Below are 115,343 nucleotides of genomic sequence, written 5' to 3'. Positions count from 1 at the left end.
TTACAACCCATGATAAAAAGTGAGGCAAAAACATAGACGTTTGATAAAATTTAGCAGCCTTTTTGTTTAAAATCTCATGTAAGGCAATGGCAGTAAACATAGCTAAAACTATATTTAATACTATGAAAATAAAATTGTAGCCAATAGTATTTCTAATAATTATCCAAGCATCCTTGCTTCTAAAGAAAAACTTAAAGTTATCTAGACCTACCCAATCACTTTTATAGAGATTATAAAAGAAATTTTTAGAAAAAATCTTATATCTTTTAAATGGTATAATCAAGCCAAACATCGGCAAATAGGCAAATATTATAAACCAAATAAAAGCCGGCAAGGAAAATACTAAAAGGGGCAAATTTGTTTTAAACCTTTGTTTAAAAGGTTTCTTTTTTGCTTTTCTTTTATTTTCTATCCCAGGTTGGTTAGAAATAGCTGTTTCTTTCATTTGTTCTTTTGGTTGTTTATCTTCCATCCCAGCCTCCTCTATAATTTCTTAATAGCATATTCATTGATAGTATTTACCATAGCTGCAAATATTAAGATAAAGATAAGCAGCCAAAAATTATTATTTATTATAAGTCTTTCAAAAAGTTCCCATACAAGATAAACTATTATAGAATAGAAAAAATATCTATATGTAAGTATGAGTGAATTTTTAATAGTTTGAATAATTCCCATATATTTTCTATGAGAAGTTTGTAAGATTGTATAAAATATAATTCCCCTATAAAAATACAAGAGTATGATCGTTAATATTCCTATAATTCCATTTGTTGATGAAATTATTCTTAAAGAAGAATCTGCATAAAAATATAAGGAAAAAAGTAATACATAAAGCAAATATTTAGAAAGCCCATTCTCATCAAAAGTTTCTTTAAAATAAGATGCTAAGGTCTTTTTGTCATTTACAAAAGTAGCTGTAAAAGAATTTGCCTGTCTTTCTAAAGCAAATCCTATAAGTCCACTTAAGGGAACAAATAAGACTAAATATTTGCTAATATTTTCCGTCAAAAATAAATTTAGTAAAAATATAGGCAAAAGTATTAATGAGCTATAAAACATACTTACAAAAGCATATAAAATTACTTCACCCAGTTTATACATGCCCTTAGCAAATGATTCCATTAATTTATTCTCTTTTGTGTTTTACTATCAAATAAGTGGATATCATCAAAGTTTACAAATAACTTTATGCTATCACCAACATTTCTATCCTTAGACTTGCCAGAAACCTTTACTGCAATTTTATTATCTCCATCTTCTTCTATAGTTACTGAAGACTTTTTATCTTCTGCATAAATAATAGTTTCATCACCTAGCATTTCTATATTTACAATTTGAGCTTTAATATAATTTTCTCTCCCATCTAAATCATTTAGAGAAAATGCTTCTGGTCGTATACCTATAATTAAATCTTTATCTTTAAATGTTTTTAGTGCATCTTTATTTTTTTCAGAAAGATCAATACTATCATTGCCAACTATAAGTTTTCCTTGATCTATTTCTCCTTTAAAAAAGTTCATAGGGGGCGATCCTATAAAATTTGCTACGAATACGTTTGCAGGATAATCATATATTTCTTCTGGACTTCCTATTTGTTGGATATAGCCGTCTTTCATAACCACAATTCTGCTAGCCATTGACATAGCTTCTGTTTGATCGTGAGTTACATATATAGTTGTAGTATTTAAGCTATCATGGATTCTAGAAATTTCTGTTCTCATTTGGCTACGAAGTTTGGCATCTAAGTTACTTAAGGGTTCATCCATTAAAAATATATCTGCCTGGCGAACAATAGCTCTACCTAAGGCTACCCTCTGCCTTTGCCCTCCTGATAAAGCAGCCGGTTTTCTATCCAAATAAGGCAATAATTCTAGCATTTCTGCTGCTTTTTTTACTTTTTCTTCGATTTCTTTTTTATCTTTTTTTTGAATTTGTAATCCAAAAGCCATATTGTCAAACACACTCATATGTGGATATAGAGCATAGTTTTGAAAAACCATAGCTATATTTCTATCTTTTGGATTTACTTCATTCATCAACTTATCATTTATGTAAAGTTCTCCACTACTTATCTCTTCAAGACCTGCTATCATTCTTAAAGTAGTCGATTTGCCACATCCAGATGGACCAACAAAAACTATAAATTCCTTATCAGCTATATCTAAATTGAAATCGTATACCGCTTGTACACCATTGGGATATATTTTATCAATATTTCTTAAACTTAATGTTGCCAACTTACCCTCCTCATTATAAAGAAATTCAGTTATTGTCATTTTTATAAGAGCAAGTTGATATTTTTGTCAATCTTTTACTCTTTCTTATATAATTCTAAATTATCCCCTGATTTTTATCAACGATTTATTAAATATAGATTAAATTTTCATAAATTTTAAAAGTTTAAAAGTATTATGAAATTATTTTCATAAAAAAAAAGAGCTCTATGGCTCTTAATTTTTTGCTATATTTGATGCGATTATTGTCAGCTCTCCGTCAAATTCGTAGCTAGATACTTCATTGGTTAGTATAAAAAAGTCTCCCTTTTTTATATCGTATTCTTCACCATCTACTCTTAAAATGCCTACTCCCTCAACAACTGACTCTAATAGGTAATCACTAGCTCTTACCAATTCTTTATGCCCACTTACTTCTAATTTTCTTACTTCAAAAAACTCATTTTCAGTTAGTTTTGTTATCTTTATATTAGCAGATTCTTCTTGTTTTTGCTCATTACTTACTTCATTTAGTTTTATAGCTTCAATTGATTTGTCTATATGAAGCTCGCGCAGATTGCCTTCTTTATCTGGGCGATCGTAATCGTAAAGCCTATATGTTATATCAGATGCTTGTTGGATTTCTAGTATTAGACATCCTTTTTTAATGGCATGGACTGTGCCTGCTGGCACAAAGAAAAAATCTCCCTTATTGGCCGGGACTTCTTTTAAAACATCATCCCATTTTTTATTTTCAATTTTTTTAATAGCTTCATCCTTGCTATCTGCATTTAGTCCGTAAATGATTGAAGCAGGATTTTCATTTAATATATACCAGCATTCAGTCTTACCTCTTGAGTTTTCAAGTTTTGCTCCCATTTCATCATCTGGGTGTACTTGTATAGATAAGTCATCTGTGGCATCAATTATTTTTATCAAAAGAGGAAAAGTTTCCTCGTCGTTTCCTCCAAATAACTCTTTGTGATTTTTATAAACATCTTTTAAAGATTGGCCTGATAACTCTCCATTTATTACAACAGAGCTAGCCTCATCCATACCAGATATGGCCCAGTATTCGCCAACACTATCAGAATTTATATCATAATCAAATTCGTCCTTTAATCGGGATCCGCCCCAAACTTTGTCAACGAACTTGCCTTCTAAAATTAAAACTTTTTGCATATTTTCTCCTTAAAGTCTAGATAAAATATCAAGTGTGTCCTGGATTTGACCATCTCCTGGATTGTCGATGTCATCGTAAGGAGCACCCATGGTAACTATAATATATTCTTTCCCATTTTTGACAGAAAGTGTCGCCCAGCATAAACCAGCTTTATCAGTTGTACCAGATTTGCCACCAATTATTTCAAAACCATCTTGCTCATAATTTTCTAGCTTATCAAAAACTGTACTTGTCATATATAAACCTTCTGGGTGGTGATCATTTGGTGCAGTCAGATAGTCTTTCTTTGTAAATATCGCTCTAAAATTACCGTCTTCTAAGGCATTTTTTAATATCATTGCCATATCTTTTGCTGATGAATAATGCCCTATATCATCCATCCCATCTACATTTTGAAAATGGGTGTTTTTTAGTCCCCATTCCTCACATTTTTCATTCATTAGTCCCACAAATCCTAGTTTTGATCCAGAAATATTAATTGCAAGTGAGTCAGCTGCTTCTCCTCCAGATGGAAGCATGGCTCCATAAAGCAAATCACGATATGTAGTCATTTCTCCACCAAAAAAACCAGCCATAGATGCATTTTCAGCAACTAGCTTCTGATAGGATTCTGTATCTACTGGTGCATAAGCACTCAAATCGTTTATTTTTTCCAAAGCTACATAGACTGTCATCATTTTAGTAAGGGAAGCCATAGCTAGTTTATCATCTTCGTTTTTGCCTGTCACTTTTCTATCATCAGTCAAATTGTAAACATAAACTGCTTTTGAGTTGTACTCGTAGACCTCACGACTTTGGTGACGACTGAGTAAAAAAAGTCCTATGATAAGTATTGGAATGAGTAATAGTGTATATGATTTCTTTTTCATAGTATCCTCTGTTTTTACCTATACTATACAGTTTATTAATTGATATAAAAACAAAATTTCTTTTATGGCATAAAAAAAAGCAAGAACTTAAGTGAGCTGAACCCCAAAATCCGGAATATGGATTGAGGGGTTTTTTTCATGCCAAAATATACAAAAAAATTTAAAATTAAATTAGTTCTGGAGTACTTATCAGGTCAAACAGGTGGACGACCTGCAATAGCAAACAAATACAATATACCTGATAGCACTCTAGAAAATTGGATTAACAAATATAACTCAGGAGGGTTTTACGACTTAACTAAAAAGCAAAATAACAAGAAATACACTAGTGAATTTAAACTATCTGTAATACAATATAGACAAATCAATAATATCTCATACAGGCAAACCGCAGAGCACTTTGATATCACTAATGGATCAGTAATATGTAACTGGGAGAAAGCATATCGAGAACGTGGTTTATCTGGATTAGAAGATAACAGAGGAAGGCCTAAGAAAGATATGTCTAAATCAAAAAAGAAATCAAAGAACGAAAAACCAATAGTTGAGTCTGAAAGAGAAGAACTAATAAGACTTAGAGAAGAAAATAAATATCTAAAGATGCAAATACTATTCGAAAAAAAGTTTCAAGCCTTGCTACTAGAAGAGGAAGCAGAAGCAAGGAAAAAACAAAGATAATACTTCATCTTCTTAAAGAACACCCTGAAACAAAAGCAAGTGAATGGATAAAAGTAGCTAAGCTTCCAAAATCTTCATACTATGAGTGGAAAATTAAATTAGAAAATCCTGTAGACAAGGACAAAGAAGTAAAAGAAGAAATAAAATCAATAGTTAAATCAACAAAGGGTAGGTATGGCTACAGAAGAGTAAGTACAGTTCTAAGAAACAAAGGCTTAATAGTAAATCATAAAAGAGTTCTTAGAATCATGAAACAAGAAGGACTCTTATGCACTAAATTTAAAACTAGGTCAAGAAAATACTCATCATACAAGGGTCAAGTAGGTAAAATAGCTTCTAACGTAGTTAATCGTAACTTTAAAGCCAGTAGACCTAATAGGCTATGGTTAACAGATATAACTGAATTTAGAATTAAAGGTCATGAAGATAGACTCTACCTATCACCAATACTAGATGCATATAACAGCGAGATAATTAGCTATACACTAAGTCATCACCCAACAATTAAACTGACCAACTCAATGTTAGACAAAGCAATAAAAGGTATTAGTTCTAAAGACAATTTAGCAATACACTCAGACCAAGGATTCCATTACCAACATAGTTCATGGTCTAGTAAACTAAGAAAACTAAATATAATACAAAGTATGTCAAGAAAAGGGAATTGTCTAGACAATTCTCCGATGGAAAACTTCTTTGGTATACTAAAACAAGAAATGTACTATGGTGTAGAATTTACAAGTTATGATCAATTAAGAAAAGAAATAGAATTATATATCAAATGGTACAACGAAGACAGGATTAAGACAAAATTAAACGGAATGTCACCTGTTGATTACAGATTACATTCCGCTTAAAATATTATTAAGTTATTCCGTGTTTATGGGTTCAGCTCAAAGTTCTTGCCTTTAATTATTTTGTTTCTTCAATATAACTTTTAGCGTTTTTAGCTGCATTTCTACCAAATACTACTATATCTGTTACTGCATTTCCACCTAGTCTGTTGCCACCGTGGATACCACCTGTTACTTCTCCTGCAGCATACAATCCTGGTATAGAAGATCCGTTAGCATCTTGGACTTCTGATTTTGTATTTACCTCTACACCACCCATTGTGTGGTGGATTCCTGGGGCTATTTGTACTGCGTAGTATGGAGCTTTTGATAGGTCAGATTTTGAAGTTTCCATCCCCTCTCTACCAAAGTCAGGGTCCTTATTGTCAGCTGTTATTTTTATCCAGTCATTGATTGTTTTTTCAATACTAGACTCATCACAACCTATTAAATCAGCAAGAGCTTTAAAGTCATCTGCTTTTTCTAAAAAGCCTTTTTCAAAGTATTTTTGGATGGTGCTTGATTGGTCCATCATGCCTTGGTCTACCACTAGCCAAGCGCTTTTACCTTCTTGGTTAAGGATAGCTTCTGAAACCTTATCTCTAGTTTCTAGCTCATTGAAGAATCTTTCTCCCTTATTATTTACAAGGATAGCTCCTTCTCCCCTAAGTCCTTCTGATATTAGAGAACCATTTTTTTGAACTACTGTTGGGTGGATTTGGATTTGGTCCATATCTATAAAGTTTGCATTAGTATCTTTTAAGAAATCTACTGCATCACCTTGAATTGATTTAGCATTTGTAGACACATATCCCTTTAGGTCAGGTCTGTATTCTTCTATTCTTTCTTGATTTGAACCAAAACCACCGCTAGCAACTATAACTGCATCTGCATTTACTGTTATGTCTTGGTCTTTATTTTTACCTTTTACTCCAACTGCTTTGCCATCTTCCATTAGGATTTCATCTACTTGGGTATCATAGACTATCTCTACACCTTCTTCGATAGCTTTTTGAGTTAGTTTGTCTACTAGGTATGATCCAACTGGTATGGATTTTCCGTTTTCATCTTTTGGTGCGTGAGTTCTCATCTCACTTTGTCCACCTGAGAATTTTAGGTCGGTAAATTCTACTCCATTTTCTTCTAACCAATCGATGGCATCAGAAGATTCTTCTGCCAATATTTTGACTAGCTCTTTGTTATTTAGGTTTTTTCCACCTTTCATAGTATCATTTATAAATAAATCTACTGTATCAGGTATATTTTTTTCTGCTTGGAGTCTTGTTTCTGCGGCATTCATACCACCAGATGCATACGAAGTATTACCACCTGTAATACCAGCTTTTTCTACAACCACTACTTTTTTACCTTGTTGGGCAAGATCAATCGCACTAGTAAGGCCTGCTCCTCCAGCACCCACTACGGCAACATCAGCATCATAACTAGTTTTTACTTCTTCATCATCTTTATTTGCTTTTAAATTTTTAGCATCTATACCTGCTTTTTCTAAGGCCTTATTTACTGCTGATAGATAAGATGCAGATGATATAGTTGCCCCGCTTACGGTATCTAGGTCGGTAGAATTTTTGCTGATTGTTTCTTCTTTCAATCTTTTAAGAGCTTGAGATCCTACTGATTTTGTTTCACTTTCTTCAATATTTATATCTTTTATTTTTCCATTTTCGATACTAACATCTACATTTATATCTCCACCAAATCCTTCTGCTTGGCCTTGGTAGTCACCAGATATGTCTGAATAATCTGCTAGTTCTTTTTGATCTTTAGTATCTTCACTAGTAGTATCATTACTTTTTTCTTCTATTGCTTGGTCTTTGTTAGTATTTTGGTCAGTATTTTCATTTTGACATCCTATAAGGCTAATACTTAGAGCTAATAGGAAAGGCAGGCTTAGGTATTTTTTCATATATCCTCCTTGATAAATTGTAAACAAAGTCAGGCAAAATAAAAGCTATCGATTTGATAGCCTTTAAAATTATTTTGCGTTTGCGATTGCTTCGTCTACAGCTGATTTGAATGCTTCAGATGTTACTGTTGCACCTGATACGTTATCTACACCTTCTGTTCCGTTTGCTTCTACAATTGCATCTGTTAATTCTGGAATAGCTTTAGCTCCTATATCTTCTGATTCTGTGTGGTCTGTATCGATTGATTCGATAACACCATCTTTTCCAAAGTTAACTTTTACTTTGATGTCTCCACCGTAACCTGCAACTGTTGCTTCACCAGCTGATGGTTGAGCTTCTTCTGTTGGAACTGTTTCAGTGTTTTCAGCAGCATTTTTGTCTGCTGCATCTTTATTTTCTGCTGTGTTTGCATTGTTTCCACAAGCTGCAAATGTAAATGCCATAGCTGCTACTAGGGCAAATTTATTTAAGTTTTTCATAAAACTCTCCTTTTATATGTACGCCAATCTTGGCAAATTTTTTGCGAGATAGCTCGCATATGTCTTTTTGTATAAGTATTATAACACATTTCTTGATAAAATCAAGATTAACGATATTTTTTACTTAATATAAAATAATTTGATATTTCACTTACTATCTATATCTATTTTTGTTTCTTTAACCTCGCCTGTCCTGGCATTAAATAAGTATTGTTCACCATTTTGATTTAAAAATAGGTAGTATCTTTCATCACTAAAGGGATTGAGAGAGCTTACCTGTTCACTTATAGATGGTGATATGTAAAAGCCAGATCCATAATTTTCATCTATCACTTTATAAGCATAATCAGTTGTATATTTAGGTAGAGCTATGAAATATAGGGTGAAAATTAGGGTTGCTATTAAGTATTTAGGGTGTTTTGGCGGATGTTTTAAATAACCATCTACAGCGAGGATTATAAAAATAGGTACCATGAAAAATAAAACATTCCTATTTTTAGCAAAAAATGTGTTGTTAGTATAAAATAACAACAACCAAGCCGTAAAGAAAAATGTATTATTACCATTATTATTTTTCAACCAATCTTTCATAACCTCCTCCTTAGAATCTACCTAAAACATTCATCAATTACTTGTCTAATATTTGATTTTTGTAATACCCTTATACCAGAAAATTCCTTTTCATCAACAGAATTTCTTGCTACAAAGCATCTTTTATAGCCAAGTCTCTCTAGTTCCTTGATGCGTTGTTTGATTTGTGGTACTTTTTTAAGCTCTCCTGTAAGGCCTACTTCTGCAATAAAAACGGTTTTATCATCTATGGGCTTTTTAAGCAGAGAAGATGCAATTGACATCATTATGGCAAGATTTACCGAAGGCTCAGATAATTTTAGGCCACCAGTTGTTTTTATAATTACATTGTAATCAAAAAGATTTAGACCAGCTCGCTCTTGAAGGATTGATATTAGGGTGTTTAGGTCATCTTTTCTTAGCGAATCCCCAATTCTTTGTGGATATGGCAAAAATGATTTGCTGACTAAGGACTCGATTTCCACTTCCAAAAGCCTAGAGCCTTCCTTGGTTACAGATATGGCTGACCCTTCGATTTCATTTTCACGGGCTGTAATAAAATACTCACTAGGATTAGATACTTCTATTAATCCATCTTCAGTCATAGAAAATAGGCCGATTTCACCAGTACGACCAAATCTATTTTTTGTAGAGGTTAGGACCCTTAAGTCCTCATCACTTTCTCCATCTAAGACTAAAACTGTATCTACCAAATGCTCCAGGGTGCGAAGTCCTGCCATTTCGTTGGCCTTGGTCATATGCCCAATCATTATTATTGCGCGTTTTTTGTACTCATCCTTTGCAATTTCCACCGCCTTGTTGGCTACCTCTATGGTTTGAGTTGGGCTTCCAGCCTTATTATCAAACTCTGCTAGGGTAAAAGTTTGGATAGAATCAAGAAAAACCACATCAGCATCGATATTTTTTATCTCACTAACCGCACTATCCATGGAGTTGGTCGATAGGATCCATACATTTTCAGACAAACTTTCCATTATCCTATCTGCTCGGGATTTGATTTGGCTTTCTGATTCTTCTCCAGAAACATAAAGGACTTTTAAACCCTCATCTGCATAGGCCTTTGATAATTGAAGAAGAAGGGTAGATTTTCCCGCACCTGGACGGGCAGTTAGGATTGTCACACTATCGCGGACAAGTCCCCCTCCAACTGCACGGTCAAATTCTTCAAAAGTTGACTTTATCCTTTCAGATTCGTTAATTTCAATGCTATTTAGTTTTTTTGCAGCCTTATCATCCACCACTACACTGGCGCTTTTTTTGCTTTCCTTAACTGTTACTTCAACCAAGGATCCCCATTTGCCACACTCTGGGCATTTGCCCGCCCAAAGGGGTTGGGTGTGGCCGCAATTGGTGCATTCAAAGGCTTTTTTAATTTTTGCCACTAATTTTCCTTTATAAATTTATTTACTGAGTAATTACAGATTGCTTTTTGTGGATCTTCTTTATATAAAGACTCATAGATATCACGTGGTGTCTGATCTTTTTTAAGAAGATCTTCTAATGGCTTGATATACTCACTATCTTCTTTTATCATTTGTGTAATTTCAAGCATCCATTCAGAGATTTTTTTGTCTTTATATATGGTATCTATACCTTGCATTAATGCCTTATCTTTTAGTTTTTGTGATCTTTCATAAGTCATATCAGCAAATAATTGAGATAAAAACTGTAAAATTTCCTCATCATAGAACATATTTTTAATAAGGGCAACTGCTGCAAAATTGTAAGGATAAGGAACATTATCAGGCATCCTTACTTCTATATATGTTTTAACCCTTACATCAGGAAATACTATAGAAAGAGCGTGGTTAATCATATCTAGGCTCATATCTTCATTATCAAAAATTTCTTCAAAAGGAGTATTGCCTGTGTAAATATCCTTGCCATCTTTATGAATAAATATACTATCAGTAGCTAATATTTTTGCTGCATATTTTTCGTATGATAAGTCGCTATCAAAGGCAAAATCATAGATGCCAGAACGATTTTTGTCACAATTATCCCATATACTTTGGCGAAGATTGTGTTTTGGATAAACCTCTCCCTCAAAAATATAGGCATTATCAAAAGTACTATATAAAAATGTAGAAACTGCATTGGCAACAAAGAATTTCTTCTTAAAATCTGCCTCATCTTTGTAATCTATTGCTACCTGTAGGCTTCCAGAGCCTTTCATCATATTAAATGGGCTTGATCCTCCAAAATCCTTAAAATATTGCGCCATATACTTATATCGTTCTTTAGGAATGAATGGTAAGTCATCAATCTTTGACTTTGGTTGGTAGCCTACTTGGGCTAATAATTGATTTTTCTTATCAAAAATAGGAACAATCTGTCCCATAACTTTTTTATAATTATCAAAAAGTTCATCAACAGTTTTTTTAGCCCCATAAGCTACTTCAAATTGGGCAGCAGGCTCTATAGAAATAGCAAAATCACTTGCTGAAATACCCATGATATTCTCACCCTCATAAACTCCCTCATAGCCAAGTTTTTCAATCTCAGTTAGAGAATCACGGACACCACCCTTTTCTCCATAAGTGATAGTTTCCATAGTTTCAGCATTTATAGGAAAGTGCTCCACCTCAAAACCTACTTTGAAGTCTTCCACACTCTTTTCCCCAGATTTTATATAATCAACAATCGCATCAATTTTTTTATCGTAGTTCATAATAGCCTCGATTCTTAAATTTCATTTATATTATTATACATTAATATTTAAAATTTTTTATTAATGCTTTTTATATTTAAAATTATATATTAAAATATAGCTATGAAAACAGCATTTTACACAACAGATATTGGGATAATCAAAATATCCTATAAGCAAAAAATAACAAAAATAGAATTAGTTGACCAAATTAACGAAAATAATGATAAAAGCAAAGAAACTAACGAAATTATTGACCAAATAAATGAATATTTAGACGGCAAAAGAAAAGAATTTAGCATTTATGATTTATGTAAAACCCATGGCACGGATTTTCAGCAAAAGGTCTGGCAAGAACTTTTAAATATCCCCTATGGACAAACAAAAACCTATAAGGATATAGCAAAAAATATAGGTAATGAAAAGGCAGTCAGAGCAGTTGCAACTGCCATCGGCAAAAATCCCCTAATGATAATCACCCCCTGCCACAGAGTTATTGGCAGTGATGGAAAAATGCACGGTTATGCTTATGGACTTGATGTGAAAGAAAAATTACTTGACCTTGAAGATAATAATTAAATCACAGACAAAAAAGTAAGATAACCCTACTTTTCTAGTACTCCACCCCAAAATCTACACTAAATTTATCTCCTCCTTTATGAATAATGGCGCTTTTGTTATCTATTGCTATTAGCTGGAGCCTTTGGCTATAAATCGTGTGGATTTTTTCTGCTGCTTCTTTGAAAGGTTCTTCGCCCCAGTGTGGGAGGGGATAAAAATTTACTAAGTTTAGGGCCTTTGTTGATTTTAATTCGGAAGCGGCTTTTGGATCGTCCATGTATTTTATATATGCTATATCAGGGCTTGCAATTACTGATCCTGCTGATTCTCCAATATAGAGCATGCCCTCATCTACTTTTTCTTTGATTAATTCTAATAAATTTTTCTTTTTTAATTCTTGAAGCAAATAAAAAGTATTGCCGCCAGATACATATAATATTTTAGTATTTTTTATAATTTCTTTGACTTTTTTCTCATCTGTTTGACTTACTTCAAGCTCTGTTATTTCAAATCCCTGCTCTTTAAAATATTTGCGTGCATCCTCTACATACTGGGTGTATGGCGAAACTTCTGCTGCTGTTGCTATAAATGTTATTTCTTTTGCTTGATATTTTTTAATAAATCTTTCAAAGGCATTTTTTGATCCTACTAGACTTGATGATAAAAATATGTTCATTTTCTCTCCTTACTTATATATAGAAATTTCGATCAATTTTTCCTGATTCTTTTTCTACTTAGCATAATTATGACAAATAATATTATTAATAACAGCTCTACTATCCTTGCAAATATTGTATGTGGGGTAAACTGGACTTGCATTATTGCAAGTGATAATAGGGTCAAAAATCCATTTAAGATTTTATAAATAATGCCAAAACTTGTTTTGGTGTAGCTATAAATTGTATAAATTATCAGCATTATGGGATAGACTATTATAGAGTTTCGATAAAAGTTCACATTTGCCAGATAGTGCTCATAGTCTAACTTATAATAATTTGCCAGGTATTGTTCAAAAGATTGAGTACTCGATATAGCTCTTGCATGAAAAATGGTAAAAATAATTATTAGTATGGATATAATTAAAATCCCAATGCTTAATTTTCTTTCCTTTTCTATGTTTTTTATTCTTTGCATATATTCACCTTTTTAGTATTTTCTAGTCTATTATTACCCAAAAGCAGGTATTTATTTGTAAAATAAAACCACCCCATAGGGTGGCTTTGAGTAGCTATTTCTCATGATTATTCTGCTGTTTCAGTAGCTAAGGCTTCCTTTTTTTGCCCTGCTACATTTTCAAAATTTAGTTCATCATCTTTTACTGATAGGTGGATGATTGCATCTCTGTTGAGTTTATTATCTAGGATATCTTCTGCTAGTCTATCATCTATCATTTTTGTGATGTGGCGTTCTAGTGGTCTTGCACCGTATTCTTCGTTAAATCCTTCTTTTGCTAGTAGTTTTACAACTTCATCATCATAAGTAATGTCTATGTCGATATTGTTTAGTCTTTGTCTAGTTTTTTCTAGCATTAGTTTTGTGATTTCTTCAATGTTTGCTTCACTTAGTGGGTTAAACATAATTACTTCATCTAATCTATTTAAAAACTCTGGAGCAAAGGCATCTTTTACCTCACGTTCTATGATTTCACGGGTACGATCTGCATTTTTTTCTTCAGTTTTTCCTGTTTCAAAACCTATTGCTTGTTTTTCGTTTAGACTTGATACACCAACGTTACTTGTCATGATTATGATTGTATTTTTAAAGTCTACTGTGCGGCCTTGACCATCTGTTAGCCTACCGTCATCTAAGATTTGTAATAATAAATTAAATATATCTGGGTGGGCTTTTTCGATTTCATCAAATAGAATTACAGAATATGGATGATTTCTCACTTGTTCTGTTAATTGTCCGCCTTCTTCATAGCCTACATATCCTGGAGGAGATCCTACTAGACGTGATACTGCAAATTTTTCCATATATTCACTCATATCCATACGGATTAGGTGCTCTTCTGATCCAAATATATTTTCAGCTAAGGATTTTGCAAGATAAGTTTTTCCTACACCTGTTGGTCCTACAAATATAAATGATCCAATTGGTTTGGATGGGTCTTTTAGTCCAACTCTAGCACGTTTTATAGCATGGGCTACTGACTCTATTGCTTCTTCTTGACCAATTACTGTGCCTTCTAGTTCCTTATCAAGGCTAGCGTATTTTTCTTTTTCATCTTCAGTTAATTTTGTAACTGGGACTTTGGACCAAGATGCAACAATGCTTGCAATATCATCAAAGCCTATAAATAAGTTTGGTTTATCCTTATTTTTCTTTTCGATTTCTGCTTCGATTTCAAATCTGGCTTGGTTGATTTGATCGCGCAGTTCTGCTGCTTTTTCAAAGTCTTGGTCTTTTACAGCTTGCTCTTTTTCATGAACTAGCTCATCAATTTTAGCTTGTGGATTTGTATCTGTTTCTTCTTCTTGATAAGCCTTAATGCGTACCTTACTCATAGCTTCATCGATAACATCTATTGCCTTATCTGGCAAAAATCTATCGTTTATATATCTATCTGTTAGCTCAACTGCAGCCTTTATAGCTTCATCAGTCATTTCTACCCCATGGTGGGCCTCGTATTTATCTTTTACACCATAAATAATTTTTCTGGTGTCTGATAATGATGGCTCTTCTACTTGGATAGGTTGCATACGACGAGTTAGGGCGCTGTCTTTTTCTATATATTTTCTGTATTCTTCTATAGTTGTAGCACCGATTATTTGGATATCGCCTTTAGCAAGGACTGGTTTTAGGATATTTGCAGCATCCATTGATCCTTCTGCCGCTCCTGCACCAAGCACCATGTGAAACTCATCTATAAACAATATTATGTCATCACGGGTTGCTAGCTCATCAAAAAGTTTTTTAAGTCTATCTTCAAAATCCCCACGGTATTTTGTTCCTGCAATCATGCTTGCAAGATCAAGGCTTAGTATGGTTTTATCCTCTATTATTTTTGGGACTTCCCCTTCTACAATTCTTTGGGCAAGACCTTCTGAAATAGCAGTTTTACCTACACCTGGCTCACCGATTAGGATAGGATTATTTTTTGTTCTACGCATCAAAATTTGGATGACACGTTCTATTTCATTATCTCGGCCTATAACCGGGTCGATTTTGCCTGACTCTGCTTCTTCGTTCAAGTCACGAGCAAATTTCGAAACATTTTCTGTTAGCTCACTTGCTGCTCCAACCATTTCCGGTTGGTCATTTAGTAACTCTTTTAGATTTCTTTTTACTACTTCTTTTTCAACTCCTGATAACAAAAACATAATGTTTGTTAGGGAGTCTTCGTCTTCTAGGATTGCAAATAATACATTTTCTTCTCCTGCAGAAGATTGACCGTATTTATTTGCATTTAGCCTTGCTAGTTCTAATATTTGTCTTACTTTTTTGCTGTATTCTGTTGCAGGGCGCATGGCTTGACCTTTACCAATGTTATTAATTACAACTTGGCGTAGCAAATCATAGTTTGCCCCAGCAGCCTCTAATGCTTTTGTCGCAACAGAACCTGTTTTCATTAATGCAAGGAGCAAATGCTCTGCACCTATATAATCGTGGTTTAGAGAGTAGCTTTCGCGCCTTGCCTGTTGGGTCAATTTATTTAATCTATTAGCTTCCATTGCCTCTCCTTAATATATGAGTTTAAAAACTCTGATCTTTCCGGGTCTTTTTTGCCCTTGTACTTATCTTTTGTTAAGTTAAAGATTAAATAATCTAGCTCATTGCTTGTTAAGTCAGTATTAAATCCAAGTTTGTTATATTTTTTTAGCTTATAAAGCTCATTTGCGATTGTATTTAAACTGCTTAGTTTGCCCGAGTTTAGAATATTTAAACTTATTGCTATTTGTTCTATTATGTCATCATCAGAAATATTATTTAGTAACTGATAATCTCTTCTAAATCTTCTTTCATTTCTTACAAGGGCATCAATATTTGCACTCATTTGTAGGACATAATCATCCATATCATCGCGATAATTACCAAAATTTTTTACAAGATAGATATCATCTACATATCTATCATAATATCTTGGGATATATCTTGTGCCGTACATGCCATGGCTAAGTAAACCTTGTTTGAAACCATAATATGATTCTTCAGCATCTACTAGGGCAAATAAAAACATTTTTAATCTGATTTCTAGTCCTGCACCATTATTTCGCCCATCACTAGTCAGATACCCATATTTGGCCTTAAAGGCAAAGTCAAATTTATTATCTAATTCCTTTTCAACCTCTATTGCTTTTTGATATGCTTTTTTGACATCCATATCAAAATTACGAATATTTATGGCAATATGATCGCGATCATTGATTGTTAAGATGTAATCATCTTTAAAAACTACTGCAATTTGCGCAAGTTTACTAGTCACATCTTCTGATAGGACCATATCATTTATTAGTTTATTTAAAGTATTATCATCTATTTCATTTAGCAAAACTAATTCATTTGGATAAATATCCCTCATCATTTCCACAATCTTTTCACTATCTTCATAGGTCATAGTCGTTGGAAAATCAAAACCATTTATATTTCGTCTAATAGAAAGATTTGAATTTAGAATTATATCTTTTGCATAATCTATCAATTTTTCACCTTCATATTTAAATCATCTAATTGCTCTTTTAAGTCAGCTGCTTGTTCATAATCCTCAGTTGCTATTGAATGGTCTAGCTTTTCTTGGAGGGTTTTAATCTCAAGAGCTATTTCCTTAAATTCACGGTCTTTTTTAGGTAGTCTACCTGTGTATTTATCATAGTTATTATAGGTTTTTAAAACTTTTTGGGTTAGACTTTCATTTAATTTAAAACACTCTTCACAGCCAAATATGCCTTGGCGGATATTTGACTCAAGATTGCCACAATTTGGGCAAGTTTTCTCATTTAGTCCCTCCACATATGAATATGGTTGGTTATTTTGATTGTATTTATATTCATAATATCCATCGATCATATCATCCAGTGATGGTACAAACTTTTGGATAAGACTTTCTAACTTTTTGTTATTTATATTAAGATTATGAAATCCTTCTTCGTTTAGATCAGCACCATCTCCCATATCTGTGTAAGATTTTAAACAATCATTGCACAAATAAAAGTCATGCTCATGTCCATTTACTATAGCCTTAACGCTTACAGCAGCGTCTTTGCCACATTTTTCACATTTCATAATTAACTCCTCGCTAAAACACTTAAAAGAATATTTTTTATGATATCAGAACGTATGCCATTGCGATTTTTGCTATCAACTCCGCAAAGAGCCTTATCGCTAGTGGCATATTTTGCTAATAAAAACTCATCCTTGGTAAAGTATTTTTTACTATATAAATCCTTAAACAAGCTATCGGCATTTGCCTCAGTCATCTGCCCATTTAAGTTTTTTATTAAATATGATATATAATTATCTTCTTCTACTATGGTAATAATTTTTATAAAACCATTGCCGCCACGTTTGCTTTCTATAAGATACCCGTTGTGAGGGGTAAATCTTGTTGAAAGCACATAATTTATCTGGCTGGGTGCACAGTCAAATTGCAAAGCCAAATCATTGCGTCCAATCTCAAGCATCCCATCAGTAGATTCTTCAAGCATAGCCTTTAAAAATCTCTCAATATCTGATGTAAGACCTGCCATAAACTCACCAACTTTCCTAAGTGTCTTTTTATTTTACAATTATATATTGAAAGGTCAAGAAAAATCTCTGACCTTTTGACTATCTCTGACCTATTTTGTTAAAAAATAAGAATCACTAATTTGATTCTATATAAATTGTACTTTTTAACTAGTATTTTTCAAGATAACTGTATGGGCAATTATAATTTAAACTCTCTAAATCAATGTATTATATAGGCCAAATTTAATAAAAACCGGCTAAAAAAATGCCGGCTCTTACTATAGGTTGGTTTTGTTTAATTTTCACCATTTAAAAAGTCAATCGCATATTGGGCGTAGATTGCAGCTCCATTTGCAAGAACTGATTCATCTACATTAAATCTCTCATTGCGGTGTGGATAGTCTGCTCCAATTCTTTTGCGAAATATCCAAATGGTTGGTTAGAATTTGTCTATTTATCAATCTCTGTTTCTATTGCCAAATAGTAAAAACATTCTTAAAAATTGTAAGGCTGTGGCAAGGGTTGCAGCTACGTATGTGAAAGCTGCTGCCTTTAACATACCAGCAGCATATTGATTTTCTTCTCCAACTAGCATTCCTGATTCTTCTAGTACGGCTAAGGCGCGTCTACTGGCATTAAATTCCACTGGCAGAGTTACTATTTGAAAAACAAGTGTTAGGGCAAATAATATAAGTCCAAAGTCTATCAAATTTTGTCTAGCCAAAAACATACCTATAAGTAAGATTGGCATACTAAGTCTTGATCCAAAGTTGACTGCTGGTACTAGCCAAGATTTTACTCTAAGCGGAGTGTAGCCCTCTTTATACTGGATAACGTGTCCTAGCTCGTGGGCTGCTACTGCAACTGATGCAATCGATGAATCATTTATAGACTCGGGAGAGAGAGCAACTTCTTTGGTTGCTGGGTTAAAATAATCTCCCATGGCATTATTTATTTTCTTTATTGTAATATCGTCATATCCCCTGGTGCTTAGTATATAATCAGCGGTTTGCTTACCTGTAATGTGTTTTTTAGTTTGGATTTTGCTATATTTGCTAAATGCTCTTTGAACATTTGCCTGAGCAATCATAGTTATAATAATACCAATGATTACTAAAATATAAGTCCTATCAAACCCATAATAATAAGGCATAATATTCCTCCTCATCTTTTTAAATTATTATACCTTTGATTTATAATATTTAAAAGTAGAGTTAAACTTTATTAAAAATGAGCATAGAAAAAGGGCTATCATCTAGCCCAATTTCCTTTTAGAAAAGAATAAGTTAGTCCTAGTTTTCTAAAGGGAAAACTTTTAAGGAATTAATAATGAAAAACCTAGCTATGTAATAGCTAATATTATTATAACATAAAAAATAATTTATGCAAACATTTTCTCGAAATTATTTTTCTTATCCTTTTTAGCTTATTTTAAAGGATTACTCGGTCAATCTCATAGTCCTAGCGTTTTCTTTGCTTCCAATGAGCACTAAATTGTCATTTTCTTTTATAACTAAATCCGGATCTAGGTCCATTATCATCTCACCATCTCTTAAAAATCCAACTACGTTCATTTGATATTGATTTCTAAAATCAAGCTCTCTTAAAGTGTGTCCCACCCATGATTCTTTTACCTTTATTTCTATCATAGAAAAATTGTCAGAAAATTCAATAAGTTCAATAAGATTTGGATCAGCTATCACTCTTGCTAATCTTTCACCCGTATCTCTTTCTGGAAATATAATAGCATCTGCCCCTATTTTTTCTAGAATTCTTGCATGGGATTTGCTTGTTGCCTTTGCAATTACTTCTCCAACACCGCTATCTTTACAAATAAGAGTAGCTTCTATAGAAGCTTCTAGATCTCTACCAGTAGCTATGATAGCCACATCGTAGTTGCTGATACCGAGTGATTTCATAGCTTCTTCTTCTGTTATATCCGCTTGGATAGCACTAGATACGTAGTTAGCAATTTTTTCTATCTTATTATAGTCTCCATCGACAGCCGTAACGTAAACTCCTCTTTCAAATAAGTTAGTAGCTACTGCTTGTCCAAACCTACCAATTCCTAGTACAATAATATTTTTTTTCATAATTTCTCCTAACCTAAACTTATAAATGTTTCTGGATATTTTATCATCTTATCTTCTGCTTTTAGTCCAAAAGCATAGGCCATAGTCATAGGACCTATCCTACCTAAGTACATACAAAGACCTAAAAGTATTTTTGCTATCCTTGAAAGTTCTGGAGTAATACCCCTAGAAGCTCCAACCGTTGCAAGAGCGGATGTTGTTTCATATAAGATATCTATAAAATTAAAATTATCCGTTATAGAAATAGTAAAACTTACTAAAAGTACTATTGTAAGGGATATCATAAATATAGATAGAGCTTTTTTTATACTCTCATCAGATATACTACGACCAAAAACTACAGGTTCCTTTTCATTTTTAATTACAGAAATAGTTGCTATAACTAAAACACCAAAAGTAGTTGTCTTTATACCACCAGCTGTAGAACCTGGAGATCCACCTATAAACATCAATCCTATAAGTAAAAGTGAAGTAGATACCTTTATTTTAGATAAATCCACAGAATAAAATCCTGCAGTTCTTGCTACAACTGATTGGAAAAATGATTCTAACATACCCGGACCAAATCCTTCACCATCTAGGACACCACCTTGTAGTGACTCCAATAAATAAAAACCAAAGGCCCCTACTAATATCAAAATCAAAGTAATAACTAAAACTAGCTTTGAATTGGTAGAAATTTTCTTTAAATCTCTCCTATAAAAAATCTCACTAGTAACCATAAAACCAAGACCACCAATAATTATTAAAAGCATAATGGTAATATTTACCAAATAATCTGCCCTAAGAGGATAAATAGAATCACCTAAGATATCAAAACCCGCATTACAAAAAGCAGAAATCGAGTGAAAAACTGCATACCAGATGCCCTTGCCCAGACCATAAGTTGGGACAAAACGAAAGCTTAAAAATAATGCTCCTAGGGCTTCAACTGAAAAAGTAAAGATTAATACATATATAAAAAGATTAATCATTCCAGCCATGCTTTCAATATTAAATTGGTCTCTTAAAATTTGCCTAGACTTTAGGCCGATTTTTTTTCTAAGTATCAATGGCACCAAGGAAGCTATAGACATAACTCCAAGTCCGCCAATTTGTATTAAAATAATAATAACAACATGGCCAAGAGTATTCCAATACATGCCCGTATTTACAGGAGTAAGACCAGTTACACAAGTTGCACTCGCTGCTACAAAAAATGCATCAATGATGCCTGTTCTTTTTCCACTTTGAGTTACAAAAGGAGTTGACAAAATAAGACCACCCAAGGTAATGACAATCAAAAATCCAATAGTAAATACACGCGCAGGACTTTCTGTAATCTTATCAAAAGCTTTTTTTAAAATGTTTGTCTGCATAAATTTACCTTTCTTAATCAATAAAAGCCCACCAAAAAAGTTTTTTGAGGGCTTAATCTAATGCAATTTTACAAGATGTTTTTACCCTTGTCAATAAGATTTGGATAAATATTTTTACTTTTAATTAATGGGTATAAAATAGTTGAAAATCAAAGATTTTAAGGAGGATAGATGAAAAAAGTACATAAAATAATAAAACTATTAGTACTCAGCATAGTAATTTTATTGCCAACAACTGTATTTGCAGATGACTTTGACCATATAGATATAAATATAGATATCGACAAAAATGGTATAGGAAGTGTTAGCGAAGATTGGCAAATAGATGAGACTGACAATGACTTTACAGAAAGATACAAAAAAATCGAAAATCTAAAGGGACTAAAAATCGATGACTTTTATGTATCCATGGATGGCAAAAAATTTAACGAAAAAAGTCCTTGGAATGTAGATGAAGATTTTGAACAAAAGGCCTATAAATACGGCCGTATCGATGAGGATGATGAAGTTGAGCTTTGCTGGGGGATTAGTAATCGAAGCAAAGACAATCTTTATAAGCTAAATTATAAAATAAATCCAATTATAATCGGCCTAAATGATAGCGATATGCTATTTTTTGAATTTGTAGGAGCATATCTAGATCCAAAACCAGATAATTTTACCATAAAAATCAACTCATACGATCCAATGGATGAAAATGTAAAAATGTGGGCCTTTGGTTTTGAAGGAGACATACACAATCAAAACGGATCTATAATTGCAAAAACAAATGGTGCAATCAGCAAGGGTAGAATCTTGCTAAAATTCCCAAAAGGGACTTTCAATACTAGTTATAGGGAAGATAAGACCTTTGATGATTACAAAGATCAAGCCTTTGAGGGAGCAGATTTTGAAAATAGTGAGGGAACTGCTCAAATGACAAAAGAATCTGATTTCCCAATCCTTATCGGTGCAATCATTGCCCTATTAGGTGTAGGATTTGCTGCTTTTGGAATAAAAAAAGCAGTTGAAGAAGCAAACAAAACTAAGTTTAGCAATATAAAAGAAATACCAGATGTAAAAAACATCAAAACATATAACTATGACAAAATCCCATACGAGGGAAACTTAGAAGACCTATATGTCATTGTAACAAATGCCTACCCAAATTCTCAAAACTTTGACCGCCTCATTAATGCTTTTTTCTTAAAATGGATAAATGAGGGTGCCTTAACTTTCATAGAGGATAAAAAAGACCATGGTATCTTTAAAAAATCTCTAGATCAATTATCCATAAACCACAAACCTAAAAATATGGGCCAAATTGAGGAAGATTTATTTGGATATCTAATGGGTGCGGCAAATGAAAGAAGCGATGGCAAAATCACCCAATCATCATTTCAAAATTATATGAAAAAAAGAAATAAATCCTTAGTAAATCTCATCCAAAGAATAGATGACCTAAGTATGAAAGCTCTAATAGAAAATGATTATGTAGAAAAAATTGAAAAAGTAAAAAGAAATGGAAAAGTTAAAGTAAAAAACCACTTAACCCAAAAGGGTATGGAGCTTTATAAAAACTTTGTAGGATTTAAAAATTATCTAGAAAATTATGACAAAATCGATGTTTCCAAAATAGAAGATATGGAAATCTTGGATAAATATATGATATTTGCAGCCCTATACGGCATAAGTGAGCAAACTTATGATAGTTTTGTAGATATATATCCAGATTACACCTATTATGGACTTTATAATTACCACATGATCCATCATATCAGCCACTACTCCCACGCAGCAAGTTCTGGAGGAGAAAGTACTTCCTTTGCTGGTGGCGGTGGCTCAGCATCCTTTGGCGGAGGAGCTGGAGGTTTTGGTGGAGGTGGCGGCGGTGGCCGTTAAAGAAAGCAAAATCTATCAGCAGTTGGGTATATAAATATTAGAAAAATAGTAATAAATTTAGGAGGCATATATGAAATTTTTTGTAGACCAAGATGAATGTATCGGATGTGGTATGTGTGAAACAATCTGTCCAGATGTTTTTTCTATGAATGATGACAATGTATCAGAAGCTATCAGTGGAGATGTAGCAGAAGAATTTATCGAATCTGCCCTAGAAGCAGAAGAATCTTGCCCAGTTAGCTGTATCTCACACGAAGAATAATAAAAAATAAAAGTTTAAAAAGCAGCTAGCTTTTTAGACTTTTTATTTATAAACAACTGGAACATTATGGCTTTTAAAAATCTTTAAGATTTCATCCTTTTTTCCAATAGGAAATCTCCAAGTGTCGATAGAATTGGAATTGATAACAAGAGTAAAAACAGCTTGGGCATCCTCAGTAGTAAAATTGACTTGTTTTAGGTCAGAAAATTTGTGTCTTTGATTGATAAAAGAAATATTGCCTTGGAAAATAAATCCATCTGGCAAAAATCCCCTATTAAATCTAGCTGCCAATACATAAATTGACATGACTATACACATAATCAATGTCTCGCCTATACGAAATTTTACAAAATACGCAAATGCACCAAAAATCAACCAGACAATCACTATGGAAATGATATCCATTTTGTTGATGTCAGGTCTTAGAATTATATCCTTGCCCCTATAAAAAATGACACCAGCAAGGATTAGAAAAACCGCCGTAACTAGATAAATCATATGTCCCCCCTAGATTTGTTAATTCTTACAAATATTATATAATAGAAAAAAGTTTAAAGGAAGTAAAGGATAAATATATGAAAAAATTATATTTTAAGGAAAAATTTTTCAAAATCACCGACCATTATCCAATTTTGGATGAAAATGGCAGAGAAGCCTATTACCTAGACCAAGATTTTACCTTTATTGGCTACAAATCAGCAGTAAGCAACCAAAACGGACACGAAATTTTTAATATCGACCGTGAAATATTAGCATTTTTCCCAAGGTATACCGTTTCATTTGCTGACGATTCCTCTATGGTTATTCAGCAAAAGTTCGAGTTTTTCAAACACAGGGTCCATGTTTATATGAAGGATGAGACCCTAGACCTAGTAGGAAATATTTTCCATTATGATTTTGATATCAAAAACGGAGCTGGGCAAAATATAGGAGCAGTCCGCAGAAAAATATTTACTCTAACAGATACCTACGAACTAACTATATTTGACGAAAACTACACAGAAGAGCTAATGGCCCTTGTCATTTGCTTAAATGATATGATAGACCGCGAGCAAGCATCATCAGCTTCAAGTGCCAATTAAGGAGAAAAAAAATTGAAGGAAGAAATTTTAAAATATATAGAAGAACTTTGTAACACCCCATCACCTACAGGATACACAAAAAGAGCCGAAGCATATTTGATAGAAGAATTTAAGAAAATGGGCTATGAACCATACCAATCCAATAAGGGTAATGTAATAGTCCCAATCAATCCAGGAAATGAAAACGGATTATTAATGTCAGCTCATGTCGATACCCTAGGACTAATGGTCCGATCCATAAAATCAAACGGTAGACTTAGAGTGACAACACTTGGAGGATTCCCTCTATCATACGCTGAGCAAGAAAATGTGACAATCATTACTAGAAACGGCAAAGAATATAGCGGTGTTTTAAGAATAAATAACCCAGCAGTCCACGGGTCATCCGACCCAAAAGAGATCAAACGTGATGATATCAACATGGAAGTAGTCATAGATGAGATTACAAACTCAGCAGAAGAAACAGAAAAACTTGGCATAGCCGCAGGAGATTTCATAGCCCTAGACCCAAGATTTAGGGTAGATAATGGATTTGTCAAATCCCGCCACCTAGATGATAAGGCAAGCGCCGGAGTTTTGATGGCCCTTGCCAAAGAAATCAAGGAAAAAAATATAAAAATAAATCGTCCACTCTACTTTGCATTTACAATCTATGAAGAAGTAGGCCACGGAGCAGCAAGCGGCCACCCAGCAGGCATCACAGATATGATAGCAGTTGATATGGGAGTGGTATATGATGACCTAAAAACAGACGAAACCAAAGTATCAATCTGTGCAAAAGACAGCTCCGGTCCATACAACTTTGACCTAACAAACGAGCTAATAGCAACAGCAAAAGAAAACAATATAGACTACGCCATAGACATCTACCCATTCTACGGATCAGACGCATCAGCAGCAGTATCAAGCGCAAACGACTTCCGCCACGCATTAGTAGGAAGCGGTGTCGCAGCAAGCCATGGCTATGAAAGAACACATGTAAAGGGGTTAAATGGACTTTATGAGTTGTTAAAAGCGTATTTGGAAAAAAACTAGGACTTAGGTCCTGGTTTTTTTGTGGTGAAATTTAGGGTTTTTTATTTAAATTGCGAAGCCGAAGGATATCCTGGGAATTTTATTTTCCATTTCGACTAAGCGAGTGGAACGGAACGCATGGAGAAATCTGTGTTTTAATTTTTTTTATTTTGGTCATATAGATAATATCTATATTTATTTTGATACTTCGATTATTGGAGGGCCACTTTAAGGGGGTTCGTCCTCATTCAGCCGGACGGGCTATCCCCCTCCAAAGTATCTTGCTTCGCAAGACCATTCCATGGAGGGTCCTCCATTAGCCGGACGAGCTTGTTTCAAACCACCCCGCAAACTTCACCCCTAAACGGTCCCTACGCGGGATGCGTTTTTTAAGGTAGGAATCGCTTTGCGATGTCCGTTTGAGAGGAAAGAGTTGGTTGCTTTTGCAACCTTTTTTGTATTTGCGCTTACGCTGGATCTCTCCGCTCCGCTTCACTTCGGTCGAGATGACAAGCAATTAAGGGAATGATTATCCCTCAGATTTGTCATTTCGACCGGAGAAGACGGCAGGCTTCGGAGTGGAGAAATCTAGCCACTGCATTTTTCAAATGACATTTTTATTTACTTTTTCCCACCACCCCATTCTTTCAACAAATCTTTCCATTCTGGATTTTGCATATTGACCAGTCTATCTTTCTTATGCCTACTCCAATTTTTAAGTTGTTTTTCTCTAGACAGTGCAGCGTAAACGTCTGTGGTGGATTCTACATAAACTAACTTATAAATATTATAATGAGAAGTAAATCCATTTGCTTTCTTCTTGCTATGCTCATCCATGCGTCGGTAGAGGTTATTTGTTACACCTATGTAAAGAGTGGAGTTGGTGTAATTTGTAATCATATATACGTAATATAAGCGCTCCATTATTACTCCTTTGTCTTTTTTATATTTATAGCCAAATATATCATTGAATCCTCATTTTTTATATAAACTTAAGATAATGATTGCGCTGACGCTGGATCTCTCGGCTGCGCTCGAGATGACAGGTAATTGAGGGAATGATTATTCCATAGACTTGTCATTTCGACCGGAAAATCCGTTAGGATTTGGAGCGGAGAAATCTTTTCTATTTTTCCTTTCTTACTCGTCTGTCATCCTGAGCGGATTGTAACGGAGTCGAAGGATCTCCTTGGATTTTAATTATTGTTATTGCGTTGTTTTAGGATAATGCAATCCTTGGAGACCCTTCGGCTGCGCTCAGGGTGACAGTGGGGCTTTTTTGTGGGTATGAGGACAGATGGTTATGGTGATGATTATCCCCAAACTTGTCATTTCGACCGGAGAATCCGGTAGGATTTGGAGTGGAGAAATCTTTCGCGTTTTTTTTCTTGACTTTGCATTCATACCGTATCGCTACTTTCTAGATTTTTTCCCAACAAAAAAGAGGCTTTTGCCTCTAGTTTTTTTGCTATTTTTCTTCTCTCCTAAAGTCTGATGCCCTCAATGTTTCATCTATTATTGCATCTACGTTTTCTTCTCTTACTCTTAGTTCATCATAGGCTATGTTTGTTGGGAGTTTGAATTCCATGCTGTTTGCTCTTAGCATATTTACTTGTCTGATACCGTGTTCTATGCCCTCGCGGTCGGTTAGTTTTTCGTCTTCTTTGTAGGCTTGTTCTAAGTCTTCGAAATTCATTACTTTTAGTTTTGTCGTTTCTGTTTGTCCTAGGACTTCTAGGATTTTTTTGTAAAAGTCTTCGTAGCTTATATATCCTGTGGCCACTGCATAAGTTTTTCTGTGATTGCCATTTTCTAATGCACTGATAGCTGCTTGTCCTACCGCACTTGCTGTGATGGTGGCAAATCCTCCGCTGGTTACTGGCATAAATTCTTGATTTCTAAGCATATCTACAAACATTGACCAAAGTGGTACTTTGCCTGGCATAGTACCAAATATTTGTGGCAGCCTTAGGACAGACACATTCATCGATCCCTCGCCTGCATACATTGCAGCCTTTTCTTGGAGGAGTCTGGTTTCTACATATGGTTCCTCTTGGTAGAGATTTTCTCTTAAATATTCATTTTTTTCTGCAAATTCTGATGTATATGAGCCAAATAGGACAAAATTTTTGACTCCTGCTTCTTTGGCTAGTCTTGCTATTCTTTCTGTTGGCAATACATTTTTTTCATAGAAAAATTTCCTAGCTGGCTTTTCTGGGACTATGCGTTCATCAACCCCGCCTGCATAGACAAAAGAATCGCAACCGCGGATCATCTCGATTATTTCTGCATCTGATAGGGCAAAAAAGTTTTGGACTATAAACTCTACATTTGCATCATCAGCAAATTTTAATTCGTCTGGCAAATCCACCACATCCGCAGTCCTTACCGCATAACCACGGGCTACCGCTTCTTTTATGGTAGGATATCCCAAAAACCCTGCCCCGCCTAGGACAAAAATTTTATTTACACCATTCATAGCCTACTCCTCATCATTTGATAGATAATCATAAGAAATGCCATAATAATTTTCTACAGCCTCGTATTGAGTACCATGTTTTAGCTCTTTTACTGCATCCGCACCCTTTATAATTTCAACTAAGCGCATAGCAATATAAACAGTCACTGCTGCCCCACGGCTGGTTGTGATATTGCCATCAGTTACGACTAATTGGTCATCTACATACTCTAGGCAATTGTCGATATCATCTTTCATATCTGGAAAAGATGTAGCTCGTTTGTCAGCCAAAACACCTGCACGATTTAGGACAATAGGTCCAGCACAAATGGCCGCAATGATTTTATTTTCATCATTAAAAGTTTTTACAATATCAATGACACGATCATCATCACGTAGAGCTTCCGCACCCTTGGTGCCACCAGGGATATATAGCCCGTCAAAATCTTTCGGGTTGATGTCAGAAAGATTGGCATCAGCTTTTATAATAATATTTGATTTTGTAGTAATATCAGTGCCCTCATGGATAGAAACAGTGGTCACATCAATATCAGCACGACGCAAATAGTCAATAACAGTGATGGCCTCCACATCCTCAGAGCCGTTTGCTAAAAATACTAGAAATTTCATAAAAAAAGTCCTTCCTCTTCTAAAATAAGCTTTGTCCTTATTGATATATACCCAATTGGGGAAGATATTTGCTAAATGTCTTTTTGCTAAATTTGGTTTTTTGGAGTTTAATTTGTTTATTTGGGGAATGATTATCCCTCAGACTTGTCATTTCGACCGGAGAAGGCGGTAGGCTTCGGAGTGGAGAAATCTTTTTTTATTTTGTAACTACTCCGTCTGTCATCCTGAGCGGAGTGTAACGGAGCCGAAGGATCTCCGGGGAATATCATTATCCATTTCGACTAAGCGAGTGAAACGTAGCACATGGAGAAATCTTTTTACTATTTTATTGTAGACGCTTCGCTGGATCTCTCGACTGCGCTCGAGATGACAAGCAATTGCGGGAATGATTATCCCCATAGTTTGTCATTTCGACTGGAAAATCCGTTAGGATTTGGAGTGGAGAAATCTTTTTTATTTTGTAAATACTCTGTCTGTCATCCTGAGCGGAGTGTAACGGAGTCGAAGGATCTCCGGGGAATATCATTATCCATTTCGACTAAGCGAGTGAAACGTAGCGCATGGAGAAATCTGTTTTGTTTTTAAATTTATTTTGGTCATATAGATAATATTCATATTTATTCTTATACTTCGACTATTGGAGGGCCACTTTAAGGGGGTTCATCCTCACTCAGCCGGACGGGCTTGTTTCAAACCACCCCGCAAACTTCACCCCTAAACGGTCCCTACGCGGGATGCGTTTTTTAAGGTAGGAATCGCTTCGCGATGTCCGTTTGATGGGATAGTGTTGGTTGTTTTTACAACCTTTTTTTGTACTTGCGCTTCGCTGGATCTCTCCACTCCGCTTCGCTACGGTCGAAATGACAGAGGGCTGGGAGAATGGTCATCCCCTAGATTGTCATTTCGACCGGAGAAGCCGTTAGGATTCGGAGCGGAGAAATCTTTTTACTGTTTTGGAGTAGCGCTGCGCTTAGTCGAAATAATGCTTGGCTGGAGGAATGGTTATTTGGTTGTATTTCGCGGCATTTGATTTTCCTTGATTCTTCTTTATGAGAATCGGGATAGGTCATGAAAAAAAATACTCCCACCTTATTTGGTGGGAGCATTTTCAAGTGAGTACCGCGGTTACTATTACTTTTTAAATTTTAAAGTCTTTTCGAGTGCACTCTTAGTGTGACTTTTATTTAATTTTTAAGTTTTATAAGCTAATTGTTAAAATTAGTTATTTTTTTTGCTTGCTGCGTAAGCTACTGAAGCTGCTGCTAATACACCTGCAACGCCAGCTACACCAGCGATACCTGTTTTAGCGTTTGAACCAGCTTTTTTGTTAGCTGTTCTTTTTACAACTTTTGTTGTATCTTTTTTGTTGTCTTTGTTTTCAGCTGGTTTTTCGTCGTCTTTTTTGTCGTCGTCAGCTGGTTTTTCATCATCTTTTTTGTCATCGTCAGCTGGTTTTTCGTCATCTTTTTTGTCGTCGTCAGCTGGTTTTTCGTCGTCTTTTTTAGCGTCTTTATCGATTTCTTTCATAAGATCTTTCATTTCTTTGTCGTTTGTTTCAAGTTCATCGATAAGAGCGTCAACGTCTTCAGATGTAGCTTCTTCTTCTGCAGCGTAAGCTGTTGAGAATAGAGATGCTGTAATGTTGTTAGCTTTAAGGATTTTTTCAGCTTTTTCTAATGCAACTCTTTGTTCAGCAGCAATTTTGTCAAGTTTTTCAATGTTTGCTGTTGATGTGTTTGGCATGAATTGTTTTAAGATTTCAACTGCTTTTAGAGTTTCTCTAGCGTTTTTAACTGTTTCTTGAAGTTTAGCAAGTTGTTCATCTGTTATTTTGTCTTTAGATGGTGTTTTGTCGTCATCTTTAACTTCGATACCGTTGTTTGTAGCTGTTACGATAACGTTGAATGCTTCCGCAAATCCTTTTAATGCTGCAACGCTAGCATTGCTTTTTCCTTCAAGTCTATCTGATTCTTTTTTAGCTGCTTCATATTCTTCTTCAAGTCTATCTTTTTCTTGAGAAGCTGTTGTGTATTCTCTGTATTTTTCTTGAGCATCTTTAACTTTTGAATCTGCTTCTTTTAGTTCTTTGTAAGCTTTTTTAGCTCTATCGATTGCTTGATCAAATTCACCACTTGCAAGGTTAAGATCTGCTTTTTCTGTAAGGTCATAGTCTTTTTGATCTTCTGCTTTTACAGCGTTATCTTCTACGATTCTAACTTTTCCATCGTTAAGAGCAAAGTTTTTCTCTTCTGTTAAAGCTTCACCATCTTTTTTGTTATTAAGATTTTCTAAAGCAATATCAAAATTTGATTGAACTTCTGCTTTTCCTATTACGTTACCATCAGCATCAACAATGTTTTGTGCTTTGAATTCATCATAAGCTTTGTTGTATCTTTCTACAGCTGTGTCATAAGCTTCTTTTAAAGAGTCTGTATTTTTTTTAGCTGCAAGGTATGCATTATAATCTTTGCTAGCTTCTTCTAAAGCTCTTTCAAATTGAGCTTTTGTTAATGTTTTTCCATCAACTTCTACTTTGTCTTCAACTGTTTTTGGAAGTTTTGTTGTAACATAAGTTGTGTCTTGTGCAGCGTTAGCTACTACTGGTGTAACTAATGCTAGTGCTAATGCACCTGATGCAATTCTTTTGTTTAATTTCATTATAGTATCTCCTTGTTAGTTCTTTAACTACTATTTTATTTGCGTAATAAATAGTACTCACTTTACACTATCTATATTACACCAACATCTACATTTTTGCAACACATTTGATGAATTTCTCAATATATCTAAAAAATATACTTACAAGAATATCCACATTTGCTACAAATTTGTGCTGCTTGTGTATTTTTTAATGTTTGTAATATAGGCTAGTGTTTTAATAACCGAGCTTCCTTTTTGCAATATGTCTAAAGTTTGTTTGTTTTTCTTTAGATATGCTGGAAAAGCTGGGCTTATTTTGTTTATAACTATCGATATTTATTGCACTCATGTTTATGGTTATCACCCATTATTTGATATTGATAGTTATATTTATTTTAGCAGTTTTTTGCTGTTAGTCAAGGGGTTTTTGTTGTATTTTTGTAACTTTTGGGTTGGTTTCGCGGCTGACTGTGGCGCGGATGGTCTCTATGGCGTCGAAGAAACCTACGGATGAGATGAGTTGCTCACGATAGAGCATGGTTTTGGCGTTGTTTTTATTGGTGTTTAGGGTGTCAAAGGTATTGAGGGTTTCGATGGTTTCACCTGTGGTAAGGTGGATGGTGGTGTCTTCTATATGGTCTACGAAAGTGACGTTGACGAAGCCTCTGGTGTCTTTGTCGTAGGTAGATGTGCGGTATTTGAATCCAAAGAAGACGTGGTTTGCATCTATGATGTAGGGCATATTTTTGCTGAGCTGGAGAGTGTTTTTTATGATGGCGTCCATTTCTTTTTTGTTTTTGCCGTGGAGTTTGTAGAGCTGGTTTAGGTAGAGGGTGGGTGTTTGCTCGATTAGCTGGGTGGTGGTTGTGGTGTAGAGTCTAGCGCCTATGCCGAAGTTTTTGATTTCTTCTGGGAGGATGGCGATTTGGGTTTTTGGTTGTGGGTGCATGGTTGGCTCCTTTCTTTTTTTGTTTTATATTATTTATTTTGGTTATGTAGGTGGTGGTTTTATTTACTTTTGTTTTTTGTTTTATAATTTTGAGTCTAGGCGTTGGGTGGTTGGATCTATGTCTTTTACTGTTATGTGGTGGACGCTGCGCTGGATCTCTCCACTTCGCTTCGCTCCCGTCGAGATGACAGAGGTCTGGAGAAAATCTTTGATTTTCGGAGTGGAGAAATCTTTTTTAGTTTTAAATTTATTTTGGTCATATGGGTAATGATTGTATTTACTTTTGTGCTTCGATTATTGGAGGGCCACTTTAAGGGGGTTCGTCCTCATTCAGCCGGATGGGCTATTACCCCCCTCCAAAGTATCTTGCTTCGCAAGACCATTCCATGGAGGGTCCTCCATTAGCCGGACAGGCTTTTTTTCAAACCACCCCGCAAACTTCACCCCTAAACGGTCCCTACGCGGGATGCGTTTTTTAAGGTATGAATCGCTTTGCGATGTCCGTTTGAGGGGATATTGATGGTTGCCTTTGCAATCTTTTTTGTATCGCTTACGCTAGATCTCTCCGATTCGCTACGGTCGAGATGACAAAGGTCTGGAGGAATGATTTCCCCTAGATTGTCATTTCGACCGGAGAAAATCTTTGATTTTCGGAGTGGAGAAATCTTTTTTACTGTTTTGTGGTGGCGCTTCGCTGGATCTCTCGACTGCGCTCGAGATGACAAGTACTGAGGGAATGGTTATCCCTCATTTGTCGTTTCAACCGTGGGAAATCTTTGATTTTTTTAGCGGGGATTTTTTTAGTCTTTTATTGTCTTTATATGTCATTTAGTGTACCATCTATTGTCTATTTTGTCTATGGCTTTTTATAAATTTATTGATTGAATGTTGTTTTTTTAAATGATAGAGTTTAACATTTTAATCAAATATATTTCCCCCGTGATTTTTGGGTATATATGGCATATATAATAAAGATAATAAAAAGATTTTATAAATATTTTCTAAAAATATTTAAGGAGGGATTTTATGGCTGATTTGGATAAGAGAACTGGGAGCAGTCCTGTGGAGCAGAGTAAGGACACTGATGATATCCTTGATAGTCCTTATGATGATGTTTCTGAGGTGAAGGATAAGTCTATCGATGAGCTTAAGGAGCGCAAGCTTGACCGTGGACAAGAGCTTTATACTGGCTTTGGTTTTGGCGGTGTGAATGCTGGTGATGTGGAGATTGATGATTTGGCGGCATCTGATGCGGTCCCTAAAGTAAGTGATAATCATGGTAAAAAAGCTTTTGTGTTGGATAATAAGAAGCCTTCCCATGTGGAAAATAGCGAGAGGGTGGCTATCAAGACTATTAATAAAGAAGATAATAAGGTTTTTGAGCCTGCTGGTAATGATGTGGTGGATGAAAAAACTGCTGTGCCTGCGAAAAAACCTGAAACTAAGACTATTGACAGGATTGATGAGCCAAAGTTTGCCCAAAATGAGCTAGTAAATAATAAGTCTTATCGCGAAATACCTAGGGATACTAGGGTGGTGATTGAGGCAGACCATGGCAATATGGTGTATAGGGAGAGTGAGATTGGCCACAGTCCTCATCTTAGAAGAGATGCTTATATAGAAGAAAGTGTAAGCCATCATCCAGCTGCTATTGATCTAGCAGTAAATGTGGAAAGTGCTCATGATACTCCAGCGGATTATCAGCTAAATGGTGTGTATTATGGCAATGATTATAGAGGGATGAGAAATTATATAACTGATCCATATCAAAGGGATATTTATAGTATCAAAAAACACTATAAGTCTCAGGCAAAGGCAAATAAAAAAGGCCTATCACTTAGCAAAATCGCTTTTGGTGCGGCTGCTGTAGCTGGGATAGTGTGGCTTGTAAAAGATGATGAAAAGGATAACTTTTGGAATTAGGATGGTTGGGTAGAATAAGGTAGGTTGCTTAGGCAACCTCTTTTTTTGTGTTTGCGCTGCGCTGGATCCTTTATGAATATAATTAACCATTTCGACTAAGCGAGTGGAACGTAGCGCATGGAGAAATCTGTTTTTTTATTTTTGTTTAGTTTTGATCATGTAGGTAATGTTTTCATTTACTTTTATACTTCGAACTCTGGGGAGCAGGGCGCTAGGGGCAACTAGCCCGTCCGGCTGATTGAGGACAGGCCCCTTATGCCCTTCCCCAGACCCCCGACCCATTGCACCCCGTCTGCCACTGCGTGGAGCAATGAATAGTAGAAGTTCGCTAGCGAATTCTTTTTTTGGATATGGTAGGATGCTTACGCAACCTTTTTTATATGCGCTTACGCTAGATCTCTCCACTTCGCTTCGCTACGGTCGAGATGACAAGAAATTAAGGGAATGATTTTCCCCCTAGACTGTCATTTCGACCGGAGAAGGCGGTAGGCTTCGGAGTGGAGAAATCTGTGTTTTATTTAATTTTATTTTGGTCATATAGTTAATATTCATATTTATTCTTATACTTCGATTATTGGAGGGCCACTTTAAGGGGGTTCCGATACCCCCTCCAAAGCACCCCGCAAACTTCACCCCTAAACGGTCCCTACGCGGGATGCGTTTTTTAAGGTAGGAATCGCTTCGCGATGTCCGTTTGAGGGAATATTGTTGGTTGCATATGCAACCTTTTTTTGTATTGACGCTGCGCTGGATCTCTTCACTTCGCTTCGCTACGGTCGAGATGACATGGGACTGTGGGGAATGGTTATTTAATAGTTTGTCATCCTTGGCTTTTTGTTATTTTAATTGCCTTGTTTCGGGTTAATGCAATCCTTGGAGACCCTTCGGCTGCGCTCAGGGTGACAGTGGGACTTTTTTTGTGGAAGTGAGGATAGAGGGCTGGGAGAATTATTATCCCCCAGATTGTCATTTCGACCGGAGAAGTCGATAGACTTCGCAGTGGAGAAATCTTCTTTACTGCTTAAATCTACTTATTTATTCATTCATTTCATCCATTTTTCACAAAAAATAGAGAGGATTGCTCCTCTCTTTTATAATTTCAATTATTAGTTATTTTCTTTTTTAGAAACGGCAAATCCTGCTGTTGCTAGGGCTGCTGTCATTGCTACTGCGCCTGTTGCTATACCTGTTTTTGGGTTTGATCCGCCTTCTTTGTCTTTTTTAACTTCTGCTTTCATTTCTGTTTTTCCTTTTGCTGGGAATACTTTCTTTTTGTCGTTTGCTTTGTTGTTTTTTTCTGATTTTGTATTATTTTCTCCTGCTGGGAAGATTTTTTTGCCACCATTTGCTGGAGTTGTTTCTTTGTTTTCTCCAGATTTATTTCCGTTTTCTTTGCCTGGGAATACTTTTTTACCACCATTTGCTGGGGTTGTTTCTTTGTTTTCTCCAGATTTATTTTCATTTTCTTTGCCTGGGAATACTTTTTTGCCACCGTCTGCTGGGGTTGTTTTTTTGTTTTCTCCAGATTTATTTTCGTTTTCTTTGCCTGGGAATACTTTTTTGCCACCGTCTGCTGGGGTTGTTTCCTTGTTGCCAGTTGGATTTGTTGTGTTATTGTTTGTATTTTCTGCTTCTTTTCGTTTTTAGCTGGGAATACTTTTGTGTCGCCGTCTGCTGGTGTTAGTGTGCTGTCTGTTTTTGTAAGTTCTTTTTCTTCTCTTCCATCTCTTGCTGTTTCAGCAACTCCGCCTTCTCTTGTGTTTACTGTTTGATCTCCAACTTCTGCTGGGATTGTTGTGTCTGCTGCGTGTACGTTTTGTGTACCAAATCCTAGTACTAGGGTCGCTGATAATGCTGCTGTTAATAATTTTTTGTTCATTATTTTCTTCTCCTTGTTTTTTATTGTTACTAATATTTTATTGGTATTTACCCATTTTTGCAATTTATAAATCTTCATTTATTTACTTAAAAGGTAATTGTATTCTGCTAGTGCGTAGTCTGCTTCTTTTAATAATTTTTGTGATTTTGTTAATAGGTCATTAATTGGAGCTCTATATTTGGCTACTGTTTGTGGAGCGATTTCTTCTAGGATGCTGATGGCTTTGACTGTTTGTCGATTGTTTTGGATAGTTTCTTCGAGTTTGTCGCGTTTTGCTTTTAGGTCTGATATCTTGTGTGTGCCTTTTTTGATGTATTCTAGATCTTCTTTTAGCTCTATTGTGTCTTTTTTGACAATTGGTTCTTCTTTGATTTTTATTGTGGTGGTGTATTCTGTGCCGTCTTGGTTTTGTATTTTTACTGTTGCTGGATTTTGAAGTAAGTCTTCTAGTAGTTTGATTTTTTGATTTTCTGGTTTTAGGACAATTGTTTCTATTGCTTTAGTTTTTGTTTTGTTTGTTGTGCCTTGTTTTTGTGGGCTAGTTTTTTCTTTATCGTTGTTTGTAGTTTGTTTTTCTGTTGGATCTTTAGCTTCTGGGCCTTTTTTATTTATTTCTTCCTCTGGCTTAGGCTCTTGTGGTTGACTTGGCTCTTTTACTTCTGTTTTGTCTGCTATTTCTTTGTCAGGATTTGGAGTTTCGCCATTGTTTTCTTTTTCTAAGTTTTCTTCATTTGTTGTTGGGTTTTCTGGGCTTTGTGTTTTTTCTTCGCTTGCAGGGTCTTTTTGATTTTCTTTTGAGTTGGCATTTGGGTTAATTTCATTTGCCACTTTACTTTTTATGTTTTCTAGTTCCTCATATGAGCTTGCTTTTTCTACTTCCCTAGTAAAAGCATCTCTTTGTTCAAGAGTTAGATCTCCATTTAGATAATGACCCACTACTTCATACCTGTATTCAATCTTATCTAGATCAAACAAGGTTTTTATATCGCGGTTGCCATAATCATTAATGAGCTTTTGATGTCTAGACTGTTGATTAGATGCTTTATCATATAATAAATTTGCTTGTCTTAATTCAGCTTCTAATTCTTTTGTTTCCTGCTTTTTGATATCTAGTTGGCTTTCTTTATCGCGTAGCTGGTTTTCAATATCTGTTTTATATTCCGGATTATTGGATAAATCTTGTTTTAATTTATTTATCTCGTTTTCTAAGTTATTCACTGCTTGCTTAGATTGGTCAAAAGATTGTTGTGCTGCTTTTCTTTGATTTTCCACTTCTTTTGTATACTTTTCGGCTTCATCTCGCAACTTTGTTTGAGTTTCTATACCATTATTTTTTCTTTCATTAAATTCAGCTTGTTCAGATTCTGTCATTTGAGTAGATGCTGCTAGTGCTTGGGTATTTGTTGTAGCAAAAGCTAGGCCTAGTGAAAGGGCTGCGATAAAGATTTTCTTAGATTTCATTATTTTCCTCCCAGATAGATATGTATTATAACTATATTCTATAATACCCATTTTATTTTAGCTAGTGGCTATATATTTTGCGCTTAGGAAAATTGGGATTATGTTTTTATGTATAAAAAAAGGATGGACTAAACATCCATCCATTGTTTGCCTTTGCTATTTTTGTAGGCTACGTATCTGCGACTGCCGCTAGTGCTTCCAATATAGGAAAGCCAATGGTAGCCGTTTGCTATAACTATTTTGTCATAGTTTATCTTTTGCCCTCTATGATAGGTCGCAACTATATTTGCTTGGGTGCTTGGTGCAGTTCTTACATATGTTGAGGCGTGGACAGTGGCCGTACCACTTTTGTGGGTGGGTTTTTCAGAGTTTTTTACAATTGGCCTAAAGTATCTTTCGCGATTGCTTCTTTTGCAGTCTAGGAAATACCTTAGGAAATTTCTCTCGCCATTGATACTAACTGTGCCATTTACGGCATTGCAATGGATAATCTCTCCTTTTTTAAGAAATATCCCCGTATGGCCGTTAGCCCCGGATGACCTGCCTTCTATGCCGCGGATGAAAATATCGCCCGGCCTTATTTGTTCGTAAGAATAAATTTCTTCAAGAACTGTGCCTTTGAGTTTATATAATGTTTCTGTGTTGCCAATGATAGTAGCCTGGGGCAAAAAGCCCCCAGCTATAAGTGCAAAATATACAAAAGATGAGCAATCAAGATAGGCCGGACCAAGCCTTTTGGGATAGGCCATAGAATAGCCGACCCTCCTGTGTTTGCTTTTTGCATATGAGAGCATTTTCTCAATCGAGTGCATAATTCTCCTTTAATTTTGATTTTTAAGTTCACGTATTTCTTTGAGTATCTCGTCTAGTTTGAAGTCGAGTTTGTAGATTAATATTAGGCTAAGCACAATAGGAAAGCCCAAATCGCCGATTAATTTTGTAATGTCCATAGTGGTGTGGCGTTTTTTGTTTAAAAAATACGGAAAAAAGATTGGGAAAGGATTTATATTATTCCTTTTTAATCCATGATTTTTGATTAAGATGGTAAATTTGTTTGTTATATTTTCTTTATTTGGTAATTTAGTTTATTTCTTGCTTCGTTAAATTTATTCGATTTTTGCCTAGCAGGGTGCTAGTGGCTAACTGAGGGCAGACTCAATTTGCGCTAACGCTGGATCTCTCCACTTCGCTTCGCTACGGTCGAGATGACATGGGCTGGGGAAATGGTTATCCCGTGGTTGTCATTTCGACCGTAGAAAATTTTAATTTTTTGAGTGGAGAAATTTTTTTAGTTTTAAATTTATTTTGGTCATATGGGTGATGATTATATTTACTTTTATGCTTCGGACTTTGGAGGGCCACTTTAAGGGGGTTCCGATACCCCCTCCAAAGTATCTTGCTTTGCAAGACCATTCCATGGAGGGTCCTCCATTAGCCGGACGGGCTTGTTTCAAGCCACCCCGCAAACTTCACCCCTAAACTGTCCCTACGCGGGATGCGTTTTTTAAGGTAGGAATCGCTTCGCGATGTCCATTTGAGGAGACAATAGTGGTTGCTTTTGCAACCTTTTTTTGTATTTGCGCTTCGCTGGATCTCTCCGTGCGCTGCGCTTAGTCGAGATGACATGGGCTAGGGGAATGATTATCCTCCTGATTTGTCGTTTCGACCGGAAAATCCGTTAGGATTTGGAGCGGAGAAATCTTTTTTACTGTCTTGTGGTGGTCTCTTTCCTAACTCTCTTGCCTGCGCTCTGGGTGACAGCTGGTGTTTTAGAAAAGTTATAACATAATTTTATTACCAAAAAATTTTTCAAAACATTTTTACCAAATTTTTCTTATTTAGCCTTCTCCTTTCTTATTTATTCAGAGTCTTTGTTATCTTTTTGATCTGTCTTATCATCATCTTTTTCTTCTTTATAGATTAAGATTTTTGTCATATTTTCACCTCCTATGTATATATAGAAATTTCTGTCAATTTTTCCCGATTTTGGGCAAAAAAATAGCCCACCTTGGGCGGGTATTTGTTTTTGCCTTCTGGTGAGCTTTTTGTCTAAGTATTTTTATTCTTTTACTGCAAGTGATATATTTTGTTGTTTTTTTAGCAACGTATGGTATAATATAAGTTGCTATGGGAGCGGATGAGTGGCTGGTGTGCTCTGCGGTCTTCAAAACCGTTGTGAGAAGTGTACTTCTTGGGTAGGTTCGATTCCTACACGCTCTCGCCACTAAACCAATATTCTATAATCTTCCACTCTTTTTGTAATATTTTTCCTATCTAAGTATTCTAATATCACTATGGCTTGATTACGACTTAGGCCTGATAAGTCTCTAAATTCCTTGGCTTCTAGCTTATCATTATCTTTGAAATAATCTTTTACCATATCCACTAATTTTGTATAATATTCGTTTCTTATTACAAATTCATCGATTTTTACCAAATCATTTTTTAGTAGAAAAGCCAATAAATCCTTGTCTTTTTTGTCGAAAATTTCGCTTTCTTTGGATAGTTTTGGCTCATTTGCCTTGATTTGACCCATTAGTTCATCTATTCTTTTTTGATCGTTGGCAAGGCTTATGGCAAAATTTTTGTCTTTTACAAATCCTTTTTGTAGCATTATGTGCTTGGTTAGGATTTTGTTTTTCAGCATGGCTTCAAAGTCCTTGGTCTCTAGCTTTAGGTCAAGTTTTTGCCTTAGCTCTTCCTTGGAAATTCCCTCATCCAAGGGGTTATTTTTATGGTAATCTTTAACCAATTCGCTTATATCACTTGCAATTTTTTCTAGATTTGGACTTGCTATATAGGATTCTCCTATGATTTGAATATCATTATTGGCTGCCATTTGCTTTAAATCTTGATCAAGGGCTGATTTTTCAATACCCATGTGGGTATAAATTTCATCTGCTGATTTGAACTCATCTAGAAAATCACTTATCTCATCGATTTCGCTAAATTCTTCTTTATTTTTTAAATAATCTACATAGTCTTTTGAATTTACTGTGTGATTTTGATCATTTGTATCGATTATTTCTCCCCCACCTATGGTTTTAACTGGTGAGTAGGACCTGATTACAAATTTATCCCCTCTTTTGACATAGATTTTTTCTTCCAAACGGAATTCGCAAAGGGCAGACTCATTTGATTTGATTTCCTTTTTATCAAGGGGTACAGCCCTGGCCAATACTTCTTTTGTTCCATGGAAAAATCTTACCCTAGTCCAATGCTCGATTTCTATGTCATCAAATTTTGATAGGGAAAGCTTTGTTTGAACATTTTTCACCCTAATCAGCGAATCATTTTGGGCAATGATGTCGCCACGTTCGATTTCGTTTGATGAAATATTGGCCAGATTTAGGGCAATCCTTTGGCCCTTGTGGGCAATTTCTATAGGAATGTCGTGGTTTTCTATTGATCTTACCTTTACCTTTTTGCCAGATGGATAGAGCATATATTCGCCGTCTTTGTGAATTTCGCCCTCAGTTAATGTACCGGTAATAATTGTACCAATGCCTTGTAGGGTAAAGGACCTATCGATATTCATCCTCATCGATTTGCTGTCTTCTTGCTTTTGGGTATCTAGGATTTTTTCCTCAATTAGGACTTTTAGCTGGTCAATATTTTCTCCAGCAACAGAGTCTACAGCTATGATTGGGGCATCTTCCAAAATGGTATCTGCAAAAGACATTTCTATGTCAGCTTTGACCAAATCGACCATTTCAGGAGCCACCATATTTTTCTTTGTTATTACAATTATTGCATTGTCCACACCCATATAGTGGAGAATTTGAGCGTGTTCGATTGTTTGTGGCATTACTCCATCATCTGCTGCAATTACTAGCAAAATTATATCGATGCCAACAACACCTGCCATCATATTTTTTACAAAGTTTTCGTGGCCTGGCACGTCAATTATGCCTGCCTTTTCTCCATTGGAAAGGTCAAGGGCAGTAAAGCCTAGGTTTATGGATATGCCGCGTTCTTTTTCTTCTTTTAAATTGTCAGTTTCATTACCAGTCAAGGCCCTAATTAGGGTGGTTTTGCCGTGGTCAATGTGGCCTGCTGTTCCGATTATATAGTTATTTTTCATAATAATCCTTTACTGTCTGATAAATGTCATCGATTTGCCTATCAAAAATTGTAAGAGCATCTAGGTAAAGAGCTCCGTCATGGACTGTTGAAATAATATGGTCTTCTGATAGTCTTAAATGGCTTTCTAGCCTGTGGATGTCTGTGTCGGTAATCTTTACAGAATAGGTTTTTTTGACATCTAGCGGATATGACCCACCACCGATTTTGCCTTCACTTTCTACTATTTCTGCATTTATGCCATCTATTTTTTGGATTTTTCTTAAGAGTTTTTGACATCTTTTTTTGACAGTTTCAGCATCCTCAGTAATCATTCTGATAGTTGGATTTTCTGTTTTCATAGTCTCAAAATCCAAATACTCGATAAGGGTAGCCTCAACAGATGCTAGGGTTAGTTTGTCCACCCTAAAGGCCCTTAGAAGTTGGTTTTTCTTCATTTTTGCAATGTAATCTTTTTTACCGACTATGATTCCTGCCTGAGATCCGCCGATTAATTTGTCACACGAAAAACTTACAAGGTCAATGCCATCGCTTAGGCAATCTCCAACAGTTTTTTCGTAGGAATAGCCATAAGGAGTAAGGTCGATTAAAGATCCACTTCCTAGGTCTTCATAAAGAAGGATGTCACGGTCGCCTATTAGTTCTTTTAAATCTTTGGTATCTACAGATTCGTTGTAGCCTACCATTTGGAAGTTGGATTTGTGGACTTTTACAATAGCTGATAGGTTTTCATCATCAATTTCATTTTCATAATCATAAAGATGAGTTCTATTTGTCGCACCAACTTCCACAACATTTGCCCCAGATTTTTTCATAATTTCTGAAATACGGAAAGACCCACCAATTTCAACCAATTCTCCACGAGAGATAAGGGCGTTCTTGCCCTGGCAAAAGGTATTTAAAACTAAGAAAACTGCTGCAGCATTGTTATTTACAATAAGTGCATCTTCAGCACCAGTTAGTTTTTTGACAATATCAACAAGGTGGGTATAGCGTGATCCACGCACTCCATTTTCAACATCATATTCCAAGTTTGAATAAGACGCGCCAATTTTTTCGATACGTTCAAGGGATTTTTCAGACAAAACTGCACGACCTAGGTTGGTATGTAGGATAACCCCCGTTGCATTTATCACATTGTAAAGTGAATATGGGCTAAAAGAATTGATTTTGCTATCAATATCCGCATAGATATCAGCCGTTTCAAAGTCTTCCTTTGCCGCAATCTTCGCACGGTAATCATCCAAAACCTTATTTGCAATGTCCTTTACAATCACAGGATTTTCATCATATCTATTTAAAATCTCATTCATTTGAGGTAATTTTTTGTACAAATTTTCCATACTGCCTCCATATATGGTTATTATACAATATTTTACTAAATTTGTAACAAAGTAATGGGGGACTTTTTAGAAAAGTTTGCAAAATCTTTTTTTCTTTTTTGGTAATTGACTTTTTCTTAGTATCTTAAATATTTCTTCGTTCTCCGGGGGTTGGCTTTAAGGGCGTTTCGATTCGCCCTCCAAAGCACCCCCCAGACCCCCATGCAAACTCACCCTAACGACCCCTACGCGGGGTGCGTAATTTTAAGGAAAGAATCGCTACGCGATGTCTATTTTAAAATTGCAGTATGTTACTTACGCAACTTGTTAATGTTAAGCTTCGCTTAATATCTAGACTTTGGCCTTAAGTGAATTAATACGCAAAAAAGCATTTGCATAAAGCAAATGCTTCTAATTTTTAAAAAAGAATTCGCGGAGCGAACTTCTACTAATCATTGCCCCACGCAGTGGCGGAGGGGATAAAAAGGGTTTATGGGGTCCAGGGGGAAAGGGACGTAGGGGTCTCCGCAACCCCTCGTCCCTATCCCCCTAGACGAAGTATAAAAATATATAATAATATTATCTTAAGATATAAATTTATCTAATAATAAAAATTTCGTTTCACTTTAGTAAAGTGAATGAATAGCCCCATCTCTTGCTTCATTAGGTGTCAAAAATACCGGACTATTTTTCCTTAGCCTCATATTTTCTCCCCCGATAATGCCTGCTGGTTCATCTGGCTTTACAAATGTATCATACATACAGCCCACACCTGAAACTATTTTTACAATACCTATTTTGTATTTTCCTGGTCTTTTGATATTGTAAAAGTCTTTTGTTTCATCATATTTGCCCTCGTATGATTTTAATACATCTCTTATTTTTCCAATAATTTCATCAGCTATCTCATGGGCTTTAATAATACCATCCGCTGTCCTGCCTTCGCCTTCTTTGAAGGTGAAATCTATATGGAAAATATAGTCATCTACTGAAGGTGTGCCTGCCCTGTCAAAGCTTATTTTTTCTTTTAATGTACCGTCACAAGAGCCCATATTTGCAGGTTGAAGGTCGTAGACTTCTTCTACCCCTGTTATCATTGCTACTACGCCTTTTAGCTCTACTGTTTGGCCCTCTCCAAGTTTTCCTGATTTTTTGCCGGCAATTGGCATCACATCTAGGTTTGTGTTGGCTTCTTTATCGTAATCTCCTGGTTTTATGATTTTTACACTCATATCAACTATTCTTTCTTGGCCATCTAAGGCATTTTTTGCAATGTTTTCGTCGATTATAAGAGTGTGGCCGTCAATTTTATTTTCATCGCCAAATTTTACTTGGTCTATATTTATGTAAGATTTTGTAAGTTTTCCTTCTTTTTTCTCATTTGGGTCTTTACTCTTATCCCATTTTTTGCCGCGTTTGGCCATTTTTTTGCTAAGTTCTACCATAGCTTTCATGGCATCTATTTCTGCTAGGGAATTTTCACCCAGTATTTGTGTTTCAAATCCTGATTCTGTTTTGTTGTAGTCAAGCACTAGGTCTACATATTCATTTGTAGCTACAAATGTTGCTTGTTGGCCAATAAATGAAAGACCCGCTGTGGCAACTCCATTTTTTTCTAGTTCGCCTATTACATTTGTAAAATCAATGTGGTGGTTGCCCCAGCCATCTAGGGCTACAATTGCTGCATCAAGACCCAATTCTTTTGCCATTTTGCCTGTTTCTACAGATGTTCTATCCTTATCTGCTTGCTTGTCAGACACTCCTTTTACAAGCACTCCTACAAATTCTAAGCCATCATAGGATGAAACTACATTTACTATTGGACACCTATAATGGTGCATGGTTGTCATTTTTGTACTAGGACCAAATCCCATTTTTGCCTCCTAATTTATTTTAATCATATAATTTTGTATGTAAGAAAACCTTTTATCTAATAATATTATAACACGTTCAGTTTTCTTGACAAGATTTCTACAATTGGAAATTAGCAATAAAAAAAGCCTAGTTTATCTAGGCTTAATTGTTGTTGTATTCTTCAGCTATTTCTTTTACTGCTTTGATTGTAGCATCTATTTCCTCTTCTGTATTGAAATATGAAAAAGAAAATCTAACTATACCTTGGTTTTCTGTACCAAAGTGTTTGTGAATTAGTGGAGCGCAGTGGGCTCCGGGTCTGGTTTGCATATCATATTTTTCATCCAAAATTAGGGAAAATTCTGAGCTATCCATATCGGATAGATTAAAGGAGACAATTCCTGTAAAATCTCTCTCTGGTTTTTTAGAATAAATCTTAATGCTCTCTATATTTTCAATGCCCTCGTAAAATCTTTTGGTCAATTTTTTTATTTTTTCATTTATATTTTCTATGCCAGTTCCTAAAAGAAATTTAAGGCTAGCATCCATGGCTATTTGGGAAAGAAAATTGCTTGTCCCAACTTCAAAAATAGCTGGAAAATCTTTTGGGTGGCACTTATCAAAAGAATTTACCCCTGATCCACCTGCAAAAACATTTGAAAAATCAAAATCTCCCACCTTTATTATCCCACCAGTTCCTGATGGGCCGTAAAGGGACTTATGGCCTGTAAAAACAAAAATGCTATTTGTATATTTTGACAAATCTACATCCACACATCCTGCTGTTTGTGCCATGTCGATTATCATTACTAAATTATATTTTTCTGCTAATTCATGGATTTTATCCAAGTCATTGAGATTTGCTAGTAGGTTTGAAGCGTGGTTTGTCACTATAAATCTTGTATTTTCTTTGATAAGTTCTGAAATTTTGTCAAAATCTACTTCGTAGTTTTCATCAAAATCTAAAAATGATAATTCTGCCCCTGATTGGTAAAGGGGTCTTAGGACAGAGTTATGCTCGGTTGTAGTGGTTATTACATGGTCATTTTCTTTTATTAAAGATTTTATGATCATATTTAGACCGAAACTAGCATTTTCTGTAAGGGCTATATCATTTGGATCTGCTATATGAAATATTTTTGCCAAGTCCATTTTGGTCTTATATATCCCCATCATAGAATTTTGTGAAAGGGTATGGCCTGATCTTGATGGATTGCCGTAGGATTCGCTTTCTAAAAGTTCTATATACTTTTCCTTTAGTGCCGCTGGTTTATGTAGGGTTGTGGCGGAGTTATCAAAATACATATTCTTCTATTACTCTCTTTTTGCCCTCATGGTAGAGGGTGTACACTTTATCATAATCTGATTTTTCTAGGATATTCAAAGCATTTTCAAATTCACTTTTATCCACACGCAAGCAAAACCCACATCCAGCACCGATTTCGGTGGGAAGTGGGATTAGTCTTGCACCAGCCAAATGCTCTGTGTTTTCAAGAGCGGCCATGGCTGATGATGTGTTTTCAAATGAAAATAGGATATGCTCTATTTCCTTAGCAAGGGTAGATGGCATGATTTGATCTCATTGCTTCTACGATTTTGTACATATTGGTGATTTCACCAACTGCGAGCTCATCTTTTTTGCCATAGTGGTCTAGGCAAAGTCCGCAAGAATATACTCTAACTCCACGGTTTTCAAGATTTTTTAAATCTTCGATTGTTTTTTCATTTTCTGTTGTAAGGAACACTCCCCTGTTAAAGAAGATAATTTCTACTGGTAAGTGGTCTTGTTCAGTAACTGAGTAGATAAAGCCTTCTAAAAGTTGTTTAGAGAATTCTTCATCTCCATCTCCTATTTTGTCAGAGTTTACTATTACTATATAGTTATCACTTGTAGCTTGGTTTACAGAGTAGTCTTCTATAACACTATGCTCTCTTGATGCTTCTGTTTTTTCTAGGCTTACCTCGTATTTTCTATCTGCTAGCTTTCCTACCGTGTAGTCAATTTTTAGCTCATGAGCCATTTTCGCTAAGTTTTCTGTAGCTACTTCGTTATCTACTAAGATTTCGAAAGTTTTTTCGTCTGGGTTTTCTCTTAGGGCTTTTTTTGTTTCAATAACTGGGATTGGGCATGCTTTGCCTAGTACGTCTATTTGTATCATTTTAATCTCCTTTTTATTTTACAATGATAGGGTAAGATCTTTTTGCTTTTACTTCCCCTATTTCATATATATCCATATTTTGCTTTTTAAACTCTTCTATGATTTGATCAGCAGTATCTCTATCAACTGCTACTAGTAGTCCACCACTGGTTTGTGGGTCAAATAATACTTCGCTCATAGCAAAATCATCCTTGTAAAATTCAACAACATTTTTTAGATAATTTCTATTATTTTGCCCACCAGTTGTGAATAAAAATTCATTTGCTAAGTCAAGGGCAGGCTCAAGAACTGGAACTTTTTTGCTATCGACTATGATAGAAAAATCATCTCCCGCCATTTCTGATAAGTGGCCTAAGAGACCAAATCCTGTAACATCAGTTGCTGCGTGTATGTCGTAGTTTACAAAAATATCTCTTGCATATTTATTTAAAAGTTTCATTTGGTCAGTGCAGGTTTTAAAGTCCTCATCACTCACCATGCCTTGGTTGTAGGAACCTGTAATTAGCCCTGTACCAAGTTTTTTTGTAAGTAAGATTACATCCTTATCTTGCGGAGTATTATTTTGCCAAATTTTATCAATAGCAACTTTCCCAGTTACTGATAAACCATATTTGGTTAGGTTATCGTGGATAGAGTGGCCACCTACTAGGGAAGCCTCTGCTTCACTTACCTTGTCATTGCCCCCACGGAGGATTTCTCTTAAAATATCAAAATCTTCTTCTAATGGGAACATGGCAATGTTTAAAGCACTTACTACCTCTCCACCCATGGCATAAATATCACTTAGGGAATTGGCCGCAGCAATTTGCCCAAAAAGATATGGATCTTCTACCATAGCTGGGAAAAAGTCCAATGTTTGGATTATTGCAGTTTTCCCGTCAATATCTATAACAGCAGCATCATCTTTGCCATCAAAACCTACAAGAACATCATCACGTCTATATGGATTGATATCTTTTAATAAAGAATCCAGATTTCCTGCAGCGATTTTGGCATTGCAGCCGCCGCAAACTTCTATTTTACTCATACTCTTCCTTTTATAACATTTCTATAAAGGCAGCCATTCTTGTGTTTAACTGGCCTATGTCAGCTTGTGAGAAGTCAGTTTCTACAAACATATATGGGATGCCTTTTTCTTCTGTAACAAATCTTTTTATTTTTTCACGCTCAACTATATATGGATGGCAGGCAACGAGATCCATTTCTATAACTCCATCAGCATTGTATTTATCAATAAGTCTGCCAAGCAAATCATAGCGATTTGTATCTGGTGTCATGACTGAGCAACCAATATCTAAATATCTACGAGCAATGGCCTCATTTATATCGCCAGTTTCTAGATCAATATTGTTATCAAAGTTTTTCTCACCAGAACAGTTTTCAAAACTTACTACAACTGCACCATTATCTTCAATAGCTTTTATAACTTTTTCTGTAGCTCCACCCATTGGACATCCTGTGATGATAATTCTAGGTTTTTTCTCTAATTTTTCTGGATCATATTCATCACGGATTTTTTTTGCAATGGCATTTATCTCATCAGCTACAATAGTTTTATCCATCTTAAATTGTGATCCATAGGTAACATGGAAAAAGTCAAGGCCAGACATAGGCGCTGGGTCTAGTTCCATAGTATCTGCCAAATTTTTTTGAGCATCTCTTATATCATTACCCACCTTTGACCATTTTATAAGCTCATCATCAGTTATTTTTGTAGCAAGCTTATCTTCCAAATACGCTCTAAAGTCTATTATTTCGTCTTTCCAATAGCGGAGAGCTTTTTCGTTTTGTGTTTGTGGCAAGTGCATGATATACATTGGCTTGATATCATTCATCAACTCATACATTTTCTTTTTGCCATCACAAGTTGTCTCGCCCACAACTATGTCTGAAAAATAAAAAAATGGGCATTTGTCTGTTTTTGCAAAGCCATATGATGATTTAATAAGCGGGCAAAGATTGGCTGGCAAGTCTTTTTCTGCTTCTGGAATAGTTTCATCACTTGTTGAGCAAAGTCCAACTGTACTTGCTCCCGCTGCCCAAGCCACTTCTTCGGGAAAATATGTACAGTAGGCTCCCACTAATGGAATCCCCTTATCTTTTAGCTCTTTTACTTCTAAAAATGCGTTTTTTCTCTGGTCTGCAAATTCTTCAAAAACTTCTGGTAAATCTTTTACAATATCTGTCATCTTTTTTTCTTCTCCTTTGCAAGTAAGGCTGCACCGTAAGATCCGGCAAATTTGCCATTTTCTGTAGTATGTACCGGTGTATTTAATTTTTCACTTAAAACTTTTGCAAAATATGGGACATTTGAAAGGCCACCTGTAAGGATTACCTCATTTTTTATTTTTGCTCGTCCTGCTAGCTGGCTTACTTTTTTGGCAACAGAATCAATGACTCCTGCTGCTATATCTTCTTTATTTCTGCCCTCACCTATATAATTTATGACCTCAGATTCTGCAAAAACTGTGCACATGGCGCTTATTTCTATGGGATCACCATTTTTTGCAATATCAAAAAGTTCTTCTAAGGTCAGATTTAATTTATCTGCCATAATTTCGATAAATCTCCCAGTTCCTGCTGAGCACTTATCATTCATCAAAAAGTCAGCCACAAATCCATTTTCAAGGCTAATTACCTTTGTATCTTGGCCGCCCACATCTATAATTGTTGTAGTTTTTGCTCCCGAAAGCTCGCGTCCTCCCCTAGCATGGCAGGTGATTTCTGTAATTTCAAAATCAGCATAGGCAACAGAAATACGACCGTATCCTGTAGCAACAATACGGCAATCTTCACTTTCTGGATATATATTATAATCATTTTCTAATCTATCTTTGATCAGCCCCGCAGTTTCCTTGCTGGACCAACCAGTTGGCATTACAAAATGGGTTATGTCCTCATTTTTTATAAGAGTTATTTTTGCAGCAGTAGACCCGATGTCTATCCCTACATAGTCCATTTTTCCTCCAATAAAACTTATTAAATAAAAAACGTTCTCACAAAGAAAATAGTGTACTAGCTCTATGGCTTATTTTCATGTATCGATTCAGTTTTTAAAAAATTTGGCTAAGTGTACTTACTGGAAAAATCCAGTTTAGCCCTAGATTTACTAAACTTTTTATTATAATATTGTCAATTTTTTGTTTAGGTCTTTTAACACAAAAAAAGACGGGTTTTACCCGCCTTTATGAAGAATATTTAGTTTGCTTCCATTACTTCTTGAGTAATTTCTGGATCCATTATAAATGAATCTTCTTCTTTTTTGCTTTTACTTTTTCTAATCATATTAATAGCTGTGTAGTAGATTACAAATATGATTATGATTTTTAGAGCATCGATATTTGCATTTTTTACTCCAAGATAAGCAGCGATTACTCCGAGAAGACCAAATAGATTTATAAATAGTCCTGATGATCTGTCATAAGCTTCTTCTTTAATAAACTTCATACCAGCTGTTGGCATAAGTATTGCACAAGAACCCATCATGATTGGGAATGCTGATTTGATATTCATACCTAGTAAAGAAACCATTGCCATGCATGGTGCGTATAGACCAACTCCTGCACACATTAGAATGCCTAGAATAAAGTTACCAATTACTGCAACTATTAATTTGAATCCAGATAGGCCAATTGCAGTATTTTCCATATCAAATAATCCTAAATATGGGTGAGTGATAAGCATAGCACTTGCTGCAAGGAATAGAGCAACCCCCATTACAAATTGAACTTTTTTCTCATCCATTTTTGCTATAATGCCCGCTCCAATATATGAACCAATAGTTGCTGATGCTATCATTAAAACTAGAGTAAGTGGATCAACTGGTATAGCTGATGTAAATAAAATTGCTTCCAAAAGAGTTGGTAGTGAGCAAGAAGCATTTAAAGTTCCAGGTATAAGTCTATCATGGACTTTAACTCTCATTGCTCCAAAAAGGGCAACAATATTTCCAAAAGAACCTATACCAATTGTATCTCCAAAGTTTGCTAAAAATCCTATAAATGATTGCTTAATTTTATCAGATTTTGAAGTTCTCTTTATATCTTCTTTGTTTTTTACAAGGTCGCGACCTAAAAAAGCTGTATATCCAACAAAATATGCGTAATATAATCCTTTTAAAATACTAATTATCATTGCTATCTCCTTAATATTTAATTTTTTGTATTTAGTTTTTGAAAATGTTTTTATAAAATAATAAATTTCGCAAAAAATTATGCTTTTAAGCTGATAGCTACTGGCACTTTTGATATTCCGTCGCCTGCACGTCTTACTGTTTTTATAGCAGCAAGTCCATAATCGGCGTTATTTTCTTGATGAAATTTCATGGTAACTCCTTAAAATATAAATTTGCCAGCCATTCTATGTACTGATTTTAAAAATGTATGCATAAAAAATACACCAATAAAAATAATTTTAGAGATGCAAATGTTATGTAAACGATATTATATGTTAACATTAACATTTTAAAATGACTTTGTCAATCATTTTTAAAAACTTTTTTTAAAGTCATAATCTTTACCAATTATTGGTTAATTTTTCTTTAAACTTACATTATATGATGAAATTCTAAAACTATTTTTGCACAAAAAAAGACAAGGCAATAGCCTCATCTTTTAATATTATTTTATTTTGATTCATAAACTTCTTTTGTATCTTCTACCTTATCATCTGTTGCTGTTCTAGTAGTAGTTGTTGTTTCTGTTGTTGTAACAGTTTCTGTTGTTCTTGGAGCCTTACTTTTCTTAATCATTGTGTAAGCTGTGTAGTAAATAACTGCAATAATAACGAATTTAAGAATGTCGATATTTGCATTTTTTACTCCCCAATAAGCTGCAACTACACCTAATAGACCTAATATATTTATAAGAACGCCTGCTGTTCTATCATAAGCGCCTTCTTTGATAAACTTAACAGATCCTGCTGGCATAAGTAGGGCACAAGAACCCATCATAATTGGAAATGCTAATTTGATATTCATACCAAGTAGAGAAACCATTGCCATACATGGAGCATATAGTCCAACACCAGCACTCATTAGAGCACCAAGGATGAAGTTACCAATTACAGCAACTATTAGTTTCCAACCTGTAAATCCAATAGCATCATTTTGCATTTCAAATAGTCCAAAATATGGGTGAGTGATAAGCATAATTGTAGCTGCTAAAAATAGGGCAATACCCATAACTCTTTGAATTTTTCTCTCATCCATTTTTGAAATTGCACCTGCACCTAAGTATGAACCAATTACTGCTGCAGCTATCATAAGTGCAAGTGTAAGTGGATCCATATCTACTGCAGATGTAAATAGAATAGCTTCAAATAATACTGGTAGTGTACAAGATACATTTAGTGTACCTGGTATAAGTCTATCACTAATATTTACCTTTAGGGCATTAAATAAAGCTACGATCGGTCCAAATGATCCGATTCCTAGGGTATCAGCAAAGTTTGTTACAAAACCAATTCCTGCAAGTTTTGCTTTATCTTTGCTTGATGTAGCCCTAAGGTCTTCTTTATGTTTTGCTACATCAACTCCTAGAAGGCCCGCAAAGCCTACAAAGGCGATGTAGAATAAGCTCTTTAATACTGTTAAAATCATGTTTTTCTCCTATTATGAAAGGATGAATCCGTGGTTTAGTGGGTCTTCTTCGTTGAAAATAAAGTTATTAAATCCTGTAATATAAGCTGAACCTGTAATTTGTGGAACTATTGCATCAAAATCCCCAACTTTTGTTTCTTCTACAATTTCACCTTCAAAAATTGTTCCAAGGATTGATTCATAGTAGAATTTTTCGCCTATTTCTAGTTCACCTTTTGCAAATAGTGTAGCAAGTTTTGCAGATGTTCCTGTACCACATGGTGATCTATCAACTTGGCCTTGACCAAAGACTACGCAGTTTTTAAGAGTTGCATCTGGATTGTCTGTTTCTGACCACCATTCTACTAGGTCAACTGTTTTGATGTGTTCTAGAGTAGGGTGTTGGATTTCAATCTCTTCATTGATAATATCTCTTAATTGGATACCGAGGTCTCTTAATTTTGCTGCATTTTCCGGAACAATTTCTAGACCTATTTGTTCAACTTTTGCGATTGCAAAGAATGATCCACCAAATGAAATATCAAATTTTATTTTGCCATAACCTGGAAGTTCTACTTCTTGGTCTTGTTTATAAAGGAAAGATGGTACGTTTTTAAATGAAACTTTTTTAGCAACTCCATCTTCTACTGTAACATCTCCGCGGATAATACCAGCTGGTGCTTCTTGAACTATGTGAGTTACAGGCTCAACAGCTTCTACTATTCCTGTTTCAACAGCAATAGTCATAGCCCCAATTGTTCCATGTCCACACATGTTTAAGTATCCACCACCGTCCATGAAGATAATTCCATAGTCAGCTTCAGGATCCACTGGGTCTACTAGCATAGAACCAAACATTTCATTATGTCCTCTTGGTTCAAGCATAATTCCTGTTCTTACCCAATCCATGTTATCTTCTAGCCATTGTTTTTTTTCTGGTAATGTTTCACCTGGAACTTTTGGAAAACCACTTACTACTGTTCTTACAGCCTCACCTGCTGTGTGTCCGTCTACAGCATTAATATTTTTTTGAAATTTCATGATGTCTCCTTATAAAAAATAATACCTGTTAAATAATATGTAAATATAAAAGCTTGTTGATTTTGTAGGAAAAGCTTAAATATGTCAACAAGCTTTGTATATAAGTAAACGATTTACTTAACCCTTGTAATGATACTTAGAATATTTTTTGTCAATCAAGGGCAAAAATTTTTAATTAGGTTTTTTATTAAAAATCATATCAAAGGGAAGATTTCTCTTCCCCTTAATATTGATTTTGTATCCTAAATTTAAAAAGTAAATCTAGATTGATGCCTCATATTCGTAAGGAAGTGGAACTATGTGTCCTGGGCTATCTAGTGTTTCTAGAAGCTCTAAACTTTCTTTTACGATTGCTGTTTGCATTTCTACGTTGTGTGGTTCACCAGCGTTAGCACCCATTGGAACTCTTGGAGCAGATACTCTTGGAGCACCATTTTGTCTAGCTACTGGTGGTAAAGCTGCGATTAATACTGTTGGTACACCAGCTTCTTCAATTGCTCTCTGCAAAATCACGGCAGAGCGGTGGCAAGTACCTCAGCCAGCAGTTAGTATAGCAGCGTCTACGTTCTCATCCAAAAGTCTTTTAGCGATTTCTGGACCTACTTCTTCTGTGAAGACTTGTACGTTTCCACCACCACCCATTGTACCAAAGTTTTCTGGTGCAACAGCTTTGATGAATCCTTCATCAGCTAATTCTCTTAATCTATCAATTGGGAACATACAGTTGATATCACGGTTAACATCTGAGTTATCGTAACCACCGTGTGATACCATCATATCTTCTGTTTTTCCATCTCCAGGGATTATTCTGTAAGATGTATCACCAGCTAAGTTAAATCTTTTGTCACTTTTCATGTGTACGCCGGCACATGTAACAAGTGCTACTGTCATTTCAGATAAATCTTTGTTAACTTCAGCCCAAACTGGATCTGGAGTAATAGGTACAAAGATTTCTGATTTTAAACCTTTTACAGCCATTAATTATTCTCCTTTTCTTCGTATTCTTCAATTACTTCTGGATAAGTTAACATTATCCCTACAATATCGCCTACTTTTGCAGGTCTATCACTAATGATCATTCTTTTTGGTATGTGTAGTTCCCCAAGTCTACCAAAAAATGATATGTGTACTCCTCCATCGGAGACATCCATTATAGTGCCTTGTAGGTAATTTAAATTACCCATTGGATCGTCATATTGATTCTTAGACATCTGTTGGATCGAAATCGTCTGCTTCGTAGATTTCTTTACGTTTTTTACTCATTTTTAGTGAAGTTTCGTTTGGAACGAGTTCGATTGTTTGACCAGTTTGTTCTTCGATAGCTTTAACGTTAGCTTCTTTAACATCTGGTGTCCATTTTCTGTTTGGTTCTTCGATTTCTTCACCTTCGATTTTAGCTCTTAGCATTTCTAATGCTCTTATTGCATCTTCTTCTGCTAGACAGTTATTTTCTAGGATTTCGTTTTCGATACCTTGACGAGATTTGTTGTTATCAACCATTGCATTCATGTGTTCGTTACCAACTACTAGTTGTCCTTGAACTGCTGAGTATGTCATACCAACTACTGGTACTCCACGTTTACCAATTTGGTCAATGTGGCTTGCAAAGTCGATGTGGTTGTTACCAAATCCTTCTGTTGTAACGATTGCACCTTCTAGGTCCATTGTATCAATTGCTGTTCCTAGGAATCTTGATACATATGTTTTATCTGTGTTTGCTTGAGGAGATCCTACTAGCATTACACCACAAACATCGTAATCAGGATCTTCTAGAGCTTTTAATACTAGTGGTTCTCTAAAGTAGTGTCTAGATGTTTCTTTTGATGCTGGTCCTATACATGTTAATGCGTGGATAACACCGTCTAGTACTTGAAGTGGGTTTACAATTACTGGCACGTTACCTAAGTCTACGTTAGCTTTTGCTCCTTCAGTACCTACTGGTTCTGTTGGCCAGATGTAGTTATCGTGCATCGCACCTTGTCCCATGATTTCTTTTACTAAAAGAATTTTGTGTTTACCTGGGTGACGAACGTGTTCAAATTCATCTACTCTTTCAATTGCTGATTCTTCAAGATCTTTAAGGGCATTTCTGATTTCTTGAGTAATGATATCAGTTGCTCTATGAGCCGCCATTGGTCCTGGTCTTTCCATGTTTGTACCAGCTTTGATTGTAACGTCAGTTTTGATTAGGATATCTCCATCATCTGGTGAACCTGGTCTGTTGAACATAATGTTTCTATCCATTTCACCTTCTGAAGAACCGAACTCACCGATTTGTACTCCGTTTTCATCTGTACCTGTTACTACGATTACAGCACCTTCAACAAGTCTTGTTGTACCTTCACCAAGTTCTGCACCATCTAATTTTGTTGCGATTGGTTGAACGTCCATGATTGTGTTTGAGTATTCGTCGTAGTTATCTGGTGTGATGATGTCAAGTTTAACATCTACTACTAATTTTTCTGAATCAGTTGCTTTTTGAATTAAGCTTTCATCAATTGTAATTACACCATTTTCAACTTTTGTTTCATCACCAAGTTTTACTTCTTTGATTTTTACGATTTCTCTTTTTAGTACAGATTTTTTTACATCAGCTTCGCTTACGCTTGCTTCTGCTGCACTTCCGTCAACTTCTGATGGATTTGCTACTAAAAGATCGTTATCGTTTGAAGAAACTGCGCTTGCTCCATTAGCTGCTGCTGATAATGGAATTTCAAGGTTGATGTTTTTACCTTCTCCAATATGGATTTTTACTACTCCGTTAGCAAGTTTTGGTGCAAATGTACCAGCTTCGCTTAATCTTGCATTTGCTTGATTAGCTGCCGCTGTTTGTGTTTCAGCTGGACTTACTTCTTCACTTGTTTCTTCTTCCTCTTCTACTGTTTCTTTGTAGTTATCAGCATTTGCTGGAGTTAAAGCTGTTAGTGAGTCTGCTGTTGTATTAAGTGTCGCTCCCAATACTTGACCGATTGTTAATGTGTCTTCTGGAAGTTCAAGAATTCCCATATCAACCATTTCATCAAATAATGCTGGGTCTTCTAAGTTATGTTCTGATAGCACTGTTCCTGCTTCTGCTCTACAGCAAAGAACGGCAGGGTCATTTTTATGCTTTTCAGCCATTTCTTTTGATAGTGACATATGTCCTCCTTAATAAAGATATTTATAAATAACTACTATTGTAGTACTTACCTATATTTACTGTTATTATACTATTTTGTAAGTATTTTAACAATAATTTAACTAAATTTTATGATGATTAAAATCATTAAATTAGAACTCGAATTCTAATCTAATATCTCTTCCTTCTTCGATTGAAATTACGAAACCATTGCTGCTTGTTTCGCTAAAGTCAAAGCTAATATCTACATCTTCACTACTTGTTGCTGCAAGTGCTTCTTCGTTTGAAACTTCTTGGCTAGTTTCTTCTACTGCACTTACTACTTTTGATGTATCTACTAGATCTGGTGTGATAGCTGTTAGTCCTTCTACAAGTCCTTTGGTTTCAGCACCTAGAACTTCGCCAATTGTTAGTGTATCTTCAGGAATTTCGATTAGTCCTAAATCTACTAATTGGTCAAACATTGCTGGATCTTCTAGAAGCGATTCATTTACTGTTGTGCCTTCTACTGATCTTAAAGCTAATACAGCTTTTTTATCAAGATTTGCTTGAGCTTGTTCATGTGTTAATGCCATATTTGCTCCTTTACTTCATTGCTCTTGTTCTTTCCATGCCCATTGAATCTTTAGCATGGTCTGTAGCATGGTGCATTTCTACTGGGATATTTGCAACGTTTGCTGCTACTGTGTTTGAACAATCTGTACAGTGTCCGATCAAGATATCTTTTGCACCGTTTTTGTAAAGATTTAATACTTTTTCTGCTTGTCCTGGGCAAATACCTGGGTTTTGACATTTAAATACGCCTGGTTTTACTTCCATAGCATTTTTACAAGTTTCATATCCTACTAAATCTTCTTCTTTTACACCCATCATTTCTGCAATGTGAAGTAATCTATCTTTGTTTGGTCCACAAGCACAACGAATGATACCAAGTTTTTCTACTTGTTCACATGGGTCTGCTACGATGATTCCACCAACTGTTTTTGATAAAATTTCTTCTTCAAGCATTGAATGACCTGTATATGGTCCACCGATGATGATTTCTCCAGAATTTTCACGAACTCCACCAAATTCTTCGATGATATCAGAAAGAATTGTCCCGATTGGATATGTTCTTACTGCATATTCGTTTTTGCCTAAATTATTTAGGTTTCCAGCAACTGTCATCATTTTGTCAATAAGTGGTTTGCCATCTGTGTATGCATCATAAACTGCTATAGCTGTTTCTGAGTTCATTACAACTGCATTAGCAACATTTGGTAGGTCAGTTACTCCTAGTAATTGGTTTAAAACGTCTCTAATGATTGCACGTTCTTCACCAACTGGATACATATTTTTAAGTGGGAAAACTCTAATGTCTGTAATATTATTTTCTTTAAGAAGTTTTGTTAATGCTTTGATTTCTTCTGTATGAATTATCTTCATAGCAATAAATGCCATTTTTGCATTGATTCCTTCTTTAACAAGTTTTACAGCATCTATAAATTTTTGTGGGTCTTCTTTAATTTGTGCAATGTTATGCTCAAGGATAGGCTCACATTCTGATGCATTTATTAAAAGATATCCCTCACCTTTTAAATCTGTGTTAAGTTTTACATATGTTGGGAAACCTGCACCACCAAGTCCGATAATACCAGCTTCTCTAGCAACATCAGCAAGATTATCTTTTTTCTCTATTTTTAAATAATCCTTATTATCATCTGTTTTTTCTATGTAGATGGCTTCATCAGTTACTTCGTTAACTTTACCATTTACAGATGAATAAATTGGTACTGATAATTGTTCAGGGTCAAAATCAGCAATTTTTTGGCCTCTTTTAACCTCATCACCGTTATTTACAATAGGTGAAGCAGGAGCACCAATACCCATTCTTAGGTTAAATTTTAACATTCTATACTCCTTTTACTTTGTTATAGTAAATTAAAAACACACTCATGATTGCGTTTATTTGATAAAGACGTCTCTTTACCTATACTAATAGTATGTTTTTTTATCAAAAAAGTCAAGCATATTGAATACGTTTGCTTGCCTTAAAAATAGGGAAATAAACTTTGTTAAAAATAATCTTTTATAGTTATCTTGATAATGTTTATTAATAAATTTTATCAATCTTTTTATAATATTTTTCCATATAACATATTGTCCAATATCCTTTAAATTTTTTGTTGTGTTTTTCCTCAATTTAGCTTATAATGAGAGTAGCAAAAGGGAGTAGCCCAATTATTTAATCGTCAAAACGAATTTTATTCCGGTTAAATAAACCCTCATACGGTGGCAAGACTTTTGGCAGTTTTAGCCAAAAGTCTTTTTTATTACCATTTTTGCAAAAATTTTATAGGAGGAAATATGGACTACCAAGGTTCTAAAAGAGATTTATTAGAAAAAATAAATTCAGATCCTAAGACTGGTCTTTCTTCTAGCGAAGCACAAGCTCGTTTGGATAAATATGGCCCAAATAGAATTGAGTCATCAAACAAAAAGTCAATGCTAGAAAAAATCAAAGAACAAATCTTAGATCCGATGGTTATCTTGCTTATAGTAGCATCAATCATATCAGCTTTCACAGGCGATACTGTTGAAGCAATCATCATTATTGCAATTGTAATTATCAATGCTATTATGAGTATTTATCAAGAAGGACAAGCAGAAGATAGTGTAGCAGCTCTTCAAAAAATGTCTAGCCCAGAGGCAACTGTAGTACGTGATGGAAAGCGTGGAAAAGTAAGGGCAGAAGATCTTGTACCTGGGGATATTGTTATTCTTGAAACAGGTGATATCATCCCAGCTGACATTAGACTTCTAGATTCTAGAAACTTACAAATTGATGAATCATCATTAACAGGTGAGTCAGTAGCAGTAGAAAAAGATGCAGATGAAGTTTATGATACAGAAGTAGGTATTGGAGATCGCAAAAACTCAGCCTTTTCATCATCAATCGTAACTTATGGACACGGTGAGGGTGTAATCACCGCAACAGGCCATGATACAGAAATCGGACACATTGCAACAAGTCTTGATTCTGTAGCTGATAAGGAAACACCACTTCAAAGACAATTAAAAGACTTATCTAAAAAACTTGCAATTCTTGTTATTATAGTTTGTATCCTAGTATTTGTAGTAGGATATTTTAGAAGCAATATGTCATGGCTGGAAAACTTTATGGTTGCAGTTTCACTTGCAGTAGCAGCAATTCCAGAAGGTCTTACAGCTGTAGTAACAATTGTATTATCAATTGGTATGAACCGCATGGTTGAACGTAAAGCTATTGTTAAAAACTTAGTTTCTGTAGAAACTCTAGGTTCTACAACAGCAATTTGTTCTGATAAAACTGGTACACTTACTCAAAATGAGATGACCATTACAAAAGTATTTACAGATTTTAAAGAATTTGATGTAGCTGGATCTGGCTATACACCAGAAGGTGATATAACACTTGAAGGCGAAACTATCGCAGATCATGACCAAATTAAACTTTTAATGACTGTAGCTTCATTATCAAATGATGCAAACTTAATTGAGAGAAATGGACTTTATGAAATAACTGGTGACCCAACAGAAGGTGCTATGCTAACCCTTGCTGAAAAATGGGGCATTGTCCAAGAAGATTTAAATGAAGCTCATCCAAGAATTGATGAAATCCCATTTGATTCTGATAGAAAAATGATGACAACCTTCCACGAAATGGATGGAACTTATTATGCAATGACCAAGGGTGCGCCAGATATTATGATAAATAATTCAAGCAAAATCATGATTGATGGCAAATTAGAAGATTTTACAGAAGATATGAAAAGACAAGTTTTAGAAGAAAATACAAAACTTGCCAAACAAGCCCTCCGTGTAATGGCATATGCATTTAAACCATATGAAACATTAGAAGGAGAAGAGCTTACAACAGAAAATATCGAACGCGAAATGGTATTTGTAGGTCTTACAGGTATGATCGACCCACCAAGACCAGAAGCAAAAGCAGCAGTTGCTGAATGCCACGCATCTGGAATCGATGTAATAATGATAACTGGTGACTATTTTGAAACAGCTCTAGCTATTGCAAAAGAACTTGGAATTGCAGAACATGAAGACCAAGCTATGCAAGGAAGCGATTTAAATAACAAATCAGAAGAAGAAATTAAAGAAATTGTAAAAACCAAAAGAATATTTGCCAGAGTTTCTCCACAAAATAAGGTGCAATTAGTAAATGCCCTACAAGCAAATGGCAATGTTGTTGCTATGACTGGTGATGGAGTAAATGATGCTCCTGCGATTAAAAATGCAGACATTGGTATTTCAATGGGTGTTACAGGAACTGACGTTGCAAAAGATACTGCAGATATGATCTTAGTAGATGATAACTTTGCTACAATAGTAAACGCTGTAGAAGAAGGAAGAGTAATCTTTTCAAATATCAAAAAATTCGTCAGCTTCCTACTTTCATGTAATATTGCCGAAGTTTTAATAGTATTCTTATCAATCCTATTTGGACTTCCAAGCCCACTTACACCAATTCAACTACTTTGGTTAAACCTAGTAACAGATGCTTTCCCAGCACTTGCCCTTGGTGTCGAACCAGCAGAAGCTGATATTATGCAGCGCCCACCTCGCGATCCTAACGAGTCAATCCTAGCTGGTGAAACTGGTAAAAATGTAATCTTACAATCAATTGCAATTACAATTTCTGTACTTGCAGCATATGTCATTGGACTAAACTACATCTTCCCAAATAATATTGAAGGTGCCCACACAATGGTATTTGCAACCCTTATTACAAGTGAGCTTTTAAGAGCATTCTCTGTAAGAAGTGAAAGATATACATTAAAAGAACTTGGTTGGTTTAGCAACAAAAACTTATTAAAAGCAAATCTACTATCATTTGCCCTACTACTTTTAGTTATGTATGTACCACCACTAAGAAGACTTTTTGAACTTCAATTTATTACTTGGGAATGGTGGATAATAATCCTATTATCTTTCCTACCACTCATAATTGGAGAAATTAGAAAAAGAGTTAGAAGATAAAAATAAAACCTAAGCTTTAAAGCTTAGGTTTTTTATTACATAAATTTAGAAATTATAATTTAAAGTAATCGAGCACTTCCATCTTTACTTATAAAAGAACATCCATAAAAATTTTCTTAAAACTATCTATATCAATATCTGAAACAAAGTTTATATTTTTATAAGCAGTAGAATGTGTTCTTAAATCAGCTACTGTCATACCACAAGTAAATTCGCCCCTTGTTTCTACATCCATATGGATCATTTGGCTTTTAAAAATTTCTGTATTTGTATGATACATAACTGCTAGGGTATCGTGCATAAAGGTTGTGTAGTTTTCCTCTGCTCCTGCTTGGTCTATTCTTATATCCATAACAGATGATAAGATTTCATTTATTTTTTTATTCGATTTTTTAAAATCTTTGTGCATATCTATATCATAGGAAGTCTTTGTTGTTACATTTAGACCTAGCATGTTTATTTTTATGCCACTATCAAAAACAATAGCGGCAGCTTCTGGGTCAGCAAAGATATTAAACTCTGCACTTGCTGTCACATTTCCCATACCAATTGCTCCACCCATGATTGTAATTTCCTTTATTTTTTCTTTTAGGTCAGGACGGGCCAGTATTAGGCTAGCAATATTTGTAAGAGGACCTACGGCAATGATTAAAGTCTTATCATTTTTTTCTAAAACTTCTGCCATGGCCTTTATTGCAGGTTGATTTTCTAATTTTGCAAGCTCATCATCCTTAAATTCGTATCCTAAAAGACCATTTTCTCCGTGGAAACTTTCTGCCAAAATTTGCTTGCCAAAGATTGGTCTATCAAGGCCCTTAAAAATAGGCACTTGCCAATCCATGGCAAAGGCTAATCCTCTTAAATTTCTTGTTGTGTGTTTAAGTTTTACATTTCCAGCTACAGATGAGAGCATTTTTACATCAAAGATCTCACTTTTGTTTAAAAAGCTTAGGGCAAATGCATCATCTATGCCAGGATCTGTGTCAAAAATTGTAGGTACTTTTTTCATTTTTATCTAATCTCCTAAATATAATTTTTTTGCAAAACAAAAGACGGAATTAAATCCGCCTTCTCCTCTAATGATTAATAAACCCAAGTTTTCCAAACTATATCTTCGCTTGGGCTATAAAGAATTGGGCCGTAAGCACGATCTGGGCTTGCTTTTTCTTTTTCAGGTCCATTCATTGGATTGATTTGATTTTCTAGAGCTGTTCCCTTCCTTGTTTCAAGGGGAATTGGTGCACCATCTAGAAATAAAATGTACTCATCATCTACATTTAATTGTTTAGTAAAGTCAACTGTGGCCTTTTGTGGCATCTTGCTATCCACACCCTCTTTTGAAGTTATATATAAGTTTTTTAATTTAAGTTTGTAGGATCTATCACCAACTTGCTCTATATATTGAAATTCACCGTCAAAACTAGATACGTGGATTTCATCTGTTCCAACTTTTTTTGCTGCATCAGCTAAGCCGGCATCGTAGCCATCCCCACTTTTAGTAGCAAAGTATTCACCGTTAAATTTTCCATCTTTTAAAAAATTGATTGTTGTATACATTTGTGGGCTATCTTCGCTGATGCTGTCGATTTTTACAGTTTCAAGTTGTTTAAATACAGAAACGCCTTCTTCCAATTGATCACGAAGGACTTCTTCTTGAATATCTTTATGATTTTCTAAATCTTCTTCTATAGTTTGTCTTTTTAATTCTGGTACTGGATTTATGATTTCTTTTCTTTTTAAAGGTTCTGTCGGCTCATTTTTAGCTGTCTGATCAGCATTTTGATTGCCACAGGCACTTAAAATTACTGCTAGGCTTAAAACTAATATATGCTTTCTCACATTTTCTCCTTAAAATCTGTTATTATTCTTTTCTATATTGCCTATAGATTATACTTTTTTTCACCCTACAATCCAACAATAATCCCAATTATAGCACTTATGCCAATTACTAGCAGCGGGTGTAGATTTTTAAATTTTACTAGGGCAAAAAGATAAATTGCAAATAAAATCATTGGTAAAATTTTAAATAAATCCATAATATTTCCTGTTTGGCCAAATAATGGAATATTAAAAAGTGTCATAGCAATAACTGATGCCATAGCCCCTAAAATCAAACCAGCTGTTGCAGGCCTGATGGTTTCAAACATATCGTGAACTATTTTTGATGACTTAAACTTTGCCATCATCCTTGCAATTATTAGCGTAATGATAATTGGGCCGGTTATTAAAGCAATAGTTGCAAAAATCGCTCCCGGGATACCATAGGATTTAAATCCTGCAAAGGTGGAAATATTTATACCTATTGCACCAGGAGTAGACTCTGAAACTGCAATCATATCTAATAATTCTTCTTCACTAAACCATCCAAAATTTTTGGCCATTTCTTGCAAAAATGGAATAGTAGCCATGCCACCACCTATGGCAAAGAGCCCCGCCTTAAAAAATTCCCAAATCATTCTAAGCATTTTTTCCCATCCTTCCAAGTAAAATTCCAAAGATAGCAACAGTTATAACAATAATTACAGGAGATATTTGTAGAAAACCAATAGCTATAAAAGTTAATAAAAATACGACAAATTTTAATGGGGTGTTTGCATTTTTCTTAAGCAATTTTAAAACCGAATAAAAAACCAATGCAGAAACACCCACACGTATTCCTGCGAAAGCATGTTTAATCCAAACAATATGGCTAAAGGCCTTTAAAAAATTTGCAATAATTAAAATAATAATTATAGATGGGCTAATAAATCCCAGAGAAGCTATAATGCCTCCAAGGTTTCCAGCTTGGGAAAAACCACAAAAAGTTGCAGTATTTACAGCAATTATCCCTGGTGTGGATTGACCAATTGCATAATAATCCAATATTTCGTCACGCGTCGCCCACTTTTTATTATCTACAACTTCCCTTTCCAAAAGTGGAAGCATAGCATAGCCACCACCAAAGGTAAAGAGGCCAATTTTGGCAAAAGTAAGGTACAAATCAATTAAAATATTCAAAATAAACTCCTTCTAATATTCTCTTTTTAAGTATAGCATAAAAGTTTTTATTAATTTAAATTTTACAAAAAAATAACATGGCCCTAATAGATTTTTTTTATAATAATTTTTGGTATTTAAAATTAGAAAAGGAATAAAAATGCAAATTATAGATGAAAATTTAAAATTAAATAAAAACGATAGTCTGACCCACAGACGATTTCCTTTCAAGCTTGAGGAAAATTTCGATAGAATAATTATAAAATTATCCTACTCCCCAACCCATGTAGGTCAGGGAGAAAATATAGAAGTTTTAGAAGAAGCAGTGGAAAAGTACTTATCTGATGAGATTTATAGTGAGGAGGACCGAAAGGGAACTCTTGATGCAAATATTGAAAATTTCCTAACTACTAGCCTATTTTATGAAGGAAAATTTGTTGGCGCCTACCACAATAAGGTAAATGACCAAGAAATAGTAGTTAGCCGAGAATTTTCTTCCAGGGGTTATAAAAAATTTGATGTAAGAGCCGGATCTTACGAGTTTGTCCTATCCATGCACTCTTGCAACAGTGATGTTGATGCTAAAATTTCATTGGAGGCTATAGATGAGTAATTTAAAATATGTTCCAGTTTTGCTCCACTCCCACAGCCACCATTCTGATGGCCACTTAACCCCAGAAGAAGTAGTGAGAAATGCAAAAGATTTTGGATATAAGGCAATGTTTTTAACCGACCATAATACAGATGCAGGTGTGGATGAAATATATGATAAAAATTTTGATAAGAACATTTTGCCTGTTTTTCATGGAGTTGAGTGGACTACTTTTTTTGGACACTTGCTCATTTTAGGCTCTCATGATGCAGGAAATTATACCAAGGCTACACTAACAAATATTGAAGATTGTATGGATGAGATCAGTGCCGAATATCCTGATGCAGTCTTTTCCATAAACCACCCCTTTGATATGGGCAATCCAATTTGTACTGGTTGTCATTTTGAATTTAATATAGATGATTATTCCAAATTTTCTTATTTGGAACTTGTAAATGGAGAAAACTCTGAAGACAGCAAGTCAACTCAATTAGCCTATAAATTTTGGAAAAAACTTTTAAATGATGGCTACAAACTAGCTGCCCTTGGCGGCCGTGACTGGCATGTCAAATCTAAAGATGATGATAGTGTGCCAATTAATATGCTTGGCATAAATGGGGAAATTAATGAAAAAAATATCCTTGCTGCTATCAAAAATGCAAATACTTATCTAACCTACGGTATTATTTTTAATTATAATTTTAAAAATACTGAGCTAGGTGATGAGGTAAGTGAGGGTGATTTTGCTGGCAAAATTTCAATAGAAAAAAGCAATTTTAAAAATACTAATTATTTAAATATTGTTCCTAAAAAAATTGTAATTTTTAATAACGAAGACCTAGTTTTTGAAAAAGAAATTAATTTTGGGGAAGATATCGAATTTAATATAAATCCTAAAAAAGGGTATCTAAGATTTGAAGTCCTTGGGGATATGAAAGATACAGAAAACATAAGACTTGTGACTACTTCCCCAATTTTTGTAAAATAAAGGAGAAAAAATGAAATTATTATTTGATTGCGACGGTACAATTCTTGATTCTATGCACATTTGGGTAGACCCAATCAACGAAATTTTTGAAAAATATGGTTTTAGACTAGACACACTTTCTAAAGAAGAAAAAGGAAAAATCGAAGCCCTACCATTAGATGGTATGTGTCAATTTATTGCTGATGAACTAGCAGAGGATATGAGCAAAGATGATGTACGCCAATATTTTGATGAAATCATCAATGACGGCTACAAAAATTCACTAATGCCAAAAGATGGAGCCCTAAAAAAATTAGAAGAGCTTCACGATAAGGGCTATGAGATGGCAATTGCTTCATCAACTGACTCAATTTATTTAAAACTTGCCTTTGAAAGACTAAATATCGATCAATACTTTAGCTTTTTAACTACTCCAGACCTTGCAGATTCCAAAAAATCTGACAAAGAATATTGGCAATATGCTATAGATAAATTTGGAGTAGATGCAAATGAAGTAATCCTATACGATGATGCCCTTTATGCAATAAAATCTGCAAACTCAGTAGGAATCAACACTTGTGGAGTAAAAGACTTCCCATACAATGAAAATGAGTGGGAAGATATAAAAGAAAACGCTAGCCTATATCTAAATGGTATTTGGGAAATAGATGCTGATAATTTGTTGGGATAAAATAAATTTAAAAAAGGATACCGTTAATTCGGTATCCTTTCTTATTTAGTATTAATATAATTTTTTATAACCTTACACCATCTTTGAAGGATCAATTAATTTATCAATTTCTTCTTCATCTAAAAACCCTAATTCCCCATTGGCCTCTCTTAAAGTAAGTCCCTTATCAAAGGCATATTTTGCAAGCTCACTTGCCTTATCATAACCAATTTTTGGTGATAAAGCTGTCACTAGCATTAGTGAATTTTCTAGATTTTTATCTATATTTTCTTTATTTGGGCTAAGACCTTCTAGAAGATTTTCTCTAAAACATTTTATAGATTTTGCTAATAGATTTATAGATTGGTCCATATTGTAGATAATTAGTGGCATATAGGCATTTAATTGCAATTGGCCTTGGGAATTTGCCATTGTTATTGCAAAGTCATTGGCCATTATTTGGATAGCAACCATTGTTAGAGATTCAACCTGGGTTGGATTTACCTTACCAGGCATAATCGATGATCCTGGCTCGTTTGCTGGAATATTTAATTCATTAATTCCAGATCTAGGTCCACAAGATAAAAACCTAATATCATTTGCAATTTTATACAAATCACTTGCTAAAGTTTTTATAGCCCCATGGCTTGCTACTAAGGCTTGTTTGCTGGATAATTGGTAAAATTTATTAGTGTCTGAAGTAAATTCGCTATCCAAAAGTGCTGACAATTCCTTGGCTACATTTGCTCCAAAAGTATCAGATGCATTTAGACCAGTACCTACGGCTGTCCCACCAATAGCAAGATTTCTTAAAGATTTGCTAGTTTCTTTTAATATTTCATAATCACGCTCAATCATGACTCTCCATGCAGAAATTTCTTGGGAAAGTCTGATAGGAGTTGCATCTTGCAGGTGAGTGCGTCCTGTTTTTATGATATCAAATTCATTTTCCTTTTTGCATAATGTTTCAATAACACCTTCTATTTCTGGAAATAAATTCTCCTTTAGATTTAAAAAACTTGCTACATGCATGGCTGTTGGGAATACATCATTTGATGATTGGCTCATATTTACATGATCGTTTGGATGGATGATTTTTTCTCCTGCTTTTTTGTTTGCCAGATTTGCAATCACCTCATTAACATTCATATTTGTTTGAGTACCAGATCCTGTTTGCCAGATACTTAGTGGGAATTGGTCATCATAATTGCCAAGCAAAATTTGATTGCATGCATAATTAATCAAATCTTTTTTCTCATCAGAAAGTTTGCCCTCCTCATAATTTACCTTTGCCGCAGCTTTTTTGACATTTACTAGGGCCATTAATAAAGATTTTGGCATAGTTTCAGTATCTTTTGGGAAGTTTTCGATAGACCTTTGGCTTTGGGCACCCCAAAGGGCATCAGCTGGGACTTCAATCTCCCCTATTGAATCTTTTTCAATTCTTTTTTTCATTTTTACCTCTTAAAATAATTCTTCCTCATCAAGGATTCCAGGTTCTATCATCTTTTTAAAGTCAAGTATTTTATCTAAATCTTCATCTGATAATAGATTTTCATCTAAGACTATATCTCGGATGCTTTCACCAGTTTTTAATGCTCTTTTAGCTATTTTTGACGATTTTTCATAGCCAATATGTGGGGCAAGCGCCGTTACAAGGCCTACGCTTTTTTCTACTTCTATGCTTAATTCTTCTTTATTTGCCACAATATTATCAATACAATTTACTCTTAAAGTATAGATTGCTCCTTTTAAAGTTTTTAAGGATTCAAAAAGTTTGTGGAAAATCACTGGCTCAAAGGCATTTAGCTCTAGCTGGCCTGCTTCAACTGCCATTGTTACTGTCAGATCATTTCCGATTACCAAAAATGCAACTTGATTTACAACCTCTGGAATTACTGGATTTACTTTTCCAGGCATGATAGATGATCCAGCTTGTTTGGCAGGTAATTTTATATCAAAAATCCCAGTTTGTGGACCAGAACTCATAAGTCTAAGGTCGTTTGAAATTTTTGATAGGCTAGCTGCAAAAGTTTTTAAAACAGATGATGCAAAAAGGATGCCATCTAGGTTTTGAGTTCCATCTATTAAATCTTCATTTTGCTTTAAAGAAAGGCCACTTACATCAGCAAGTACGCCCACAACCTCATCCACATATCTTTTGTCAGCATTAAGTCCAGTACCAATTGCTGTTCCGCCAAGATTTACAAAAGATAGGTCGTCTATAGCTTTTTTTAATCTTTTTACATCACGAGATAATACTTTGGCGTAGGCTTTAAATTCTTGTCCAAGGCTCATTGGTATGGCATCTTGGAGTTGGGTCCTGCCCATTTTGTAAACATCATCAAATTCTTCTGATTTTTTATTTAAAGAATCTATAAGTTTATTAGCTTCTTCAATTAATTCTTCAAAATATCTAATTAAAGCAATTTTTCCACTAGTAGGTATCACATCATTGGTAGATTGGCCCTTATTTACATGGTCATTTGGGTGGATGATTTTGTATTCCCCAACCTTTCCACCAAGGCTAATCTCAGCAATATTTGCAATCACTTCGTTGGCATTCATATTAAAAGAAGTACCAGCCCCACCCTGGATAGGGTCAACTATAAAACTATCTCGATTTTGACCATCAATAAGCTTTTCGCAAGCTTTTACAATTGCATCAGTTTCATCATCTGACAAAAGACCAATCTTCCCATTTTCAATAGCACAGGCTTTTTTTACCTCAAGGATAGCATCAATAAATTTCTCATCCATCCTAAGGCCACTTATATTAAAATTCTCAAAAGCTCTCTGACTATTGGCCCCATAAAGAGCGTTTTCATCTATACTAATCTCACCAAGAGAATCATGCTCAATCCTAAAATTACTCATATCTCTATCCTCCATAATTTAATTATATAATATAGGCCAAATCTTACAAGGATATTAGAAAAAGGTTTTTATTTAAAAAATAACAAAGAAAAAGCATCAAGATTATCTTGATGCTAATTTAAATTAAAAAGCAAATAAGTAATAGATTTCTTGGCAAGCATTTTTTTGTAAAATTTATATGCTAGCTCTATTGCAATGCCAGGTAGGATGACAATTATTAGTAGACTTGAGATTTTTATTAGTATTATTGCTATTGCTGCTAAAAATGCGTTTAGAACTAGGATATCGATTATGTTTACTATTACTAATGCGATTGCATTTTTTGCTATTTCTGTATATTTCATTCCCGGATATTTTGCCATTAGGTAAAAACTTAGGGTCATGGCATTTACTAGTACAAAGGCCATTATTATATTTAGGTAAAACAAGCCTGTAAATAATGGGTTGATAGATGTTGAAAAGTAAAATAAATCTACTGCTAATATTAATATTAAACTTACATACAGTAGGCTAATTTTTAAGTATTTTAGTGAATAATTTATAATATTTTCTTTAAAAAACTTAAAGATTTTTATTTTTTCCTTATGTCTTTCATGATCAATTTTTTCATTGAGGTCAAAAAGCACAACATTTGCCCCGGCAAAGGTTAAAAATCCTAGGCCCATTACTAGAGAAACAATATATATCAGCGAATATGACAGATAATAATATATTTTTTCAAAAGCCTTGCTTATTATATTTCTAAATTTCGTATCCATTGTCTACCTCGTTTATCTTAATCCACTTGCCTGACTTAAATCTTAGGGTAAATAATAATCTTCTTAAGGCCTCATCTAGGATAAATATTATCCAAACCGCCCTAAGGTCCATGCCTAATTTATTTACAAGAAGGTATGAAAGTGGGATTACCAAAATATATGTTGTTACAATTCCCACTATTACTGGGAATTTTACATCTTTTAGTACATTTAATGAATTTACCAAAATTTCATTTGACACACGCATTGGATCTAATAAGATTTGGAAAAATAGTAGTTGAGTTACTATTTCTGTGATTTCTGGATCCTTTGTAAAAATCCCTACCAAAAATCTGCCCAAAAGGGCTAAAATTAAGTTTACTCCTGCTGCAATTAGACTTATTCTATTTGCGTTTATGACTCCAAAATTCTTTATTTTTTCAAAATCCTTGTTTCTGTAATAATTACCAATCACAAGATTTCCAGCAACCCCAGCTGCAACTCCAATTGAAAATATAAATGAAGTTATGGTTTGGGTATAGATTTTGGAACTTACTGCAATAGTTCCCAAGGATGCTATGATTGCAGTAATTATGGTCTGGCTAAAATTATAGGAAATCTGCTCCATAGCTGAAGGGATACCAAGGGTCAAAATTTCTTTTTTCAGTGGAATTTTCCTAAAGCTTTCCTTAAAATCAAATAATTCTGGAATTTTGCTTTTTAGGGTAAAAAATGTCAAAAGCATACCCAATAGTCTTGAAACAAGGGTTGCAATAGCAATATAGCTTATGCCCCCTAGGTTAAAAATAACTATTACTGAATTTCCCAAAATTACCAAAAAAGTATTGATAACAGAAACTTTTACAGCTATTTTTACAAAACCAAAGGCACGCAGGGTACCAAGCATTAGGGATGTCATGGCCAAAAATATAATTGAAACAGAAACTATCCTTATATATATAGAAGTTTCGTTCAAAAGTTCCCTGGGTGTTTGCATAAGCATCAAGAGGTCTTTATTGAATAAAAATACGGCTATTACAATCAAAATGGCGATAATTACATTTAAAATCACTGATTCTTTAAGGATAGACTTTACATAGGAAAGCCTAGACTTATCTGCATTTTGAATAATTAATATACTCGCTCCAAGGACTACAATATTGGTTATCATTGCAAAAATATTGAGCAATTGGTCAGAAATCCCAATTGCTGCTACCATTTGGTCGTTAAATAGAGAGAATAAAAATACATTAAAGTTTCCTATAAGGGTTAGAAAAATCTGCTCTACTAAAAGCGGCCAAAATAAATTTTGATATTCTTTGGTAAAAAGTTTATTATTTATCTGCATCAATCTGTATATTTCTAGTTTTTATTTCGAAAGGATCTTTTGTAATTTCAATGACTGTAGCCCCTTTTGCTACATCTCCATAGGCTTGGTAGCCAGAAGAATTTGCAAAGGCTAAGTGAATACCAAAAAGTTCACTATCAAAGTTATTTTCGTGGTCATGGCCTACAAGCATGCCCCAAATTTCTCCATTTAGTAGCATATTTGCAAATAGTCCAGTGTTGATTTTTGGGGCTGAAATAGCTTCGTTAGTTTCTTCTTGAACGCCGTATAAAATATTTTCCTTACTTTGCCAATATTCTGGAATTGGAATGTGTTGGAAAATTATACCACGTTTTACGCTATCATTTTTCTTATTTTTATCAGCTGTGTGTCTAAACCATTCCACTTGTTCTGGTAAAACCCACTCGTAGGTTCCATAGCCAAATCTATCATCAGCACCTGAGTCGATAAAGTATAAATATGCAATATCTTCTCCATTTTCTGAAAGAGGAATTACATAATTTTCCTTATCATTTATTACAACAACATCTTGTTTCTCAGGCTTATTTGATATTGTTTTGTCATAGATACAGCGTAATTCTGAACGAGTAATGCCCTCTTCGCTGTCGTGGTTTCCAAAAGTTATTGCAAGGGGAATGTCATATTCGTCAAAATATTCCATTACAATTTGAAAAACTTTGTCAGAATCTTTTACCCCATCAGACCACATGATGTCTCCTGTATGAACTATCAAATCTGGCTTTTCATCAGTTAGGATCTTATCGATAAGATTAAAAGTTCTAATATCATCCTCATGATGTGGTAGGTTTCCGAAATGTGTGTCGGTAAATTGTACGATTTTAAATGTATTATTTTTAAATTCCATATTATTCCTTTACTGATCCTATGGTGATACCTTGGACAAAATATTTTTGTATAAATGGATATAAAATTACAATTGGTAATATAACTACAATGATGGTTGCCATTTGTAGGGAGTCTCCCGTTACCTGAATCCTATCTAATTGCTGGTAGGCTGCACCTGAGTTTTTCGCCAAAATATCTGCTAGCCCTTGTTGGCGGGTTAGCATGTCTTGAAGGATTGTAGCAAGTGGTTTTAGTTTTTGATTTCTAACATAGAAACTTCCAGCAAACCAGTCATTCCAATGGCCAACAGCTGTAAAAAGTGTTACTGTAGCAAGGGTTGGCTTACTCATTGGTAAAACCATGTCGGTAAAAATCCTAAATTCCTTCATCCCATCTATTCTTGCAGCTTCCACAAGGCTCATTGGGACTTGAGAAAATGCAGATCTAAGTAGCAAAATATTTGTAACGCTATAAAGGCTTGGAATAATGTAAACCCAAATTGTATTTGTAAGACCTAGTTGGCTAAGTACCAAATAATAAGGGATAGTTCCACCGCCAAATAGCATAGTGAAAAATATAAAGAATGTAATCTTGCCCCTACCTGGCAGGTCAGGAATTGTAAGAGCCCAAGCAGCCATAGACATTAAAAATACACCAAGGACTGTACCAATTACAGTTCTAAAAATAGAAATGAAAAATCCATTTATAAGATTATCTTGCTTAAAAACTTCTTTAAAGTTTTCTAGGGTAAAATCTCTAGGAAAAAAAGCGATACCTCCACTGGCTGCATCTTTACCTGAGTTAAAAGCAAGGGCTAGGATGTGTAAAAATGGCAAAACAATGGCAAGGGCCATAAGTATTAAAATAATATAAAATATAATTTGTGACCATCTGCTTGTTTGGATGGCTTTTTTTGAACTGTCCATAATCCTCCCTAAAATAAAAGATTCTCCGAGAAATTTTAGCTTATTCTCGGAGAAAGCTTTTAATTTAAAATATTAATAGAATATTGTATCTCCATCTTTTTCTTTTTCTTCTAAGAACTTGCAGAAACCTTCGATGTCAGCATCTTTAAGTCTTTGACGAGATTGTTCTAAGATAGCATTTGCTTCTTCTTCACTTTTTGCATAGTATGCTTTAAGGATTGCATCATCCCAATCTTCTAAAGCTTGAGAAAGATTTCCTTCATCGCCTTCGAATTCATATAAATATGCTTTTGGATATAGACCATCGATTACTTCTTTATCTTCGAATTTTTTGTCATAATTGTATTCTTCAAGAAGTTTTTGCGCTTGACTTGCTTCATCTCCTCTTACACTATCTCCCCAAGATTCTTCACCAAAGTCTCCTAGGTTGTCCATGTCTGTGTATGCAAAGTGTTCGCCCCAAAATGCTCTAACGCCTCTGAAACCTTCTTTGATAGCTTCGTCTGGATTTTCTTCTGCTTCTTTTACTAATTCTTTTTTAGGAACTGGTTTTCCATCTACCATATCGTAGTGTTTACCTTCTATACCGTAGAAGTATAGTAGTTTTCCTTCTTCGCTAGCCATCCAGTCTGCAAATTTTACAACTTCTTCTGGATTTTCTGTTGTAGCTGGCACTGCCCAACCTGTGTAACCAGATTTATATGGTTTAACCATATTGTCTGATCCATCTACTCTTTTGATATCTCCAAGTGGCATCCAATCGCCATTTGCGATTTCTGGTCTATAGTTGTGTGAGTCTGATACGATTGCAAATGATTTGTTTTGGATACCCTCTTGTGCACGAGTTTCTTCCATTGTATAAAATTCTGGGTGCATTAGGCCTTCTTCTAACCATTTACGTACTTTTGCAACTCTTTTTTCACCGTAATCTGTCATAGATTCGTGTTTTACAGTATCTCCGTCTTTGGCAAATTTTTGTTCGCCTTCACCTTGCCACATTAAGTCTCTGTATGGTCTTGGTCTTTCAGAACCACCCCATGATGTTGGTCCTAGTGGAGTTACAGGGTTACCGTTATTATCTTTGTAATCACCTTTAGCAATTTTGTTTAATAATTCTTCTAGTTGATCACTTGTTTTTATGTCATCTGTTTTTACACCAAGATCTTCAGCAATATCGCGTCTGATAAACATATTTCCAAATAATTTACGTCCTGGGTCTGCAGGATTTCTATTAATTGACATATGAACTAGGTATGTTGCACCATCTTGGTCATCTCTCATCATGATATTATCTTTTGTATCTGTTGGTAGATAGCCTTCTTCAAAATATTTACCATAAATCTTACTTTCTTTAAGAGGCTTAGAAATATCAGCAAACATTCCTTCATTACTTGCTTTTAATAATAATGGGAATTCTGGTCTACCTGAGTTGTCTAGGTAAAAAGCAACTGCATCTGGAAGGTCTCCTGATGAAAGTCCTGCTGCAAGAGCTTCGTAAGAATCTTCATTTGATACTGATTCGATTGTTAGAGTGATACCTGTTTTGTCTTTGATGTATTGAGCAATTTCTGGACTCATTGTTCCTTCACCAGTATCTCCTGCTGATTCGAATACTAAAAGCTTGATTTCGCGATCAGCTATCCATGTATCTGGTTTGTCTGTATTTTCTTCTGCAGTGTTAGCATCTTTTTTATCAGCATCTTCTGTTTTGTTTTCTGCACTTTGAGTTGTTTCTGTCTTGTTGTCAGTTGTGGTATTAGAATCATTGTTTCCACAAGCTGTTAAGGCAACTAAACTCATTGCCATGAGCATCGCTTTGCTAAAAGTTTTTTTGATATTCATATTCTCTCCTCTTACCATAAAGAATTTTCGCCGTATTTATCGGCTGCTTTGTTAACTGCAACAGTTAGTCCAAGTCCTACAAGTCCTTGAACAAGTCCAACTGCTGTTGCTGGACCGTAGCGAGCTTTTTCAAGCCCTGTTTTTACTACATAGGTATCAATTATTTCTGATACTTGGTAGTTTCCTGGATTTTGCATCAAGTACACTTGGTCAAATCCAGCTGATAATATCCCACCTAAGGAAATGATAAACAATATCATAATTGTTTTTGAAATCCCAGGCAGGGTTACGTGACGGGTTTGCTTTAATCTATTTGCTCCATCTATGGCTGCAGCTTCATAAAGTGATGGTGAAATCCCCATAATTGCTGCGTAATAGATGATAGAGTCCCAACCAACGTTTTTCCACAAATATGATCCAAATACTGCTGGATAGAAAAATCCATTTTCCATCATAAAAAATCTGGAACCATCAGTTACTCCTACATTTCTTAATAGGTTATTGATAAGCCCTGTATTTGGAGCAAAAAGTTTATTTAACATACCAATTACAACTACCCATGAAATAAAGTAAGGTAAATAGCTGATAGATTGGAAAATCGATCTGTGTTTGGTATTTACAATTTCATTAAAAATTAAAGCTAAAATTATTGGAAAAGGTAGGTAGATAAATAATTTTATAGCTGAAATAATAAGGGTGTTTCTAATATAAATAGGTGTTTGCCTATCAGAGAAAAACTCCTTAAAATATTGAAGGCCTACCCAGCCCTTACCATACATCCCAGAGTTAAAAGAAAATTTTCTAAAGGCTAGGATGTTTCCTGTCATTGGCCAATAAGAAAATATTATGAAAAAAAGTAAGGCCGGTAATAGCATTAGATAAAAAGTTTTATATCTTGCCATTCTTTGCCACAAAGTTTTTTTCACTGGTTTAAAGTATGGGTCATTGTCGTTATTATCATTATTTGGAAGCTTGGAAACTGTGTGTTTGGCTATGTGTTCTGTCTGACTGATTTGATTGGTCAAGTTGTTCGTCTGATTTTCCACTAGCACTTCCTCCTTCCTTAACAATATTTTGATAATTTTTCTCATTATCAAGGACAATTCTGTCTGTAGAGTCTTTGTCAAAGAAATTTGCAAAATCTAGGTCAAAAGCAAGATTTAAGTCCTGGTTTCTGCTAAATTCATCAAGGGTATTAACTTTTGCAATAATATTTTTATTATCGACCATAAAGTGAATAAGAGTCTCAGACCCTAGCATTTCTGCTAAACGCACTTTAGTAGAAAATGATACATAACGATCATTTTCAGGATCTAAATCACGCGCTAAGACTATATTTTCTGGGCGGATACCAAAAATTATTTCCTTATTCATATAACCTTTAAAGGCAAGTTGAGTAAGGATTGTGTCATTTAGTTTTATAATCTGTTCGCTAGTTTTTAATCCCTCCTCAGTAAGGGTAGCTGGGATAAAATTCATAGCAGGAGAGCCCATAAATCCTGCAACAAAAATATTATTTGGATACAAGTAAATATCTTTTGGTGTAGAAACTTGTTGGATAACTCCATCTTTCATTAACACAATTCTATCAGCCATTGTCATAGCTTCCACTTGGTCGTGGGTTACATAGATTGTTGTGTTACCAAATTCTTTAGAAATATTAGAAATTTCTGATCTGGTTTGGACCCTTAGTTTTGCATCAAGGTTTGAAAGTGGCTCATCCATCAAGAAAACTTTTGGCTTTCTAGAAATGGCACGGCCTAGGGCAACTCTTTGGCGTTGTCCACCAGATAACTCTTTTGGAAGTCTATCTAAATAATCAGTAAGCCCAATGATTTCTGCAGTTTTTTTAACTGTTTTGTCAATCTCATCTTGACTTTTATTTTGCATTTTTAGGCCAAAGCCCATATTTTCTGCAACGGTCATATGTGGATATAGGGCATAGTTTTGGAAAACCATGGCTATGTCACGGTCTTTTGGATGCACATCATTCATCAATTTATCTTCAAAATATAGCTCGCCTGAAGTGATATCTTCAAGGCCTGCTATCATTCTAAGGGTTGTGGATTTTCCGCAACCACTTGGGCCTACAAGTACGATAAATTCTCCATCTTTAATATCAAGATTAAAATCTCTTACCACATGTTGGCCTTCTATATAATCTTTGTAGATATGCGCAAGTTTAATATTGCTCATGCATGCTCCTTATAAGTACTAATTAGAAAAATTTTGAAATGTCATAGAATTTGAATTTTAGGCACAAAAATAAGCTTGTCAAAAACTAGCATTCGCTAATAAATATAAATGACATTTATTAGATTGATATTATGTAAATGTAAAATCATATAAATTAAATACACATTAAAAATCAGCATTTATTTGCAATTTTCTTTTATTTTTGTAAAAACTATTTATATATTTTTTACAAAAGCTCATATAATGTAAAATTTAGTTAAAGACTAAGTAAAGTATTTTTAATAAATTTAAGTAATAAAAAACCCAGCAATTGTTGAACTTTTGCTAGGTTAAAGTGTTTTATTTAAATTTTATTTATAATTTTTATTAAGATACTATGCTAGTTAAGCTCTCTTTTTATTTTTTTAAGAATAAGGCCTAAATTGAATAGTCCTTTCAAAATAGAAGTAAATGTCATGGCAGTCCATACTCCTGCTACACCAAAAATTGGCATAAATAATTTTGAAAATGGTATTCTTAAAGTATTAAGAATTATAGCAATTCGGGCTGGAGTTTTGGTATCTCCCATACCATTAAATGCTCCATTTAGGCCAATTTCTACTGCCATAAATATTTGTGAAACTGAGAGAATGGCAAGATACAAGGCTCCAAGTTTTATAGTTTCAGAATCATTTGGCACAAATATTCTAATCAGTGGATACCTAAAAATATAAAGCACTATCATAGAAATTGCACCAATTATAAAGACGATTTCAAAAGATTTTCTGATGATTTTTTTTACTCTATCAAATAATTCTGCTCCATAATTTTGCCCAACCATAGCTGCAATTCCTATTTGCAGACCCTCTGTCGTATTCCAAGTAATTGACTCAAGTTGACTACCTATAGAATAAGCTGCAACTGCTGGTTCTCCAAAGCCTGCCATAAATTTATTCAAAATCATACTTACAACAGCCATATAAACATTCATAAGAGCTGCTGGCAAACCAAGTCTAAAAATTTGCCCCATCCACTCACTTCTATAGTCAATTTTTATCAGGGATTTTCTGAGTAATTCATTTTTACGAAATATTTCTATAATAAAGATAATAGTTACAACAACTTGGGCTAAAACTGTAGCAAGGGCTGCTCCACGTACTCCCATTTGTGGGAATGGTCCCCATCCGAAAATAAGAACAGGATCCAAAATAATATTTGCCAATAGGCCAATAGAGTTTATGATAAAAGGTGTCAGCGAATTGCCCAAGGATTGGAAGCTTTGAGATAATACTGGATTTATAAAGAAAAATGTAATCCCAAGTGCCAAAACAAATATATACTCACGTGCATCAGTGCTAGCAATTTCTGACAATTTAAAAAATGATACATAGCTATTGCCAAAAATCAGCATTAAAACAGTATAAATAATAGCCAAAAATATAGTTAAAATATATCCATTGTTTAAAATTCTAATAGTTTCATTTTCATTTTCCCTACCAAAGGCTTGAGAAGCCAAAACCCCCATACCTATCTTTGGTACCATAGTAGTAGCATTTGCAATCCATATTAAAAAACCAGCAAGTCCTACTCCTGCAAGAGCATTTGATCCCAAACGCCCTATAAAAAACATATCTACAAAACCATAAGTGATTTGGATAAAAGCAGTAAGTGCCAGGGGTAAAGATAATTTTATAAGGGACTTAGTAATATCTCCCTTAGTTAAGTTTACATTTTGATCCATAAAGCGCTCCTTTGATGATAATACTTTACAACTTAAATTTTAAATTGTCATTCTAAACACGTGAAGTATGGTTTTGATATGAAAACACAAAAACAAAGAATGATAAATAGTAAGCTTTACATGGGCGATGAAGAACTTCGCCAAGATATGTATGAAGCCCGCTGCAAAATGCAAGATTTTAATAAATCCATAACAGCTGAAGAGATTAGAGAAAAGGCCAAAAATATTTTTGGAGAATTTGGCAAGGATTCAATGGTAACCCCTCCATTTAGATTTGACTATGGCTACAATATATTTATTGGCGAGCATTCTTATCTAAATTTCAATGTCTCAATCTTAGATTGTGCACCAGTCTATATAGGAGATAATGTGCTAATCGGTCCAGATTGTGCATTTTTAACACCAAATCATCCAAAAGATCCAGAAATAAGAAGAACATTTATAGAATACGCCGAACCAATAAAAATTGAAAATGACGTGTGGATAGGAGGAAAGGTAACAGTAATTGGTGGTGTAACCATAGGTGAAGGCTCAATAATAGGAGCAGGATCAGTTGTAGTAAAGGATATTCCAAAAGGAGTAATAGCAGCCGGCAATCCATGCAAAGTTATAAGAAAAATAGATGAAAATGACAAGCAAGTTTGGCAAGAAAAATATGATGACTATCAAAAAGAAATGGGAGAGGAGTAAGAATACTTAGTTATCAATAAATAAACTCTAAGTCTAGATTTATCCATTTTTCTTCTTCACTAAAATCTCTTTTTTAGAAAGAATTTTATGCTAGATTAATATATTTTCAGTATTAAAGTCCATTCTAAGGGTTTATAAGTGTGCGAAAATATAAATAAAACAATCCTAAAATGGCAAAGCATTTCTTAGTTCTTTTTTATAGTACAAATTGTACATTTCATATAAAATAGATATATCAATTGCGACATCTAGTAAAAACGCTCCCCGCGCAGGAGCGGAGGGGGTGAAATGGGTCGGGGGTCCGGGGAAGGGCCAAAGGGGTCTCCGCAACCCCTACGGCCCTGCTCCCCGGGAACGAAGCTTTTTCGTAAATAAAATATTATTTCTATTACTAAATAAAAATTTTTTAAAGAATTTTTCAAAAAAATTCCCCAACACCAAAAGCATTAGGGAAATAAAAACAATTTTTATATTTAATTTTTTTCTTTAATTTGTTCCATCAATATATTTCTCACGCAGTCTAAGAGCAGAAGGACAAACTGCTATACCACCTTCTCCAGTTTCACGAAGGCCTGATGGTAGACTATCTCCTACTCTCTTCATTGCATCTACTGCTTCATCAAATGTTACAAATACTTTTACTCCAGCCATTGCCATATCAGCACTTGCGAGAGCATTCATAACTCCATTTGCATTTCTAATATTGCATGGGAATTCTACCATCCCACCTATTGGATCACAGATAAGACCCATTACATTTAGCAAGGCACATATTGCTGCGTTTTCTTGGGTCTTTATGTCATATCCTCTTAAATAGCAAACTGCTGCTGCAGCCATAGCTGATGCTGATCCTGTTTCTGCTTGACATCCTCCTTCTGCCCCAGCAAATGTTGCATTATCAAAGATTACTTGGCCCATTTGAGTTGCTACAAGCATAGCTTCTTTTAATTTTTGATCATCATAGCCATATTTGTGATACATTATCATAAGTGTTGCTGGCAAAATCCCTGATGATCCTGCAGTTGGAGCTGCAACAATTTGACCCATGGCTGCATTTACTTCGCTTGTAGAAAGGGCCATTGCCATTGCTTTTGCTGCTGTATCTCCCAAAACTGTATCTCCACCTAGGAAATAATCATTCATTACTTTTGCATTCCCACCTGTCATGCCTGTTACTGAAACTACTGGTACTTCTAGGGCTGCATGTGATGAGTTTTTCATAACATCTAGGGTTCTTTGGAGTCTGTCAAAGATTTCTTCTTCACTTCTTCCTGTATTTTCTATCTCATCTTTGATTGAAAGTTCCCAAAGACTTGCATTTTCTTTTTCACATCTTTCTTTTAATAATTCAAATTTAGTGATCATATTTTAATCCTAATCTATATATTTAATAAAGGTAAAGTCTTTACCATTTCTAATTGTTTCAAGGGCTTCTTCATTTAGTGGCTCATCTAGTTGACAAACTAGCATTACATCATCGCCATCTTTTATTGTTTTCATTTCGTGGATATTATAACCGTCGCTATAAAGAATATTTGAAACAAAGGCTATAATTCCTTTTTGCTCTCCATAGGCCATAAATAGGGTTGGTCTTTGGGCATAATATTCTATAGGGTTTCCATAAATTTTATTTATTACGATAGCTCCCCCACCTATTGATGATCCTTGAATATCAATTGGAGTTCTGCCATCAGGATATTTAAATACCATTCTAACAGTATTTGGGTGAACTTCTCCTAGGTCTGTTTCTATAAATTTATAGCCAACTCCTGCTTCATCAGCATATTCAAAGGCATTTATAATCCTATCATCTTCTGGTCCATAGCCTAAAACTCCACCAACTAGGGCTCTGTTTGTACCATGTCCCTTATAAGTTTTGGCAAATGATCCATGCAAATAAAATTCTACTTCATTAAAACCTGGATCTACCATTTTTCTTGCTACATTTGCAATTTTTGCAGCTCCTGCTGTGTGCGAAGAGCTTGGGCCTACCATAACTGGCCCTATAATATCAAATATTGAAGCATTTACTGCCATAATTACTCCTTATCTTTTTTAACAATATAAGCTAGCACAATTATATTATGCTAGCTTGATTTAATTTTTGCAAAGGTTATCCCTTTTTTTATTTTGGATTTTTTATAACTGGGATTGGTTTCCAATTTTTGTTTTTTAATATTATCTTATTATAAACTTTATCAACTGCGTTTGCTATAGCCACATCCCCAGAAATATTTGCTGCTGTTCCAAATGAGTCTTGGGTTAGGTAAAGAGATATTAGTAGCCCTGCCATAGCTGATTCTGGTGCTATACCTACCATTGGTAAAAATGGTAAGGCACTCATTACTGCTCCACCTGGTGCTCCTGGTGCTGCAACCATTGCTACACCTAAGGTTGCAATTAGTGAAAGCATTAAGCCAAATGAGTGTGGCAAGTTATACATGTAAAGAATAGTAAACACACATCCTGTAATGGTTATCATAGATCCTGGCATGTGAACTGTTGCCCCAAGTGGTACAACAAAGTCTGCTATTTCTCTACTTACTCCATTATTTGCCGCACATTGTAAGTTTACTGGGATTGTTGCTGCTGAAGACTGAGTACCAACTGCTGTTACATAGCCTTTAACTTCATTTTTTAGCATAGCAAATGGATTTTTACCTGTGTATGACCCTGAGATGATAAACATAAAGGTAACGTAAATCAAGTGTAGGATGATTATACAGATAAATATCTTCCAGAATATTCCTAAAACAGCTTTTACTGATCCTAAATAGCTCATTTCTGCAAAGTTACCAAATATAAAAAATGGTAAAATTGGTATAATTGCTATTTCTAAAACTTTTACAATAATTGCGTTAAACTCAGATACCGCCTTATATAAAACATCTCCACTATTATTTCTCTTTAACCAAGAAATAGAGATCCCCATCATAAAAGCAAATATTAGCGCGCTTGTTACATCAAAAAATGGTGTAAGTGGCACTGTAAAATATGGTTCTAGCTTATCTGAATTTGAAGATACTATTGCATCTATTTGATCACTACTAATAAATTTTGGAAAAACATTACTTGCCATTATGTAAGATAGACTACCTGCAACAAGTGTTGATAGGTAGGAAATTAAAACTGTTATAGCTAGTAACTTCCCAGCTCCCTCACCCAAATCAGAAATCCCCTTGGTAACAAAGGCTAAAATCATCAATGGAATAATAAAGGATAAAAGTGAACCAAAAATCTTTGAAAACGTAACTGCTACTCTAATAACACTAACTGGTAGGCTGGCTCCCGCAAAAACACCTAGAGCAATTGCAATAAGTAATTTTGGTATAAGCCCAATACTTTTGATACGTCCCATAAATCTCTCCTAAAAAAATATATTTAATATAAGCTCCTTATATTAAATATATAATATCACTTTTTCGTGCAAAAGGAAATACGTTTTCAAAGTTTTTTTATCTTATCATAAATCTAAGTATTTTCCAAATATTTTTTCATTTTTTAACATTAATGTAATATTATGATAATTTTACACCAAAGGAAATCACAAAAAAACTACTGGGTTAACCAGTAGTTTCATTTCTTATAAAATTAAGTTATTATTTGCAAGTACCACCTTTTTGGTATCTTTCTTCAATTACATCCCAGTTTACAACTTTCCACCATTCTTCTAGGTATTTTGGTCTAGCGTTTTGATAGTCTAGGTAGTAAGCGTGTTCCCAAACATCATTGCCTAGGATACCTTGTTTACCTTCAAGAATTGGGTTATCTTGGTTTTTTGTAGAAATGATTTCTAATTCTCCATCATTTAGTACTAACCATGCCCATCCTGAACCGAATTGTCCTTTTCCTGCTGCTTCAAATTCTTTTTTGAATTCTTCAAATGAACCAAATTTTTTATCGATGGCTTCTTTTAATTCACCAACAGGCTCACTTGATCCGCCTGGTTTCATTGTATTCCAGAATAGGTTGTGGTTTAGTACTCCACCAAGATTATTGATAAGTTTTTGTTTTTTATCAGCATCATCAGTGATATCATCGATTGCTTTTAGTAAGCATTTTGGACATTTCTTTTCTTCATATCCTGTTCCTTCTAAAAGTTCATTTGCTGTGTCTACATAAGTCTTATGGTGTTTATCGTGGTGGAATGTCATTGTTTCTTTTGATATAACTGGCTCTAGGGCGTCATATTCATAAGGTAATTCCATTAATTCTAACATAAAATCCCTCCTAATGGGTTATTTTCATTTTTTAGTTCAGCTATTTGCCAACTTATTTTTATTATACCCAATAATGATTATTGTTATCAACTTTATTTGTAAAATAAAAAAGCACCCTATTTGAGCTGAACCCCAAAATCCGGAATACGGATGGAGGGGTTTTTTCATGCCAAAATATACGAAAGAATTTAAAATTAAATTAGTACTAGAATACTTATCAGGTCAAACAGGTGGGCGACCTGCAATAGCAAACAAATACAATATACCTGATAGCACTCTAGAAAATTGGATTAACAAATATAACTCAGGAGGCTTTGGTAACTTAGCTAAAAAACAAACTAAGAATAAATTCACTAGTGAATTTAAACTATCTGTAATACAATATAGACAAATCAATAATATCTCATACAGGCAAACCGCAGAGCACTTTGATATCACTAATGGATCAGTAATATGTAACTGGGAGAAAGCATATCGAGAACGTGGTTTATCTGGATTAGAAGATAACAGAGGAAGGCCTAAGAAAGATATGTCTAAATCAAAAAAGAAATCAAAGAACGAAAAACCAATAGTTGAGTCTGAAAGAGAAGAACTAATAAGACTTAGAGAAGAAAATAAATATCTAAAGATGCAAATACTATTCGAAAAAAAGTTTCAAGCCTTGCTACTAGAAGAGGAAGCAGAAGCAAGGAAAAAACAAAGATAATACTTCATCTTCTTAAAGAACACCCTGAAACAAAAGCAAGTGAATGGATAAAAGTAGCTAAGCTTGCTAAATCTTCATACTATGAGTGGAAAATTAAATTAGAAAATCCTGTAGACAAGGACAAAGAAGTAAAAGAAGAAATAAAATCAATAGTTAAATCAACAAAGGGTAGGTATGGCTACAGAAGAGTAAGTACAGTTCTAAGAAACAAAGGCTTAATAGTAAATCATAAAAGAGTTCTTAGAATCATGAAACAAGAAGGACTCTTATGCACTAAATTTAAAACTAGGTCAAGAAAATACTCATCATACAAGGGTCAAGTAGGTAAAATAGCTTCTAACGTAGTTAATCGTAACTTTAAAGCCAGTAGACCTAATAGGCTATGGTTAACAGATATAACTGAATTTAGAATTAAAGGTCATGAAGATAGACTCTACCTATCACCAATACTAGATGCATATAACAGCGAGATAATTAGCTATACACTAAGTCATCACCCAACAATTAAACTGACCAACTCAATGTTAGACAAAGCAATAAAAGGTATTAGTTCTAAAGACAATTTAGCAATACACTCAGACCAAGGATTCCATTACCAACATAGTTCATGGTCTAGTAAACTAAGAAAACTAAATATAATACAAAGTATGTCAAGAAAAGGGAATTGTCTAGACAATTCTCCGATGGAAAACTTCTTTGGTATACTAAAACAAGAAATGTACTATGGTGTAGAATTTACAAGTTATGATCAATTAAGAAAAGAAATAGAATTATATATAAAATGGTACAACGAAGACAGGATTAAGACAAAATTAAACGGAATGTCTCCTGTTGATTACAGATTACATTCCGCTTAAAATATTATTAAGTTATTCCGTGTTTATGGGTTCAGCTCAATTTGGATGCTTTTGATGACTCTATAGCCATTTTTATATTTTCTTTTAATTTTGCTTGTTGGTCTTCAGAAACTAAGGTTCCTTCGATTGGATCACCTATTATGTTTCCGTTTTTATCAACTACGATTGTTGTTGGATAGACAAATATGCCTTCTAGATATTCTTTCATGTCTCCCTCATAGTCTACTGCAAGTGCCTTATAAGTTGGCTTTTTATCTTTTATAATTCTCTCATAGGCTTCTTTTGTGGACTCATCGTAGTTAACATCTGTACACATTGAAACAAAATCTACCCCATCTTCTTTTTTAAGTTCATCTGCCAAATCGTTTACTTCATCCATTTCTTCAATACATGCTGAGCAACCTGTAAACCAAAGATTGATTACTGTTGCATCATTTTTTGCAATATCCTCATTGCTATATGGATTTCCGTCTTGGTCTTTTGCTGTAAAGTTTGGAAGAGTTTTTTTATCTGCCATTTTTGTTGGATCTGTTTCTTCCATAGTCATGTCTTTATCAGATTCATCGTTAGCTTCTTTAGACTCATCTTTTGTGTCTGCTTTGTCAGCCTCTGGCATTTCTTTTTCGTCTGCATTTTGATCTTTATTTTCAGCAGGCATTTCAGTTTTTGTTTCATTTTTCGTTTTTTCATCACTTGCTTGCTGACTATTGTTTTGGCAAGCTGCTAGGGCAAGCCCCAGCAAGATAATAGTATAAATATTATTTGCTTTTCTCATTTTCGCTCCTTTGTATAAAAGAGGAAGATATGGCTTTTGTCGGACAAGATTTTGTACATTCATGACACCTAATGCACTCTAAGTGTGCATCATTTTTTCTTATATCTACATCCATTTTGCAAACTTTTGCACATTTACCGCAGTCGATACATTTATTTTTATTAACATCCATTTGATAAAATGAATATTTATTGAATAATGAATAAAATGCACCAAGTGGGCAAATCCACTTACAAAATGGCCTGTAAAATAAAATCGATAATATTATTGTCGCAACAAGTATCCCAAGCTTTAAGTTGAAGAGATTTCCTAAAGCTAGCCTTAATGAAGGAGATTTAATAGCAAGGGGAATGGCTCCCTCTATTATTCCTTGTGGGCAGATATATTTGCAAAAATAGGGAGGAATTACTTCATATCTGCCGCGCATCACAAAAGATAAGGCTATTATCAGGGAAAATAATATTATATATTTTGTATATCTTAGGGGTTTTAACTTTTTTGTGGAGAGTTTTTTGCTAGGTATTTTATGTAGTAAATCTTGGAACCATCCCATGGGACAGAAGAAACCACAGATGAGACGTCCGACCATTACTCCAAAAAATGCCATCATGCCAAAAACGTAATATGAAAACTTATATTTTTTTGACCCCATGACTGCTTGCAAAGATCCTATTGGACATGATCCTGCAGCTCCTGGACAGGAATAACAATTAAGTCCTGGCAAGCATAATTTTTTTGTGCTTCCGCTGTAAATTTTGCCCTTAAAAAAATTTGGTATATGGAAATTGTAAGCCAAGGCGGTGAGGGCTTGGATAGTATTGCGTTTGATATTTTTTATCTTATCCAATGCCTATACACTCCAAACACAGGTTTATTGCCTTGGTAAATACACTATTTACTTCACCCCTATAAGCTCCATATACCACAAAGCTTATAGAGACCATTAGTAACAATTTGCTAATTATTTTTTTGTCCTTTTCTATCATATCTTTACCTCGTAAATAATGATAGCAAATAAAATGTTAATTTTGTGTTAAGAATGAAATAATAAATTTACTTCCTGATGGTATATTGTCTAAAACCTTGATTTCAGCACCAAGTGAATCCACGATTTGTTTTGAAAGTGCAAGCCCTATACCAAAACCTTCGCCCGATCTAGAATTGTCTGCCTGGTAAAAAAGATCAAAAATTCTTTCTTTTTGCTCATCAGTCATACCGATGCCAGTATCTGCAATTTCAATTATTGTGCGATTTTTTTCCTTTTTTGTGATTATATCTATAGATCCATATTCCTTGTTATATTTGATAGAATTTTCAATAATGTTAAATAAAAGTCTTTGAAGAAGGGCATCATCAGTTTGAATACACAAATCTTCATCTTTAATAAAGTTCACACATAAGTTTTTGCTGGCAATCCTATCTTCTAGGTCAAATAAGATTTCCTCAATTAATGTTCCCAGACAAACCTTTGTAATATTTAATTCTTGGTTTTTTGAAAACATCAAAACAGATTCGATTAAGCTTTTTAGTTTTTCAACATTTTGATCGATTTTTTCGATAAATATAGCTTCTTCTGGGCTAATATTTTTTCTCTTGTAAACATCGACTTGAGCTTTCATAACTGCAACTGGGGTGCGCAGCTCATGGGCGACATTTGCAGAAAAATCTTTTTGCTTTCTGTAATCCTTATAGATTCTTGCCATTAATTGGTTAAAGTTTTTTGAAAGATCAACAATTTCGCTAGACCCATCTTCTATAAGTAATTTCTCAGAAAAAGTTTCTGGTTTATTTATATCTATTTTTGCAATATTTTTTTGCAACTTTTTAAGTGGCTCTAAAATTTTTGAAATAATAAGTGCAAATATTAATGACCCAATTATGATGACAATGCCAGTCACTACAATTGTGTAAATTCTAAAGTCTGCAGTTGATTGCAAGTGAGCATTATTTACAGTTACCACCACTGAATTGCTGTAAGATGGCATATATTTTTCAATTTGTCTTAGCATTTCTTCAGTCATTTGGATTTGCTTTTGATTGATCATGTAGTTTGTAATGCTAATCATGGATATAAAAATAATTACAACCGCAGTGATTAGCTTAAAAACTATGGATTTGTAAACTTTATCAGCTTTCATAAATCCTATAACCCTTGCCAATTACATTTTGAATTTTATTCTCACCGCTTAATTCCTTAATTTTCTTCCTTAATGATGACATATGAACGCGAACAGAGTTTGAAAAACTATCGGCATTGGAGTCCCAAACATGGTCAATTAGCTCTTCACTAGATACAAATCTTTCCTTATTTAAAAATAGATATTCCAAAATTCCAGTCTCTTTTTGGGTCAGATTTATTTTTTGATCATCAACAAAGGCCTCACGAGTGGCTGTATCAAATTTCATATTTCCAGCTTCAAGTATTGTTGATTCTGTCACCGACTTGCGGCGCAAAAGTGCACGCATACGAGCATCAAGCTCTTTTAAATCAAAAGGTTTTACCATATAATCATTGGCTCCAAAATCTAAACCCTTGACCCTATCGTCAATATCAGATCTTGCAGTCAGCATAATGATATTTACTTCTTGGTTAAATTTTCTAATTTCATCAAGGACTTCAAAGCCATCTTTTTTTGGCAAATTTATATCAAGGATTACAATATCATAATTTTCGATATAGGCCATTTCTATAGCTTCTTCGCCATTTATAGCCTTATCCACAGCATAACCATACATAGTTAGGCCTTCTTCTAGTAAATTTATTAAATCTAAATCGTCTTCTACGACTAAAACACGCATAATTACCTCCATTTTACTATGATTATAGCATAAGACTGGGTTAATTTTGGGTAAAGAATATTAATAAATTTTTTTAATAAAAAAGACCAGCAAGCGCTAGTCCCTATATCAATTTTATCCAAAATAAAATGCTAATATCATTGCAAAACTTATCTTACAAATCAATCTCTACATAAGCCCTAAAACCACGTGATGAGTAGTAAGAGTCTGCTCCGTTGTGGGAGGTAAAAGTCCTTTTGTATCTCTTTTGGCAAAACAAAGCTCCACCTAAGTCTCTTATTCCTTTATCAGTTAATATCCAAGATGAGCTTTTTAAATCAAAGTCCCAGTTTTCTTGTAAAGCATAGTATTGATCTTCATTTAAGACTTTTATGCCCATTTTTGAAGCTTCTTCAATTACTGAAGATTCTGGAGCATTTTTTTTACGATTTATTCGCGCTTCTTTATCATAACAAAGGCTGCGGCGGCCCTTTGGTGATTCGTTTGCAAAATCTAAAAATACAGGCCCATCAAAAATTTTACTTTCAAAGACATCGATTTCTCCGCCAGTTTCTTCCATGTCACGAATTGTTTTTAACAATTTTTTATCAATTTCTAGCTTATTTTGAATGTCATCCCACCTTATATTTGGATGACGGTCTTTGTTTTTTTCAAATCTTTCTTTTAATTTTAAAATTAAATCTTCCAAAATTTCCACCTTTAAATCAACAATCACTTTTTTCAGGCAAAAACTTCCAATATTTTTTTGGCATATTGGCTTGCATTAATTTTTCATTCTTTCGCTCATCTATGCCAATAGCACCATAAAACCCTCTCCAAGCATCCTTAAAAATTGCTTCTTTTTCGCTATCTACTGCATTCATTTCCAAGATTTCTACTTCATCATATTGTCCATACTCACAAAGACTTGCTTTTTTGCGGTTTTTATCATAAATTACAAACTTTTCAGCTGGCATTCTTTTTAAAAAATGCTGGGTGATGTGGAGCAAAACATCATTTTCTGGAGTAATTTCTGCTAAGAGATAATTATCCTGTATTTCTCTAAATCTTGTAAAACCCTTGTAGGCATGGACTTCATGGTTAAAATTATGGACTATCCTCTTAAATAAAACTGCAGATTTTTTTGCAGATCCTAGATAAGAATTTCCATAAATTAGGCAAGATTTTATGGTCACCGCAATTATTTCTTCTTTCTTAGGGTGAATAGATTTAAAAACCCTAAAGCAATCAGCAAAAAATTCCTCGCCAATATTTTCTCTGATACTTGTAATTACTCGTTCAGCTTTTACTAAATCAGTTTTTATTATCTCACTTTCCAAAAAATTAACCTGCTCACTTTCAGTTTTTATCTCGCAGCTACCTATTTGACTATATTTTTCAAATATAACTGAAAAAAGCCCGTCCAGGGTCCCATCGTAATAATAAATCATCTTATCCCACATCAAACATTGAAAGTTGCTGGTAATTTTTTGTATCTGCTGCACTCATCAAAACTTTTAGGTCATTTTTATCCCTGAATTTTAGCCCCCTATAAACTCCATTTACCAAAATAAAATGTTTGGATCTTTTTGTTGAAATTTTAAGGGCTCTTAGGCTATCATAAGTTAGTTTTCTAAATTGTCGGGCCTCGATGATGCGGTTTGCATAAGTCCTACCAAATCCAGGTACCTTCATCAACTCAAAATATGAAGCCGTATTTATCTCAATCGGAAATCTTTCGATATTATTTATGGCCCAATTGCTCTTTGGATCTATTGATAAATTAAAGTTTGCATCATTGGTAGAAAGCAAGTCATCAGCCTTAAACCTATAGCCACGCATCAAAAAATCTGCTTGATAAAGTCTGTGTTCTCTTAAGAGTGGAGTTTTATCAATGCCTTGGGTAAATTTTGATTTTACAACCGGTACAAATCCTGAATAATATACACGTTTTAAGGCATAATTATTGTATAATTTTTCGCTAGTTTTTATAATCTCAAGGTCAGATTCACGGCCTGCACCAATTATCATTTGTGTTGTTTGGCCAGCTGGCAAAAACTTTGGGGTGTGGGCAAATTTTTTTCTGTCCTCTCCATAAACCATCAATTCATTTTTTACATTGCCCATAGGCCTTGTTATATCTGCAATTTTTTTCTCAGGAGCTAAAATTGAAAGTGCTTTTTGGGTGGGTAGCTCAATATTTATAGACATTCTATCAACCAACATCCCCATTTTTTTGACCAAATCTTGGCTTGATCCTGGGATGGCTTTCATATGAATATATCCATTAAAATTGTATTTATATCGCAAAATCTCTGCAACTTTAACCAATCTTTCCATGGTATAATCTGGATTTTTTATTATCCCAGAGGATAAAAATAGTCCCTCGATGTAATTTCTGCGATAAAAATTCATAGTAAGATTAGCCACTTCCTCAGGACTAAAAGTTGCCCTCAAAGTGTCATTTTCCCTACGATTTATGCAATATTCGCAATTATATATGCAAGCATTGGTCATAAGGATTTTTAAAAGTGAAATACACCTTCCATCTTCAGAATAAGAATGGCATATCCCACCCATTGACCCATTGCCAAGGCCATTATTTTTATTTTTCCTATTAGATCCGCTCGATGAACAAGAAACATCATACTTAGCCGCATCCGCAAGAATTTCTAATTTTTCTCTAATATCCATAGTAATTCCTCAAACCATTTTCACTAATGGAATTTCTCGTGTGTTAAGATTAATTATACTTTTTAAGTCACTTATTGTCCACAAGCTATTTTATATATATTTATAAATAATTTTATATCTAATCTCTCATGAAATTTCAAAGGTAAAAATCACCTCATAAATAGAGCATCTTTAGCAATTATAAAGCTATAAAATAATACATTAACAAAATAATAACAATTTTATAATTCTTTGCAATTGTTGATAATATAGCCATTTAATATTTACTTTATAGCAAAAAATGGTAAAATAAATTAAGGAGGATACGCATGAAAATTAAAACTTTAAATAAAACTCTACTTGCTGCTTTTATGGTAATTAGCCTTGCTGCATGTACAAATACAGATTCACCAAAAACTAGCGTTGCTGCAAATCAAGAAGTTAGCGAAAGTAATTCTGATGTCATCGATGAGTCTATAAAAGAAAATAGTCAAGATAATAAGCCAGCTGAAGCTAATAAAGTAGCAGAAAAACCTGAGGAAAACTCTGAAAACAAAGATTCTAAATCTGAAAATAAAGAACAAAAACAAACAACAATTGATGTAAAAAAACAAGATAATAAAGAAAATACAAAAGATAACAACGCTGAGCCTGCTAAAGAAAATGACAGCAAGGAAAATCAATCACAATCTAACAATGACATCAAATACGAAGACCGTAATGGTATGTTTGTATCAAGTCTTGTTTCTTCTCAAGGTGGAGCTCGTGATGAACAAATGGGTCTTGCTAACATTTCAAATATAAAAATTGATGGTGAAACATTAACAACTGAAGGAACAATTGACTACCTAGTAGATCCTAATAGCTACGACAATGCAGAAGAATACAGCCAAGGTGCTTATAATTTCAAAATAAATAGCGATACTACTTTCCAAGCGGTTAGTGGCATGGCAGAACCAGAATATTTTACAGCAGATGAATTTGCAGAATATTATAAAGGTGTAAAAGATTCAGGATTAGGTTTAAAAGTAGAAGTTAAAAATGGTGTGGTTACAACAGTAACTATTGCTTCATAATAATCAGAACTACCAGCTTAGCTGGTAGTTTCCACAGCGCCTATAAGGCGCGAATACCGGCACGCCCCTACTGGGGCTCCGAGTATTCTCCACATGCAACACTATCCCAGCTACTGCTTAAGCAGTTATTTATTTGCTCTTTGGTACTGACTCACCCGTAAACGGGTCATAATATTCCTTTAAGCTGATTTGGTCTGAATAATAATCTTCTTTTAATTGATTTTGTATATATTCTTTTATCATCTTTTCATTTCGTCCTACTGTATCAACATAGTAACCTCTACACCAGAAATGTCTGTTTCCATATTTATATTTCAAATTGGCATGACGATCAAATATTATTAATGAACTTTTCCCTTTTAGATATCCCATTATTTCTGATATACTATATTTTGGTGGTACTTCTATCAACATATGAACATGATCTACACAAAGCTCAGCTTCTATTATATTTATTCCTTTACGTTGACATAATTCTCTAAGTATTTGACCTATATCTTTTTTTAGTTTTCCATATATTGCTTGCCTTCTGTATTTTGGTGCGAACACTACATGATATTTACATCTCCATTTGGTGTGTGATAAACTATTCTTGTCCATTAAATTCTCCTTGTTTTAATTGTGCATGTGGTTATCACAATTATATATCAAGCGAGAATTTTTTGGCTTGAAGCTAAAGCTAAATTCCTCCACCTGCATAGCAGGTGGTTTATTGTTTCACTCACATTCGTTCGTTCAACTCACTTAAGTGAACAATAAAAAAAGAGTAAATCTTAAATTAGATTTACTCTTTTAGTTTGCAACAATCACAGATAATCCCATTTCAAAACCTGCCCTAATTGCAAGATTAATAGACCTTGTATGAGAAAATTGTGTTGTATATATAAGAGAGATATCGGGATATTCATTTCTTATAATATCAGCCATGCAATTTATCAAATCACTTGATAAGTTATTATATATTGTATTGTTATCAAACTTTTCGATTCCAACTTCCCATAAATATTTTGAATTCTCACTAGCTCCGGCTATACAAATTAGTTTTTGATGATCAAAATAAGCTAATATTAACTTTTGATCACAAATTCCATTTTCATAGCTTAAGGCAAAATCACTCACTCCCTCATATTTATTGAAGTCTTCTTCCTTTATCCTAGAAAAAGAAAATTGTGATTCTATTTTCTTAAATCCCCTAGAGGGTACAAAAATAGGACTCATATTTTGAAGTGACATATTATAATTTTTTACAATTTTTTGTAACTCAATTAAGTTGGGCACTTCCATAAACCAAGCTGCTGGATAATTAGAATACTTATTTTTTAATTCATCTAATAGCTCTCTATTAGATGAACGCACTAATAAAGAGTCTCCCACACAATTTATGGCAAGCTTAGCCCTATTAAGATATAAAAAATTATCATCAAAGTCATTAAAAACAAAATGATTTTTCCCATTGAGAAGAATCTCTATCTTATCGGAAAAATCATATGAGAGCTGCTTTGCTAAATTTAAGTCCATAGTATCTCCCTAATTTTTTATTTATTTAATTCCAAAACTTGGCTTTCTGGCATATCGTATTCATAATTCCATGGATCTTTTGATTCTGCAAATCTTATAAATATTGAAATGATTGCAAAGCCTGCTAGTAAATATTGGTAAAATAAGTAAGGCATAATATCTACTGGTGCTAGTAATCCTTCAGTAAATTTAGCTGCCACAAGTAATTGGATTCCATAAGGAATTATCCCTTGGCCAACACAAGAAAATATATCTAATAGTGAAGCTGCTCTTCTAGGGTCTACCTTATAATCATGTGAAAGTCTTTTTGCAATTGGTCCTGCTATTACAATTGATACTGTGTTGTTTGCAATGGCAATGTCCATTAAAAATACTATTAGGCAAATACCAATTTCTGCAGTTTTTTTGTTTTTTACAAAGGATAATATTTTGTCGTTAACAAAGTCTAATCCTCCTTCTTTATTTACCATATAAGACAGCCCTCCTATCATCATTGATAGTAGGAAAATCTCATTCATTGATGCAAAACCTTCATAAATTAGTTTTGAAAGGGCTATAATATCAAATCCATTTTGAAAGAGCATAATTAAGCTTGAAAATAAAATACCGCTGGTTAATACAACAAATACATTAACGCCGATTAAGGCTGTAATTAATACCAATAAATATGGTAGTACTTTTATTATTTCTACAGGACCTGTTGGGATAGGAACAGTTGAGTCCGGTCTACCCAATGCTATAAATAATATTATAGAAATAATGGCAGCCGGTAAGGCTATTTTTAAATTCATCCTAAATTTATCTTTCATGCTTACATTTTGAGTTTTTGTAGAGGCTATGGTGGTATCAGAAATAATTGATAGGTTATCTCCAAACATTGATCCACTAACAAGGGCTGCAAGACTCATTGCACTATTTAATCCTGCTCCTTGAGCTAAACCTATGGTTACTGTTGTTAGTGATGATACTGTTCCAACTGATGTACCTGTTGCAGTTGCCATAAAACCTGAAATCACAAAAATTCCTGCAATTATTAGACTAGGCGGTATAAATTTAAGACCTAAATTTACAACTGCATCTCGCCCACCACTTGCTTCTGCAACTGCTGAAAATGCACCTGCTAGCAGGTATATTAAACACATTGAAATAATATCTTCATTCCCACAACCTGCTATAAAATTTGCAAATTTTGTATTAAGGTCATCTTTAAACATTATAAAGGCTGCTATTACTGCAACAAATGCTGCAACGGGAGCTGGCATTTGATAAAAGGCCATGTCAACGCCCTGATTTTGTAAAATAATACCTGTTACAAAGTAAATTACTATAAATACCAAAAACGGTATTAAGGCATAGCCACCCGATTTTTTATTTTTAGACTTTACCATCTTTTCTCCTATTCATTAATTGCCTTTGGCATCTCGCCTAATTTTGCATCTTTGCCATATTTATTGATTGCATATATAAAAGCATCCAGATTTTCTATTGGTGTGCCAACTGGTGATCCACAACCTGTTGCTGCAATATATCCACTTTTTGCATCTGCAGCTTTTTTGATGCAGTCTTTTACAGATGCTATAACTTCATCAATGCTACCATTAAGCATTACTTCTACTGGTGGAATATTTCCTACAACTATTAGCTGATCTTCTATTTCCTCTTTACAATCTCTTAAATTTTCACAATTATCTACACTGAAAAAATCTATATCTAAATCTCTATAATATTGCCATTGTCTATTGGTATGTCCACAAATATGTAAGTTTGGCTTTACTTCATTTAGCTGATAGTAAAGATGTAATTGTTTTTTTAAATATGGAAGTGAAAATTCTTTTACCTGTTTTGGGCTTAAAATATCATCACATCCTACAGGGTCTACCACCATGACACTTGATGGGCCAAATTCATTTTTAAAAGCCTTAGCCCATGACATGTTTGCATTTATACAAAATTCTAAGAGTTCTTTTACCTTTTCTGGTTGCTTTCTTAAGTCCCTTAAAAGTTTCTCAATTGGTCTTATAGCTGCCGCTGTTGTAATAGGCCCTGGTATTTCTGTTTCTATGGACATATGAGGAAATCTTTCTTTTAGCTTACGCGCTCTTTCAATTTTAGGAGCTAAAACTTCATTTGTATATGGATCTGGGATAGAAACTAAATCCATATCAAGCTCATCTTCCATTAGAAACTCTTCTATGTAATCTATGTCGTTTTCTGGGAAAATTAATTTTGATCCAAGGGCATGGCCCATAGTCCTTAAGCTTAATTCTTCTGTCAAACCAACTATTTTGTAATGATCATATTTGTACTGAATAATGTCTGATAATTTATCAATATCTTCCATATCTTTTATGGTATAGTTTAATTCATTTGCAATTATTCTATTAGTACTCATAATAGCAAATGGAATATGGTCTACTCTTTGCCCACTCAAATATGCTCCGATTCTTTCTGCCGAAGTCATATCAGGTTTATAATCTTTCATTTTTTCATAAAGTTCTTCTTTATCCATTTTTCCTCCTTTTACTGGTAAACTGTTTGTGGAATTTGACCTATTTTTGCATCTTTGCTGTATTTTCTAACTGCATATACAAAAGCATCTATATTTTCTTTTGGTGTACCAGCTGGTGTTCCGCATCCTGTTGCACAAATGTATCCATTTTTATTATCTGCACCTTTTTTTATACAAGTTTTTACAGCTTCTATAACATCATCTATGCTGCCATTTCTCATTACTTCAACTGGTGGAACATTGCCCATTAAACTTAGTTTATCTTGGATTTTTTCTTTACACTGAGCTAAGTCATGGCAATTATCAACACTAAAAGATTCTATATCAAATTCTTTAAGATCTTCCCATTGCTTTTTGGTATGGCCACAAATATGTAAATCTGGTTTTATTTCATTTAGCTGATAAAGATTTGATGTCAATTTCTTTAAATATGGGTAAGAAAATTCTTTTATTTGTTTTGGGCTTAAAATATCATCGCAAGTTACTGGATCTGCAATCATTATTTTGACTGGTCCAAACTCTTTTTTAAAGGCCCTTGCCCAAGCCATATTGGCTTTTACACAAAAATCTAAAAGTTCTTTTACCCCCTCTGGATTTTTTCTTAAATCTCTTAATAATTTGCTAATGGGCCTAATGGCAACTGCTGTTGACATAGGGCCTGCTACAAAAGTTGAAATAGGATGGTCTGGAAAGTGTTCTTTTAGCTTTTTAGCATTTTCTAATTTCTTTTTTAAAAGCTCATTGCTATATGGATCTGGTATTTCCAACAAATCCATGTTAAGTTCATCTTCCATTAGATAATGATCTACATGATCTGTATCATTTTCGGGAAAAATCCCAGTAGATCCTAAAGCATATCCCATAGCACGCAAATTTAGTCCTTCAGATATGCCATATATTTTGTATTCTTCAGTCCTTTTTTCAATTATTTTTATAAGATTATCGATATTTTCAGTTTCTTTTAGGCTATAGCCCATATTCATCCCATAAACAAGATCTAGGCTCATGATATTAAATGGCAAATGATCTACTTTTTCGCCATTAAAATAAGCCTTGGATCTTTCGGCAGATGTCATTTGAATTTCATAATTTGAAAGCTCATTTTTTAGTATATTTTTATCCACAGACCCTCCTTAATATAATTTTCTAAAACTCTTCTCTCCACTTATATATTTTTCTAATTTTTTAATCAAAAGTAAGTATATGACAACATTTCCTATCATATGGTTAATATCAAAAGGAATCGAGCCTGCATAAAGAGCCATAAAGGAAAATTTATTACCACTTACTAAAAAAACCTGCATTAGCGTTATAATCAGACCATATAAAAATCCAGAAATCCCCAGAGCACTTGCCTTGCTAAGGTCATTTTTAACTAGATTGATTTTGTTGAACAAAATATAATTAATTATTGCCAGTATTCCAAAGTCTAGTATTTGAAATAAAACCCAATAACCAAATCCTAGGTAAAAACTAGTTACAGTCATTGTTATAGCATTTACTATTAAAGATTCATCAAGCTTGCCATCTATAGCAAGGATTAAAATTATATCAGATAGTATTTGAACATTGGGGATTAGGGAAAAATTTATTCTAGTAATAACGCATATTGCACAAAGACTAGCTAGCCTAGTTAATTTTTTGGTATCCATCTACATTTGTTCAAATCTAAATTCTATTTTGTCACCATCTTTTGGAACATAATCACCAATACCAACATCAGCCATTTCATCATTTACATAGTACATCCAATATTGATTTTTATTTGCATCTTGGCTAATGCCTTCTAGCTCAGTCATCATTCCATCTTCAAATTTTGCTTTGTGATTGTTTTCTAGATATGATTGTAAACCATCTTTATCAAGATCAGCATTTTCCTTTAAAATTTCCTTATCATTTACTTTGTCATAAAAAATAATTTCTACATTAGTAGTTTGAGGATTTTCAGCTATTTCTTCTTGGCTAGTTTCTGTTTTTGGCACTTCTTTATTAGCCTCATTATTACAAGATGTAAGAGTAAATGTTGTAAGTAAGGCAAAAACTAAAAAGTATTTTTTAAAATTTTTCATATCTTCTCCTAATTAAATTGCATTGCTTTTGCAAATGTTCTTTCGTAATTTTCTGTTGTGGATAGTTCTATATATTGGATTTTTCTTGATAGGATTTCCATTTGATTTATGATTTCATTGTTCATAAGTGCCATATAGGCTCCTATTAAGGATGAATTTCCTACATAAGTTATTAAATCACTTGCTTGTTTTGGCAGAATTCCCACTCCTGTTATATCTTCTTTTTTCAGATGACTACCAAAGCCACCTGCTATTATTACTGATTCTAGATCTGAGATTTCCATGTTTTCAGTCTTTAAAAGAGTTATAAATCCTGATAAGATTGCCCCTTTAGCAAGTTGCACTTGTCTTATATCTTTTTGACTTAGATAGATTTTTGAATTTTCATCTAGAATGATGATTCGACCTTTTTTCTCATCTTCTTTTATATATTTTTTTCTATAATCATTTGCTTCTAACTTGTTAGGGTCTACTATGCGTCCTCTTTTATTTACAAAATTATTTGCAATCACTTCTGAAACCGCACTTAGTAAACCACTACCACAAAGGCCTTTTGCTTTTGTATCTCCTATGCTTTTTATGGAAATTTTTTCATTCTCTATTTTTACTCGCTCTACGGCTCCACTTTCTGCGCGCATTCCGCACTCTATATTCATTCCTTCAAGGGCTGGGCCTGCAGCTGTTGAGCAGCAATATAATTTATCTTTAGTTTTTAAAACTATTTCGCCATTTGTACCTATATCTATAAAGAGAGTATTTTTTTTATTTTTTAAGTCGGTTAGGTAAACTCCAGCAACTATATCGCTGCCCACAAAAGCAGACACATTGGCTAGGGTAAATATTTTTGCTTTTAAATTTATTCCTATGTCTTCGGCTGATATTGTCTGTGTTTTTACAAATGATGTTTTATAAGGATATTTTCCTAGTGATCTTGCATCCTTGCCTAAAAACATATGAAGCATAGTAGTATTTGCAGCAACTATTATTTGCTTTATATTTTCTTTTTCCAGATTATTTTTTATGCAAATTTCATCTATCATTGCATTTATTTTTTGTATGATAATCTCTTGTAAATTTTTAATAGCATTTTCATTTTCAAATTCATATGTAATCCTAGTCATTACATCCAAACCATATTTACTTTGAGGATTGATTGCTGAAATTTTATCTAAAATATTTCCATTTTCTAAATTTATTAAATTCATTGCAATAGTGGTTGTTCCAATATCTAGGGCTATTCCAAGTCCTTTTCTTGTATTCATTTTAAATTCTGGAATTTGCCCTTGGTCTAGGACTTTTATATCTGAATTTATATTTGCTATTGATATTTTTATGTCAGTTTTAGGATAAGTAAGGCAAGCAAGCCTTATATTTTCTTTTATTTCTTCATCACTTAGCAAGTTTGCTTCTGACTTTGTTAAATGATTTATTTCTCCTTGCAAAACTTTTATCTTACACTTGCCACAAGTTCCTCTACCATTGCAAAAATTATTTATTTCTATATTATTTTCAACCAGGCTTTGTAGGATGCTTTTTTTACCGGCTTCTATTTTTATGCCAAGATTTACTATTTCTATTTGCATTTATTTTTCTAATAATTTTCTAGCAACTTTTACAGCTTCATTTGCATTTTCACTATAAGCATCTGCGCCAATATCTTTTGCAAAACTTTCTGAAACAGGTCCTCCACCTATCATTACCTTAAACTGATCGCGGATGCCTCTTTCATTTAAAATATCAATGACTTTTTTCATATTGCCCATAGTTGTTGTCATTAGGGTGGACATCATTATAAAATCTGCATCATTCGCAATTGCTTGGTCCACAAATTTTTCTACTGGCACATCTTTTCCCAGATCAATCATTTTATATCCATCGATCTCAAACATAAGTTTTACAAGATTTTTTCCTATATCATGGGTATCGCCCTCAACAACACCTATTACTGCTGTTGCTACATTATTTTCCTCATGAGTTTCTATTTTTTCTTTTAAAACTTCTATGCCGTTATACATTGCATCTGAGCAAATCAATAGGTCGGAAATGTAGTATTCTTCTTGTTCAAAAAGTTTTCCTACTTCATTCATTCCTTTGATAAGCCCATTAAAAATCGCTTCTTGTGGGTCATATCCTTCTGCTAGATATTCTCTACAAAGATCTGCTATTTCCTCATCTTCTTCCTCGATAACCATATTGGCCATTTTTTTTAAATATTCTTCTTTGCTTGGCACTTAATCCTCCTTTAAAACTAATTTATTAACCTTATTAAATTCTTTATCTGAGAGATTTATACACCTGTCCCCCATAAAAACATATGGATTTTCAAACAGGATATCTATGTATCTTTTCTGATTCTTAAAGCCTAAAGGCACAAAACTTGCCTTAGCCAAATCTACTAGTACTAAGCTAGATTTGGGGCATAGATGTAGGGTGAATTTATATTCATAAGACAATTTTTCAATATCTTTTAAGAAACTTATTAAAAAATCATCCACATAGTTAGCAACTTCGCGAGGTCCTAAAAGTTTAGGGTCTAGTATGCTTTCTGTAAAACTAAATACTTTAACACCTTTATCAAGAAGTTTTTTTATATATTCTATATATATTTCTCTAAGCTTATCATAAATCTTTTTTAAAGTGTCTCTGTCCTTTCTCATGGCTTTCATAACCTTTGTAGCCCCCAATAGGTTATCCAAAACAGAAATAGGTCCTCTAATTTCAATTACTGTTTTATCTACGCCTAAAATTTCAAGAGCCTTTAGCATAGCCTTATATTCATCCTTGCTATAATCCATATCTAAATTTATATCAGAAATTTTTTCATAAATAGGATAAGCAGTGCGTCCATTCTCAAAACTTACACCCAAGCAAAGAGGAATGATAGGAACTACCGGCAAGGAAATATATATTCCATCCTTGGAATAATCAGCCATAAGCTTAGGGTTGGTCAAAATCTCGTTATTTTTAATAGGTCTTTCTGGATTATCAATACATTCATAAGAGCGAATCATTAAAACCTCCATTTCCTAAAAAAAAGTAAAAAACTTAAATTTAGGCACAAAAAAATTAATGCTTATTATAGTGTAAGTGTTAAAGGCACGCCAAAAACAATCCAAAAAGGTGTACTTTTAGGCGAAACCTAACTTTTTGAACTATAATAATCATTAATTAGAATTTTTTTATAAACTTAAGTAAATAAGTGTACTTTCCAAAATGGATTATTTACATAAGCATTCTATAATAATTTATCATATAAACATTTTTTTGTCAAACTAATCTAGGGATTGTAATTTTTTATACACAAATTTTCATAAATTTACAAAGATTAATAAAGTTGCTATACATAGGCCGATTAAGGCCGATCAAAAAAGTAAAGGTGAAAAAAAGAAGTTTCATAACCAATCTATACAAAAAAAGAACTAGTCATTTGACTAGCTCTTAATCATTTAGCAACTTCCTACTCTACCGGGCTTAAATATGCTTTGATTTGGCATATTTAAGGCTAAAACTGAGTGCGGGAGCACGTGAGAGTTTGCGTTAGCAAACGAGTTTTAGCGGATTGCCATCCGAGTACCATCGGCGTAATGAGGCTTAACTTCTGTGTTCGGTATACATAAACACCCGTTGATTTCGGGTGTTTATGCCGAAAATGAAGTGCGGTAGCACGGAAGAGCTTCTAAAAGAAGCGAGTTTTCGTGTCAAGTGTATTATGTAAATAAAAAGAACTGGTCATCTGACCAGCTCTTAAATTATTTGGCGATTTCTTACTCTACCGGGAGGTCACCCTCCGAGTACCATCAGCGTAATGAGGCTTAACTTCTGTGTTCGGTATGGGAACAGGTGTATCCCTCATGCCATCATCACCATATTATATTTTCTTGACCTAACCCGAAAACTTGTTTTCGTTGGTAGGTCAAATGTCGTGCTGTTTCAAATCTTCGATTTGTCAAAGCACCGACTGAACCATTGAATAGCAAACCATATTTCCAGTCAAGATTAAAAGTTTAGTATCCATTAGCTTAATACATTACTGCACTTACACCTTGGACCTATCAAACGTATTTTCTTTACGTACTTTTAGAAATCTTATCTTGAGGGTTGCTTCGTACTTAGATGCTTTCAGTACTTATCAATTCCATACTTAGCTACCCAGCTATGCTCCTGGCGGAACAACTGGTACACCAGTGGTATGTCCATCCCGGTCCTCTCGTACTAAGGACAGGTCCTCGCAAATTTCTTACGCCCACGCTGGATAGGGACCGAACTGTCTCACGACGTTCTGAACCCAGCTCGCGTGCCTCTTTAATGGGCGAACAGCCCAACCCTTGGGACCTACTTCAGCCCCAGGATGAGACGAGCCGACATCGAGGTGCCAAACCTCCCCGTCGATGTGGACTCTTGGGGGAGATAAGCCTGTTATCCCCGGGGTAGCTTTTATCCGTTGAGCGATGGCCCTTCCATGCGGTGCCACCGGATCACTAAGTCCGTATTTCTACTCTGCTTGAGCTGTATCTCTCGCAGTTAAGCTCGCTTTTGCCTTTGTACTCTACGAATGGTTTCCGTCCATTCTGAGCGAACCTTTGAACGCCTCCGTTACTTTTTAGGAGGCGACCGCCCCAGTCAAACTGCCCAACTGACAATGTCCTTTGCCCTGATTAAGGGTCAATGTTAGAATTCTGATATTAGAAGGTTGGTATCCCAAGGATGGCTTGGCACATACTGGCGTACATGCTTCTTCGCCTCCCAACTATCCTGTACATCTAATCTCAAAATCCAATATCAGCCTACAGTAAAGCTCCACGGGGTCTTTCCGTCCTAGCGTGGGTAAGTCGCATCTTCACGACTACTACAATTTCACCGGATCCTTTGTTGAGACAGTGCCCAAATCGTTACACCTTTCGTGCGGGTCGGAACTTACCCGACAAGGAATTTCGCTACCTTAGGACCGTTATAGTTACGGCCGCCGTTTACTGGGGCTTAAGTTCTAGCCTTCGCTTGCGCTAAGCCTTCCCCTTAACCTTCCAGCACCGGGCAGGTGTCAGCTCCTATACTTCATCTTACGATTTTGCAGAAACTTGTGTTTTTGGTAAACAGTCGCTTGGGCCTGGTTTCTGTGGCCATATCGCTATGGCTCCCCTTCTCCCGAAGTTACGGGGACATTTTGCCGAGTTCCTTAACAAAGGTTCTTCCGCGCGTCTTGGTATTCTCTACCTCCCTACCTGTGTCGGTTTTGGTACGGGCGCTTTGGTCATCGATAGTGACTTTTCTTGGCAATTTGAAATCGGCTACTTCTCTACTCATGTTTTCGATACCTATCACACATTAGCTTTTTGATTAGCGGATTTGCCTACTAATCAGCCTTTGTGCTTAGACTGCCATCCATCGGGCAGCTTAGCTTATCCTCTTGCGTCATCACTTCTCTAATAGCGACTTTAAGCGGTACAGGAATATAAACCTGTTATCCATCGGCTACGCCTTTTGGCCTCGCCTTAGGTCCCGACTTTCCCTGAGGGGACGAGCCTTGCTCAGGAGTCCTTGGGGTTTCGACGGGGATGATTCTCACATCCCTTCTCGCTACTCATGCCAGCATTCTCTCTTGTATTAAGTCCACGCCTGCTTTCGCTTGGGCTTCTTCCCTAATACAATGCTCCTCTACCACTGATAGAGTATTTAAATCTATACATAAGTAACCATCTTTTTATCGGTTTTAGAATACTTTTCCAGACTTTGATATATTTTTTATTTATATATCTTACTGTTTAATCTAGTGATTTTTGTAGTTATCTTGACCTAACTCAAATCTTTGATTTGTTAGTAGGTCAAATGTCTCACTGTTTCAAAGTTAGCCCCTCCGGCTTTGGGAGGAGTTGATTTGTCAAAGTGCAGACCAACTTACCTTTTACTTGTGATTTTGCGTAATTAATTAGTTGATAACTCGTTTTATCTTGATTGTATATTTTAATATTTCTCAGTCTAGTTTAGTTTTCTTTATCCTTTTTTAATGGTTTCCTTTATATTATAGATTTAAATTCTCTATCAATCCGAAGCTTCGGTACTGAATTTTAGCCCCGTTTATTTTCGGCGCAAACCCACTTGACCAGTGAGCTATTACGCATTCTTTAAATGTATGGCTGCTTCTAAGCCAACGTCCTGGTTGTCTTAGTAGGTTCACATCCTTTTCCACTTAATCCAGATTTTGGGACCTTAGCTGTCGGTCTGGGCTGTTTCCCTTTCGACTTAGGAGCTTATCCCTCTAAGTCTGACTCCATGATCTGATTTTTTGGCATTCGGAGTTTGATAGGCTTTGGTACGGTAAGCCGCCCTAGGCCAGTCAGTGCTCTACCTCCGCAAATCTTTAATCATAGGCTAGCCCTAAAGCTATTTCGAGGAGAACCAGCTATCTCCGGGTTCGTTTGGTTTTTCGCCCCTATCCACAGTTCATCCGATGCGTTTTAAACCGCACCCGGTTCGAGCCTCCAGTGAATTTTACTTCACCTTCACTCTGACCATGGATAGATCACCCGGTTTCGGGTCTATCGCACTTAACTTTCGCCCTATTAAGACTCGCTTTCGCTTTGGTTCCGTCTCTTAAAGACTTAACCTTGCTAAGTACGATAACTCGCTGGCCCATTCTACAAAAGGTACGACATCACACTGTTGTGCTCTGTCTGATTGTAGGCTCAAGGTTTCAGGTTCTGTTTCACTCCCCTTTCGGGGTTCTTTTCACCTTTCCCTCACGGTACTTGTTCGCTATCGGTCACATGTTAGTATTTAGCCTTAGGGGATGGGCCCCCTATCTTCACAGCAAATTTCTCGTGTTCACTGCTACTTGCCCCCACAATATATTTTCTTTTGCTTACAAGACTGTCACTTTCTTTGGTTCATCTTCCCAAATGATTCTGCTAAAAAATATATTTCTTATTGGGTTGGGCTGTTTTCTTTTCGCTCGCCGCTACTTGGAAAATCGAGTTTTCTTTCTTTTCCTCCTGCTACTTAGATGTTTCAGTTCGCAGGGTCTTACTTCATAAAGCTATGTATTCACTTTATGATGACTGTGTCTTCCACAGCCGGGTTTCCCCATTCGGATACCTAGGGGTCAGTGCTTTTTGTGAGCTTGCCCTAGTTTTCGTTCACTTACGTCCTTCATCGTCTTCATGTGCCAAGGCATCCACCTTGAGCCCTTTGTTTCTTGACTGGAAATATTGTTTGCTATTTAATTTTTTACTCACTGTTGTGAGCGGTTCATTTTTAACAAATACAATTAAACTATTAATTTGAGTAACATATGTTTCTAATTAGAAATCACAAAGTAATTTCTTCTTGAGAAGTCGACGTATCGACTTCTCAATCCTTAGAAAGGAGGTGATCCAGCCGCACCTTCCGATACGGCTACCTTGTTACGACTTCACCCCAGTTACTGACCCTACCTTCGACTGCTGCTCCCTATTGGTTAGCTCACAGGCTTCGGGTATTGCCAACTTCCATGGTGTGACGGGCGGTGTGTACAAGACCCGGGAACGCATTCACCGTGGCATTCTGATCCACGATTACTAGCAACTCCAACTTCATGCACTCGAGTTGCAGAGTGCAATCCGAACTGGGACAGGCTTTTTGAGTTTTGCATCAGATCACTCTGTAGCTTCCCTCTGTACCTGCCATTGTAGCACGTGTGTAGCCCAAGTCATAAAGGGCATGATGATTTGACGTCATCCCCACCTTCCTCCGGTTTGTCACCGGCAGTATTGCTAGAGTCCCCAACTTAATGATGGTAACTAGCAAAAGGGGTTGCGCTCGTTATGGGACTTAACCCAACATCTCACGACACGAGCTGACGACAACCATGCACCACCTGTATTACAGTGAGCCGAAGCTCTAAGGATCTATCTCTAGATGCCCTCCGTAATATGTCAAGACTTGGTAAGGTTCTTCGCGTTGCTTCGAATTAAACCACATGCTCCGCTGCTTGTGCGGGTCCCCGTCAATTCCTTTGAGTTTCACACTTGCGTGCGTACTCCCCAGGCGGAGTGTTTAATGCGTTAGCTGCGGCACCCAGATTTACTCCAGACACCTAACACTCATCGTTTACGGCGTGGACTACCAGGGTATCTAATCCTGTTTGCTACCCACGCTTTCGTACCTCAGCGTCAGTTAATGGCCAGAAAGTCGCCTTCGCCACCGGTATTCCTCCTAATATCTGCGCATTCCACCGCTACACTAGGAATTCCACTTTCCCTTCCATTACTCAAGGTTCCCAGTTTTAGAAGCTTACTATAGTTGAGCTATAGCCTTTGACTTCTAACTTAAAAACCCGCCTACGTACCCTTTACGCCCAATGATTCCGGACAACGCTCGGTCCTTACGTATTACCGCGGCTGCTGGCACGTAATTAGCCGGACCTTATTCGTATAGTACTGTCATTTTCTTCCTATACAAAAGATTTTTACAACCCGAAGGCCTTCTAAATCACGCGGCGTCGCTGCATCAGGGTTTCCCCCATTGTGCAAAATTCCCCACTGCTGCCTCCCGTAGGAGTCTGGGCCGTGTCTCAGTCCCAATGTGGCCGTACACTCTCTCAAGCCGGCTACTGATCGTTGCCTTGGTGAGCTTTTATCTCACCAACTAGCTAATCAGACGCAAGTCCATCTTACACCGCTAAGCACTTTGACTTACTCTTCATGCGAAGTTAAAGTTTCATAGGGTATTATTCTCCGTTTCCAGAGGCTATCCCCTTGTGTAAGGCAGGTTACTCACGCGTTACTCACCCGTTCGCCACTAATCCTTTCATTTTCATTCCGAAGAAATCTAATGAGTTTCATCGTTCGACTTGCATGTGTTATGCACGCCGCCAGCGTTAATCCTGAGCCAGGATCAAACTCTCATGAAAAATTATTTAACTACTATTTTAAAATAGTAGTTTTAAGTTTTGTTCATAAAAGCTTTTTGATTCAAGCTCTTTTCATTTACACTGATCTTTTAATCAATGCGTGATTTAAATTTATCCTTTTTCTATATTATTTTTCTATATTATATAGATAAGAATCATTGTGACTCTTTCAATAAAATGAAAAAGTCTTTTTTGGTTACTCAAATTAATTGATTAAGTTTAATTATTATTTATTTGTAGATAAGGTTTAACTTATCTGGTTCAATCTGTCGTGTGTTAACGACAAAATATATAATACCACGATCAAAAATCTTTGTCAAATGTTTTTGATAATTTTTTTAATATTTTTGCTATAAACAACTTTTATAGCAGGTGTGGTATTTTTATATGATATACCATTCAAAAAGTTTTGTCAAATATTTTTTGATACACACTTTCTAAGTGGTGCTATTAATCTTACTAGGTATTTTATTTTGTGTCAAGTATTATTTTTTATTTCTTTTATTGTTTAAAATATTTACTACTATTAGTAGCCCAGTTGTGATAAATACACATACTACTGCCATAGCCATACCTACGGATACGGAGCCTTGTTCAAACTCGCTTGTTATGAAGGTTGATACTGTCATGACATTTGGTGGACTAATTATGGAGCTTGCTACTAACTCCCTAAATGAAATTATAAATGTCATCATGGCTGCTGAACTTATGCTTGGGGCAATCAGCGGCAAGATTACTTTTCTAAATGTGTAAGCCCTGCTTGCACCACTTATTTTTGCTGCCTGGATGAGATTATCTCCCATTTGTAAAAAAGATGATGATACGTATTGGATAGTAAATGGTAAAAACATTACTGAATATACTAAAACCATAAATCCTACTGTATTATAAAGGGGAATGACGTTATAGATTTTGTTCCAAAAAATCATAAGACCTATTACAAATACAATGTTTGGAATCATTTCTGGTAAAATGGCGATGTTTTCTAAATATTTTTTCCATTTACCTTGACGATAAAGACTTACTACTATAAATGTCCCAATTACTGCACAAATAATGGCAGTTGCAGCTCCTAATCCGAAGCTTGTAAGAAGGGCCCTTTTTGCTGCTGACCTGTTTTGGAATAAATCTAGATAATGTTTACCAGTGAAATTGCCAGCCTTAAGTCCATAGCCTCTTAAATTTATAAGAGATGTGGCAATTATTGAAAAATAAGGGATGCCTATGGAAAATACAATCAGGATTATAAGATAAATTACTGCAAGTACATCAAAAATCACTGGGTGATTCATCTCCTTGGTGCGGGCTGATTTTTGTCCGACTAGGTTATAAGTATTTTTTTCTGTAACTCTATTTTGAACCATACGCATAAGCATACAGATAATTACAAGTATAGAAGATAAACTTGCAGCCTTTCCAAAATCAATTGGTGCTACTGTTGCATATCGGTGAATATCTGTTGTAAAAACTATAAAGCCGATTCTCCTACCAATAGTTGCCGGGGTCCCATATTCTGAAAGTGTTTTGATAAATACTAAAAGCATGCCAATTGCATAGTTACCAGTAAGGAGGGGGAAAATTATTTTTCTAAGCCTATATCCCAATCCCGCCCCAGAAATTTTGGCACTTTCGTCCATATTTGCCGATATATTGCCAATGGAGTTTTTTATAATATTGGTCATAAAAGGGAAAATATGCAAACTCATTACCATAACCAAGCCAAAAATCGAGAAGAATTTTTCGCTAAAATTGCCAGTTGCTGGGAAAAGTTGTTGGAAAAGACCTCTTTTTTGGCAAAATAGAATCCAACCCATGGATAGGATATATGGTGGAGTCATAAAAGGAATCATAAAAATAATTTCTAGCCACTTGTACTTGGCTAGTCTTGATTTTGTAAATATAAATCCCAAGGGTGTTGCTATCAGACTTGCACATATTACTACTAATATTCCTAATAATAGGGAGTTTTTTATAGTAAGAAGATTATCTTTGGTAAAAATCAACTCAGCTGCTTGGCTAAAATTTAAGCGACCATCTATGATGATCGCTCTTAAAAATACCGTTGCTATCGGTGTTACTATAAAAAACAAAAGTAGTAATAAGATTAGATAATTACTAGTTTTTGTCTTTTTCATTGTTATTTTACTAATGAATTCATTTTTGCTGAGATTTCATCAGCATTTTCTAGCATGTAATCCCAATCTAGATTTTCAAATTGTGGAATGTCTGCTACATTTGTTCTCTTATCTGTTGTAATATCAGATCTACCTGGTAGTAGGTAGGCATCTGCTACTAGTTCTTGAGCTTTATCTGAGATTAGGAAATCAATAAAGGCTTTTGCATTGTCCATATTTTTAGCTGATTTTAAAATCATCGCTGGTCTTGGGTTGATAACTGTTCCGCTTTTTGGATAATAAATTGCTAGTGGTTCGCCATCTGCAATTGATTTGTATGCATTGTAGTCAACACCTGCAAGAAGAATTGCTTTTTCTCCAGTTGTTACTGCTTCTAGGGCTGCTTTGTTTGCTCCTGGAATTGTTAGTCCATTTGCTGCAATATCTTCCCAAGTTTTCCAATCATCTTTGTTTTGTGAGAAGTATCCTGCTAAGAAATCTTTTGCTGAACCAGATTTTTCTGGATCTGGCAATGCTATGTCGCCATTGTATTTTTCATCTGCAAAATCTGCCCAATCAGCATCTAGGTTTTCTACAATAGTTGTGTTATAGATTACTCCAACTGCTGATGCACTTGTACCAAATAATTCTTTATCGCTATCAATAAAATCTTCGTAAAGTTTGTCAGCATCCTTTGCATCATAGCTTTCTAGATTTCCTTCTTTTTTCATAGCAAGACCATCAGACCAAGATGCTAAAACCACAACATCTGCTACTGGATTGTCTTTTTCTGCTTCTAGACGAGCAAGAATTTCTCCAGTTGTTCCTTCAAAAAGATCAACTTTTACACCTGTTTCTTCTTCAAAAGCTGCAATGTATTTTTCGTTAAGTCCTTTTGGGCTTGGCATATAAACTGTAACTGATCCAGAAAGGTCTTTGTTTTCTTCGCTTGAAGTTTCTGCTGGAGCAGCTTCTTCAGTTTTTTCTTCTTTTACTTCTGGTGTTTCAGTCTTATTTTCTTCTGCACTTTGTGTTTGTTCTGCAGTATTTTCTGCTGGTGCTTCTGTTGTGTTTGCATTGCCACAAGCTGAAAGCGCAGCTGCAATAGATAGTGCCATAAGGGCATTAAGAATTTTTTTCATAATTTCTCCTAGTTAAATTCTATAATATTTTTCTTATCGGCATAAAGATTTAAAATCTCCCCTGCCTTTTTTCCGTTTTTGGAATTAAATGACCAATTATTTCCCATATAATCCAGATAAATTATGTAAGAATCTCCTAAAAATTGTGAAGAAATAACTTCTGTTTTATATAAGTCTGAGCCTGGGATTTCCTTATCAGTAAAATCTTCTGGGCGAATCATATGATTTTTGTCCAGCCAATTAGATTTGCCAATGAAATGAGCCACAAAATCTGTTTTTGGATACTTATATATATCTTCAGGACTTGCTTTTTGCTCGATGTGGCCATTATTCATAATAATAATGTCATCTGACATAGACATAGCTTCTTCTTGGTCGTGGGTGACAAAAACTGCAGTTTGTCCCATATCTTTCACAATTTTTGCGATTTCAAGGCGCATTTGTTCCCTTAAAATAGCATCAAGAGCAGAAAGAGGCTCATCAAATAAAACACAATCTGGATTGTCGCTAATGGCGCGAGCAAAGGCAACTCTTTGCTGTTGACCACCAGAAAGCTCCCTTGGAAATCTATTTTCATAACCATCCAAGTGTACAGTTTCAAGGGCTCTTAATACTTTTTTCTTAGTATCAGTATTATCACCCTTAGCCTTTAGAGGAAAAGCAACATTTTCAAAAACTGTCATATGAGGCCATAGGGAAAAGTCTTGAAAAACAAAACCTAGACCACGTTTTTCTGGAGGAATATTTATATTTTTCTCACTTGAAAAAATAACTTTATCATCAAATAATATTTCTCCACTATCTGGTATTTCAAGGCCAGAAATCATCCTTAAAACGGTAGTTTTTCCGCAACCAGAAGGTCCTAAGAGAGTGGTAAAAGAATTATGGTCTATGACCAAATTCAAATCCTTAATACTAAAACTATCTGAAAACTTTTTATTAATATTTATAAGTGAAATTTTCATAATACTCCTGCTTTCTTAGAATCTTTGCTGCAGAAATAATTTTATCTAATTAATATATAAAGTTTGCAAAACATTTGTAAAGTTTTTGTAAAAAAATCCACCCCTGACATCATGGGGTGGATTAACGAAAACTATAATATATTTTATTTTAAACAATCAATAACACTTCCGCTCATATCTTTCATATCTAAATCATAAATCTTATCTATTGTAGGAGCGATATCTACAATCTTTTCATCTTCTATGATGCTATTTTCTTTAAAAGCTGGACCTGCAAATATTGCTATTGCTAGATTTTTTTCTTTACTAGGCAAAAATCCATGGTTTCCGCGTGGTCCTGGTTCTTGATTTCTGTTTTCAATGAAATCTCTAGCATCTGCATCAAAAACATAGCCTTCTTTAGCCTCTAGCCAAAGCTTAGCTGAGTCACTTGATTTTAATTCTTGAATTTCTTCTGTACTAAATATTTGATCTATACCTTCTAAGTTAAGGCTTTCAATTTTTTCTTTGATTTCTTCTACAAGTTTAGGATTATCTTCTTTTGTATAGAGAGCTGTGGATCCTCCACATGTTAAGAAATATGCTTGCCAGTCTTCTTTTACAGTTCCATCTTCATTTACATTTACTAAATCCATATCAGCTAGCATTTTGTTTAGTCTAATAGGATAAGCTGTATCAATTTGAGAATGGTCACTTAGAAGCATTATATTTATTTCATCAAGATTTTTAACTTTTGAAATTTTCTCAAACATACGACTAAGTCTGTCATCTAATTCTTTTATTGCATCTTTTACTGCAAAATGACTTGCACCATAAACGTGTTTTTGGTGGTCAACATCTATTAGATGAAGAAAAGTAATATCTGGTTGGTGTTTTTCAAATGTGTAGGCTGTAGCATTTGCCATCCACTCATCTTTTTGTTTTTGACTATCATGACTATCAAATGGACCAAAGACAGACTGAAGTTCTTCTATATATTCACCACTACCATTTTCTTTTAAGTGGTCAATAAATGTTCCTTCTGAATTTGGAGAAACTTCTGGGACGTTAAACTCAATATCTGCTTTTGCAGAAACTGGCCAAGAAAAAGCTGCAATTTTTAATCCTTTATTGTGGGCATTGTTTAAAATAGTATCGCCAGAAATATAAGAATGATCCCAATACCAATCCATAGCTTTTTTCTCTGGTTGCACAAGTAGATTATTATCTACTCCATGTTCTATCGGATATCTTCCTGTTACAACTGAAGAATGTATAGGATAAGTTAAAGTAGGATATACTGATTCAACTTTTTTAATCCAAGTACCTTTTTCTATCATTGATTTTAAAAATGGTAATTGTTTGTAAACTTCCTCATCACAGTTTCCAAGAGCATCTAGTGAAATTACTATAAGTGGTGTATTATTCATAATATCTCCTATTTTATTCCGCTATAAGTCATAGCTTTTATAATTTCTTTTTGAGCAATTAGGTAAATTATTACTATTGGTAGTATCAAAATAACATTTCCTGCCATAACTGTATTCCATTGAATACCATCAAGAGTAGATTTAAGCATAGATACTCCTAAAGGAAGAGTCCTAACATCATCGTTGCTTGTCATAACCAATGGCCAGAAATAATCATTCCATTCAGAAATAAAAGTAAACAAAGCTATTGTAATTACAGTACCTCTAGCTTGAGGCAACATAATTTTATAAATTATTTTCCAAGTAGGTGTATTATCCAAAATTGCTGCTTCAATAATCTCATCTGGAACTTGCATAAATCTTTGGCGAAGCAAGAAAATACCAAAAGCTGAACTAGCCCATGGTAATATTAATGACCAATAAGTATTAATAAGGTTAACTTTTGAAAACATTAAATATACTGGCAAAAATATTAATTGAGCTGGAATCATCATAGTTACTAAGATTGATGAAAACAAAGTTTTTCTACCAGTAAAATCCATTTTCGCAAATGCATAAGCTGCTGGTATTATTGTAAGAAGCTGTAAAATTACTACAGATAATGTAACTATTATTGAGTTTTTTGTATAGTGCAAAAATGGTCCAGATTGCCAAGCATCAGCATAGTTTTGTGGTACCCAAGTTTCTGGAAATAATGTAGGTGGTAATCTTAGTGTCTCTGCTAATGGCTTAAAAGATGTAAATACCATCCATAAAAAAGGTCCTAAAAAAACAATTATAATTAATATTAATAGGATATATCTAAATATTTTTCTTAATATACTTTCTTTTTGCATGGATTCTCCTTAATTATAGTAAACTTTACTAGACATCAATTTAAAATAAATGAATGTTAGTATAGCTATAACTACGAATAAAATTACACCAGCAGCAGATGATAGTCCCATATTAAAGAACTTAAATCCTGTTTCATAAATATAATAAACTAAAGTATTAGACGCATTGATTGGTCCACCTTGAGTCATTATAGCTATGGTTTCAAATACTTTAAAACTTGCAATTATACTAGTTATACCGACAAAAAACACTGTAGGTGATAACATAGGAAGTGTAATTTTAAATAATTTTCTATACCAAGGTGTATTATCTAAGGCTGCTGCTTCATAAATATCATTTGGAATTGCTTGAAGCCCTGAAAGAAATATTAATGAATAGTATCCAACACCCTTCCAAATACTTACTGCAGCTAATGAATAAATAACTACATTAGGATCAGTCAAAAATCTCACTGGTGAAATTCCAATCCTACCTAATAAGAAGTTAAATAATCCATAATCATAATCCATCAACCATAACCAAAGCATGGATATGGAAACTAAGGAAATAATATAAGGTGCAAAGATTACACTTTGCATAAAAGAGTGGATTTTTGTGCTTTTATTTAGGGCCAATGCAATTAGTAATCCAAAAATTACAAATCCTGCTACTGTCAAAACAGTATACAAAAGAGTATTACTCATTGTTTGAATAAACCTAGGATCTCCCAATAATTGTTTAAAGTTTTTTAAACCTACAAAATTCATATCAGGGGATACAAAATTCCAATCATGAAATGATAAGTAAATCATATATATAATTGGAATAAAAGAAAATAAGATAAAAACTATCATTGATGGAGCTACCATCAGATAAGGGGAAGCATTTGTTTTACTTTTGGATATAGGTTTTTGTGTTTTCTCTTTCTTTTTGTTGATTGACACTGTCAAAGCCTTCTCCCCTTTCTCTTTTTGTAACGAAAGATTTATTAT

General features: G+C 34.7%; 104 protein-coding genes, 1 tRNA gene, 3 rRNA genes and 1 pseudogene (2 of these 109 running past the window's edge). 17 read left to right on the top strand and 92 right to left on the bottom strand.

What is annotated here, in order from left to right; all coding sequences use genetic code 11:
- From ACKRLN_RS08575 to ACKRLN_RS08555, 5 genes are all read right to left on the bottom strand, one after another.
- Positions 1–472, bottom strand: the beginning of a protein-coding gene (locus ACKRLN_RS08575; protein ID WP_203127042.1) for an ABC transporter permease. 542 nt of this gene lie to the left of the window's left edge; the window shows 472 of its 1,014 coding nt (coding positions 1–472); its start codon is at positions 470–472; its stop codon lies off the left edge, out of view.
- Between the two features lie 11 nt (positions 473–483).
- Positions 484–1,125, bottom strand: coding sequence for a hypothetical protein (locus ACKRLN_RS08570; RefSeq protein WP_296142101.1), 642 nt, complete (start codon positions 1,123–1,125; stop codon positions 484–486).
- A complete protein-coding gene (locus tag ACKRLN_RS08565; RefSeq protein ID WP_203127044.1) occupies positions 1,125–2,240 on the bottom strand; it encodes an ABC transporter ATP-binding protein in 1,116 nt (371 codons plus the stop codon). The genes ACKRLN_RS08570 and ACKRLN_RS08565 overlap by 1 nt, the downstream gene beginning before the upstream one ends.
- Positions 2,241–2,453: 213 nt before the next feature.
- Positions 2,454–3,398 carry a type I phosphomannose isomerase catalytic subunit gene (locus tag ACKRLN_RS08560; protein ID WP_416334865.1) on the bottom strand — a complete coding sequence of 315 codons (945 nt, stop codon included), beginning with the start codon at positions 3,396–3,398 and terminating at the stop codon, positions 2,454–2,456.
- A gap of 9 nt (positions 3,399–3,407) precedes the next feature.
- A complete protein-coding gene (locus ACKRLN_RS08555) occupies positions 3,408–4,268 on the bottom strand; it encodes a D-alanyl-D-alanine carboxypeptidase family protein (protein WP_416334864.1) in 861 nt (286 codons plus the stop codon).
- 138 nt (positions 4,269–4,406) lie between these two features.
- On the opposite strand from ACKRLN_RS08555, the gene ACKRLN_RS08550 reads away from it, so the two are divergent.
- Both ACKRLN_RS08550 and ACKRLN_RS08545 read left to right on the top strand, forming a co-directional pair.
- The gene (locus ACKRLN_RS08550; RefSeq protein WP_416334863.1) at positions 4,407–4,946 is read left to right on the top strand and encodes a transposase; all 540 of its coding nucleotides are present in this window, start codon (positions 4,407–4,409) and stop codon (positions 4,944–4,946) included.
- On the top strand, positions 4,859–5,803 hold the full coding sequence (locus ACKRLN_RS08545) for an IS3 family transposase (protein ID WP_416335395.1): 945 nt from the start codon (positions 4,859–4,861) through the stop codon (positions 5,801–5,803). Before ACKRLN_RS08550 ends, ACKRLN_RS08545 begins: the two co-directional genes overlap by 88 nt.
- Before the next feature lie 55 nt (positions 5,804–5,858).
- Here the strand turns inward: ACKRLN_RS08545 and ACKRLN_RS08540 are convergent, their stop codons facing one another.
- From ACKRLN_RS08540 to ACKRLN_RS08520, 5 genes are all read right to left on the bottom strand, one after another.
- Entirely contained in the window at positions 5,859–7,703 is a 1,845-nt protein-coding gene (locus tag ACKRLN_RS08540) for a flavocytochrome c (RefSeq protein WP_416334862.1), read from the bottom strand.
- 69 nt (positions 7,704–7,772) lie between these two features.
- Positions 7,773–8,183, bottom strand: coding sequence for an FMN-binding protein (locus ACKRLN_RS08535; protein WP_295882911.1), 411 nt, complete (start codon positions 8,181–8,183; stop codon positions 7,773–7,775).
- A 147-nt stretch (positions 8,184–8,330) separates the two neighbouring features.
- On the bottom strand, positions 8,331–8,774 hold the full coding sequence (locus ACKRLN_RS08530; RefSeq protein ID WP_416334861.1) for a hypothetical protein: 444 nt from the start codon (positions 8,772–8,774) through the stop codon (positions 8,331–8,333).
- A 17-nt stretch (positions 8,775–8,791) separates the two neighbouring features.
- The gene (gene radA, locus ACKRLN_RS08525; protein WP_416334860.1) at positions 8,792–10,156 is read right to left on the bottom strand and encodes a DNA repair protein RadA; all 1,365 of its coding nucleotides are present in this window, start codon (positions 10,154–10,156) and stop codon (positions 8,792–8,794) included.
- Positions 10,156–11,445: a glutamate-cysteine ligase family protein gene (locus ACKRLN_RS08520; RefSeq protein WP_416334859.1), complete on the bottom strand. Its 1,290-nt coding sequence runs from the start codon at positions 11,443–11,445 to the stop codon at positions 10,156–10,158. The genes radA and ACKRLN_RS08520 overlap by 1 nt, the downstream gene beginning before the upstream one ends.
- 102 nt (positions 11,446–11,547) lie before the next feature.
- On the opposite strand from ACKRLN_RS08520, the gene ACKRLN_RS08515 reads away from it, so the two are divergent.
- Positions 11,548–12,003: a methylated-DNA--[protein]-cysteine S-methyltransferase gene (locus ACKRLN_RS08515; protein WP_203127051.1), complete on the top strand. Its 456-nt coding sequence runs from the start codon at positions 11,548–11,550 to the stop codon at positions 12,001–12,003.
- 34 nt (positions 12,004–12,037) lie between these two features.
- On the opposite strand, the gene ACKRLN_RS08510 is transcribed toward ACKRLN_RS08515, so the two are convergent.
- From ACKRLN_RS08510 to ACKRLN_RS08475, 8 genes are all read right to left on the bottom strand, one after another.
- The gene (locus ACKRLN_RS08510; protein ID WP_203127052.1) at positions 12,038–12,661 is read right to left on the bottom strand and encodes a Type 1 glutamine amidotransferase-like domain-containing protein; all 624 of its coding nucleotides are present in this window, start codon (positions 12,659–12,661) and stop codon (positions 12,038–12,040) included.
- Positions 12,662–13,226: 565 nt separating this feature from the next.
- Positions 13,227–15,659: an ATP-dependent Clp protease ATP-binding subunit gene (locus ACKRLN_RS08505; RefSeq protein WP_203127054.1), complete on the bottom strand. Its 2,433-nt coding sequence runs from the start codon at positions 15,657–15,659 to the stop codon at positions 13,227–13,229.
- Complete coding sequence (locus tag ACKRLN_RS08500) at positions 15,641–16,627, bottom strand: ATP--guanido phosphotransferase (protein WP_203127055.1); 987 nt, start codon at positions 16,625–16,627, stop codon at positions 15,641–15,643. Before ACKRLN_RS08500 ends, ACKRLN_RS08505 begins: the two co-directional genes overlap by 19 nt.
- On the bottom strand, positions 16,624–17,208 hold the full coding sequence (locus ACKRLN_RS08495) for a UvrB/UvrC motif-containing protein (RefSeq protein ID WP_203127056.1): 585 nt from the start codon (positions 17,206–17,208) through the stop codon (positions 16,624–16,626). The genes ACKRLN_RS08500 and ACKRLN_RS08495 overlap by 4 nt, the downstream gene beginning before the upstream one ends.
- A 2-nt stretch (positions 17,209–17,210) precedes the next feature.
- A complete protein-coding gene (locus tag ACKRLN_RS08490) occupies positions 17,211–17,672 on the bottom strand; it encodes a CtsR family transcriptional regulator (protein ID WP_203127057.1) in 462 nt (153 codons plus the stop codon).
- A 437-nt stretch (positions 17,673–18,109) separates the two neighbouring features.
- Positions 18,110–18,805: a zinc metallopeptidase gene (locus ACKRLN_RS08485; RefSeq protein ID WP_295882931.1), complete on the bottom strand. Its 696-nt coding sequence runs from the start codon at positions 18,803–18,805 to the stop codon at positions 18,110–18,112.
- Positions 18,806–19,091: 286 nt separating this feature from the next.
- A complete protein-coding gene (locus tag ACKRLN_RS08480) occupies positions 19,092–19,745 on the bottom strand; it encodes a potassium channel family protein (RefSeq protein WP_416334858.1) in 654 nt (217 codons plus the stop codon).
- Between the two features lie 8 nt (positions 19,746–19,753).
- Positions 19,754–21,103 carry a TrkH family potassium uptake protein gene (locus tag ACKRLN_RS08475; protein WP_203127060.1) on the bottom strand — a complete coding sequence of 450 codons (1,350 nt, stop codon included), beginning with the start codon at positions 21,101–21,103 and terminating at the stop codon, positions 19,754–19,756.
- A gap of 171 nt (positions 21,104–21,274) precedes the next feature.
- Between ACKRLN_RS08475 and ACKRLN_RS08470 the strand changes: the two genes are divergently transcribed.
- Both ACKRLN_RS08470 and ACKRLN_RS08465 read left to right on the top strand, forming a co-directional pair.
- On the top strand, positions 21,275–22,984 hold the full coding sequence (locus ACKRLN_RS08470) for a DUF2207 family protein (protein ID WP_416334857.1): 1,710 nt from the start codon (positions 21,275–21,277) through the stop codon (positions 22,982–22,984).
- 70 nt (positions 22,985–23,054) lie between these two features.
- A complete protein-coding gene (locus ACKRLN_RS08465; RefSeq protein ID WP_296142115.1) occupies positions 23,055–23,246 on the top strand; it encodes a ferredoxin in 192 nt (63 codons plus the stop codon).
- Between the two features lie 42 nt (positions 23,247–23,288).
- Here the strand turns inward: ACKRLN_RS08465 and ACKRLN_RS08460 are convergent, their stop codons facing one another.
- Positions 23,289–23,744, bottom strand: a complete 456-nt coding sequence (locus ACKRLN_RS08460) for a hypothetical protein (RefSeq protein WP_416334856.1) — start codon at positions 23,742–23,744, stop codon at positions 23,289–23,291.
- 77 nt (positions 23,745–23,821) lie between these two features.
- Between ACKRLN_RS08460 and ACKRLN_RS08455 the strand changes: the two genes are divergently transcribed.
- Entirely contained in the window at positions 23,822–24,328 is a 507-nt protein-coding gene (locus ACKRLN_RS08455; protein ID WP_296142119.1) for an LURP-one-related/scramblase family protein, read from the top strand.
- 12 nt (positions 24,329–24,340) lie between these two features.
- Positions 24,341–25,363 (top strand): M42 family metallopeptidase, encoded by a 1,023-nt coding sequence (locus ACKRLN_RS08450; RefSeq protein ID WP_416334855.1) that lies wholly within the window; start codon positions 24,341–24,343, stop codon positions 25,361–25,363.
- A 600-nt stretch (positions 25,364–25,963) separates the two neighbouring features.
- Here ACKRLN_RS08450 and ACKRLN_RS08445 read toward each other — a convergent pair.
- The 5 genes from ACKRLN_RS08445 to ACKRLN_RS08425 form a co-directional block, all read right to left on the bottom strand.
- Entirely contained in the window at positions 25,964–26,266 is a 303-nt protein-coding gene (locus tag ACKRLN_RS08445) for a GIY-YIG nuclease family protein (protein ID WP_203127066.1), read from the bottom strand.
- 544 nt (positions 26,267–26,810) lie between these two features.
- Positions 26,811–27,821, bottom strand: coding sequence for an NAD-dependent epimerase/dehydratase family protein (locus ACKRLN_RS08440; protein ID WP_416334854.1), 1,011 nt, complete (start codon positions 27,819–27,821; stop codon positions 26,811–26,813).
- A gap of 3 nt (positions 27,822–27,824) precedes the next feature.
- The gene (locus ACKRLN_RS08435; RefSeq protein ID WP_416334853.1) at positions 27,825–28,430 is read right to left on the bottom strand and encodes a DJ-1 family glyoxalase III; all 606 of its coding nucleotides are present in this window, start codon (positions 28,428–28,430) and stop codon (positions 27,825–27,827) included.
- Positions 28,431–29,648: 1,218 nt separating this feature from the next.
- Positions 29,649–31,088, bottom strand: coding sequence for a hypothetical protein (locus ACKRLN_RS08430; RefSeq protein WP_416334852.1), 1,440 nt, complete (start codon positions 31,086–31,088; stop codon positions 29,649–29,651).
- Between the two features lie 394 nt (positions 31,089–31,482).
- Complete coding sequence (locus tag ACKRLN_RS08425; protein WP_296142130.1) at positions 31,483–32,019, bottom strand: hypothetical protein; 537 nt, start codon at positions 32,017–32,019, stop codon at positions 31,483–31,485.
- 1,026 nt (positions 32,020–33,045) lie between these two features.
- Between ACKRLN_RS08425 and ACKRLN_RS08420 the strand changes: the two genes are divergently transcribed.
- Complete coding sequence (locus ACKRLN_RS08420; RefSeq protein ID WP_416334851.1) at positions 33,046–33,942, top strand: hypothetical protein; 897 nt, start codon at positions 33,046–33,048, stop codon at positions 33,940–33,942.
- Positions 33,943–35,048: 1,106 nt separating this feature from the next.
- Here the strand turns inward: ACKRLN_RS08420 and ACKRLN_RS08415 are convergent.
- The 5 genes from ACKRLN_RS08415 to ACKRLN_RS08395 all read right to left on the bottom strand — a co-directional run bounded on the left by ACKRLN_RS08415 (position 35,049) and on the right by ACKRLN_RS08395 (position 38,232).
- A complete protein-coding gene (locus ACKRLN_RS08415) occupies positions 35,049–35,180 on the bottom strand; it encodes a hypothetical protein (RefSeq protein WP_416334850.1) in 132 nt (43 codons plus the stop codon).
- Positions 35,177–35,821: a hypothetical protein gene (locus ACKRLN_RS08410; protein ID WP_416334849.1), complete on the bottom strand. Its 645-nt coding sequence runs from the start codon at positions 35,819–35,821 to the stop codon at positions 35,177–35,179. The genes ACKRLN_RS08415 and ACKRLN_RS08410 overlap by 4 nt, the downstream gene beginning before the upstream one ends.
- A gap of 78 nt (positions 35,822–35,899) precedes the next feature.
- Positions 35,900–37,282, bottom strand: a complete 1,383-nt coding sequence (locus ACKRLN_RS08405; RefSeq protein WP_416334848.1) for a hypothetical protein — start codon at positions 37,280–37,282, stop codon at positions 35,900–35,902.
- Positions 37,283–37,410: 128 nt separating this feature from the next.
- On the bottom strand, positions 37,411–38,076 hold the full coding sequence (locus ACKRLN_RS08400) for a peptidoglycan amidohydrolase family protein (protein WP_416335394.1): 666 nt from the start codon (positions 38,074–38,076) through the stop codon (positions 37,411–37,413).
- A 27-nt stretch (positions 38,077–38,103) separates the two neighbouring features.
- Complete coding sequence (locus ACKRLN_RS08395) at positions 38,104–38,232, bottom strand: YvrJ family protein (RefSeq protein WP_203127075.1); 129 nt, start codon at positions 38,230–38,232, stop codon at positions 38,104–38,106.
- Between the two features lie 1,179 nt (positions 38,233–39,411).
- On the opposite strand from ACKRLN_RS08395, the gene ACKRLN_RS08390 reads away from it, so the two are divergent.
- Positions 39,412–39,506 (top strand) — tRNA-Sec (locus ACKRLN_RS08390).
- On the opposite strand, the gene selB is transcribed toward ACKRLN_RS08390, so the two are convergent.
- From selB to prdC, 17 genes are all read right to left on the bottom strand, one after another.
- On the bottom strand, positions 39,507–41,366 hold the full coding sequence (gene selB, locus ACKRLN_RS08385; RefSeq protein WP_416334847.1) for a selenocysteine-specific translation elongation factor: 1,860 nt from the start codon (positions 41,364–41,366) through the stop codon (positions 39,507–39,509).
- On the bottom strand, positions 41,356–42,708 hold the full coding sequence (gene selA / locus ACKRLN_RS08380) for an L-seryl-tRNA(Sec) selenium transferase (RefSeq protein ID WP_416334846.1): 1,353 nt from the start codon (positions 42,706–42,708) through the stop codon (positions 41,356–41,358). The genes selB and selA overlap by 11 nt, the downstream gene beginning before the upstream one ends.
- Positions 42,709–43,313: 605 nt before the next feature.
- Entirely contained in the window at positions 43,314–44,561 is a 1,248-nt protein-coding gene (locus ACKRLN_RS08375; RefSeq protein WP_416334845.1) for a glycine/sarcosine/betaine reductase component B subunit, read from the bottom strand.
- A 142-nt stretch (positions 44,562–44,703) separates the two neighbouring features.
- Positions 44,704–45,846 (bottom strand): aminotransferase class V-fold PLP-dependent enzyme, encoded by a 1,143-nt coding sequence (locus tag ACKRLN_RS08370; RefSeq protein WP_416334844.1) that lies wholly within the window; start codon positions 45,844–45,846, stop codon positions 44,704–44,706.
- A complete protein-coding gene (locus ACKRLN_RS08365) occupies positions 45,836–46,111 on the bottom strand; it encodes a DUF3343 domain-containing protein (protein ID WP_416334843.1) in 276 nt (91 codons plus the stop codon). The genes ACKRLN_RS08370 and ACKRLN_RS08365 overlap by 11 nt, the downstream gene beginning before the upstream one ends.
- Positions 46,092–46,700 carry a sulfurtransferase-like selenium metabolism protein YedF gene (gene yedF, locus ACKRLN_RS08360; protein WP_416334842.1) on the bottom strand — a complete coding sequence of 203 codons (609 nt, stop codon included), beginning with the start codon at positions 46,698–46,700 and terminating at the stop codon, positions 46,092–46,094. Before yedF ends, ACKRLN_RS08365 begins: the two co-directional genes overlap by 20 nt.
- A gap of 13 nt (positions 46,701–46,713) precedes the next feature.
- Positions 46,714–47,727, bottom strand: coding sequence for a selenide, water dikinase SelD (gene selD, locus ACKRLN_RS08355; protein ID WP_295882956.1), 1,014 nt, complete (start codon positions 47,725–47,727; stop codon positions 46,714–46,716).
- Between the two features lie 10 nt (positions 47,728–47,737).
- Positions 47,738–48,889: a double-cubane-cluster-containing anaerobic reductase gene (locus ACKRLN_RS08350; protein ID WP_416334841.1), complete on the bottom strand. Its 1,152-nt coding sequence runs from the start codon at positions 48,887–48,889 to the stop codon at positions 47,738–47,740.
- Positions 48,886–49,659: an acyl-CoA dehydratase activase gene (locus ACKRLN_RS08345; RefSeq protein ID WP_203127084.1), complete on the bottom strand. Its 774-nt coding sequence runs from the start codon at positions 49,657–49,659 to the stop codon at positions 48,886–48,888. Before ACKRLN_RS08345 ends, ACKRLN_RS08350 begins: the two co-directional genes overlap by 4 nt.
- A gap of 239 nt (positions 49,660–49,898) precedes the next feature.
- Complete coding sequence (locus ACKRLN_RS08340; RefSeq protein WP_203127085.1) at positions 49,899–50,834, bottom strand: sulfite exporter TauE/SafE family protein; 936 nt, start codon at positions 50,832–50,834, stop codon at positions 49,899–49,901.
- 490 nt (positions 50,835–51,324) lie between these two features.
- Positions 51,325–52,299, bottom strand: a complete 975-nt coding sequence (locus ACKRLN_RS08335) for a sulfite exporter TauE/SafE family protein (RefSeq protein WP_203127086.1) — start codon at positions 52,297–52,299, stop codon at positions 51,325–51,327.
- 12 nt (positions 52,300–52,311) lie between these two features.
- The gene (locus ACKRLN_RS08330; RefSeq protein ID WP_416334840.1) at positions 52,312–53,319 is read right to left on the bottom strand and encodes a proline racemase; all 1,008 of its coding nucleotides are present in this window, start codon (positions 53,317–53,319) and stop codon (positions 52,312–52,314) included.
- A gap of 261 nt (positions 53,320–53,580) precedes the next feature.
- Positions 53,581–54,297 (bottom strand): D-proline reductase (dithiol) protein PrdB, encoded by a 717-nt coding sequence (gene prdB, locus ACKRLN_RS08325; RefSeq protein WP_274379860.1) that lies wholly within the window; start codon positions 54,295–54,297, stop codon positions 53,581–53,583.
- The gene (locus ACKRLN_RS08320; RefSeq protein ID WP_296142727.1) at positions 54,297–54,530 is read right to left on the bottom strand and encodes a CBO2463/CBO2479 domain-containing protein; all 234 of its coding nucleotides are present in this window, start codon (positions 54,528–54,530) and stop codon (positions 54,297–54,299) included. The genes prdB and ACKRLN_RS08320 overlap by 1 nt, the downstream gene beginning before the upstream one ends.
- Positions 54,523–56,457 (bottom strand): D-proline reductase (dithiol) proprotein PrdA, encoded by a 1,935-nt coding sequence (prdA, locus tag ACKRLN_RS08315; RefSeq protein WP_296142730.1) that lies wholly within the window; start codon positions 56,455–56,457, stop codon positions 54,523–54,525. The genes ACKRLN_RS08320 and prdA overlap by 8 nt, the downstream gene beginning before the upstream one ends.
- Positions 56,458–56,589: 132 nt before the next feature.
- Positions 56,590–57,012, bottom strand: coding sequence for a hypothetical protein (locus ACKRLN_RS08310; protein WP_203127092.1), 423 nt, complete (start codon positions 57,010–57,012; stop codon positions 56,590–56,592).
- A gap of 10 nt (positions 57,013–57,022) precedes the next feature.
- The gene (gene prdC, locus ACKRLN_RS08305) at positions 57,023–58,327 is read right to left on the bottom strand and encodes a proline reductase-associated electron transfer protein PrdC (protein ID WP_296142733.1); all 1,305 of its coding nucleotides are present in this window, start codon (positions 58,325–58,327) and stop codon (positions 57,023–57,025) included.
- 456 nt (positions 58,328–58,783) lie between these two features.
- Here prdC and ACKRLN_RS08300 point away from each other — a divergent pair, with 456 nt between their 5' ends.
- Entirely contained in the window at positions 58,784–61,453 is a 2,670-nt protein-coding gene (locus tag ACKRLN_RS08300) for a cation-translocating P-type ATPase (protein WP_296142735.1), read from the top strand.
- 88 nt (positions 61,454–61,541) lie between these two features.
- Here ACKRLN_RS08300 and ACKRLN_RS08295 read toward each other — a convergent pair whose 3' ends face one another.
- The 4 genes from ACKRLN_RS08295 to ACKRLN_RS08280 form a co-directional block, all read right to left on the bottom strand.
- Positions 61,542–62,462, bottom strand: a complete 921-nt coding sequence (locus ACKRLN_RS08295; protein ID WP_296142740.1) for a nucleoside hydrolase — start codon at positions 62,460–62,462, stop codon at positions 61,542–61,544.
- 74 nt (positions 62,463–62,536) lie between these two features.
- A complete protein-coding gene (locus tag ACKRLN_RS08290) occupies positions 62,537–63,292 on the bottom strand; it encodes a hypothetical protein (protein WP_296142744.1) in 756 nt (251 codons plus the stop codon).
- 65 nt (positions 63,293–63,357) lie between these two features.
- A complete protein-coding gene (locus ACKRLN_RS08285; protein ID WP_296142747.1) occupies positions 63,358–63,918 on the bottom strand; it encodes a chromate transporter in 561 nt (186 codons plus the stop codon).
- On the bottom strand, positions 63,911–64,450 hold the full coding sequence (locus tag ACKRLN_RS08280; RefSeq protein WP_296142749.1) for a chromate transporter: 540 nt from the start codon (positions 64,448–64,450) through the stop codon (positions 63,911–63,913). Before ACKRLN_RS08280 ends, ACKRLN_RS08285 begins: the two co-directional genes overlap by 8 nt.
- 139 nt (positions 64,451–64,589) lie before the next feature.
- Between ACKRLN_RS08280 and ACKRLN_RS08275 the strand changes: the two genes are divergently transcribed.
- From ACKRLN_RS08275 to ACKRLN_RS08265, 3 genes are read left to right on the top strand one after another with little or no spacing between them, the layout of a single operon-like run.
- Positions 64,590–65,042 (top strand): hypothetical protein, encoded by a 453-nt coding sequence (locus tag ACKRLN_RS08275; RefSeq protein ID WP_416334839.1) that lies wholly within the window; start codon positions 64,590–64,592, stop codon positions 65,040–65,042.
- Positions 65,035–66,009 carry a CehA/McbA family metallohydrolase gene (locus tag ACKRLN_RS08270; protein ID WP_416334838.1) on the top strand — a complete coding sequence of 325 codons (975 nt, stop codon included), beginning with the start codon at positions 65,035–65,037 and terminating at the stop codon, positions 66,007–66,009. The genes ACKRLN_RS08275 and ACKRLN_RS08270 overlap by 8 nt, the downstream gene beginning before the upstream one ends.
- Positions 66,010–66,019: 10 nt before the next feature.
- Positions 66,020–66,679, top strand: coding sequence for an HAD family hydrolase (locus tag ACKRLN_RS08265; protein WP_296142758.1), 660 nt, complete (start codon positions 66,020–66,022; stop codon positions 66,677–66,679).
- 72 nt (positions 66,680–66,751) lie between these two features.
- On the opposite strand, the gene ACKRLN_RS08260 is transcribed toward ACKRLN_RS08265, so the two are convergent.
- The 10 genes and pseudogenes from ACKRLN_RS08260 to ACKRLN_RS08215 form a co-directional block, all read right to left on the bottom strand.
- A complete protein-coding gene (locus ACKRLN_RS08260; RefSeq protein WP_416334837.1) occupies positions 66,752–68,113 on the bottom strand; it encodes a class II fumarate hydratase in 1,362 nt (453 codons plus the stop codon).
- A 9-nt stretch (positions 68,114–68,122) separates the two neighbouring features.
- Positions 68,123–69,535 (bottom strand): aspartate ammonia-lyase, encoded by a 1,413-nt coding sequence (locus ACKRLN_RS08255; RefSeq protein ID WP_296142765.1) that lies wholly within the window; start codon positions 69,533–69,535, stop codon positions 68,123–68,125.
- Positions 69,536–69,648: 113 nt separating this feature from the next.
- Complete coding sequence (locus ACKRLN_RS08250) at positions 69,649–70,293, bottom strand: hypothetical protein (RefSeq protein ID WP_296142768.1); 645 nt, start codon at positions 70,291–70,293, stop codon at positions 69,649–69,651.
- Complete coding sequence (locus ACKRLN_RS08245) at positions 70,277–71,620, bottom strand: MATE family efflux transporter (protein WP_296142771.1); 1,344 nt, start codon at positions 71,618–71,620, stop codon at positions 70,277–70,279. Before ACKRLN_RS08245 ends, ACKRLN_RS08250 begins: the two co-directional genes overlap by 17 nt.
- On the bottom strand, positions 71,607–72,485 hold the full coding sequence (locus ACKRLN_RS08240) for a metallophosphoesterase family protein (RefSeq protein ID WP_296142772.1): 879 nt from the start codon (positions 72,483–72,485) through the stop codon (positions 71,607–71,609). Before ACKRLN_RS08240 ends, ACKRLN_RS08245 begins: the two co-directional genes overlap by 14 nt.
- 1 nt (position 72,486) lies before the next feature.
- Positions 72,487–73,392 carry a carbohydrate ABC transporter permease gene (locus tag ACKRLN_RS08235; RefSeq protein ID WP_296142773.1) on the bottom strand — a complete coding sequence of 302 codons (906 nt, stop codon included), beginning with the start codon at positions 73,390–73,392 and terminating at the stop codon, positions 72,487–72,489.
- A gap of 72 nt (positions 73,393–73,464) precedes the next feature.
- Positions 73,465–75,234, bottom strand: a complete 1,770-nt coding sequence (locus ACKRLN_RS08230; protein WP_203127113.1) for an extracellular solute-binding protein — start codon at positions 75,232–75,234, stop codon at positions 73,465–73,467.
- Positions 75,235–75,245: 11 nt separating this feature from the next.
- The gene (locus ACKRLN_RS08225; RefSeq protein ID WP_296142774.1) at positions 75,246–76,280 is read right to left on the bottom strand and encodes an ABC transporter permease; all 1,035 of its coding nucleotides are present in this window, start codon (positions 76,278–76,280) and stop codon (positions 75,246–75,248) included.
- 52 nt (positions 76,281–76,332) lie between these two features.
- Positions 76,333–77,430: pseudogene (locus ACKRLN_RS08220) on the bottom strand (ABC transporter ATP-binding protein); the annotation flags it as partial.
- A 379-nt stretch (positions 77,431–77,809) separates the two neighbouring features.
- Positions 77,810–79,150, bottom strand: a complete 1,341-nt coding sequence (locus ACKRLN_RS08215; RefSeq protein ID WP_296142776.1) for an MATE family efflux transporter — start codon at positions 79,148–79,150, stop codon at positions 77,810–77,812.
- A 78-nt stretch (positions 79,151–79,228) separates the two neighbouring features.
- Between ACKRLN_RS08215 and ACKRLN_RS08210 the strand changes: the two genes are divergently transcribed.
- Positions 79,229–79,840: a sugar O-acetyltransferase gene (locus ACKRLN_RS08210; protein WP_203127117.1), complete on the top strand. Its 612-nt coding sequence runs from the start codon at positions 79,229–79,231 to the stop codon at positions 79,838–79,840.
- A 486-nt stretch (positions 79,841–80,326) separates the two neighbouring features.
- On the opposite strand, the gene sdaAA is transcribed toward ACKRLN_RS08210, so the two are convergent.
- The 4 genes from sdaAA to ACKRLN_RS08190 all read right to left on the bottom strand — a co-directional run bounded on the left by sdaAA (position 80,327) and on the right by ACKRLN_RS08190 (position 84,060).
- A complete protein-coding gene (gene sdaAA, locus ACKRLN_RS08205; RefSeq protein ID WP_203128168.1) occupies positions 80,327–81,205 on the bottom strand; it encodes an L-serine ammonia-lyase, iron-sulfur-dependent, subunit alpha in 879 nt (292 codons plus the stop codon).
- 9 nt (positions 81,206–81,214) lie between these two features.
- The gene (sdaAB, locus tag ACKRLN_RS08200; RefSeq protein ID WP_203128170.1) at positions 81,215–81,877 is read right to left on the bottom strand and encodes an L-serine ammonia-lyase, iron-sulfur-dependent subunit beta; all 663 of its coding nucleotides are present in this window, start codon (positions 81,875–81,877) and stop codon (positions 81,215–81,217) included.
- An 88-nt stretch (positions 81,878–81,965) separates the two neighbouring features.
- Positions 81,966–83,198 carry a dicarboxylate/amino acid:cation symporter gene (locus ACKRLN_RS08195; RefSeq protein ID WP_203128172.1) on the bottom strand — a complete coding sequence of 411 codons (1,233 nt, stop codon included), beginning with the start codon at positions 83,196–83,198 and terminating at the stop codon, positions 81,966–81,968.
- A 241-nt stretch (positions 83,199–83,439) separates the two neighbouring features.
- Positions 83,440–84,060, bottom strand: coding sequence for a superoxide dismutase (locus tag ACKRLN_RS08190; protein WP_296142777.1), 621 nt, complete (start codon positions 84,058–84,060; stop codon positions 83,440–83,442).
- Between the two features lie 166 nt (positions 84,061–84,226).
- Here ACKRLN_RS08190 and ACKRLN_RS08185 point away from each other — a divergent pair, with 166 nt between their 5' ends.
- Both ACKRLN_RS08185 and ACKRLN_RS08180 read left to right on the top strand, forming a co-directional pair.
- Positions 84,227–84,766: a transposase gene (locus ACKRLN_RS08185; RefSeq protein WP_416334836.1), complete on the top strand. Its 540-nt coding sequence runs from the start codon at positions 84,227–84,229 to the stop codon at positions 84,764–84,766.
- Positions 84,679–85,623, top strand: coding sequence for an IS3 family transposase (locus ACKRLN_RS08180; RefSeq protein ID WP_416335393.1), 945 nt, complete (start codon positions 84,679–84,681; stop codon positions 85,621–85,623). Before ACKRLN_RS08185 ends, ACKRLN_RS08180 begins: the two co-directional genes overlap by 88 nt.
- A gap of 31 nt (positions 85,624–85,654) precedes the next feature.
- Here ACKRLN_RS08180 and ACKRLN_RS08175 read toward each other — a convergent pair whose 3' ends face one another.
- The 8 genes from ACKRLN_RS08175 to ACKRLN_RS08140 form a co-directional block, all read right to left on the bottom strand.
- A complete protein-coding gene (locus ACKRLN_RS08175) occupies positions 85,655–86,398 on the bottom strand; it encodes a TlpA family protein disulfide reductase (protein ID WP_296143289.1) in 744 nt (247 codons plus the stop codon).
- Positions 86,382–87,245 (bottom strand): 4Fe-4S binding protein, encoded by an 864-nt coding sequence (locus ACKRLN_RS08170; RefSeq protein WP_416334835.1) that lies wholly within the window; start codon positions 87,243–87,245, stop codon positions 86,382–86,384. The genes ACKRLN_RS08175 and ACKRLN_RS08170 overlap by 17 nt, the downstream gene beginning before the upstream one ends.
- Positions 87,238–87,342, bottom strand: a complete 105-nt coding sequence (locus ACKRLN_RS08165) for a CD1871A family CXXC motif-containing protein (protein ID WP_367270058.1) — start codon at positions 87,340–87,342, stop codon at positions 87,238–87,240. The genes ACKRLN_RS08170 and ACKRLN_RS08165 overlap by 8 nt, the downstream gene beginning before the upstream one ends.
- Positions 87,343–87,420: 78 nt before the next feature.
- On the bottom strand, positions 87,421–88,536 hold the full coding sequence (locus tag ACKRLN_RS08160; RefSeq protein WP_296143280.1) for a sensor histidine kinase: 1,116 nt from the start codon (positions 88,534–88,536) through the stop codon (positions 87,421–87,423).
- Entirely contained in the window at positions 88,526–89,197 is a 672-nt protein-coding gene (locus tag ACKRLN_RS08155; protein ID WP_296143277.1) for a response regulator transcription factor, read from the bottom strand. The genes ACKRLN_RS08160 and ACKRLN_RS08155 overlap by 11 nt, the downstream gene beginning before the upstream one ends.
- 154 nt (positions 89,198–89,351) lie before the next feature.
- On the bottom strand, positions 89,352–89,885 hold the full coding sequence (locus ACKRLN_RS08150) for a DUF4256 domain-containing protein (protein ID WP_296143275.1): 534 nt from the start codon (positions 89,883–89,885) through the stop codon (positions 89,352–89,354).
- Positions 89,886–89,901: 16 nt separating this feature from the next.
- Positions 89,902–90,627: a TIGR03915 family putative DNA repair protein gene (locus tag ACKRLN_RS08145; RefSeq protein ID WP_296143273.1), complete on the bottom strand. Its 726-nt coding sequence runs from the start codon at positions 90,625–90,627 to the stop codon at positions 89,902–89,904.
- Between the two features lies 1 nt (position 90,628).
- Positions 90,629–91,870: a putative DNA modification/repair radical SAM protein gene (locus tag ACKRLN_RS08140; RefSeq protein ID WP_296143272.1), complete on the bottom strand. Its 1,242-nt coding sequence runs from the start codon at positions 91,868–91,870 to the stop codon at positions 90,629–90,631.
- 308 nt (positions 91,871–92,178) lie between these two features.
- Between ACKRLN_RS08140 and ACKRLN_RS08135 the strand changes: the two genes are divergently transcribed.
- A complete protein-coding gene (locus tag ACKRLN_RS08135; protein ID WP_296143269.1) occupies positions 92,179–92,925 on the top strand; it encodes a hypothetical protein in 747 nt (248 codons plus the stop codon).
- Between the two features lie 129 nt (positions 92,926–93,054).
- On the opposite strand, the gene tnpA is transcribed toward ACKRLN_RS08135, so the two are convergent.
- The 20 genes from tnpA to ACKRLN_RS08035 all read right to left on the bottom strand — a co-directional run.
- Complete coding sequence (gene tnpA / locus ACKRLN_RS08130; protein ID WP_416334547.1) at positions 93,055–93,525, bottom strand: IS200/IS605 family transposase; 471 nt, start codon at positions 93,523–93,525, stop codon at positions 93,055–93,057.
- Positions 93,526–93,717: 192 nt separating this feature from the next.
- Positions 93,718–94,443, bottom strand: coding sequence for a hypothetical protein (locus tag ACKRLN_RS08125; RefSeq protein ID WP_296143266.1), 726 nt, complete (start codon positions 94,441–94,443; stop codon positions 93,718–93,720).
- A gap of 17 nt (positions 94,444–94,460) precedes the next feature.
- A complete protein-coding gene (locus ACKRLN_RS08120) occupies positions 94,461–95,831 on the bottom strand; it encodes a Na+/H+ antiporter NhaC family protein (protein ID WP_296143264.1) in 1,371 nt (456 codons plus the stop codon).
- A gap of 8 nt (positions 95,832–95,839) precedes the next feature.
- Positions 95,840–96,952: a uroporphyrinogen decarboxylase family protein gene (locus ACKRLN_RS08115; protein WP_296143261.1), complete on the bottom strand. Its 1,113-nt coding sequence runs from the start codon at positions 96,950–96,952 to the stop codon at positions 95,840–95,842.
- A gap of 11 nt (positions 96,953–96,963) precedes the next feature.
- Positions 96,964–98,076, bottom strand: a complete 1,113-nt coding sequence (locus ACKRLN_RS08110; protein ID WP_416334834.1) for a uroporphyrinogen decarboxylase family protein — start codon at positions 98,074–98,076, stop codon at positions 96,964–96,966.
- Between the two features lie 9 nt (positions 98,077–98,085).
- Positions 98,086–98,604: a hypothetical protein gene (locus ACKRLN_RS08105; RefSeq protein ID WP_296143257.1), complete on the bottom strand. Its 519-nt coding sequence runs from the start codon at positions 98,602–98,604 to the stop codon at positions 98,086–98,088.
- Positions 98,605–99,021, bottom strand: a complete 417-nt coding sequence (locus ACKRLN_RS08100; protein WP_296143255.1) for a DUF4430 domain-containing protein — start codon at positions 99,019–99,021, stop codon at positions 98,605–98,607.
- Positions 99,022–99,029: 8 nt separating this feature from the next.
- The gene (locus ACKRLN_RS08095; protein ID WP_296143253.1) at positions 99,030–100,604 is read right to left on the bottom strand and encodes an ASKHA domain-containing protein; all 1,575 of its coding nucleotides are present in this window, start codon (positions 100,602–100,604) and stop codon (positions 99,030–99,032) included.
- The gene (locus ACKRLN_RS08090; protein WP_296143252.1) at positions 100,605–101,252 is read right to left on the bottom strand and encodes a corrinoid protein; all 648 of its coding nucleotides are present in this window, start codon (positions 101,250–101,252) and stop codon (positions 100,605–100,607) included.
- Entirely contained in the window at positions 101,253–102,032 is a 780-nt protein-coding gene (locus ACKRLN_RS08085) for a uroporphyrinogen decarboxylase family protein (protein ID WP_296143250.1), read from the bottom strand.
- A 740-nt stretch (positions 102,033–102,772) separates the two neighbouring features.
- Positions 102,773–102,889: ribosomal RNA gene (gene rrf, locus ACKRLN_RS08080) — 5S ribosomal RNA — on the bottom strand.
- Positions 102,890–103,007: 118 nt separating this feature from the next.
- Positions 103,008–106,216 (bottom strand): 23S ribosomal RNA (locus tag ACKRLN_RS08075).
- A 160-nt stretch (positions 106,217–106,376) separates the two neighbouring features.
- A 16S ribosomal RNA gene (locus tag ACKRLN_RS08070) occupies positions 106,377–107,905 on the bottom strand.
- The 16S, 23S and 5S rRNA genes sit together here, the layout of an rRNA operon.
- 485 nt (positions 107,906–108,390) lie before the next feature.
- A complete protein-coding gene (locus tag ACKRLN_RS08065; RefSeq protein WP_296142977.1) occupies positions 108,391–110,040 on the bottom strand; it encodes an ABC transporter permease in 1,650 nt (549 codons plus the stop codon).
- 2 nt (positions 110,041–110,042) lie between these two features.
- On the bottom strand, positions 110,043–111,161 hold the full coding sequence (locus ACKRLN_RS08060) for an ABC transporter substrate-binding protein (protein WP_416334833.1): 1,119 nt from the start codon (positions 111,159–111,161) through the stop codon (positions 110,043–110,045).
- A gap of 8 nt (positions 111,162–111,169) precedes the next feature.
- On the bottom strand, positions 111,170–112,126 hold the full coding sequence (locus tag ACKRLN_RS08055) for an ABC transporter ATP-binding protein (RefSeq protein ID WP_416334832.1): 957 nt from the start codon (positions 112,124–112,126) through the stop codon (positions 111,170–111,172).
- 143 nt (positions 112,127–112,269) lie between these two features.
- A complete protein-coding gene (locus tag ACKRLN_RS08050; RefSeq protein WP_416334831.1) occupies positions 112,270–113,535 on the bottom strand; it encodes an alkaline phosphatase family protein in 1,266 nt (421 codons plus the stop codon).
- A gap of 8 nt (positions 113,536–113,543) precedes the next feature.
- On the bottom strand, positions 113,544–114,371 hold the full coding sequence (locus tag ACKRLN_RS08045) for a carbohydrate ABC transporter permease (RefSeq protein ID WP_416334830.1): 828 nt from the start codon (positions 114,369–114,371) through the stop codon (positions 113,544–113,546).
- Between the two features lie 9 nt (positions 114,372–114,380).
- Entirely contained in the window at positions 114,381–115,163 is a 783-nt protein-coding gene (locus ACKRLN_RS08040) for a carbohydrate ABC transporter permease (protein ID WP_416334829.1), read from the bottom strand.
- Positions 115,164–115,242: 79 nt separating this feature from the next.
- On the bottom strand, positions 115,243–115,343 hold the final stretch of the coding sequence (locus ACKRLN_RS08035; protein WP_203127666.1) for an ABC transporter ATP-binding protein. 1,057 nt of this gene lie beyond the right edge of the window; only the last 101 of its 1,158 coding nucleotides appear in the window; its start codon lies off the right edge, out of view; the stop codon is at positions 115,243–115,245.

It is taken from the genome of Anaerococcus sp. AH8042_DFU013_CI05 (genome assembly GCF_047936775.1).
Lineage (GTDB): Bacteria > Bacillota > Clostridia > Tissierellales > Peptoniphilaceae > Anaerococcus.
The sequence above is the reverse complement of the archived record's forward strand: the minus strand, read 5'-3'. Positions and strand labels throughout refer to the sequence as shown.

Bases quoted from the DNA above. Each gene is read 5' to 3' on its own strand.
- ACKRLN_RS08520 (WP_416334859.1), bottom strand. From the start codon at position 11,445: ATGAACTACGATAAAAAAATTGATGCGATTGTTGATTATATAAAATCT.
- ACKRLN_RS08190 (WP_296142777.1), bottom strand. From the start codon at position 84,060: ATGTTAGAATTAATGGAATTACCTTATGAATATGACGCCCTAGAGCCA.
- ACKRLN_RS08215 (WP_296142776.1), bottom strand. From the start codon at position 79,150: ATGGATCAAAATGTAAACTTAACTAAGGGAGATATTACTAAGTCCCTT.
- ACKRLN_RS08420 (WP_416334851.1), top strand. From the start codon at position 33,046: ATGGCTGATTTGGATAAGAGAACTGGGAGCAGTCCTGTGGAGCAGAGT.
- ACKRLN_RS08535 (WP_295882911.1), bottom strand. From the start codon at position 8,183: ATGAAAAACTTAAATAAATTTGCCCTAGTAGCAGCTATGGCATTTACA.
- ACKRLN_RS08285 (WP_296142747.1), bottom strand. From the start codon at position 63,918: ATGCTTAGAATGATTTGGGAATTTTTTAAGGCGGGGCTCTTTGCCATA.
- ACKRLN_RS08300 (WP_296142735.1), top strand. From the start codon at position 58,784: ATGGACTACCAAGGTTCTAAAAGAGATTTATTAGAAAAAATAAATTCA.
- ACKRLN_RS08270 (WP_416334838.1), top strand. From the start codon at position 65,035: ATGAGTAATTTAAAATATGTTCCAGTTTTGCTCCACTCCCACAGCCAC.
- ACKRLN_RS08210 (WP_203127117.1), top strand. From the start codon at position 79,229: ATGAAAACACAAAAACAAAGAATGATAAATAGTAAGCTTTACATGGGC.
- ACKRLN_RS08165 (WP_367270058.1), bottom strand. From the start codon at position 87,342: ATGGTCTCTATAAGCTTTGTGGTATATGGAGCTTATAGGGGTGAAGTA.
- ACKRLN_RS08540 (WP_416334862.1), bottom strand. From the start codon at position 7,703: ATGAAAAAATACCTAAGCCTGCCTTTCCTATTAGCTCTAAGTATTAGC.
- ACKRLN_RS08505 (WP_203127054.1), bottom strand. From the start codon at position 15,659: ATGGAAGCTAATAGATTAAATAAATTGACCCAACAGGCAAGGCGCGAA.
- ACKRLN_RS08230 (WP_203127113.1), bottom strand. From the start codon at position 75,234: ATGAATATCAAAAAAACTTTTAGCAAAGCGATGCTCATGGCAATGAGT.
- ACKRLN_RS08445 (WP_203127066.1), bottom strand. From the start codon at position 26,266: ATGGAGCGCTTATATTACGTATATATGATTACAAATTACACCAACTCC.
- ACKRLN_RS08370 (WP_416334844.1), bottom strand. From the start codon at position 45,846: ATGTATTTTGATAACTCCGCCACAACCCTACATAAACCAGCGGCACTA.
- ACKRLN_RS08195 (WP_203128172.1), bottom strand. From the start codon at position 83,198: ATGGGACGTATCAAAAGTATTGGGCTTATACCAAAATTACTTATTGCA.
- ACKRLN_RS08485 (WP_295882931.1), bottom strand. From the start codon at position 18,805: ATGCCTTATTATTATGGGTTTGATAGGACTTATATTTTAGTAATCATT.
- ACKRLN_RS08140 (WP_296143272.1), bottom strand. From the start codon at position 91,870: ATGGATATTAGAGAAAAATTAGAAATTCTTGCGGATGCGGCTAAGTAT.
- ACKRLN_RS08155 (WP_296143277.1), bottom strand. From the start codon at position 89,197: ATGCGTGTTTTAGTCGTAGAAGACGATTTAGATTTAATAAATTTACTA.
- ACKRLN_RS08115 (WP_296143261.1), bottom strand. From the start codon at position 96,952: ATGGATAAAGAAGAACTTTATGAAAAAATGAAAGATTATAAACCTGAT.
- ACKRLN_RS08495 (WP_203127056.1), bottom strand. From the start codon at position 17,208: ATGAAATGTGAAAAATGTGGCAAAGACGCTGCTGTAAGCGTTAAGGCT.
- ACKRLN_RS08550 (WP_416334863.1), top strand. From the start codon at position 4,407: ATGCCAAAATATACAAAAAAATTTAAAATTAAATTAGTTCTGGAGTAC.
- ACKRLN_RS08120 (WP_296143264.1), bottom strand. From the start codon at position 95,831: ATGGTAAAGTCTAAAAATAAAAAATCGGGTGGCTATGCCTTAATACCG.
- ACKRLN_RS08555 (WP_416334864.1), bottom strand. From the start codon at position 4,268: ATGAAAAAGAAATCATATACACTATTACTCATTCCAATACTTATCATA.
- ACKRLN_RS08395 (WP_203127075.1), bottom strand. From the start codon at position 38,232: ATGGACATTACAAAATTAATCGGCGATTTGGGCTTTCCTATTGTGCTT.
- ACKRLN_RS08095 (WP_296143253.1), bottom strand. From the start codon at position 100,604: ATGCAAATAGAAATAGTAAATCTTGGCATAAAAATAGAAGCCGGTAAA.
- ACKRLN_RS08375 (WP_416334845.1), bottom strand. From the start codon at position 44,561: ATGGGATTTGGTCCTAGTACAAAAATGACAACCATGCACCATTATAGG.
- ACKRLN_RS08570 (WP_296142101.1), bottom strand. From the start codon at position 1,125: ATGGAATCATTTGCTAAGGGCATGTATAAACTGGGTGAAGTAATTTTA.
- ACKRLN_RS08310 (WP_203127092.1), bottom strand. From the start codon at position 57,012: ATGGCATTAACACATGAACAAGCTCAAGCAAATCTTGATAAAAAAGCT.
- ACKRLN_RS08475 (WP_203127060.1), bottom strand. From the start codon at position 21,103: ATGCAGACAAACATTTTAAAAAAAGCTTTTGATAAGATTACAGAAAGT.
- ACKRLN_RS08085 (WP_296143250.1), bottom strand. From the start codon at position 102,032: ATGATTCGCTCTTATGAATGTATTGATAATCCAGAAAGACCTATTAAA.
- ACKRLN_RS08235 (WP_296142773.1), bottom strand. From the start codon at position 73,392: ATGGACAGTTCAAAAAAAGCCATCCAAACAAGCAGATGGTCACAAATT.
- ACKRLN_RS08295 (WP_296142740.1), bottom strand. From the start codon at position 62,462: ATGAAAAAAGTACCTACAATTTTTGACACAGATCCTGGCATAGATGAT.
- ACKRLN_RS08415 (WP_416334850.1), bottom strand. From the start codon at position 35,180: ATGAAAGCAGAAGTTAAAAAAGACAAAGAAGGCGGATCAAACCCAAAA.
- ACKRLN_RS08410 (WP_416334849.1), bottom strand. From the start codon at position 35,821: ATGAACAAAAAATTATTAACAGCAGCATTATCAGCGACCCTAGTACTA.
- ACKRLN_RS08340 (WP_203127085.1), bottom strand. From the start codon at position 50,834: ATGATAATTAGTATTTTAAAAGGATTATATTACGCATATTTTGTTGGA.
- ACKRLN_RS08320 (WP_296142727.1), bottom strand. From the start codon at position 54,530: ATGTCTAAGAATCAATATGACGATCCAATGGGTAATTTAAATTACCTA.
- ACKRLN_RS08560 (WP_416334865.1), bottom strand. From the start codon at position 3,398: ATGCAAAAAGTTTTAATTTTAGAAGGCAAGTTCGTTGACAAAGTTTGG.
- ACKRLN_RS08330 (WP_416334840.1), bottom strand. From the start codon at position 53,319: ATGAAATTTCAAAAAAATATTAATGCTGTAGACGGACACACAGCAGGT.
- ACKRLN_RS08435 (WP_416334853.1), bottom strand. From the start codon at position 28,430: ATGAAATTTCTAGTATTTTTAGCAAACGGCTCTGAGGATGTGGAGGCC.
- selD (WP_295882956.1), bottom strand. From the start codon at position 47,727: ATGAGTAAAATAGAAGTTTGCGGCGGCTGCAATGCCAAAATCGCTGCA.
- ACKRLN_RS08510 (WP_203127052.1), bottom strand. From the start codon at position 12,661: ATGAACATATTTTTATCATCAAGTCTAGTAGGATCAAAAAATGCCTTT.
- ACKRLN_RS08065 (WP_296142977.1), bottom strand. From the start codon at position 110,040: ATGAAAAAGACAAAAACTAGTAATTATCTAATCTTATTACTACTTTTG.
- ACKRLN_RS08185 (WP_416334836.1), top strand. From the start codon at position 84,227: ATGCCAAAATATACGAAAGAATTTAAAATTAAATTAGTACTAGAATAC.
- ACKRLN_RS08425 (WP_296142130.1), bottom strand. From the start codon at position 32,019: ATGCACCCACAACCAAAAACCCAAATCGCCATCCTCCCAGAAGAAATC.
- ACKRLN_RS08050 (WP_416334831.1), bottom strand. From the start codon at position 113,535: ATGAATAATACACCACTTATAGTAATTTCACTAGATGCTCTTGGAAAC.
- ACKRLN_RS08365 (WP_416334843.1), bottom strand. From the start codon at position 46,111: ATGCCATCTACCCTTGCTAAGGAAATAGAGCATATCCTATTTTCATTT.
- ACKRLN_RS08240 (WP_296142772.1), bottom strand. From the start codon at position 72,485: ATGGAATTTAAAAATAATACATTTAAAATCGTACAATTTACCGACACA.
- ACKRLN_RS08175 (WP_296143289.1), bottom strand. From the start codon at position 86,398: ATGAGAAAAGCAAATAATATTTATACTATTATCTTGCTGGGGCTTGCC.
- ACKRLN_RS08245 (WP_296142771.1), bottom strand. From the start codon at position 71,620: ATGCAGATAAATAATAAACTTTTTACCAAAGAATATCAAAATTTATTT.
- sdaAA (WP_203128168.1), bottom strand. From the start codon at position 81,205: ATGATCACTAAATTTGAATTATTAAAAGAAAGATGTGAAAAAGAAAAT.
- ACKRLN_RS08430 (WP_416334852.1), bottom strand. From the start codon at position 31,088: ATGAAATTAAACAAAAGAATTGCATCAGGTGCATTAGCACTAGCATTA.
- ACKRLN_RS08345 (WP_203127084.1), bottom strand. From the start codon at position 49,659: ATGGACTATGTAGGGATAGACATCGGGTCTACTGCTGCAAAAATAACT.
- ACKRLN_RS08440 (WP_416334854.1), bottom strand. From the start codon at position 27,821: ATGAATGGTGTAAATAAAATTTTTGTCCTAGGCGGGGCAGGGTTTTTG.
- ACKRLN_RS08470 (WP_416334857.1), top strand. From the start codon at position 21,275: ATGAAAAAAGTACATAAAATAATAAAACTATTAGTACTCAGCATAGTA.
- ACKRLN_RS08055 (WP_416334832.1), bottom strand. From the start codon at position 112,126: ATGAAAATTTCACTTATAAATATTAATAAAAAGTTTTCAGATAGTTTT.
- ACKRLN_RS08335 (WP_203127086.1), bottom strand. From the start codon at position 52,299: ATGATTTTAACAGTATTAAAGAGCTTATTCTACATCGCCTTTGTAGGC.
- ACKRLN_RS08465 (WP_296142115.1), top strand. From the start codon at position 23,055: ATGAAATTTTTTGTAGACCAAGATGAATGTATCGGATGTGGTATGTGT.
- ACKRLN_RS08515 (WP_203127051.1), top strand. From the start codon at position 11,548: ATGAAAACAGCATTTTACACAACAGATATTGGGATAATCAAAATATCC.
- ACKRLN_RS08275 (WP_416334839.1), top strand. From the start codon at position 64,590: ATGCAAATTATAGATGAAAATTTAAAATTAAATAAAAACGATAGTCTG.
- ACKRLN_RS08350 (WP_416334841.1), bottom strand. From the start codon at position 48,889: ATGACAGATATTGTAAAAGATTTACCAGAAGTTTTTGAAGAATTTGCA.
- ACKRLN_RS08530 (WP_416334861.1), bottom strand. From the start codon at position 8,774: ATGAAAGATTGGTTGAAAAATAATAATGGTAATAATACATTTTTCTTT.
- ACKRLN_RS08265 (WP_296142758.1), top strand. From the start codon at position 66,020: ATGAAATTATTATTTGATTGCGACGGTACAATTCTTGATTCTATGCAC.
- tnpA (WP_416334547.1), bottom strand. From the start codon at position 93,525: ATGGACAAGAATAGTTTATCACACACCAAATGGAGATGTAAATATCAT.
- ACKRLN_RS08100 (WP_296143255.1), bottom strand. From the start codon at position 99,021: ATGAAAAATTTTAAAAAATACTTTTTAGTTTTTGCCTTACTTACAACA.
- sdaAB (WP_203128170.1), bottom strand. From the start codon at position 81,877: ATGGCAGTAAATGCTTCAATATTTGATATTATAGGGCCAGTTATGGTA.
- yedF (WP_416334842.1), bottom strand. From the start codon at position 46,700: ATGATACAAATAGACGTACTAGGCAAAGCATGCCCAATCCCAGTTATT.
- ACKRLN_RS08260 (WP_416334837.1), bottom strand. From the start codon at position 68,113: ATGAAAAAAAGAATTGAAAAAGATTCAATAGGGGAGATTGAAGTCCCA.
- ACKRLN_RS08255 (WP_296142765.1), bottom strand. From the start codon at position 69,535: ATGAGTAATTTTAGGATTGAGCATGATTCTCTTGGTGAGATTAGTATA.
- ACKRLN_RS08250 (WP_296142768.1), bottom strand. From the start codon at position 70,293: ATGGATACGAAATTTAGAAATATAATAAGCAAGGCTTTTGAAAAAATA.
- ACKRLN_RS08105 (WP_296143257.1), bottom strand. From the start codon at position 98,604: ATGGATACCAAAAAATTAACTAGGCTAGCTAGTCTTTGTGCAATATGC.
- ACKRLN_RS08040 (WP_416334829.1), bottom strand. From the start codon at position 115,163: ATGATTTACTTATCATTTCATGATTGGAATTTTGTATCCCCTGATATG.
- prdC (WP_296142733.1), bottom strand. From the start codon at position 58,327: ATGTTAAAATTTAACCTAAGAATGGGTATTGGTGCTCCTGCTTCACCT.
- ACKRLN_RS08160 (WP_296143280.1), bottom strand. From the start codon at position 88,536: ATGAAAGCTGATAAAGTTTACAAATCCATAGTTTTTAAGCTAATCACT.
- prdA (WP_296142730.1), bottom strand. From the start codon at position 56,457: ATGTCACTATCAAAAGAAATGGCTGAAAAGCATAAAAATGACCCTGCC.
- ACKRLN_RS08145 (WP_296143273.1), bottom strand. From the start codon at position 90,627: ATGATTTATTATTACGATGGGACCCTGGACGGGCTTTTTTCAGTTATA.
- ACKRLN_RS08400 (WP_416335394.1), bottom strand. From the start codon at position 38,076: ATGCTCTCATATGCAAAAAGCAAACACAGGAGGGTCGGCTATTCTATG.
- ACKRLN_RS08045 (WP_416334830.1), bottom strand. From the start codon at position 114,371: ATGCAAAAAGAAAGTATATTAAGAAAAATATTTAGATATATCCTATTA.
- ACKRLN_RS08405 (WP_416334848.1), bottom strand. From the start codon at position 37,282: ATGAAATCTAAGAAAATCTTTATCGCAGCCCTTTCACTAGGCCTAGCT.
- ACKRLN_RS08125 (WP_296143266.1), bottom strand. From the start codon at position 94,443: ATGGACTTAAATTTAGCAAAGCAGCTCTCATATGATTTTTCCGATAAG.
- ACKRLN_RS08135 (WP_296143269.1), top strand. From the start codon at position 92,179: ATGAAAATTAAAACTTTAAATAAAACTCTACTTGCTGCTTTTATGGTA.
- selA (WP_416334846.1), bottom strand. From the start codon at position 42,708: ATGGAAAATTTGTACAAAAAATTACCTCAAATGAATGAGATTTTAAAT.
- ACKRLN_RS08060 (WP_416334833.1), bottom strand. From the start codon at position 111,161: ATGAAAAAAATTCTTAATGCCCTTATGGCACTATCTATTGCAGCTGCG.
- ACKRLN_RS08460 (WP_416334856.1), bottom strand. From the start codon at position 23,744: ATGATTTATCTAGTTACGGCGGTTTTTCTAATCCTTGCTGGTGTCATT.
- ACKRLN_RS08480 (WP_416334858.1), bottom strand. From the start codon at position 19,745: ATGAAAAAAAATATTATTGTACTAGGAATTGGTAGGTTTGGACAAGCA.
- selB (WP_416334847.1), bottom strand. From the start codon at position 41,366: ATGAAAAATAACTATATAATCGGAACAGCAGGCCACATTGACCACGGC.
- ACKRLN_RS08455 (WP_296142119.1), top strand. From the start codon at position 23,822: ATGAAAAAATTATATTTTAAGGAAAAATTTTTCAAAATCACCGACCAT.
- ACKRLN_RS08490 (WP_203127057.1), bottom strand. From the start codon at position 17,672: ATGGCAGGTCTTACATCAGATATTGAGAGATTTTTAAAGGCTATGCTT.